Source organism: Achromobacter sp. GD03932 (assembly GCF_029839485.1).
In the GTDB taxonomy this organism is placed as follows: Bacteria; Pseudomonadota; Gammaproteobacteria; order Burkholderiales; family Burkholderiaceae_B; genus Achromobacter; species Achromobacter bronchisepticus_A.
Genome location: NZ_JAOCAT010000003.1, coordinates 111,444 through 222,466 on the forward strand (window position 1 = coordinate 111,444; position 111,023 = coordinate 222,466).

The following is a 111,023-nucleotide window of genomic DNA, read 5'->3' on the forward strand; positions in this document are numbered from 1 at the left end:
CGTGGCGCATCAGCATGTCGCTGACGCTGGCGGTCCTGCTGATCGTCGCGGCCTTCATCGTGCTGTACGTGGGCCTGCGCCTGCTGGCATGGCTGCTGGCCATTCCCGACCGCGTGCGGGCCTGGCGCGGCAAGCGCGCCCAGGCGCGCGACCACGAACTGCTGGAACGCGGCTGGATCGGCCTGCTGGAAGGGCGCTACACCACCGCCGAAAAAGATCTGACCAAGCTGCTGGACCAGACCAAGGTCCAGACGCGCCGTGTGCTGGCGGCCTTGTCCGCCGCCCGCGCCACGCATGGCCTGGGCGAGTTCGACCGCCGCGACCGCCTGCTGGCGATCGCGCAGGAACAAGCCGGCACGGACGCCGGCCTGATCGAAGCCACTGCCACCGTGTCGGCCGACATGCTGCTGGACCAGGGCCGCGCCGAGCGCGCGCTGGCCGTGCTGGAGCCGCTGGCCGACGGCGGCGCGCGCCATCTGCACACCATGCGCCTGCTGCTGCGTGCGCACACCGCCTTGCATCACGACGAACAGGTCTTCACGCTGGCGCGCGGCCTGGTACGTCGCAATGCGCTGGCCCGTTCCGAAGCTGATCAGTTGATCGACGCCTCGGGCGCGGCGCGTCTGCGCGCCGCCGCCGCGGGCGGCAGCGATGCCTGGCGCGCCATCTGGAAGGATCTGAAGGCCGAGGAGCGCCTCCTGCCGGAAATCGCGCTGGCGGGCGCGGCGGCGTTCGAGGCTGCCGGCGAAGCCAGCGAGGCCGCGCGCGTGCTGGAAGCCGCGGTCGCCGTGAAGTTCAATCCGGCCCTGGTGGCCGCCTACGCCCGCTGCGAAGCCGAACAAGTCTCGCGCCGGCTGGCCCGCGCCGAGACCTGGCTGCAACAGCGTCCCACCGATCCGGACCTGCTCACCGCGCTGGGCATGCTGTGCCTGAACGGCCAGCTCTGGGGCCAAGCCGAACGCTATCTGCTGCGCAGCCTCAGCCGCCGCAGCGATGCGCAGACGCATGCGCTGCTGGGCAGCCTGTATGACCGCCTGGACCGTCCCGCCGACGCGGTGCGCCACTGGCGTCTGGCAACGGCGGCCAGCATGGCGCTGCCGGTGCTGGCGGCGGATGCCGCCTTGCCGGCAGCGGACACCGGTTCCGATCCTTATCGCGTGGACGCCGAAGGCGGCTATGCGGTGGGTCTGTCCGACGTCGACAGCGACGACACCGAACTCGGCGGCGATTACCCCGCGTTGCCGCCGGCCGTGGCGGCCTCGGCCTCCGACTACGTGCTGGATCCGGACGCCCGCGTGAACAAAGAACAGCGCGAGCGCGCGCTGGCTCCCGAGGACGCTCCGCTGGCCGGCGGCAGTACCTCCGACATCGACGAGTACTTCGACAGCGCCCCCATCCCGGCGGCGGCTTTCGATGATCCCGTGCCCACGTACGCGCCGGCTACGCCCGCAGGGTCCAAGCCCGCGCCGGCCGCCGCGCCCGTGCCGGCTACCAAGCCGCCGTTCAAGGACGACGGCTCGATTTGAACAATCCTTCAGACACACAACAAGGTTGAATCATGAGTCTTGATCGCGTCTCCCCTGGCAAGAAGCTGCCGGAAGACTTCAACGTCATCATCGAAATCCCCATGAACGCCGACCCGGTGAAGTACGAGGTCGACAAGGACACGGGCGCGATTTTCGTTGACCGCTTCATGCTGACCGCCATGCACTACCCGTGCAACTACGGCTACATCCCGCAAACCCTGTCCGAAGACGGCGACCCCGCCGACGTGCTGGTGCTGACCCCGTTCCCGATCCAGATCGGCGCGGTGGTGCGCTGCCGCGCCATCGGCGTGCTGGAAATGGACGACGAGTCGGGCGGCGACGCCAAGCTGTTGGCCGTGCCGATCGAAAAGCTGTACCCCCCGTACCGCAACATCAAGTCCTACGAAGATCTGCCGGCGGAAGACATCTCCCGCATCCAGCATTTCTTCGAGCACTACAAGGACCTGGAAAAGGGCAAGTGGGTCAAGGTCAAGGGCTGGAAGGGCCTGGACGCCGCGCACGAGGAAATCGTTCGCAGCGCCGAGCGCTACAACAAGGCCTGATCTCAGGTCTGGACCTGGCCGGCTTTTTTTTTGCCGCCGGGCCGTCCCAAGGCAAAAACGCCCCCTCGGGGGGCGGCAAGCCGAAGGCGCGGCGTGGGGGCTATTTTGACCTGGCTGGGGTCTTGATGCGGCGCGGCCGCGACGGCATGATGCCGATCGCCGCCGCGCCGTTGCTTTGCGGGGCCTGCAGATTGCGCGATACCTGCGCGGCCGCGATCTGGATGCGCGCCTGCAGTACCTCCAGCCGCTCGGCCGAGGTGCGCGCTTCCGCGGCGATGAATACCAGGCTGCCCACGACCTTCTGTTCGGCGCTGAAGATGGCCGAGCCTATGCCTATCAACCCCGGGTCGACCTCGCCATGCGACACGTACACCCCGGCCGCGCGCAGGCGCTTGAGGTTGGCGCGGAACTCGTCCCAGTCCTCTCCCAGCCCGGCCTCGCGGATTTCCGCGGCGTGCCACAGCATCAGGTTGCGCAGCTGATACGGCGGCAGGTTGGCCAGGATGGGCTTGGCGGTGGCGCCATGGAACATGGTGTAGGGACGGCCGCGCGCATAGCTCGATTCGATGGAATCGTCGGTCCAGTAGCGGTCCACGCACATGACCTTGTCGCCGTAGTAGTTGCACAGCATCAGGTTGGCGTGCAGCTCGTCGCCGGTGGCGCGCATGACGTCACGCGCCGCGCGCATCAGCGGATCGTGCTGGCGCAGGTGGCGGTCCAGCTCGATGATGCGCGAACCCAGCACATAGGCGCCGCCCGAGGTCGGCGCCAGCAGCCCGCTTTCGGTCAGCGACTTGAGGTAGCGGTAAGCCGTGGCGCGCGAGCAGTCCAGATGCGCCATGACGTCTTCCTGGAACGCGGCGGTGGTGTCGTCGCGAAAGAGGTCGAGGATGGACAACATGCGGTCTGGAGTGCTCATTGCGGGAGGGCGCGCCTAGTGAATGTGGAAGCCGCCATTGACGTCGACCACGATGCCGGTTGAGTAGGAGGACAGGTCCGAGGCCAGGAAAAGTATGGCCTGGGCGACTTCGGCGGGCGAGCCGAAGCGCTGCAGCGGAATGCCCTGTTTGAGTTCTTGTTCCCAATTTTCGCCGAATTTTCCCAGCGTCATGTCCGTTTCGATGATGCCGGGCGCCACGCAATTGGCACGCACCCCGCGCGGCCCCAGCTCGCGGGCCAGCGCCTTGGTGAAACTGATGACGCCGCCTTTGGACGCCGCATAGTGCGAACCGCCCAGGAGACCGCCGCCGCGCAGGGCGGCGGTGGAACCCAGGTTGACGATGGCCGGGCGCCGCGGGCTTTGCAGCAATTCGGGCAGCGCCGCATGCGTGACGTTGTAGGTGCCGGTCAGGTTCACTTCCACCATGCGGCGGAACTCGTCCTCGGGCAAATCCCAGATGCGCGTGGCCGCGACGATGCCGGCGTTGTTGACCAGCACGTCGATGCCGCCGAGCGCTTCCCGGGCGCGCGCGACCGCCGCCTCGCAGGAGGCCGAGCGGGACACGTCGCAGTGCAGGTCGATGCGGCCCGCGGCCAGTGCCGCGTTGGCCCCCTCCGGATAAGCCTGGTCCAGCACCGCGACCGTGGCGCCCTGGGCGATGAAGAGCTCGACGATGGCGGCGCCTATGCCACGGGGGTTGGCGCCCCCCGTGACAATGGCGCGCTTGCCGGCCAGCAGTCCAAGCGCGCCGTCCATCACGATTTCACCAGCGGGCAGGCGCCGTCCTTGAGCGGACGGAAGGCCTGTTCGGCCGGAATCTTGCGCACCAGGTTGTAGTAGTCCCAGTCGCGCTTGGATTCCGAGGGCTTCTTGACCTGGAACAGGTAGAGGTCGCGCATGATGCGGCCGTCCTCGCGGATGCGGCCGTTCTCGGTCATGAAGTCGTTGATGGGCGTCTCATGCATCTTCTTCAGCACCGGTTCGGAAGCGTCCGTGCCTGCGGCCTTGACGGCATTCAGATAGTGCATGGTGGCGCTGTAGTTGCTGGCCTGGACCATGGACGGCATGCGGCCGGTGCGCTTGAAGTAGCGCTCGGACCATTGCCGCGACTTGTCGTCCAGGTCCCAGTAGAAGGGTTCCACCAGGTTCAGGCCCTGCGCGTATTCCAGTCCCACGCTGCGCACGTCCACGATGCTCATGAAGAGGGCGGCCACGCGCTGCTTGCTGCCCATGATGCCGAATTCGAACGCCTGCTTGATGCTGTTGATGGTGTCGCCGCTGCCGTTGGCCAGGCCGATCACCTGGGCCTTCGACGCCTGCGCCTGCAACAGGAACGAGGAGAAGTCCGCGCTGGCGATGGGGTGGCGCACGCTGCCCACGACTTGGCCGCCCTTGGCCTTGACCACTGCCATGGCATCGCGTTCCAGCGAATGTCCGAAGGCGTAGTCGGACGTGATGAAGTACCAGCTCTTGCCGCCGTCTTCCATGACGCCGTTGGCCACGCCGGTGGCGTAGGCGTAGGTGTCATAGGTCCAGTGCATGCCGTTGGGCGAGCAGGCCTTGCCGGTCAGGTCGGCGGAGCCCGCGCTGGTGAAGATGACCACGCGCTTCATCTGGCGGGTCAGGTCCTGCACCGCCAGCGCGATGGCGGAGTTGGGCACGTCCAGGATCAGGTCCACCTTGTCGTTCTCGTACCAGCGGCGCGCGGTCGCCACGCCGATGTCGACCTTGTTCTGGTGGTCGGCCGAGATCACTTCGATGGGCTTGCCCAGCACGGTGCCGCCGAAATCCTCGACGGCCATCTTCACGGCTTCCACGCCGAACTTGCCGGACAGGTCGGCCATCATGCCGGACTGGTCGCCCAGCACGCCGATCTTCACGACGTCATCGGACACCTGGGCCTGGGCGGATACGGACAGGGCGCCCAGCACGCAGGCGGCCAGGCTGTTCTTCAAACGGGTCTTCATGGGTATGTCTCCTCGGGGGCTAGTTTCTGTGCGCGCCATCCTGTGCCGGACGGTCGCGCCGGGGCCGCTTACTCCAGCGTCTGGCCGGCGTAGGCGTCGATGAACATATTGGGTTTCAGGAAGAAGCTCAGCACCAGGGCGCCGTTGGGCGCGCGCGCCACGTGCCGGTTGCCGCGAGGGCGCCACACGTAGTCGCCGGCGCAGACCTCGCCTTCGGCGTCGACGATCGAGCCTTCCAGCACGAAGGTCTGTTCGACTTCCACGTGCTCATGCAGCGGCAGCTCGGTGCCGGGCTGCCAGCGGAACAGGGCGGTCAGCAAGCCGGTCTCCTTGTCCTGCATCAGCACCTTCATGTCTATGCCTTCCACTTGCGTCGGTTTCCATGGCAGATCGGCAACCTTGAGGAAGCGTGAAGCCAGGGGCGGCAAGGCGTTGGCTGCGGGGCAGCCGGGAGTTTCCAGGGCCATGATGTCTCCTACCAGAACTCTTTATGAGAGATAAAGAAAAAATCTTGTTATTGAGTGGTTAAAAATAGTCGCGTATATTGAGATTTATGTCAATCATGTTTTCGCCGGACGGAAGCATGCAGCGACACAGCCGGGCCAAGAAATCCGGCATATATAAAACCAAGGAGACAAGCTTGAAACACGACTATCTGGACCGCACGTTCGGTCTGGCGGGGCGCGTCGCGCTGGTGACGGGCGCGGCAAGGGGACTGGGCTACGCCATCGCGCGGGCATTGGGGCAGGCAGGCGCCCAGGTGGTAATCAACGATCTGTCCGGCGAAGCCTGCGCCGCCGCCTGCGAGCGCCTGGCGGCCGAAGGCATCAAGGCCCATGGGGCGCCTTTCGATGTCGCCGACGAACAAGCCGTGGCCGATGCCGTCGCGCAACTGGAGAGCGCCGGGCTGGAAATTGATGTGCTGGTCAGCAATGCCGGCAACCAGAACCGCAAGCCCGTGGTGGAGATGAGCTCCGCCGAATGGCAGGCCTTGCAGAACGTGCACGTCAACGGCGCCTTCCATTGCGCGCGGGCCGTGCTGCCCGGCATGGGCAAGCGCGGCTTCGGCCGCATCGTGCTGATGTCGTCCGTGGCGGGGCAGGCCACCATGCCCAATATCGCCGCCTACGCCACCGCCAAGGGCGCCATCGCTGCCTTCACCCGCGCGCTGGCGGTCGAATACGGCGCCAGCGGCATCACCTGCAATGCGCTGGCGCCCGGCTTCGTGCGCACCGATTTCACGCAGGGGCTGCAGGACAATCCGCAGTTCCAGTCCTTCCTGGCCACGGCGGTGCCGACTGGCCGCTGGGCCGCGCCGGAAGATATCGCGCCTGCCGTGGTCTACCTGGCCTCGCCGGGCGCTTCGTTCGTCAACGGACACGTCCTGGCGATCGACGGCGGCCTGCTGGCCCGCATGTAGGAGCGCGCCCATGAACACCCCAGCGGTCCTGTCCGCGCAGGGATTGGTCAAGCGGTTCGGCGGCTTCAATGCCGTCGACGGCGTGTCCTTGTCCCTGCGCGAAGGCTCCATCCATGCCTTGATCGGCCCCAATGGCGCAGGCAAAACCACCTGCTTCAACCTGCTGACCAAGTTCCTCACGCCCGACGCGGGCGTCATCCATTACCGCGGCCGCGACATCACGGCGCTGGCGCCCGAGCAGATCGCGCGCCTGGGCATCGTCCGCTCGTTCCAGATATCCGCCGTGTTCCTGGGCCTGACGGCGCTGCAGAACATGCGCGTGGCGCTGATGCGCCAGCACGGCGACGGCTGGCGCTTCTGGCGCAGCCGCAGCAGCATCGACCGCCTGAACGGCCGCGCCATGGAACTGCTGGACGCGGTCGGCCTCTCCGGCCTGGCGCATACCACGGCGGCGCTGCTGCCTTACGGCCGCAAGCGCGCGCTGGAAATCGCGATGACCCTGGCCCTGGAACCGGAAATCATGCTGCTGGACGAGCCCATGGCGGGCCTGGGCCAGGAGGACGTGACCCGCATCGCCGCGCTGATCCGGCGCGCGTCCGCCAACCGCAGCATCCTGATGGTCGAACACAACCTGTCGGTGGTGGCGGATCTGTCCGACACCATCACGGTGCTGGCGCGCGGCGCGGTGCTGGCCGAGGGCGACTACGCCACCGTGTCCAGCGACGAGCGCGTCATCACGGCCTACATGGGCTCCGACGAGGAGGCGCACTGAGATGCTGGTTATCAAGGACCTCAACGCCTGGTACGGCGAATCCCACGTGCTGCACGGCGTGGACATGGAAGTCAGGCGCGGCGAGCTTGTCACCATCCTGGGCCGCAACGGCGCGGGCAAGACCACCACGCTGCGCGCCATCATGGGCATCATGGACAAGCGCCGCGGCTCCATCCGCCTGAACGGCCAGGAGACCGTGGGCATGGCGGCACACCGCATTCCGCGGTTGGGCGTGGTGTATTGCCCCGAAGAACGGGCCGTGTTCCGCAGCCTGGACGTGACCGAAAACCTGATGCTGCCGCCGCGCCTGGCCGATGGCGGCATGTCGCTGGACGAGATCTACACGCTGTTTCCCAACTTGCGTGAACGCAGCGCCAGTTCCGGCGGCAACCTGTCCGGCGGCGAACAGCAGATGCTGGCGATCGCGCGCATCCTGCGCACCGGCGCCCAGCTCATCCTGCTGGACGAGCCCACCGAAGGCCTGGCGCCCGTCATCGTGCAGCAGATCGGGCATGCCATCCGCACCTTGAAGGAGCGGGGCTTCACCATCGTGCTGGTCGAGCAGAACTTCCGTTTCGCGACCAAGGTGGCCGACCGCCACTACGTCATGGAGCACGGCTGCGTCGTCGACCAGCTGTCGGCAGAAGAAGCGCGCAACGATCCCGAGCGGATCAAGCGCCGCCTGGGCGTCTGAGGGGAGAATCCACGTGTTCGAAATATTCGGCGTGCCGTCCACGGCACTATTCGGCCAGCTCCTGCTCGGCCTGATCAACGGTTCGTTCTACGCGCTGCTGTCGATCGGGCTGGCGGTGATCTTCGGCCTGTTGAACATCATCAACTTCGCCCACGGCGCGCAATACACGGCGGGCGCGTTCCTGGCCTGGATGCTGCTGAACTACCTGGGCGTGAACTACTGGGCCGCCCTGGTGCTGGTGCCGCTCATCATGGCCGTGTTCGCCATCGTGGTCGAGCGCCTGCTGATCTCGCGCACCTACCGCATGGACCATCTGTACGGCCTGCTGCTGACCTTCGGCATCGCGCTGCTGATCGAAGGCGGCCTGCGTCAGGCCTATGGCGTATCGGGGCTGCCTTACACGATACCCAAGGCGCTGTCCGGCGGCGTCAACCTGGGCTTCATGTTCCTGCCCTGGTACCGCGGCTGGGCGGTGGCGGTATCGCTGGTGCTGTGCCTGGCCGTCTGGGTGCTGATCGAGAAGACCCGCGTGGGCGCCATGCTGCGCGCGGCCACCGAGAATCCGACGGTGGTGCGTTCATTCGGCATCAACGTGCCGCTGCTCATTACTCTGACCTACGCGCTGGGTGTGGCGTTGGCGTCGGTGGCGGGCGTGATTGCCGCGCCGATCTACCAGGTCAGTCCGATGATGGGCTCCAACCTGGTGGTGGTGGTGTTCGCGGTGGTGGTGATCGGCGGCATGGGTTCCATCATGGGCGCCATCATCAGCGGCTTCGGCCTGGGCATCATCGAAGGCCTGACCAAGGTGTTCTATCCCGAGGCCGCCAACCTGGCGATCTTCATCATCATGGTGCTGGTGCTGCTGTGCAAGCCCGCGGGCCTGTTCGGCAAGCCCCTGCAGGTGCAGAACGTGCTGGCAGCCGAGGCGACGCGCGAGCCGGTGCAGCTGAGCCGCCGCGGCATGCGCGTGGCAATGGCGGCGCTGGCCGTGGCCGCCCTGGCCGCGCCCTGGTTCATCTATCCGACCTTTCTGATGAAGGTGCTGTGCTTCGCGCTGTTTGCCGCGGCCTTCAACCTGCTGGTGGGCTACGTGGGCCTGCTGTCGTTCGGCCATGCCGCGTTCTTCGGCGCGGCTGCCTACGCGACCGGCATCGTGATGAAGCTGCTGAGCGCCACGCCCGAGCTCGGCCTGCTGGCCGGGGTGCTGACGGGCGGCCTGCTGGGCCTGGCGTTTGGCGCAGTCGCGATCCGGCGCCAGGGCATCTACTTCGCGATGATCACGCTGGCGTTGTCGCAACTGGTCTACTTCATCGCGGTCCAGGCGGGCTTCACCGGCGGCGAGGACGGCCTGCAAAGCGTGCCGCGCGGCAAGCTGTTCGGCATCTTCGATCTTGAAGGCGTGATGCCCATGTATTACTTCACGCTGGCTGTGTTCGCGCTGGGCTACGCCTTCGTGCTGCGCGTGTTGAACTCACCCTTCGGCGAGGTAATCCGCTCGGTGCGCGACAACGAGCAGCGCGCCCGCTCGCTGGGCTACTCCACTTCGCGCTACAAGCTGATGGCGTTCACGCTGTCGGCCTCGGTGGCGGGGCTGGCCGGCGGCCTGAAGGTGCTGGTGTTCGGTGTCGCTTCGCTGACGGACGTGCACTGGCATGCCAACGGCGAAGTAGTGCTGATGGCGCTCCTGGGCGGCATCGGCACGGTGTTCGGGCCGCTGGCCGGCGCCTTCACCTTCGTGTCGCTGCAAAACTACCTGGCGCCGCTGGGCTCCTGGGTGCTCATCGTCCAGGGCGCGATCTTCGTCCTCTGCGTCCTCCTGTTCCGCGACGGCATCATGGGACTGGTCTCGCGGGCCTGGCTGGCGCTTACCCGCAAGAAAAAGGAATCCTGATGTACTTGCATGTCGTAATGCTGCAGCTGTCGGAGGCCGCCGACGGCCGTTTCCATGACCGCGTCCAGGGCTATTGCCAGCGCATCCTGGCCGAGTGCGATGGCGTGGCGGGCTACTCTTTCCGGCCCAACGAGGCCAGCCGTTCTGATGGCCTGACCCATGCCGTGGTGGCGGCTTTCGCGGACAGCCCCGCGCATGACCGCTACCAGGTCTCGCCCGCGCACCAGGAGATGAAGGCCTACATGGCCGGCTTCATCGAGCGCCTGGTGGTGTATGACGGGGAAATTCCTACGTTCAGCTGAATAGCCCGAACCGCGCCCAGCCCCCCGGAAAGGGATAAACTCGCGGATGACTTTTCATCGTCTGGCCGCCCGCAGGGAAGGCCGCCCGCGGTAGCGGGCGCCTCGCGGGGCTGGCTGTTTTCTATTGCCGGATTCCGGCCACGTATTCTTCATAGGTCGAGTGAACATGGACTACGTATTGCCCCCTCAGCCGCCCGTCGCGGTTCCCGTTGCCGGCAGCGCCGCGCTGTTTCCGGTGCGCCGCGTCTATTGCGTCGGCCGCAATTACGCCGAACACGCCAAGGAAATGGGCTTCACCGGCCGCGAGGATCCGTTCTTCTTCTGCAAGCCGGCCGACGCCGTGCTGAGCGTGGCCGACGGCGAAACCGGCAAGATGCCGTATCCGCCCAAGACCTCCAACCTGCACTACGAAATGGAACTGGTCGTGGTGCTGGGCAAGGGCGGCCGCGACATCCCGGTCGAACAGGCCAATGATTGCGTGTGGGGCTATGCGCTGGGCCTGGACATGACCCGCCGCGACCTGCAGGGCGAAATGAAGAAGCAGGGCCGTCCCTGGGAAATCGGCAAGGCCTTCGATCTGTCCGCGCCGCTGGGCCCGATCCATCCGCGCAGCGTCGTCGGCACCCTGGAAAAGGGCGCCATCTGGCTGGACGTGAACGGCCAGCGCAAGCAGTCCAGCGACATCTCGCAGATGCTCTGGAACATTCCGGAAAGCATTTCCTACCTGTCCGGCCTGTTCGAGCTGCAACCCGGCGACATCATCTTCACCGGCACGCCTGAAGGCGTCGGCGCCGTGCTGCAAGGCGACGTGATCACCGGCGGCGTCGAAGGCCTGGGTGAACTGCGCGTCCAGATCGTTTAAAGTACGCCCCGGATCCGTTTTCACCACTTCAGGAGCGCCAGCATGCGCAGCAAGATCGTGCTGACCGCCTTTGTCGTGTTCGGCTTCGTGCTCGCCGGTTGCAACACCGTCGCGGGCATGGGCAAGGACATGTCGAAGGCAGGCAACGCCATTACCAACGCCGCCGACAAGTAATTGCCGGGGGCGGGTTCGAGAAGGCCTGAGCCGGGGATCGCGCCCCGCTCAGGCCTTTGTACGTTCAGGCGCTAAGAAGCAAGGTGTGCTTCGGCGCCCGCTATAAAAACCCTGAGTGAGAAATCGAGTTGCTCAGGCCCGTAGGTGTCGATTCCCAGCGCGACGGCCTGGCGTAGCCGTGAATAAGACTTTCCATCGACCGAGTCCAGCCATTTCTGCAACTGGCGAGGTCTGGTGCGCTCAACCGCCGACCTGGCTTGCCAAATATCCTTCACATGGCCAACGCAGAGGGCGGCAAGCAGCACGGCCAAGCGCACCGAGGCGGCTTCGCTGAAGCCCGCCCGATTCAGCTGTTCGAGCAATTCCTCGGTCGGCAGCAGGTTCCAGCTCATCAACTCGGAATCGTCAAAGCGCAGGTGTTCCGCCAAGCTTCCCATGGCGACGGCTGCGTCGACCAGGTGGGTCGCGTAGGTCCTGCATGCGTCTTGCCATGTGGGCGCGCGCGCGATGTCGGCGCTGCTGAAGCTCGCAGTCAGTGTGTCCTTCGCGACGAGCGCCAGCAGAGTCTGGCGATCTTTCACATGGTAGTTGAGCGCCTTCCGGTCCACATTGAGCGCGTCCGCAAGCGCCTGCATCGACAATTTGTCGTGACCGATGCGCCTTGCCGCCTGCAAGATCCGGGCCAGATCAAGGCCGGCACGTTCTCCTCTTCCGCGCTCAACTTCCCCTAAAACATCTTTTTTCATCGTCTTTTCGGCGTGATGTTTGGTCAACAAGCAGGCCGCCTCAAGCCCCGCTTGTGCGCGGAAAACATGACGCGTCCTGAGGAAAACCCTGCTTGACTGGGGTTCATCGTAACACTAACTTCAACGTCATATTCCCGGCCGGGAATATGACGTTGAAGAGGCGAGACACCGATCAGCAGGGTGCATCGAACGCTGCCAACAACGTCGTGACCAGCAGAGACTGCACGGAATGGAGGTGGTTCGCCCAGTGATCAACTTTCGAAACCGGTCGGCATGAAATATCTCAATTGGCCCCGGGCTATTGAGACGGCTGCGGACGCTTTATCGGGATGCCTCCTCTCCCCGAATTCTTGCATCGACCATGACCAATGCGTACATGCCCGATTGTTATGTCTAAACAATCCGGATTTTGCGGAGTACGAGCGAGAAATCCTGGATTGAAGGAGGCCGCATGCCAAACCAGATCATCAGTTCGCGCCAGGTCAAAGTGCCGGCGCACTCGCTTGTGTCGATCTTTGCCGCCATGGGGGCGATTGCATGGGACTGCAATGCCTCTGAATCTCGAACGGGGCTCGAGCGCGGAACGGTCGCTCAGCTACGGCCATCATCCGAGTCTTCTGCCGTGGACGCCGCGCCGCAGCCTGCGTCTGATTTTGCGTCTCTTGAGCGCCTGATGGAGCAGGGCGCGCTGGTTCGGATTCCATCGATTCGGGACACGGTGCTGCGTGACGCCGGCGGATTCCGTTCCGATCTGGCGCGGCACGGGATCGGCTTTCAGATCGTCAGCTTGAACTCCGCGGCTTACGACCTCAGAGGCGAAAACCCGAGGACGCATCGCAAGCAGTCGTACAACGGCCAGGTTCCCACGTTCGCGGAGACCCAGCAGCTAGTCCTGACTTATGACCTGGGGCAGCACGGAAACGATCAAAGCCAATTGATTTTCAGCGCCGTGACGGGTCACGCGAGCTGGGCGCCGAAGGGGCCTTCGGCGGACATCGCGCTGAGCCGGCTGGCGTACTTCACCACCTTCAACAACCGTCAATGGGAGTTGAAGGCAGGCTATCTCAGCAATGCCCTGGAGTTCGTGGGCTTGTACGTTGGCGGTTCCTTGGCGGTCGGGGCGCAAGGGATGAATTCCATCATTCCCTTTCAGGTCGGCCTGTCACGCCTGCCTTTTGCCACCCCGGGCGTGAATCTGACCTACAACGGATCTGGCGGCTTCTACAACAAGACCGGAATTCAGCGCAGCACCAGCCCCTACGGCGCGGAGGCGGAAGAGTCAGAACACCAGCATGGGCTGAAGTGGAAAACCCCAGGTAGCGGATGGCTGGCCATCAACGAAATCGGAGTAAAGCAACAAGCGAGTCCCGATAATCCCTCGAGATGGTTCCGGATTGGGGGAATACTCAATACGTCCGACTATGCCAGGTTCGATTCCCGCGAGCGTAGTTCGAACAACTACGCGCTTTATGTCGCGGGAGACCAGCAGATTTCGCGGCTGACGCCCAACTCATCTTCCGCGCAGGGATGGTACGCCGGCCTTTCCTTGCACCTGGCTCCCCCGGATCAGAATCTGTACACCAAATTCGTGGAAGCCAGGCTATATACGATAGGCACGTTTCCATCGCGACCCTATGACATGTTGTCGGCCACGGTCACCTGGTCGGATTTCAGCGATACCGCGAAGGACGCCTACGGGAAAAGGGGCGTGGATACGGCGAATTCGAGCAGTGCGGCCATGCTGTCCTACATGGCGCGTCTCTATCCCGGCGTCTATCTGAGCACGGGGCTCAGCTTCATTCGATCCCCGTCATTCGTGCCCGTGGACAAGAACGCCTTGAATTTTCTGGTGGGGCTCAACATGTTCATGTAGGGGCATTCGCGCTTCCTGTGCGAACGCAATCGTGAACAACTTTTGAGCCTCTGCAAAAAAAACGCCCGATGAAGGTTCATCGGGCGTTCGTTCATGGGCAAAGCCTATGCTGGCATGGAGTGTAGGGGCTGGGCCTACAGCACATCTCCGGCATAGTCGGCCAGGCGCGAACGTTCGCCCCGCTGCAGCGTGACGTGCCCGGAATGCGGCCAGCCCTTGAAGCGGTCGACCACGAAGGTCAGGCCGGAACTGCCTTCGGTCAGGTAGGGCGTATCGATCTGGGCGATGTTGCCCAGGCAGATCACCTTGGTGCCGGGACCCGCGCGCGTGACCAGCGTCTTCATCTGCTTGGGCGTCAGGTTCTGCGCCTCGTCGATGATCAGGTACTTGTTCAGGAAGGTGCGGCCGCGCATGAAGTTCAGCGACTTGACCTTGATGCGCGAACGGATCAGGTCCATGGTGGCGGCGCGGCCCCAGTCCCCGTTGCCTTCGCCTTCACCCATGTTAAGGACGTCCAGGTTGTCTTCCAGGGCGCCCATCCAGGGCAGCATCTTCTCTTCTTCCGTACCCGGCAGGAAACCGATGTCTTCGCCGACCGGCACCGTGACGCGGGTCATGATGATTTCGGTGTAGCGCTTGGTTTCCAGTACCTGGGTGATGCCCGCGGCCAGCGCCAGCAGCGTCTTGCCGGTGCCCGCCTGGCCCAGCAGCGACACGAAGTCGCATTCCGGATTCATCAGCAGGTTCATGGCGAAGTTCTGCTCGCGGTTGCGCGCGGTGATGCCCCAGACGTTGTTCTTGCCGTGGGTGTAGTCGCGCAGCGTGGCCAGCACCGCCATCTTGCCGCTGACCTCGCGCACCTGCGCATACAGCGGCATCTGGCCTTCGAAGTAGACGAACTGGTTGACCACGAACTGCGAGCACAGCGGGCCATGGATGCGGTAGAAGGTGGTGCCGCCCTGTTGCCAGGATTCGACATCCTTGCCGTGCTTGTTCCAGAAGTCCTCGGGCAGTTGCATCACGCCCGAATACATCAGGTCCGAGTCCTCCATGACCTGGTCGTTGTAGTAGTCTTCCGCGGCCATGCCCAGCGCGCGCGCCTTCAGGCGCATGTTGATGTCCTTGGACACCAGCACGACTTCGCGTTGCGGGTACTTTTCCTGCAGGGCGCGGACCACGCCCAGGATCTGGTTGTCGGCCTTGCCCATGGGCAGGTCGGAGGGCAGCGTGCTGTGGATCGCGGTCGTCTGGAACATCAGCCGGCCGGTGGCGTCCTTGTTGCCCAGCTTGGTCAGCTCAAGTCCTTCGTCCAGCTGGGTCGCGTCCTGCACCAGCGCGTCCAGCGAACGGCTGACCTGGCGCGCGTTGCGCGCCACTTCGGACATGCCCTTTTTCTGGTGATCCAGCTCTTCGAGCGTCATCATCGGCAAGAAGATGTCGTGCTCTTCGAAGCGGAACAGCGAACTGGGGTCGTGCAGCAGCACGTTGGTGTCCAGCACGAACAGCTTGCGCGGCTCGTTCTGGGCGCGCGCCTTGGCGCGTTTGGTTGGAGCCGGAGCGGTCTTGGCGCGGCGCGTCTCGGCGCGCGGGGCGGGGGCCGCGGGCGCCGGCGGCGGCACCTGGCGGGCGGGCGCCGGGATCTGCGCCTTGCGGGCCGGGGCTGCCAGGCCCTTGAGTTCGGGCTGGACGAGCAACTCGTTGTCGTCGTCCCCTGCGAGGACTGCCTGGGTACTGGACCGCGCAGCGGCGGTCTTGGTGCTGCGGGCCTGCGCCCGGGCGGATTCGCCCGAGGGGAAGGTCAGGATGGCTGCGGGACGGGTGGGCAACTTCGGAAGCGGCATATTTGTCACTCTCCAGTGTGGGCCGGCTATAGCGCCTGACGGGTAAAACCTGTGCTGACGGCTAACCGATGCTCTTCGCTGCTTGCAGGACTTCCTTGGCGTGGCCCGGGACCTTCACCCCGCGCCACTCCTGCACCAGCACGCCATAGGCATCGATCAGGAAGGTGCTGCGTTCGATGCCGCGCACCTGCTTGCCGTACATGTTCTTCTGCTTGATGACGCCGAACAGATTGCAGACGGTTTCGTCGGCGTCGGAGATGAGGGGGAAGGGAAGCTCGTACTTGGCCTTGAAGTTCTCGTGCGACTTCAACGAATCGCGCGAGATGCCGATGACCACCGCGCTGGCCGCCAGGAACTCGGCGTGCAGGTCGCGGAAATCCTGGCTTTCGGTGGTGCAGCCAGGCGTGTTGTCCTTGGGATAGAAATACAGGATCACGGCGCGGCCCTGGCATTGCTCCAGGCTGATCGGACCTATGGTGCTTTCGGCGGTGAACAGCGGGGCGGGTTTGCCTATGGTCGGCGTCATTTCTGGGATTCTCCGTTGGGGGGGATGAGGGCCACGACCACGCGCCGGCCCTCCGCCATCAGGATGTTGTAGGTGCGCGAGGCGGCGTGCGTGTCCATGATCTCGACCCCGATGCCGATCGCCAGCAGCGGACGCAGCACGTCGGGACGCAGGAACTGCTGGCGCGCGCCCGTGCCCACCAGCAGCACTTCCGGCGCATTCGCGGGGCGGCTGGGGCTGGCTTCCGGTTCGTCCAGAAAGGCCATGGGGTCGCGGACGGGCTCGGACAATCCGGCCGCCTGGCGCAAGAGGGTGGGGGTGATGTCGGCCGGCGACTCAACGGGCCAGTGGGTCACTTCGCCTTCGGGGCCGAACGCGACCGAGGAGGAAAAACGTACCTGGTTGACCTCGATATAGCCATCACCATAGGCGGTGACGGTATTCAGAGCGGCCGTCGCAGGATCGGTATGCAGCTTCAATAAAAACTCCGGCTATATGGCCCGATAATAGCGCATCGGGATGACGCCATGTTGCAGGGTATCCACGAGAGGAGCCCCCACGCCGCACTCGCTGCGCTCGCTTGCTGCCCCCCGAGGGGGCGCGTTTTGCGTTGGGGCGGCCCGGCGGAAAAACGGACCCCCACGCCGCACTCGCTGCGCTCGCTTGCTGCCCCCGCGGGGGCGCGTTTTGCCTTGGGGCGGCCCAGCGGCAAAACGGGGCTTCCTTGTCACGCGATTTCCCTCGAGAGGGCGTGAAATCGGCCCCTTTTTTTCGCCATTTGCCGCACGGGCGTCCTTGCGCTAGATTACAGGGTTTTGCTGCACTGCAATCGCATGCCGGTGCGGCGTTTCGGACCCTTTTCCCCTTCGCGCATTCGCGCCCTGGTTTTTTCGCCCTTTTTATCGCCCCTAAGGATTCCCATCATGAGGAAGTTCTCTCGCATCGAGCGTCTGCCCCCGTACGTTTTCAACATTACCGGCGAGCTCAAGATGGCGGCGCGTAGGCGTGGCGAAGACATCATCGACATGTCGATGGGCAATCCGGACGGCGCGACTCCCAAGCACATCGTCGACAAGATGGTGGAAGCGACGACGCGTCCGACCACGCACGGCTATTCCGTGTCCAAGGGCATCCCGCGCCTGCGCAAGGCGATCTGTGACTGGTACCAGCGCCGCTACGCGGTCGAGTTCGATCCGGATTCCGAAGCCATCGTCACCATTGGTTCCAAGGAAGGCCTGGCGCACCTGATGCTGGCCACGCTGGACCGCGGCGACACCGTGCTGGTGCCGAACCCCAGCTATCCGATCCATATCTACGGTGCGGTCATCGCCGGCGCCAACATCCGTTCCGTGCGCATGACGCCGGGCGTGGACTTCTTCGAGGAACTGGAACGCGCCGTGCGCGAGTCCATTCCCAAACCCAAGATGATGGTGCTGGGTTTTCCCAGCAACCCGACCGCGCAATGCGTGGACCTGTCGTTCTTCGAACGCGTGGTGGCGCTGGCCAAGGAACACGACATCCTGGTGGTGCACGACCTGGCCTACGCCGACATCACCTTCGACGGCTACGTGGCGCCGTCCATCATGCAGGTGCCTGGCGCGCGCGATGTCGCCGTCGAGTTCTTCACGATGAGCAAGAGCTACAACATGGCCGGCTGGCGCATCGGCTACATGGTCGGCAACCGCGAGCTGGTCAACGCGCTGGCGCGCATCAAGAGCTATCACGACTACGGCACGTTCACGCCGATCCAGGTGGCGTCCATCGCCGCCCTGGACGGTCCGCAAGACTGCGTGAACGAAATCGTGGCGCAGTACCAAAGCCGCCGCGACGTGCTCGTGCGCGGCTTGCATGAAGCAGGTTGGAATGTGGAAATTCCCAAGGCGTCCATGTACATCTGGGCGCAGATCCCCGAACCCTACAGGGCGATGGGCTCTTTGGAATTTGCCAAGCGTGTCCTGTCGGATGCGAAGGTGGCCGTGTCCCCCGGGATCGGCTTCGGCGAGTATGGCGACGAATACGTGCGCTTCGCCCTGATCGAAAACGAGCAGCGCACCCGGCAAGCGGTGCGAGGCATTAAAGACATGTTCCGCAAGGACGGATTGCTGCGGTAGGACCACCCCCGAAGCGCTGCGCGCTTCCCCCTCAAGGGGGCGCCGCAGCGGACCGGCAAAGCCGGCTCCGCGCGGCCCCGCGTGGCGCTGCCAAGTGTGGAGTCGCTCGTACAGCAGTTATGGAGAACTGAAATGAATTCCCCCCAACGGCCGCCCGCAGAAGGCGCCGCGATGAAACCCATGAAAGTCGGCCTGCTTGGCCTGGGCGTGGTTGGCGGAGGCACCTGGGCGGTGCTGTCGCGCAACGCGGAAGAAATTGCGCGCCGCGCCGGCCGCCGCATCGAAGTGACCCGCGCCGCGGTGCGCGACGTGGCCAAGGCGCGTGCGCGCGTGGGCGACGCGATCCAGGTCGACACCGATGTGCGCGCGCTGGTGCGCGATCCTGAAATCGACATCGTGGTCGAACTGATCGGCGGCGACACGCTGGCGCGCGAGCTGGTGCTGGAAGCCATCGCCAACGGCAAGCACGTCGTGACCGCCAACAAGGCGCTGCTGGCCAAGCACGGCAACGAGATCTTCGCCGCGGCCCATGAGCGCGGCGTGATGGTGACCTTCGAAGCGGCCGTCGCCGGCGGCATCCCCATCATCAAGGCGATCCGCGAAGGCCTGACCGCCAACCGCATCCAGTGGGTGGCCGGCATCATCAACGGCACCACCAACTTCATCCTGTCGGAAATGCGTACGCGCGGCCTGCCGTTCGCCGACGTGCTGGCCGAGGCGCAGCGCCTGGGCTACGCCGAAGCCGATCCCACGTTCGACGTGGAAGGCGTGGACGCGGCCCACAAGCTGACCCTGCTGGCTTCGCTGGCTTTCGGCGTGCCGGTCCAGTTCGACCGCGCCTACATCGAAGGCATTTCGCAGCTGGCCGCCGAGGACATCGAGCATGCCGAACGCCTGGGCTATCGCATCAAGCTGCTGGGCGTCACCAAGCGCCGCCCGGACGGCATCGAGCTGCGCGTGCATCCGGCGCTGGTGCCGGCCGAACGCCTGCTGGCCAACGTCGAAGGCGCGATGAACGCCGTGCTGGTCAAGGGCGACGCCGTCGGTCCCACGCTGTACTACGGCCAGGGCGCGGGCGAAGAGCCCACCGCCTCGGCCGTGGTGGCCGACCTGGTCGACGTGACCCGCCTGCACACCGCGGATCCGGGCAACCGCGTGCCGCACCTGGCCTTCCAGCCGGATGCCATGTCCGACACGCCGATCCTGCCGATCGAAGAGGTCAGCACCTCGTACTACCTGCGCCTGCGCGTGGACGACCAGCCGGGCGTGCTGGCCGACATCGCCCGCATCCTGGCCGACCGCTCCATCTCCATCGGTTCGATGATCCAGCAGCCGTCGCACATCGGCGGCGCCGACATCATCTTCCTGACGCATGAGGCAGTCGAAGGCAACGTCAATCAGGCGATCGAGCGCATCGAAGCCCTGCCGTTCGTGCGCTCGAAAGTGACGCGCCTGCGCGTGGAAAATTTGCTATGAAATACATCTCCACCCGCGGCGGCATGACGCCGCTGCAATTCTCGGACATCCTGCTGGAAGGCCTGGCGCCGGACGGCGGCCTGGCCGTGCCGGAGCAACTGCCCCAGGTTTCTGCGGAAACGCTGGAGTCCTGGCGCGGCCTGCCGTATGCCGACCTGGCGTTCGAAGTGCTGTCGCTGTTCGCCACCGACATTCCGGCTGATGACCTGCGCCGCCTGACGCGCGCGGCCTACAACCAGCAGACCTTCAACAGCGAGGACATCGTCCCGCTGCGTCCGCTGGACGGCGGCCTGTCGCTGCTGGGCCTGTCCGAAGGGCCGACGCTGGCCTTCAAGGACATGGCCATGCAGTTCCTGGGCCAGGTCTTCGAATACGTGCTGGCCAAGCGCGGCACCACCCTGAACATCGTGGGCGCCACCTCCGGCGACACGGGTTCGGCGGCGGAGTACGCCTTGCGTGGCAAGATGGGCGTGGCGGTGTTCATGCTGTCGCCCCATGGCCGCATGAGCGCCTTCCAGCGCGCGCAGATGTATTCGCTGCAGGACGAGAACATCCACAACATCGCCGTGCGCGGCGTGTTCGACGAGGCCCAGGACATCGTCAAGGCCCTGGCCGGCGATCTGGAGTTCAAGAGCAAGTACCGTCTGGGCGCGGTCAACTCCATCAACTGGGCGCGCATCGCCGCCCAGGTGGTGTACTACTTCCATGGCTGGCTGCGCGCCACCAGCAAGGCTGGCGAGCAGGTGTCGTTCGCGGTGCCTTCGGGCAATTTCGGCAACATCCTGTCCGGCCACATCGCGCGCAGCATGGGCCTGCCCATTCGCCGCCTGGTGCTGGCCACGAACGAGAACAACGTGCTGGAAGAGTTCTTCCGCACGGGCGTCTATCGTCCGCGTCCCGCCGAGCAGACCTACGCCACCTCCAGCCCGTCCATGGACATTTCGCGCGCTTCGAACTTCGAGCGCTTCGTGTTCGACCTGGTCGGCCGCGACGCGGCCCGCGTCAAGGAACTGTGGGCCGGCATGGCGCGCGACGGCTCTTTCGACCTGTCCGCCCTGAAGCCGCAGTTCGAGGAGCGCTATGGCTTCGTGTCGGGCGCAAGCACGCACGAAGACCGCCTGGCGACGATCCGTTCGGTCTACGATGAAACCGGCGTGCTGATCGATCCGCACACCGCCGATGGCGTCAAGGTCGCGCGCGAGTTCGTCGAGCCTGGCGTGCCCATGCTGGTCCTGGAAACCGCCTTGCCGGCGAAGTTCTCGGAAACCATCGAAGAGGCCCTGGGCCGTCCGGCCACGCCCCCGGGCAATCTGGCGGATCTGGAATCCCTGCCGCAACGCGTCGAAATCATGGATTGCGACGCGGCCGCCGTGCGTCGCTTCATCGAGGCGAACGCCAAGGTGTAAAGGCCGCTTGCGTCTTGTATGCGTGTGCAACCCCTCGCAGGCTTGGCCTGCGAGGGGTTTTTTTCATTTTGGCGGGTCCGCAGCTTTACCTTCGCATGCATTTTGACCACAACCCGTCACGAATGCGGGGACAGTGTCAGATACAGTGAATTCACGATTCACTTTCGGAGAACACGCCCATGAAACTGAAGACCATGACGCTCGCCCTGGCCGTGACCGGATTCGGAGTACTGGCGGGATGCTCGTCTCCGTCGGTCATTCAGCAGCGGGACGGCAGCTCGACCGTGACGCCGGATAAGCCCCAGTACGACAAGGATTCGGGCATGTACGAATACGACAAGGACGGCAAGAAGGTCCAGATCAACAAGGACGACGTGAAGTCCATCGAACAGGTGAAGTGATCGCCGTTCCGATATGGCTTGCCCATGAAAAAAGCCCCGGCCGCTCAAGGCGCCGGGGCTTTTGCGTTGGCGCGGGGCGCCTGCGGCGTTACTGCTTGGCTGCTTCTTCGGCGTGGTAGCGGCCGACGCGGTCGACTTCGTTCTTCGAGCCCAGGATCACGCTGACGCGCTGATGCAGCTTGTCGGGCTGGATCTCCATGATGCGCTGCGTGCCGTTGATCGCGGCGCCGCCGGCCTGTTCGACCAGGAAGCTCATGGGATTGGCTTCGTACATCAGGCGCAGTTTGCCGGCTTTGCCGGGTTCGCGGGCGTCCCAGGGATACATGAAGATGCCGCCGCGGGTCAGGATGCGATGCACATCGGCCACCATGGAGGCGATCCAGCGCATGTTGTAGTCCTTGCCCAGCGGGCCGGTCGTGCCGGCCAGGCAGTCGTCGACGTAGCGCTTGACCGGGGCAGCCCAGTGGCGCATGTTCGACATGTTGATGGCGAACTCCTTGGTGTCTTCCGGCACGCGGATGTTCTCGTGCGTCAGCACCCACGAGCCCATTTCGCGGTCCAGCGTGAAGCCCACCACGCCATTGCCGATGGTCAGCACCAGCATGGTCTGCGGACCGTAGACGGCATAGCCGGCCACGACCTGCTTGTCGCCCGGCTGCAGGAAGTCCTGCTCGCACACGGGCGCGCCTGACACGTCATGCGGCGCGTGCAGCACGGAGAAGATGGTGCCGATGGAGACGTTGACGTCGATGTTCGAGGAGCCATCGAGCGGATCGAACAGCAGCAGGTATTCGCCCTTGGGGTAGCGGTTCGGGATCAGATGGATGGTCTCCATTTCTTCCGAGGCCATGGCCGCCAGGTGGCCGCCCCATTCATTGGCTTCGAGCAGGATTTCGTTGGACAGCACGTCCAGCTTCTTCTGCACTTCGCCCTGGACGTTCTCGCTTTCCAGGCTACCGAGAACGCCGCCGAGCGCGCCCTTGCTTACCGCATGGCTGATGGCCTTGCAGGCGCGCGCGACCACCTCGATGAGCAGCCGCACTTCCGGTGCGAGGGCTTGGGCGGAGCGCTGCTGCTCCACCAGGTATTGGGTCAGTGTTTTACGTTTCAAAGGAACCTCCTATGCTGCGAATTCTAAAGCCTTGGATACGATTTCCTGCACATTGCGCGACAGGCCTTCCTGGGCGCGCACCCGCTGCAGGGCGGCCTGCATGGGCGTGCGCAGGGCGGGCACGAAGCGTGCCCAGTTGTCCAGCGCGCGCGCCAGGCGGGCGGCGATCTCGGGGTTGAGGGCGTCCAGCGCCAGCACCTGCTCGGCCCAGAAGGCGTAGCCGGTGCCGTCGGGGTGATGCATGCCGCGGGCGTTGTTCAGGCAGAACTGGAAGATCAGCGAGCGCGCGCGGTTCGGGTTGCGCAGGGTGAATGCGGGGTGCTGCATCAGCTCGCGCGCGGTCTGCACGGTGGTCGAGCGGGCCGCGGCCTGCAGGGCGAACCACTTGTCCACCACCAGGGCGTTGTCGCGCCATTTGTCGTAGAAAGCGGCAAGCGCCTTATGCGGGAAGTCGCCCTGGCCGAAATTGATCAGCGCGGACAGCGCCGCCATGCTGTCGGTCATGTTGCCGGCCTTCTCGTACTGCTGCTCGGCCAGGCGCTGGGCATCGAGTTCGCCCGCCGCCATCAGGTGGCTGAGCGCCAGGTTCTTCAAGGCGCGCTTGCCGGCCGGAACCGGCGCCGGGCTGTATTCGCCCGGCGTCTGGTTGTCGTCGAATGCCAGGCGGAACTCGGCGGCCAACTGGCGTCCCAGTTCGGCACGCAGGAAGTCGCGTGCGACCGCCAGGGCAGGCGGGTCCACCTGCTGCATGCGTTCGGCCAGGGTCTTTTCGGACGGCAGGGCCAGGGCGCGGGCGCGGTAGGCGGCGTCCAGAGCCGGATCGGTCAGCAGCGCGCGCCAGGTCTCGATGAAGGCGGCGTCGGCATGCAGGGTCTTGCCGGCTTGGCGAGCCTCGGCCAGCGCCAGGATCTGGCGGGTGGCGAATTCCTGGCCGGCTTCCCAACGCGCGAAGGGATTGCCGTCGTGCGCCGACAGCAGGGCCAGTTCTTCGTTGGTCCAGTCGTAGTCGACGATGACCGGGGCCGAGAAGTCGCGCAATAGCGACGGCACAGGACGCTCGGCGATATCCTCGAATATCCATTGCTGGCTTTGCTGCGTCAGTTCCAGCAGCGCGGTGTCCAGGACCGCGCCGGCATGGCGCAGCGGCAGTGCGCGGCCGTCGCGGTCCAGCAAGCCGATGGCGAACGGGATGTGGAAGGGGGCCTTCACGTAATCGGCGCCGGCCTTCTTTTCCACGCCGACCGGCGGGCATTCCTGGGTGAGCGTCACGGTGCAACGGCGCGTTGCGGCGTCGTGGTCGAGCTTGACGGTCACGCGCGGCGTGCCGGCCTGGCGGTACCAGCGGCGGAACACGGACAGGTCGCGGTCCGGATGCTGGCGCACGTAGACGGATTCCATGGCGGCCACGAAGTCGTCGCAGGTCACGGCCTGGCCGTCATGGCGGCGGAAGTACTCGTCCATGCCGGCGCGAAAGCCCGCCTCGCCCAGCAGGGTGTGCTGCATGCGGATGACTTCGGCGCCTTTCTCGTACACGGTCGCCGTGTAGAAGTTGCCGATCTCCTGGTAGCTTTCAGGCCGGATCGGATGGGCCATGGGGCCGGCGTCTTCCGGAAACTGGGCGGCGCGCAGCGCCACCACGTCGTCGATGCGCTTGACCGCGCGGGCGCTCGCGGCCTCGGCGGCATCCATGCCGTGGGCCATCATGTCGGCGCTGAATTCCTGGTCGCGGAAGACGGTCAGGCCTTCCTTCAGGCTCAGCTGGAACCAGTCGCGGCAGGTGACGCGGTTGCCGGTCCAGTTGTGGAAGTACTCGTGTCCGATGACGGATTCGATGCCTTCATAGTTGGCGTCCGTGGCCGTATCCGCATCCGCCAGCACGTAGGCGGCGTTGAAGATGTTCAAGCCCTTGTTTTCCATCGCGCCCATGTTGAAGTCATGGACTGCCACGATCATGAAGCGGTCCAGGTCCAACTCCAGGCCGAAGCGGCTTTCGTCCCAGCGCAGCGCGCGCACCAGCGAATCCAGCGCCCATTCGGTCTTGGATTCCGAACCTGGATCGCTGTAGACCTGCAGCAGCACGTCGCGGCCGCTGGACGTCTTGACGGTGGTTTCGCGGTGCGTGAGCTTGCCGGCCACCAGCGCGAACAGGTAGCAGGGCTTGGGGAAGGGATCTTCCCATTCGACCTCGTTGCGGCCGTCGGGCAGTTGGCGCGTGGCCAGCAGGTTGCCGTTGGAAAGCAGCACCGGATACTCCGGCTGGGCGCGCAGGGTCACGCGGTAGCGCGACATCACGTCGGGCCGGTCGGCGAACCACGTGATGCGGCGAAAGCCCTCGGCCTCGCATTGGGTGAAGAAGTTGCCGCCCGAGACGTACAGGCCCATCAGCGTGGAATTGGCCGACGGTTTGCAGCGGCTGACGATTTCCACCGTGGCGCTGGGCGGCAGGCCGTAAAGGGCCAGGCTGTGTTCGGACAGGCGATAGCGGTCGGCGGGCAGGGGCGCGCCATTCACGCCTACCGAGACGAGCTCCAGGTCTTCGCCGTCCAGGATCAGGGCGGCGTCGGCGCTGGCCCCGGCCTTGCGCTGCACTTGCATCGTGCAGCGCACTTCGGTCGCGTCCGGCGCGAGATCGAAGGCGAGGGCGACTTCGGGAATGTCGTAGGGGTAGGGCTGGTAATCCTTGCGATATACGGTTACGGGCGTGTCTGTGCGCATGGGATTGCAGTCCTGTATGAACGAAGGCTCTATTGTAGTGGCTGGGCATGACGCACCGCCCTGGGCCGTTTGGCGTACCGTAAACTTTTTGTAGCGGTCTGAGTCAAAGTCAGTATCATGGCGCCGTCGCGCGCCGCAGAGGTGTCAAATGTCGAGGTTGTCCATGTTCAATATGCGCCGCTGGGCCGGTCTGCTGGCCGTGGCGGGGGCGTTTGCCCTGACGGGTTGTGCCGCTCCCACGGTTTCCGCGAGGGTCACTTCCTTTCAGCAATGGCCCGCGGGCGTGGAGGGGCAGACCTACCAGTTCATCGCTGCCGATGCTTCGCAAAACAACAATCTTGAATATCAGTCCTATCAGGACATGGTGCGGGCCGGCATAGGTGCGACCGGCCTGGTCGAGGCCAAGCCCGGCGCAAAGGGGCGTTTCGACGTGTCGTTCAACTACGGCACCACGCAGACCCAGATAATGGTGCAGCGTCCATACGATCCATATTTCTATGGCGGCTACGGCTATGGCGGTTTCTACGGCCCGCGGCCCTGGGGAGCGGGGTATGGCTACTGGGGGCCGGAATGGGTCGACGTACCCATGGCCGTGCAACGCAATACCCTCACCCTGCATATCTATGACACGCAGCGCGGCGGCGCCGAGGTATACCGTTCCAGCGCTTTCATACTGAGCGAGCGCGACGATTTCCTGCGCACCATGCCGTACCTGGTACGCGCAATATTTGATAATTTTCCCGGGAATAATGGCGCGGAGCGCGAAATCCGCTTCCCGGTGCAATGAAATCGGGCGGCCTTTTGAGGCCTGTCTTTAAATAAAATCGGCGCACCAATATGGTGCGCCGATTTTTTTCTTACTGGCGGATAGGTTTTTATTCTTTGATAAGAAAACTGTCGCGGGTTGCGCCTGCGGCTTCTTCCGCGGCGAGCCAGCGGGGAGCCTTGCCACGGCCGCTCCACGTTTCCCCTGTTTGAGGATGGCGGTACTTGGGCGCAACGGCGCGTTTGGCGGCGTTGGCCGGACGGGCAGCGGGGCCAGCCTTGCGGCGGCCACCGGCGGCGGCGGCGCGGGCGGGCTTGCCGGCGCCATAGGCTGCGACGATCTCTTCAGGCGTGATGTCGTACTCGCGCATCGACGTGATGATCTGCGTGATCACGGGCTTGCGACGCTTGGTTTGCAGGACTTCAGCCTTCTTTTGTAGCTTGTTGATTTCCTTTTCGATCTTTGCTTGCAGTGCTGCGTAGGATTCTCGGGCCATGGTTTATTCCTGATTATGGAACTGCTGTAATCGCCGGCGAAGTTATTGTGTAATTGTTGTGCTTCGCATAATACAGAAGTTACGGCTTGACTTCCTGGTTTCTGATGCAATTACTTTGTATCAAAAGAGTCCGATACCGTTTTTCGGTCTGGGAGTGCCTGCAACGAGCCAAGTATTGGGAAGGATATTCTCGAATTTGGGACAACTTGAAACAATAGGGGTATTGGTTCACGAGGCGGACGAATAGCCGCGCATGCCCTTGCATCTGTTCGGTTTGTCTCGCAAAGCGCGCAAATACGGGGCTCCAGGCCTGACGTCCCGCATCGGACCTGCCGCGGGTGCGGCGTTTGCGGAAGTCTGATGACGCAACGGCGGGAACAAATGAATAGTCTTGCGGTCTGATATTCGCCAGGCATGGTCCGACAGGATTCTGTGCTATGCGCCCAGCGGTCTCATTGGCGTATTTCATTTTCATGTCAAGTTGTATGACGAGTTTGGTGCGCGCCTCGGGAATACCTTTGCCTGTATGCCTGCTGGTCGAAAAAGTCCTATGAGCACCCGAAAAAAGGGGCGCATCGAACATTGTTTGAGCTTGTCGGTGCAGCCCGGTATGTAATATTCCGACCCCGCCCGCACGCGTAAATAATGCCCGTGATATTTTTCGCCCCAGCGTGTTTCCCGGCGGGGCGCGCGGCCCGACGGCCAGGCCGCGCCAGCGTTACGATATGATCTCGAGTATCACCGCGAGCGCGCGCCAGCGCGCCGCCGCCTCCTGTACAGAGCCCCATGAAAATCATCGATCCCGCCATTGCTTCCCTCGCCACCGCCAAATCCCTGCTGCTAGACCCCTGGGGCCTGACCGAGGCGGACATGGCGCGCGCGCTGGGTGAGATCTTCACTCACAAGGTCGACTACGCCGACCTGTATTTCCAGTACACGCGCAGCGAGGGCTGGAGCCTGGAAGAGGGCATCGTCAAGACCGGCAGTTTCTCGATCAGCCAGGGCGTCGGGGTACGTGCCGTGAGCGGCGAGAAAACCGCCTTTGCCTATTCGGATTCGCTGTCGCCCGAAGCGCTGTTGTCGTCTGCGCACGCGGTGCGCGGCATCGCGCGCCGCGGCGCCGGCAAGGTAAAGGTGGCGGCGCAGGTCGAAGCCGAGATCGGCCGCAGCTTGTATGCCGATATCGATCCGGTTGCCACCTTGAGCGCTCCCGAGAAGGTCGCGCTGCTGGAACGCGTGGAGCGCATGGCGCGCGCCCGCGATCCGCACGTGATTCAGGTCATGGCGGGCCTGGGCGCCGAATATGACGTGGTGTTGGTGGCCGGCAGCGACGGCCGCCTGGCCGCCGACGTGCGCCCGCTGGTGCGCTTGTCGCTGACCGTCATCGCCGAGCGCAATGGCCGCCGCGAAATGGGTCACGCGGGCGGCGGCGGCCGCCTGGGCCTGGCCTATTTCACGGACGAAATGCTGCAGGGCTACGTCGAGCGCGCGGTGCACGAGGCCATGGTGAACCTGGAAGCGCGCCCCGCGCCGGCCGGTGAAATGACTGTCGTGCTGGGTTCGGGTTGGCCCGGCATCCTGTTGCACGAGGCTGTCGGCCACGGGCTGGAAGGCGACTTCAACCGCAAGGGGTCCAGCGTGTTCTCGGGCCGCATCGGCGAGCGCGTCGCCTCCAAGGGCGTGACGGTGGTCGACGACGGCACCATCCCCGATCGCCGCGGCTCGCTCAACATCGACGACGAAGGCAATGCCACCCAGCGCAACGTGCTGATCGAGGACGGCATCCTGCGCGGCTATATGCAGGACACGCTGAACGCGCGCCTCATGAAGACCGCCGCCACCGGCAACGGCCGCCGCGAGTCGTTCGCGCACCTGCCGATGCCGCGCATGACCAACACCTACATGCTGGCGGGCGACAAGCCGGCCGAGGAAATCGTGTCGTCCGTCAAGCGCGGGCTGTACGCGGTCAATTTCGGCGGTGGTCAGGTCGACATCACCAACGGCAAGTTCGTGTTTTCGGCGTCCGAAGCCTACATGATCGAAAACGGCAAGGTGACCTATCCGGTCAAGGGAGCCACCCTGATCGGCAACGGTCCGGACGCCATGAACCGCGTCACCATGATAGGCAACGACCTGCAGCTGGATTCCGGCGTGGGCACGTGCGGCAAGGATGGCCAGAGCGTGCCCGTGGGCGTGGGCATGCCCACGGTCCGCATGGAAGGCCTGACCGTCGGCGGCACCGCCTGATTCAAAAACACGGATGACGGCTCGAAAAAATTGTGCTAGAGTCAATCCCCATGAAATTCGCGTCCCCCGCCTTTTATTTTTATTTTTATGGTTTTCTGAAGCCGCTGGCGGAGGAAGGGACGCGCTCAATCTGAAGTTTGGAAAGAATCCCCCCAAAAAAGCCGCCAGCGAACTGGCGGCTTTTTTTGCGCCGCCAGTTGAGGAAACCATCTCGGGAACATCCCCGCGGCGGGCAACCCAGGAGCAGTACCGTGTCACACAATACCGACGACCTTCGCATTCGAGAAATCAAAGAGCTGAACCCGCCCGCGCACGTCATGCGCGAGTTCGCCTGCACCAAGGAGGCGTCCGACACCGTGTTCGCCGCCCGCCAGGGGATGCACCGCATCCTGCACGGCATGGATGACCGGATGATCGTCGTGATCGGTCCTTGCTCCATCCACGACACCCGCGCGGCCATCGAATATGCGAAGCGTCTGAAGCCTGTGCGCGACCGGCTGAGCGCCGACCTGGAAATCGTGATGCGCGTGTACTTCGAGAAGCCGCGCACCACCGTGGGCTGGAAGGGTTTGATCAACGATCCGGATCTGGACGGCAGCTTCGACATCAACAAGGGCGTGCGCGTCGCCCGCGAGCTGCTGCTGGACATCAACAGCATGGGACTGCCGGCGGGTTGCGAGTTCCTGGACATGATTACGCCGCAGTACATCGCGGATCTGGTCTCCTGGGGGGCGATCGGGGCTCGGACGACGGAAAGCCAGGTGCATCGCGAGCTGGCATCGGGACTGTCGTGTCCGGTGGGGTTCAAGAACGGCACCGACGGCAATGTGAAGATCGCGGTCGATGCGATCAAGGCGGCCTCCCAGCCGCACCATTTCCTGTCGGTGACCAAGGGCGGGCATTCCGCAATTGTGTCGACGGCCGGCAACGAGGACTGTCACGTCATCCTGCGCGGCGGCAAGACGCCGAACTACGACGCGGCCAGCATCGAAGCGGCCTGCCAGGACATGTCCAAGGCCGGTCTGGCGCAGCGCATCATGATCGACGCCAGCCACGCCAACAGCAGCAAGAAGCCCGAGAACCAGCCCTTGGTCATCGAAGACGTGGCGCGCCAGATGGAAGCGGGCGACAGCCGCCTGGTGGGCGTCATGGTTGAAAGCCACCTGCTGGGCGGCCGCCAGGACATGGTGCCTGGCACGCCGCTGGTCTACGGCCAGAGCATCACCGACGGCTGCATCGACTGGGACGCCTCGGTCGCTGTGCTCGAGCGTTTGGCTCATGCGGTGCGCGAACGCCGCCGGGTCGCCCTTACGACCGGCAAGTAAGTCCCTGGTAAAACTGAGGGCCACTAGCGCCTGGCGGTTTGCGGCGCGGCGCGCGCGGCGGCGTAGAATAATCGGATCAACCAATCTAACCCAGGATCACGCTGATCATGAATGCCCCCATGCATGCCGAAACGCTGCGCCGTCCGGTGCCGGCCGCTTGTCTGGATGCTTTGCGCGCGCGCTTTGGCGACCGCCTGTCCGAATCTGCCGCGATGCGCGACCATCATGGCCGCGATGAATCTCCCTATCCGGCCATGCCGCCGGACGCCGTGGTCTTCGCGCACACGACCGAGGAAGTGGCCGAGATCGCCAAGCTGTGCAACGAGCATCGCGTTCCTTTGATCCCTTATGGCGCGGGTTCTTCGCTCGAAGGCCACATCCTCGCGATCCAGGGCGGCATCAGTCTTGACCTGTCGCAGATGAACAAGATTCTTGCGATCAACGCCGAGGACCTGACCGCCACCGTGCAGGCTGGCGTGCTGCGCAAGCAGCTCAACGACGAAATCCGCGATACCGGCCTGTTCTTTCCGATAGATCCGGGCGCCGACGCCAGCCTGGGAGGCATGGCGGCCACGCGCGCTTCCGGCACCAATGCCGTGCGCTACGGCACCATGCGCGAGAACGTCATGTCGCTGACCGTGGTGACTGCGGATGGACGCATCGTCCGCACCGCGGGCCGCGCCCGCAAGTCCTCGGCCGGCTACGACCTGACGCGCATCTTCGTCGGCAGCGAAGGCACCCTGGGCATCATCACCGAAGTGACGGTGCGCCTGTATCCCCAGCCTGAAGCCGTGTCGGCCGCGGTCTGCAACTTCCCGACGCTGGATTCGGCGGTGCAGAGCGTGATCGAGATCATCCAGATGGGCGTGCAGATCGCCCGCGTTGAATTCATGGACGCCGCCAGCGTGCGCGCGGTGAACCTGCACAGCAAGCTGACGCTGCGCGAAACGCCGCTGCTGGTGTTCGAGTTCCACGGCAGCCCGGCCGGCGTGCAGGAGCAGGCCGAGATCGTACAGGCGATCACGACCGATCACGGCGGCATGGATTTCGAATGGGCCGAACGTCCCGAAGACCGCAGCCGCCTGTGGACCGCCCGCCACAATGCCTATTTCGCGGGCCTGCAACTGCGCCCCGGCTGCCGCGCCAGCACCACCGACGTCTGCGTGCCGATCTCGCGCCTGGCCGATTGCGTGAGCGAGACGGTCGAGGAACTGGACCGCGCCAGCTTCCCCTACACGATCGTGGGCCACGTGGGCGACGGCAACTTCCATGTGCTGATGCTGCTCGATCCGGACAGCGCCAAGGAATGGGAAGAATCCGAAACCATCAACCACAATCTGGTGCGCCGCGCGATCGCCGCCGACGGCACCTGCACGGGCGAGCACGGCGTGGGCCTGCACAAGATGCAGTTCATGGCTGAAGAGCATGGCGAGGACGCCCTGGATCTGATGCGCAGCCTGAAGCACGCGTTTGATCCGAACAACATCCTCAATCCTGGCAAGATCGTGTCCTGGTAAGCCTGCTTCGGCAGCGCAGCCGACTTCCGAAGCCGACGGCGCGCCGTCGGCTTTTTTCTTGCCATCCTCAGGCGTGAACGAGCGGGGCGGCCACGCTGCGCGGCGAGAGATTACGGCTGGTTACTTATCTGGCATGCCATAGGTGCACGGATGCGGGTAAATCCCGGTCTGCTAGTGGCGGGCGCTCGCGCTATTGTTGCGCTCATGAATTCATTGGTCGAAACCGGCCTGGCACAAGTGCAGGCGCCTTATTCTTTGCAGCAGCTCATCGAGGCGTTGTCGGCCGTGTTGCCCGCGCACTGCGTGTTGTTCCGCGAAGAAGATACGCGCCCCTACGAGTGCGATGGCCTCTCCCTATATCGCGCGCTGCCTGCGGTCGTCGCCCTGCCCGAAACGGAAGAGCAGGTACAGGCTGTCATGCGCGTCTGCAAACGCCTGAATGCGCCGATCGTCGCGCGCGGCGCCGGCACCGGCTTGTCCGGCGGTGCCATGCCGCACAGCCGCGGCGTGTTGCTCGGCTTGTCCAAATTCAATCGCATCAAGCACATCGACCTGGCCAGCGCCACGGCCATCGTGCAGCCCGGCGTGCGCAACCTGGCGATCTCGGAGGCGGCCGCGCCCTACGGGCTGTATTACGCGCCTGATCCTTCCAGCCAGATCGCCTGTTCCATCGGCGGCAACGTGGCGGAGAACTCCGGCGGCGTGCATTGCCTGAAGTATGGGCTGACCGTGCACAACGTGCTGCGCGTGCGGGTCGTGACGATCGATGGCGATGTGGTTGAACTGGGCTCCGAAGCGCCCGATGCGCCGGGCCTGGATCTGCTGTCCGTCTTCATCGGTTCGGAAGGCATGCTGGGCGTGGTCACGGAGGTGACGGTCAAGCTCATTCCCAAGCCGGCCTGCGCGCAGGTCGTCATGGCCAGCTTTTCCAGCGTGGAAGCGGCGGGCAATGCGGTCACGCAGGTGATCGCGGCCGGCATGATACCCGCGGGTCTGGAGATGATGGACCGTCGTGCGACGCACATGGTCGAACCCTTTGTGCGCGCCGGCTACGACATGGACGCGCAAGCCATCCTGCTGTGCGAATCGGACGGCACGCCCGAAGAGGTCGAGCACGAGATTGCGCGCATGGAGGCCGTGTTCCGCGAGGCCGGAGCCACGCGCTGCCAGGTCTCGTCGTCAGAGGCCGAGCGCCTGAAGTTCTGGGCCGGCCGCAAGAATGCCTTCCCGGCCGCGGGGCGCGTATCGCCCGATTACTATTGCATGGACGGCACGATACCGCGCCGCCATCTGGCGCGCGTGCTGGGCGCCATCGAGCAGATGGAAGACGAATTCAGCCTGCGCTGTGCCAACGTCTTTCACGCAGGCGACGGCAACCTGCATCCGTTGATCCTGTTCGATTCAAACAAGCCGGACGAGGTGGAGCGCGCCGAGAAATTCGGTGCCGCCATACTCGAGCTGTGCGTGCAGGTAGGAGGGACCGTGACTGGAGAGCACGGTGTGGGTATGGAGAAAATAAATCAAATGTGCGTGCAATTCTCTCGCGAAGAACTCGACGCGTTCCTGGCGGTCAAGCGGGCCTTCGATCCGCCCTGCCTGCTCAATCCTGAAAAAGTCATCCCTACGCTGGCCCGCTGCGCCGAATACGGCAAGATGCACGTCCACGCGGGAGAGTTGCGCTTCCCCGATCTCGCCCGTTTCTAGGACCTGTCCTTATGGATTTCGTCCTGTCGGAATTGTGCGACCAGGTCATGACGGCCCGTGCCGGCCACAAACCCCTGTTCGTGATGGGCGGGGGCAGCAAGGCGTTCTATGGCAATTACCGCCCGGTGACGCCGCAGGACGGCCACTGCCTGCTGGACATGACACCCTATCGCGGCATCGTCAGCTACCACCCGTCGGAGCTGGTGGTGACGGTGCGCGCGGGTACGCCGCTGGCCGAGCTCGAAGCCGCGCTGGCCGAGAACGGGCAGATGCTGGCCTTCGAGCCGCCGCATTTCTCGGCGTCCGCCACGGTCGGCGGATGCGTCGCGACGGGGCTGTCAGGCCCGCGCCGCATGAGTGCCGGCGCGCTCAAGGATTTTGTCCTGGGCGCGCAACTGCTGGATTCGGAAGGCCGCATCCTCTCGTTCGGCGGCGAGGTCATGAAGAACGTGGCGGGCTATGACGTGTCGCGCCTGTTGGCCGGTTCGCACGGCATCTTCGGCGCCATACTCGAAGTGTCCTTGAAGGTCGTGCCGCGGCCGATGGAAGAGATCACCCTGGCGCTGCCGGCGACGCAGGCTCAGGCCTTGGCCAGCTTCGCCCTGTGGCGCGGCAAGCCCCTGCCGATCTCGGCCACCAGCTGGAGCGGCGGCGATGAGGGCGCCGAAGGCCAGATGGCCGTGCGCCTGTCAGGCGCGCCGCCCGCGATCGCCAGCGCCCGCCAGCTAATAGGCGGCGCGCCAATGGCGCCCGAGGCTGCGCAGGCCTGGTGGCGGTCGCTGCGCGAGCAGACGCATTCCTTCTTCACGCCGGGCCGGCCCTTGTGGCGCCTGGCGTTGCCGCCCACCGCCGCCGCGTTGGGACTGGGGCCGACCTTATTGGAGTGGGGGGGAGGCCAGCGCTGGCTGTCGGGTGAGCAAGACGCCGCCACGCTGCGCGAGACCGCCGAGCGGCTAGGCGGCCACGCCACGCTGTTCCGCGCCGGGCAGGGCAAGCCGCCTGCCGACGGCGTATTCCATCCGCTGGCGCCCGGGATCGCTTCGATCACGCGCCGCCTCAAACAAGAGCTCGATCCGGCCGGCCTGTTCAACCCCGGCCGCCTGGTCCTGGATCTATAGGGCATCATGCAAACCAATCTGGCATCCTGGGCACGCGATACCGATCTGGGCAAGGAGGCCGACGCCATCCTGCGGCGTTGCGTGCACTGCGGCTTCTGCACCGCGACCTGTCCGACGTATCAGGTGCTGGGCGACGAGCTGGACAGCCCGCGCGGACGCATCTATCTGATCAAGCAGGTGCTGGAGGGCGCCGAGCCCACGCAGTCCACGCAGCAGCACCTGGACCGCTGCCTGACTTGCCGCAATTGCGAGACCACTTGCCCGTCCGGCGTCCAGTACGGCCATCTGGTGGATATCGGCCGCAAGATCGTCGAAGAGCGCGTGCCGCGCAGCTGGGCCGACAAGACCAAACGCACCTTGTTGCGCAAGACCATGCTGTCGCCGCTGTTCGCGCCCGCGATGCGGCTGGGGCAGGCGGTGCGCGGCATGCTGCCGGAGGCGCTCAAGCGCAAGGTGCCGGAGCGCCGCGCGGCGGGGCCGCTGCCGCAGGTGGCGGGCCATGCGCGCCAGGTGCTGATGCTGGCGGGCTGCGTGCAGCCCGCCATGATGCCGACCATCGATGCGGCCACCATCCGCGTGCTGGACGCGGTGGGCATAGGCGCGCGCATCGCCCCCGGCGCCGGCTGCTGCGGCGCGGCCAGTTTCCACCTGGACGCGCAGGACGATGCGCTGGCGCAGATGCGCGCCAACGTTGATGCCTGGTGGCCGCTGCTGCAGGATGGCAAGGTCGAGGCCATTGTGATGAACGCGTCCGGCTGCGGCGCCATGGTCAAGGAGTATGCGCATCACCTGCGGCACGATCCGGCCTACGCGCAAAAGGCTGCGGACATCGTGGCGCTGGTGAAGGACGTGGCCGAGATCGTCGCGCCGCATGCGGCGCAACTGCGTTCGCGGCTGCCGGCGGGCACGCGCGCGGCCTTCCATCCGCCATGCACGCTGCAGCATTGGCAAGGCCTGCGGCCGCTGTCGGAACAATTGCTGGCGGATCTGGGTTTTGCATTGCAGCCATTCGCCGACAAGCACTTGTGCTGCGGTTCGGCGGGCGCCTATTCGGTGTTGAATCCGGAGATCGCGCTGGAACTGCGCGACCGCAAGCTGGGCGCGATCGCCGCGGGCGGACCGGACGTGATCCTGTCCGCCAACATCGGCTGCATCGGCCACCTGCAAAGCGGCACCGACACGCCGGTGCGGCATTGGATCGAAGTGGTTGACGAACAGTTGCGCCAGCCTGCGGGCCAGCGCGGCGCGTAGGCGCCGGACGCCAGGCGGCATCCGGCGCCGGGCGTTTTACTCCACGGCCTTGACCATGTCTTCAAGCACCTTCTTGGCGTCGCCGAAAACCATCATCGTGCGGTCCATGTAGAAGAGCTCGTTGTCCAGGCCCGCGTAGCCCGAAGCCATGGACCGCTTGTTCACGATCACGGTGCGGGCCTTGTAGGCTTCCAGGATGGGCATGCCGGCAATGGGCGACTTCGGGTCGTTCTTGGCGGCCGGATTCACCACGTCGTTCGCGCCCAGCACCAGCACCACGTCGGTTTGGCCGAACTCGCTGTTGATGTCTTCCATTTCGAAGACCTGGTCGTAAGGCACTTCGGCCTCGGCCAGCAGCACGTTCATGTGGCCGGGCATGCGTCCCGCCACCGGGTGGATGGCGTACTTGACGGTCACGCCGCGCTCGGTGAGCTTTTCAGCCAGTTCCTTCAGCGCGTGCTGCGCGCGCGCCACCGCCAGGCCGTAGCCGGGAACGATGGTCACGCTTTCCGCGTTGGTCATCAGGAAGGCGGCGTCGTCGGGGCTGCCCGACTTGACGCTGCGCTGCTGCGCATCGCCCGCCGCGGCGCCCGCGCCGGCCTGGCCGCCGAAGCCGCCCAGGATGACGTTGAAGAACGAGCGGTTCATCGCCTTGCACATGATGTAGGACAGGATCGCGCCCGAAGAACCCACCAGCGAACCGGCGATGATCAGCATGGGGTTGTTCAGCGAGAAGCCGATGCCGGCTGCCGCCCAGCCCGAGTAGCTGTTCAGCATGGACACCACCACCGGCATGTCGGCGCCGCCGATCGGGATGATGATCAGGACGCCCAGCACGAAGGCGATGAGCGTCATGATGACGAACGGCGTCCATTCCTGTGTGAGCATGAACCAGATGCCGCATGCCAGCATCAGCAGCGCCAGCGCCAGGTTCAGCATGTGCTGGCCCGAGAACACCACCGGCGCGCCCTGGAACAGGCGGAACTTGTACTTGCCCGACAGTTTGCCGAAGGCGATGACCGAACCCGAGAACGTAATGGCGCCGACGAAGGTGCCGATGAACAGCTCGAAGCGGTTGCCGGTGGGAATCGGCACGCCGACGGGCACGATGCCGAAGGCATGCGGTTCGGCCACCACGGCCACCGCAATCGCGACCGCCGCCAGGCCGATCATGCTGTGCATGAAGGCGACCAGCTCGGGCATCTTGGTCATCTCGACGCGCTTGGCCATCAGAGTGCCGATGGAGCCGCCCACCAAGAGGCCCAACACGACCCAGCCCAGGCCGATGGTGGCGGCGCCGTCGCGCGCCAGCCCGACGATGAGCGCGGCCGTGGTCAGCACGGCGATCGCCATGCCGGCCATGCCGAACGCATTGCCCAGCCGCGACGTGGTCGGATGCGACAGGCCCTTGAGCGCCTGGATGAAGCAGACCGAGGCGATCAGGTACAGCAGGGTGACGAGGTTCAGCGAGATCATTTCGCTTCCTCCTTGCCTGCCTTGCGGTCCTTCTTCTTGAACATTTCCAGCATGCGCCGGGTCACGAGAAAACCGCCGAACACGTTGACCGCGGCCAGCGCCACGGCGAACACGCCCATGCCGCGCGCCAGCCCGCCTTCGGTCAGCGCGGCCGCCAGCATGGCGCCCACGATGATGATGGCGGAAATGGCATTGGTGACGGCCATCAAGGGCGTGTGCAGGGCGGGGGTGACGTTCCACACGACGTGGTAGCCGACATAGATGGCCAGCACGAAGATGATGAGATTCATCAGGGTGGGGTTGATCGCTTCCATGCTGTTAGTTCCTCCGCGCCACGTTGCCGCCTTCGCACACCAGGCAGGCCGCGACGATTTCATCGTCGCGCTGGATCGCCAGCGCGCCGTCCGCATTGATGATGAGCTTCAGGAAATCCTGGATGTTGCGCGCATACAGCGCCGAAGCGTCGGTCGCGACCAGGCCGGGCAGGTTGGTCAGCCCGATGATCGTCACGCCGTGCTTTTCCACCACCAGGCCTTTCTCGGACAGCGGGCAATTGCCGCCGCGTTCGACTGCCAGGTCCACCAGCACCGAACCCGGCTTCATGGCCGCGACGGTTTCCGCGGACACTAGCGTGGGGGCGGGGCGGCCGGGAATCAGCGCCGTGGTGATGACGATGTCGGCCTGCTTGCAGCGCTCGGACACGAGCGCGGCCTGCCGCGCCATCCAGGCGGGCGGCATGGGCCGGGCGTAGCCGCCCGTGCCTTGCGCGATCTCGCGTTCTTCGTCCGTCTCGAAAGGCACGTCGATGAACTTGGCGCCCAGCGATTCCACCTGTTCGCGCGCGGCGGGGCGCACGTCCGAGGCTTCGACCACCGCGCCCAGCCGCTTGGCGGTGGCGATGGCCTGCAGCCCGGCCACGCCAGTGCCCAGCACGACGGCGCGGGCGGCCTTCAGCGTGCCCGCGGCAGTCATCATCATGGGTATGAGGCGGCCGTAGTGGTGCGCCGCCAGCAGCACGGCCTTGTAGCCGGCCAGGTTGGCCTGGGAGGACAGCACGTCCAGGCTCTGGGCCCGCGTGATGCGGGGCGCGGCTTCCAGCGCGAATCCGGTGAGTCCGGCGGCGGCGATCTGCTGGATGCCTTCGGCGTCGAAGGGATCCAGCATGCCGACCACGACGGCCCCGGATTTCATCTGGGGCAGTTCCGCGGCAGAAGGCGCGCGCACCTTCATGACGAGTTCTGCCCCCAGCGCATCCTGGGCGGTGCCGAGCGTGGCGCCCGCTGCCTCATAGGCTTCGTCGAGATAGCGGGCGGCAGTGCCTGCCCCGCGCTCCACGATGACGGTGTGTTTCCCGCCTACGTACTTCTTGACGGTCTCCGGTGTTGCTGCGACACGAGTTTCCCCGTCTCGGGTTTCTTTTGGTATCCCGATGTGCATCTACGCCTCTCCTCATTAGTTGGCATCAGTTATACACGGGAAAGTGCAAGGAAAGGTGTCTCGCCCCTGGGAAGCGAGGGGGAAGAGTACGGGGGGGCGCAGGACCGTCAATGCCCGGCGGCAAGCCAAAAAAAACCCCATGGCGAACCATGGGGCTGGGGTCTTGCAACCCAATTGCTCCGGCCGGTCTGACGTTGATGCCGGCCGGCACCTGCGCGCAAACGTCCGGCGTCAAGCCGTTTGCGCGCGAGTCCAGGTGATCAGCGCGGCGGTGAGTTCGCGCAGATCGGCCTTCAGGCGGCCGTAGTTTTCGGAAGGACGCAGCGAGACTTCGTCCATGTAGAGCTTGCGGTTGATCTCGATCTGCAGGCTGTGGCGGCCTTCTTCGGGGCGGCCGAAGGCGCGCACCAGTTCCACGCCCTTGTAGGGATCGTTGACGGTGACGTTGTAGCCGCGTTCGCGCAGCCAGGCGGCGATGAATTCGCGGAAGGCCGGGTCGCTGGTGCTGCCGTCGCGGTCGCCCAGCACGAAGTCGGGGTGCACCAGGCCCGGGCGGTCGGTGGCGTAGGCGCCGGCGATGCTGGGCATGGAGTGGCAGTTGATGTGCCAGACCTTGCCGAACTTCTTGTGGGCGGCGTCCAGCACCTGGCCCAGCGCGGCGTGGTAGGGCTTCCAGCAGGCGTCGATGCGGTGGCGCACTTCCGCGACCGTCAGCTTGCGGTTGTAGAGCGGCGTGCCGTCGTCCAGCATGCGCCAGATCAGGCCCTTGCCCAGCTTGACCTTGGGCGAGGCGTTGATGGCGTCGGGCCAGGCGGCGTCCAGCAGCAATTCGTCGATTTCGTCGGGCGAGCGGTTGGCGTCGATGTAGGCGCGCGGGAACGCGGCGGCAATCATCGGTACGCCCATTTCGATGGCGTCGCCCCACAGGTCGTCAACCCAGGTGTCCTCGGCGGTGCGCAATGCGCCAAAGTCCACCGCAGCCGCGAAATCGGGGGGGTAGGCGGTGCCGCTGTGCGGGGAGTCCAGCACGAGGGGAGCCGAGGAGTCCGAATCAGGATATTGCTGCGGGAGGTCGAGCCGGTAAGACAGGGGTTGGGTAATTCGCATAAGGGGGTGTTGCGTTCGTTAATCGGAGGTCCTCGCGCACCGGGCGGCGCGCGAGGACCGAAGACCGCTTAGTCGATCTTCACGTTGGCTTCTTTGGCGATGCGCTTGTTCTTGGCGATTTCAGCCGAGATCTGCGCCGCGAATTCGGCCGGAGTGTTGGCGGCCGGCGCCGCGCCCAGGGCTTCCAGGCGGCTCTTGACGTCGGCTTCGGCGCTGACCTTCTGCACGGCGGCGTTCAGCTTGTCCAGCACGGGCTGGGGCAGCTTGGCGGGAGCCACCAGGCCGAACCAGGACGCGTCGTTCACGGCCGGCAGGCCGGCTTCGGCGAACGTGGGCACGTCGGGCAGGGCGGCCACGCGCTTGGGCGAGGCCACGGCCATGGCGATCAGGCGGCCGGACTGCACGTGCGGCAGCGAGGAGGGCAGGTTGTCATACATGACGTCGACCTGGCCGGCCAGCGCGTCGTTCAGCGCCGGGCCCACGCCGCGGTACGGCACGTGCATCAGGTTGGTGCCCGAAGCCATCTTGAACAGCTCGCCCATCATGTGCGAAACCGAACCGTTGCCGGCCGACGCGTAGGTCAGCTTGCCCGGCTCGCTCTTGGCCAGCTTGATGAAGTCGGCGATGTTCTTGGCCTGGACCTTCGGGTTGATGGTCATGATGTTGGGCACGGCCGCCAGGTTCGAGACGGGCGTGAAGTCCTTCTCGCCATCGAACGGCAGGTTCGGGTAGATGGCCGGGTTGATGCCGTGGGTGCTCACGGTGGCGATGCCCAGGGTGTAGCCGTCCGGCGCGCTGCTGGCGACGAAGGCGCTGCCGATCGAACCGCCGGCGCCGCCGCGGTTTTCCACCACGACGGTCTGGCCCAGTTCCTTGCCGAGCTTGTCGGCGAACAGGCGGCCGACGATGTCGGTGGTGCCACCGGGCGGGAAGGGAACGATCAGGCGGATGGGCTTGGTCGGATACGCGTCTTCAGCGTGCGCGATACCCGAGGTCAGCGGCGCGGCGAGGGTCGCGGCGGCGACGCACAGGCCCAGTACTACTTTACGGCGTTGCATGGATTCCCCTAATGAATTGGAAAGCGGATGCGCAAAGGCAGACGCAAACGCAACGATTCTTTCCTGGCGGTCCGGTTTGCGCAAACGAAAGTTTCTCCGTAAGCTATGACTTTTTTTCATGCCTCTTTTCGCGGCGGCCCGGAGTCGGGCTGTTTTTGCTGCGCGGCCTGAAACAATTTGCGTACCTCATCCATGCGGCGATTCTGTCCCTCACTCACGGATCTCCAGGCGTTCGAAGTCGCCGCGAGACATAGCAGCTTCACGCGCGCGGCCCAGGAATTGTGTGTCACGCAGGGCGCGGTCAGTAAGCAGGTGAAACATCTGGAGGAGTTCGTCGGCATCGAACTATTCCTGCGGATCAGGCAAGGCCTGGTCCTGACCGAGGCCGGACGCAGCTACCTGACCAAGATCCAGGCCGGGCTGGGGCAGATCGAAGCCGCCACCGTGGAACTGATCGCGCACCAGGGGCAGGGCGGCACGCTCAACCTGACCTGTATGCCGACCTTCGGGGCGCGCTGGCTGATCCCGCGCCTGACCGCCTTCATGCGCCTGCGGCCGGACATCCACGTCGAATTCCTGCCTCACCGCCAGGGCTATGACTTCTCCACCCCTGAACTGGACGCCGCCGTGCGCTTCGGCGAAGGCATCTGGCCGGGCAGCGGGGCGGACTACATCGTCGGCCGCGAAATTCTGCCGGTCTGCAGCCCGCGCCTGATCCCGGGCGGCTGTGCGGCGCCCGCGGACCTGCTGGCCTATCCGCTGCTGCACCACACCTCGGCGCTGGAAGGGTGGCGCGACTGGTTCGAGCAGGCCGGCTGCGATACCCGGCGCAGCCTGGAAGGCGCGCGCTTTGACCAGTATGCGCTGCTGTCGCAGGCCGCCGCGGCTGGCTTCGGCGTGGCGCTGATTCCGCGCTGCCTGATCGAAGACGAGCTGCGCGACGGCAAGCTGGCCGTCGCCATCCAGCTGCCGATCCGGGCGCGCATGGGGTACTACCTGTGCTACCCGGAGCAGAAGGCCAATCTTCCGACCCTGCAGGCTTTCCGCACCTGGCTGATGGAAGTGTCGCGGGCCGCCGAGCCGCAGCCGCGGGAAGATGCGCGGACCGATCTAAAATAGTCCCATCATGAGTCAAAAACTTACCAAGAAAGGCCGCGTTGTCGTCGGCATGTCCGGCGGGGTCGATTCTTCGGTCACCGCCTGGCTGCTCAAGCAGCAAGGCTACGAGGTCGTCGGCCTGTTCATGAAGAACTGGGAAGACGACGACGATTCCGAATACTGCTCCACCCGCCAAGACCTGCTGGACGCCGCCAGCGTCGCGGATCTGGTCGGGGTCGAGTTCGAGTTCGTCAATTTCGCCGCCGAATACAAGGACCGCGTGTTCGCGGAGTTCCTGCGCGAGTACTCCGCGGGCCGCACGCCGAACCCGGACGTGCTGTGCAATGCCGAGATCAAGTTCAAGGCCTTTCTGGACCACGCCATGGCGCTGGGCGCCGAGCACATCGCCACCGGCCACTACGCCCGAGTGCGCGAGGTGCCGGCCGAGGGGGGCGGCACGCAGTTTCAACTGCTCAAGGCGCTGGACGCGTCCAAGGACCAGAGCTACTTCCTGCACCGGCTGAACCAGGCGCAGTTGTCGCGCACCATGTTCCCGCTGGGTGAGATCCACAAGACCGAGGTGCGGCGCATTGCGCACGAGATCGGCCTGCATAACGCCGCCAAGAAGGATTCCACTGGCATCTGCTTCATCGGCGAGCGGCCGTTCCGCGAGTTCCTGAACCGCTATCTGCCGACCGAGCCTGGCCCGATCATGACGCCGGAAGGGCAGAAGGTCGGCCGCCACGAAGGGCTGTCGTTCTATACGCTGGGCCAGCGCAAGGGCCTGGGCGTGGGCGGGGTGAAGGGGCGCCAGCGCGAGGACGGTACGGCCGAAGCCTGGTACGTGGCGCGCAAGGATCTGGAGCGCAATGTGCTCTACGTGGTGCAGGGGCATGACCACCCCTGGCTGTTGTCGGGCGAGCTGCGGGCGCAGGACGCGAGCTGGGTCGCTGGTCACGCGCCGGCCGCGGGCGCCTATGGCGCCAAGACGCGCTACCGTCAGGCCGATGCCGCGTGCAGCCTGGAAGGCGCTGCCGACGGCACCTTCAGCCTGAGCTTTACCGAACCGCAGTGGGCGGTCACGCCCGGACAGTCCGCCGTGCTTTACGATGGCGAGGTTTGCCTGGGCGGCGGCATCATCCTGTAGGTGTAGGCGCCGCGCCGGCATCCGCCGCGCGGCGTGCGCGGATTTCAATCAAAGCCCCTGGGGCGCGGCCCCTGGGGCTTTGTTCATTACCAAGAAGAAAGAGGAGAGAGTTGTGGATGTAACGATGGTGATTTGCCTGCTGGTGCTGGGCGGCGTGGTGGGTTTCGCCGCGGGCCTGCTGGGCATAGGCGGGGGCATGTTGCTGGTGCCTTTCCTGACGATGCTGTTCGCGTGGAAGGGCATGCCTGCCGACCTGGTGGTGCACGCCGCCATCGCCACGTCGATGACCTCGATCCTGTTCACATCCATTTCCAGCGTGCGGGCGCACCAGCAGCGCGGCACGATCAAATGGAACATCGTCTGGGCGATGGCCCCGGGCATCATCATCGGCGGCCTGCTTTCGGGCGGCGCGGTCTTTGCCGCGCTGAGCACGCTGTGGCTGTCGCTGTTCTTTGCGCTGTTCGTCGGCTATTCCGGCTGGAGCATGCTGCAGAACAAGAAGCCCAAGCCCAGCCGCCAGATGCCGGGAGTGGTGGGCACCAGCGCGGCCGGGGCGGGCATCGGCTTTTTGTCCGGCCTGGTGGGCGCGGGCGGCGGCTTCCTGTCGGTGCCTTTCATGGTCTGGTGCAACGTGGCCCTGCACAACGCGGTGTCGACCTCGGCCGCGCTGGGCTTTCCCATTGCGCTGGCCAATAGCGTCGGTTATGTGGTGTCGGGCCTGAACTCGGGCGAAACGCGTCCGGGCATGCTGGGCTACATCTACTGGCCGGCCCTGATCGCACTGGTGTGCACCAGCGTGCTGACGGCGCCCTTGGGCGCGCGCATGGCGCACCGCCTGCCGGTGCAGACGCTCAAGCGCGTGTTCGCCTGCCTGCTGTTCGCGCTGGCCGCGTACATGCTGTTCAAGGCCTGGCAGACGTTCAACGCCTGAGCCGGACAGGGCTGCGCCGATGGAAAAGCGCAGCCCACGTAGAAGCGCCGCCGATGCGGAAGCAAAGGCAAAACAGAAGCGCAGGCGAAGCAGCAGCGCAGGCGAAGCAGCAGCGCAGGCGAAGCAGCAGCGCAGGCGAAGCAGCAGCGCAGCCAAGCAGAAGCCGGGCCGCACGGATCCGGCTCCGCCGGTCCGTAGCGGCGCCCCCTGGGGGGAGGCGCGCAGCACCTCGGGGGGGGCTACACCACCGGAACGGTATCGATGAAGGACTGCCGCTGCGACAGCTTGTCGTACAGGCGGGCCAGGTTCTGGTGGTCGGCGCGCCAGTCGAGCGCAGCGAAGCGCAGGTCCAGGTAGCCCAGCGCGCAGCCGACGGCGATGTCGGCCAGGCTGTAGTTGATGCCCATGCAGTGGGCGTTGTCGCCCAGGCTCTTGTTCATCGCGTCCAGGCTGGCGTGGATCTTGGAATACTGGCGCTCGATCCATTCGGGGCTGCGCTGAGCCTCGGGGCGCTGGTTTTCCTTGACGATGGTCACGCAGGCGTCCAGGAGGCCATCGGCGATGGCTTCCCAGCACTTGACCGCGGCGCGATCACGCCCCGGCTGAGGAATCAGGCGGGCAACAGGGGACAGGGTGTCGACGTATTCGACGATGACGCGCGAATCGAAGAGGGCGCCGCCATCTTCCATGACCAGGCAAGGCACCTTGCCCAGCGGGTTGTACGTTTGGATCTGCGTGTCGGCGGACCAGACGTTTTCGAGTTCAAGCCGGTAGTCCAGCTTTTTCTCGGCCATGACGATACGCACTTTGCGCACGTAAGGACTGGTAAGCGAGCCGATCAGTTTCATGGAGTCACAAGCGGAGTCGGAAAGCGGCCGAAGTATAGCAGGCCGCATGACGGCAAGACGGCCAAGAGGCCGGAATCTTCGTCAGTTTGCCACAATGTTGCATGCTTCCGGATGATAAAATCGCCCGATTCGCTCATTCCCCGCTTTTTCTCTTCCAGACCATGCAAATCGCCGAACAGCTCAGCCAACTCAACGCCCTTTCGCCATTGGATGGCCGGTACGCTTCCCGGGGCGACGCGCTGCGCGGCCTGCTCTCCGAAGCCGGTTTCATGGCGCACCGCGTCGAGGTCGAAGTGGCCTGGCTGGTCGCGCTGTCCGACGCCGGCCTGCCGGAGCTGCCCGCCTTCTCCGAAGCCGCCCGCGCCCGCCTGCAACAATTGGTGCGCGACTTCTCGGAAGCGGATGCCGCCCGCATCAAGGACATCGAACGCGTCACCAACCATGACGTCAAGGCCGTCGAGTACTGGCTGAAGGAAAAAGTGGCCGATGACGCCGAGCTGGCCCGCGCCGCCGAGTTCATCCACTTCGCCTGCACCTCCGAAGACATCAATAACACCTCGCACGCGCTGATGCTGACGCGCGCCCGCAACGAGGTCGTGGTGCCGCGCCTGCGCGAACTGGCCGCCAAGCTGAACGACATGGCCGTGGCCCAGGCCGACCAGCCCATGCTGTCGCGCACCCACGGCCAGCCCGCCAGCCCGACGACCCTGGGCAAGGAATTCGCCAACGTGGCCGCGCGCCTGAATCGCGCCATCGCCGCGGTCGAGGCCGTCGAACCGCTGGCCAAGCTGAACGGCGCCACCGGCAACTACAACGCCCACCTGTCGGCCTATCCTGAAATCGACTGGCCCGCCTTCAGCCAGCGCGTGCTGGCCGGGCTGGGCCTGACCCAGAACCGCCACACCATCCAGATCGAGCCGCATGACTGGATGTCGGCCTTGTTCGACGCCATCACGCGCGCCAACATCATCGTGCTGGACCTGGACCGCGACATCTGGGGCTACGTGGCGCTGGGCTACTTCAAGCAACGCCTGAAGGAAGGCGAGGTCGGTTCCTCCACCATGCCGCACAAGGTCAACCCGATCGACTTCGAAAACTCCGAAGGCAACCTGGGCCTGGCCAACGCTGTGCTGCGCCACCTCTCGGACAAGCTGCCGATCTCCCGCTGGCAGCGCGACCTGACCGACTCCACCGTGCTGCGCAATCTGGGCGTGGGCCTGGGCTACTGCCTGGTGGCTTGGGATGCCTGCATGCGCGGCCTGGGCAAGCTTGAGGTCAACACTGCCGCCATCGACGCCGACATCGACGCTTGCTGGGAAGTGCTGGCCGAGCCGGTGCAGACCGTCATGCGCCGCTATGGCCTGCCGCAGCCGTACGAGCAGCTCAAGGCTTTGACGCGCGGCAAGGGCATCACCGAGGAAGGCCTGCGAGAATTCATCCAGGGCCTGGCCCTGCCCGAAGAGCCCAAGGCGCGCCTGTTGGCGATGACCCCGCGCTCCTACATCGGGCTGGCCGCAGACTTGGCCCGGGCGGTATAGTCGCCTTGCCGCGCGCCCGGGGCGCGCGGCCTCTGTTGACCTTACGGGAGATTGCAATGAAGAAGTTGTCCACGCTTGCCGCGTTGGCCTGTATGACGGTTGGGCCCCTGCTGGCGACGAGCGCGTCCGCGCAGTTCGCCAAGCCGGAGGACGCGGTCAAGTACCGCCAATCGGCGCTGACGCTGATGGCTTCCCACTTTGGCCGCATGGCGCCAGTGGTCAAGGGCCAGCAGCCCTATGACGCCGCGCAGATCAAGGCCAACGTGGAAGTGCTGAAGACCTTGTCGGCCTTGCCGTGGACGGCTTTTGGCGCGGGCACCGAAGGCGGCGATGCGCGTCCGGAAATCTGGAGCGACGCTGCGGGCTTCAAGCAGAAGCAACAGGCCTTCCAGGACAATATCGTCAAGCTGTCGGCCGCTGCCGATGCCGGCGACCTGGACAAGCTGCGCGCTGCGTTTGGCGACGTCGGCGCAAGCTGCAAGGCCTGCCACGACTCGTACCGCAAGAAGAAATAAGGCGCCTGCCGTCCGCGGGCGGCATGTGGGCAAAGAGGCGCCAGCGTAACGGTTGGCGCTTTTTTTTATGGCTTTGCCGGGTGTGGCTTCGCGGGACTGCGCGTCGGTCTTGCGCAGGAGAGAAGCGATGAAATCCTTTGATGAGCTGGTGGCAGAGGCCGAAGCCGCCGATGTCGGCGGGTGGGGCTTCGGCTGGCTGGCGGGGCGCGCTTCCGAGCAGCGTCCGCCGTGGGGTTATGCCAGGCTGCTTGCGCAGCGCCTGGCCAGTGTGCAGTCGGCGCTGGACCTGGATACGGGCGGCGGCGAAGTGCTGGGCGAGGCGCCCCGCTTTCCGCCGGTGATGTGCGCGACCGAAGCCTGGCCGCCCAATGCCAGGAAAGCGCATGAACGCTTGGCCGCTCGTGGCTTGCGGCTAGTGCAGACAGCGCCGGGCGCGGGCTTGCCGTTTGCCGATGCGTCGTTTGAACTCGTGACGTCCAGGCACCCTGTGAACGCGGACTGGGCGGAAATCCACCGCGTCCTCAAGCCGGGCGGGCATTACTTCGCCCAGCATGTGGGGCCGGCTTCGGCCTTTGAGCTGATCGAGCATTTCCTGGGGCCTTTGCCAGCGCAGCGGCGCTTGCGGGATCCGCAGGATGAGGCGGCCGCCGCGGCGGCTGCTGGACTTGCCGTGACGGACTTGCGCGCGGCCCGTTGCCAGATGGTGTTCCATGACGTGGGCGCCGTGGTCTGGATCCTGCGCAAGTGCGTGTGGTGGGTGCCCGATTTTTCGGTGGCGAGGTATCGCGATGCCCTGCTGGCGCTGGATGAGCGGATGCGTCGGGGAGAGCCGTTCGTGGCTCATTCGACGCGGCACTTGATCGAGGCGCGGCGTTGAGCGGGCCGCAGCGCTGTCTTCGCGCTGCGTGAACCGTCAGGAAAAAGACATGTCGGCCGCGACTTCCAGCGACCGGATCCACAGTACCAGGACCGTGACACAGGCGCCCAGCACCAGCGCACGCAGCCAGACGGCGAAACCGTCCTGCGTGGGGGCCGTGCCGGCGGGCACATCCTTGGCATCGACCTTGCCGGTGATGATGGCGCGCACCAGGCGCTTGCGGCGCACCAGCGCGTACCAGAGCACAGCTGCAATATGAAGGGCGACCAGGGTCAGGATGACCCATTCGTTCAGCTTGTGCCAGGACGTCATGGCGGCGGAAACGGCTTCGCTGACGTGGCCGAACAAGGGGCCCTGCGTCATGATGTCGTCGGTGGTGAACAGGCCGCTGACCGCCTGGAAGCCGATGACCAGCAGCAGCGCCAGCACCGACAGCGCACCCAGCGGGTTGTGGCCTGCGGGCGCCGCGGCGCCCTTCAGATAGCGGGCCACGGCCGCCGGGCCGCGCACGAAGTGCGTGAAGCGGGCGTAGCGCGGGCCGATGAATCCCCAGAGCAGGCGGAACAGGATCAGACCCAACGCCGTACAGCCGAAGCGCACGTGCCAGTCCATGTACAGGCCGCCCAGCTTCACGCTGACGAACGCGCCGACGATGCAGACGACGAGCGCCCAATGAAAGAGGCGGGTGGGAAGGTCCCAGATATGGACTGCGAGACGGTTGTTCTGCATGGTGGGATCGCCAGGGCTGTATTGCCGGGGACTTTATCACGCACAAATTGCCCCGTTGCTTGCGCAACGGGGCGGGCTGCTGCTTCAGTGAGTGGCGCTGCGCACCGGTTCGATGCGATGCACGTGCTCATGGCGGAAGCGGATGCGCTGGCCGGGGGCCTTTTGCGCGGGTGCGCCGCAGGGCACGACTTCGGTCGTGTAGGTGGTCGTGCCATCGATGGGCGCGTTGTAGATGACCGTGGCGCGGATTTCCGGGCCATTTGCGGGCTTCAGGTAAACGATGTCGCCGATATGGATCGGCATGTTGTCCAGCGTGGTGTGCGCCGGGCGTCGGATCAGGTCCGAGGTCGTGAAACGAGTATTCATGGTGTTTGTTCTCTTGGTTTCTAGTTATGGGAAAAGCCGCGTCTGGCCACGTGGCGCGCAGCGTTCCTGCCGCGTGCCGCTGCCAGCCGTATTGAATCGGGCAGGCGTGTGTCGTGACACTAACGCATATATGCCGCCGTCCTTTTGCGCATTCTCATGTTTTGCGCGCACGGCCTGGCGGCGCGACGCTGTCCATCAGTCCGGGACAGCGTCGTTTCGGGTTGCGCGATGCGCGAACAAGCGCAAAGCATGCATGCGGACATGCGCGGCCCGAGAAGTCATGCAGGACGGACAGGCCCTGCTGGTTGCGGCGCGGTTATCGGTATTCGTCGCTTGCGCGTGTTGTAGGCGCCGCTGATTGTCTTGTTGCTTCTTGCCAAGCCGGACTGGCGGTTGGGTGAAGGCGTTTTGTTCCAGGCCGCAATCCGGATTTGCGGTTTTCGCAAATGGGACGGGATGCTTGGGCTTGGGTATTTTCGAGGGTCTGCTTCGGCGTCTGGGGAGGGGCTGATGTATAGGCCTCAGTGCCAGCGCCGTCGTTTATCACCGCGTTTTTTCGTATGGAATTTGGCGAAAACGGCAGAGCTCAACCAGCAATAGTACAGGCAGTTGATGCTTTTGGCAAGCGTTTTGTGGTGGGGGGAGACTCCTCCCCCGTTCCAGGCCTTTAATGGGTCGCCGGGCGAGCCTGGCGCTGGGCCTCGATGATGAGGCCTTCCAGGCGTGGCGACATGCGCAGCGCCACTTGCGCGCTGGTCTGGCCGTCAGGCTGGTTTTCGGTTTCCAGGGCGAGTTCGATGCGCTCGTTGTCGAAGGCTTCGGGGGCGGCCTGAATGTCCACGTAGCGGGCCAGCAAGGCATCGACCGCCTTTTGCGCATCGGCCAGCGCTTCGTTGGATAGCTGTCCCGGGCTCAGGTACTGGTTGATCACCCGCGCCAGGTCGTTCATGAAGAACAGCAGGGCGGCCGCGCCGCGGCAATCGGGATGGGCAAAGCCCCAGGTATCGGAGGTGGCGTTTTGAGTCATGTCTTGGGGCTGGGCCTGTATTGCGGGGCCGTGATGGCCGAAAACGCCATTTTATGGGATCGGACGCCGGGCCCGCATCAGGCATACTGCCATGCCTATGATCAGACTCGCACGACCTACAGACCTGGCCAGCCTGGCCGATATCGAACGCTCCGCCGCGCGGCGCTTCCTGGGCACGCATATGGCGTGGGCCGCCGGCGACGATACGGCGCCGCAGGCCGAGCTGGCGCAGGCGCAGGCGGCCGGCCTGCTGTGGGTCGCGGAAGGCGAGGGCCAGTGCGCGGGCTTTGCGCTGACGCGGCCCATGGACGGCGATCTCTACCTGGCCGAAATGGCGGTAGCGTTGCCGTGGCAGGGGCGCGGCCTGGGGCGGGCGCTCCTGGCCGCCGTATGCACGCATGCCCGCAGTGCCGGTCGCTACCGGTTCGTGCTGCTGACCACCGACCGCGAACTGCCTTGGAACAGGCCGTTTTACCTGCGGCAAGGTTTCGTCGATATCGCGGCAGGGGAGCTCCCGCCCGGGTTGCGCGAGCGCTTGAGCCATGAGGCGGCCATGGGTTTTGACCCCGCGCGCCGTTGCGCCATGGCGTATCCCCTGGAGCCATGATGCGGGCGGCGCACCCTGTGTCAACACGCTTCGATAGCAACAAAATCCGCCCGCCGGCAGCGTCGGAAAGCGCCTTCGGGATAATCTGCCGGAGGGCGGCCGCCCAGTTCGCGGGCGGCGCCGGTTTTGCGAACCCGCATGCAAGGAGGATGCGCATGGCATTGCTGCGAGCTTGCCTGCTGGGCCTGGCGATGGCGTCGATGTTGTTTCTGTCGGCCTGCGTCAACAAAGAGCCCCAGGAGCGGGCCGCGTTCATCCAGCTGCTGCAAAGCCGGATGAACAGCGCGTCGCTGCTGCCCATAGGCATCCTGAGCGAGCAGGAAAAGGAGGCCGTCGGCGGCTATGCCGATGCCTACGAGGTCATCGCCGATTTTCAGGAAATCCTGACGCAGGCGGCGGCCTCCATGCGTGACGCGTCGGAAGTCGAGACCCTGCGTTCGGTGGCCGAGATCGTGGAGCGGCGGGACCGCCTCGAGGCCGCGCGCAAGACGCTGGCCGAGCAGGCTGCCGAGGTCCAGCGGGCTCAGGCCAGGGCGGACAAGGCGCGTGCGGCGCTGACGCTGCCGGCCGATCTGGCGCCCGTCTACGACGGTGTCTATGACGAGGCAGTGACGGCGCCCGCGGCCGAGGTACTCGATGCCGCGGCCGCCATGGACGCGGTGGCGCGCGATGCGCTGGGCGTGGCGGATTTCGTGGCCGCCCATGCGCAGGACATCCTGCTGGCGGATGGGCAGGCGCGCGTCGCCACGCCCACGCTGCAGCAGGAGTTGAACCTGCGTCTGCAGGGGTTGAACGCGCAGTCGGAGGTTTTGGAGCATGCGCGCGCCGCATTGCGTCAGGCCGCCGGACAGCCGCAGGACGCCCGCTGAACGGCGCTTTGTACAATGCGGGTCTCGCGGCGCAAGCCGAGCCTGGGACGTAATATGAGCCAATCTTCCAGCGTGCACTACAGAACTTTTCTGCTCCTGCTGGTGGTGGTCACCATCGCATTCGGCTGGTTGTTGTGGCCGTTCTACGGCGCTGTTTTCTGGGGCGCGGTCCTTGCCATCATCTTTGCGCCGCTGCAGCGCCGGCTGGTGGCGCGCATCGGCGGACGGCGCAACCTGGCCGCGCTGATCACTTTGCTGCTGGTGCTGCTGCTGGTGATCCTGCCGCTCATCGTCATCAGCGGATCGCTGGTGCGCGAAGGCGCGAACCTCTATCAGAGCGTCAAGTCAGGGCAGATCAACTTTGGCGACTATTTCCAGCAGGCCATGGCGGCGCTGCCGCCGTCGGTGCATGATCTGCTGGCGCGCTTCGACCTGGCCGACATACCGAGCCTGCAGGAAAAGCTCAGCGCGGGCGCCATGCAGGCCAGCCAGTTCCTGGCGACGCAGGCCTTGAACATCGGGCAGGACACGTTCCAGTTCGTGATCAGCTTCGGCATCATGCTGTACCTGCTGTTCTTCCTGTTGCGCGACGGCCCGCAGCTATCGGCGCGGCTCAAGCGCGCCATGCCGCTGAGCGACACGCACAAGCAGCATCTGCTGCGCAAGTTCACCACCGTGGTGCGCGCCACCGTCAAGGGCAACGTCGCGGTGGCCGCGGCGCAGGGCGCGCTGGGCGGCATCATCTTCTCGATCCTGTCTATCCAGGGCGCGCTGCTGTGGGGCGTGATCATGGGCTTTCTGTCCTTGCTGCCCGCGATCGGCGCGGGGTTGATCTGGGCGCCGGTCGCGATCTACTTCCTGTTGACCGGCGCCACGATCAAGGGCGTCGTGCTGATCGCTTTCGGCGTGCTGGTCATCGGCATGGTGGACAACGTGCTGCGCCCCATTCTGGTCGGCAAGGACACCAAGATGCCGGACTATGTGGTGCTGATCTCCACGCTGGGGGGCATGGCTTTGTTCGGCCTGAACGGCTTCGTGATCGGCCCGCTGATCGCCGCGCTGTTCATGGCCAGCTGGGACTTGTTTGCGCCGCCGGTGGAGGGATACGCGGACGCCGCCGCAGACAAGCCGAGCGCCCGAAAGTAGGCGCGGCGGATCGGCCGTCAGTCCGTCCGTCCCAAGACGGGTGTATGGTGTAGCAGGCCGGCTTCCATCGGGGCCGGCCTGTCGTATCAACCTCGACTATTCGGGAGCGCGTCGGATATGGAATGGAAACTGCATCGATCGGGCTGGATCGAAGAACGCAACTTCGACATCGAATTCGCCGAGACGCCCGACGGCTATCACGCCCGGGTGCGGGTCTTCGGATTCCCGGTGCTGGAAGACACCAAGCATGTGTTTCCCAATGAGGCGCTGGCCGAAAAAGGGGCGCTGACGCTGCTCAAGACCCAGTTCACCGGCACCCCGGACCTGGAAGACCAGTAGACGAACCAGGCGCCGCGTCTCCGGAATAAATTGGGGACGCGCCCTTTAAGCCACATCCGTCTCGACGCGGCGAGGGGATTCCCATGGCGCGGATTGTGCGATTGCGAACTTCTGCAATAATTTCTGGCGTTCGTTCGTCCTCTGCTCGTGGGCCGGGCGGAGCGTATCGGGAGGCGCATGGGTCCAGAGGTGTGGTTTCGGTCGGCAGGGCGACGTTTGCGGACGTCGCAAGGCGAGGTTCCCGTGGCTGACGGCGAGAGCCTGGCCGTCGCGCGGGCGCGTCGGCCGCGCCGTTATTCCATGCGCACGGGCCTGCTCACGCTTGTGTTCGCCTGTATTACGCCCGCGCTGGTCATGGCGTCCGTGGCGGTCTACGAAAGCTACGTCATCCAGAAAGAGCGGATCTTCCGCGACACGATATTCCTGGCGCGCAATCTCACCGCGATTCTCGACCGCGAACTCACCGGCGTCGAGGCTGGCTTGCAGATGCTGGCGTCGTCGCCGGATCTCGTCGCCGGCGACCTGGCCGGTTTTCATAGGCGGGCGCGCGAGTCCGTGCGTTTCCAGATCATCGACAGCTATGTCCTGACCGACAAGGATGGCCGTCAATTGATCAACACGTCCGTTCCGTTCGGCAACGCCTTGCCGCCGACGGGTGCCTCCGCCGAGCTGGCCCACGTTTTCCAGACACGGACTGCGGTGTTGACGGGGCTGTTCACCAGCAGGGTCAATCAAGCTCCGCTGATTGCGCTGGGCGTGCCGGTGCTGCGCAACGGCGAGGTCGCCTACAGCCTGAACGTCGGCATCTTGCCTGAGCGCATCGGCAATCTGCTGGGCAGGCGCGCCTTGCCGGACGGCTGGGTGGCCGCCGTGCTGGACGACAGCGGCACGATACTGGCGCGCACGCGCGACACCTCGAAATTCGTGGGCCAGAAGGCCGTTCCCGAACTGGCGCGGGCGGTGCAGCAGGAAAGCGAGGGCTCGCTGGAAACCATTACCAAGGAAGGCACGCCGGTCTACACCGCCTTCAGCCGCTCGTCGTTATCTGGCTGGACGGTCGCCGCCGGCGCGCCGATGAGCCTGCTGACCACGGACCTCTACCGCTCCATCGCCTGGATCGCCCTGGGCACCTTGCTGGCCTTCGGGCTGGGCTTGCTGCTGGCCTTGCGGCTGGCCCAGCGCCTGACCTCGTCCGTGCAGAGCCTGGTCGCGCCGGCGCTGGCGCTGGGCAAAGGGCATGCGGTGATGGTGCCGGGCACGCGCGTCAAGGAGGTTGCGGAAGTGGGCGGCGCCCTGGTGCAGGCCTCGCGCATGCTGACGCATGCCCAGCACCTGGCGCACTACGATCCGCTGACCGGGCTGTGCAACCGCGTGCTGTTCAACGAATTGGTGCTGCGCGAGGTGGCGGTGGCGCAGCGCAGCGGCGAATCCTTCGCCATCCTGGCGATCGATCTGGACGGCTTCAAGGCGGTCAACGACCTGCATGGCCATGCGGCCGGCGATGCGGTGCTGCAGGAAGCGGCGGAGCGCATGGCCGATGCGATCCGCGTGTCCGACGTGGCGGCGCGGCTTGGAGGCGACGAATTCGCGGTGTTGCTGCTGGGCGCGGACAAGGAAAACGCCGGGCATGTCGCGCAGGCGCTGGTCGAAAACCTGTCCCTGCCGTATCCCGACGTCAGTGTCGCCGTATCCGCCAGCGTGGGCATAGCCGTGTATCCGCAATCCGGCGTCACCGTGCGCGAATTGCTGGAGCGCGCGGACAGAGCGCTCTACAAGGCCAAGGGCCAGGGCAAGCGGCGGGTGGAGGCGGATCAGTAGCTCCGCCAGCCTCAGAGGTCGGAGAGCGGCGGCGCCAGGGCGGTCAGGACTTCGCCCGATTTCAGCCTGTACCGGTTCCGGTCCAGCGGCAACACCAGCTCCCCCTCGGTGGTGCGGTGTATGTAGCGGGCCGCGTCAGGCCGGGCCGCGTCAGCCTGCAACGCAGCCGCTCCCGGCTCTTCCGCCCGCAAGAACACCTCAATCCGGTAGAGCCGGCCCGATTCCGTGCTGGCCAGCACGTCGCTCAATCTGCGTGTGGATATGGTCATGCGACGCTTGCTCCTTTTTTGCATTGTTCTGGCGGGCATTCTGAATAGGGGCGCTGGCTTCATTGCATAGCGGAGTGCCGCCGCGGGGCGTTTGGGTTTTCGCTAAACTGCCCGGCTTGACGCCCCAAGACGGGCAATCGGAATCGGTAATGCAACTCTCCCTGAGCCGGAACACGGCGACTTCACTGGGCTTGCTGGCGGTGCTGCTGTGGGGCACCGTGGTTGGCCTGATCCGCAGTGTCAGCGAAAGCTTCGGACCGGTCGGCGGCGCCGCGCTCATTTACACGGCGGGTTCGGCGTTCCTGGTGCTGCTGCTGGGCTTTCCGAAGCTGCGGACCTTTCCGCGTTCCTATCTCATCATCGGCAGCCTGCTGTTCGTTGCCTACGAGATCTGCCTGTCGCTTTCCCTGGGATTCGCTGCCAACCGTGGCCAGGCGATCGAGCTGGGCATCGTCAACTATCTCTGGCCTTGCTTTACCGTGATTCTGGCCATGCTCATCAATGGCCAGCGCGCCAACGCGTGGGTGGTGCCCGGCATACTGCTGTCGCTTGCCGGCATCGTCTGGGTCCTGGGCGGATCCGGCGGGCTTTCCTGGGAGCGCACCCTCGCCAACGTGTCCAGCAATCCCCTCAGTTATGGGTTGGCCTTCAGCGGCGCCGTGATCTGGGCCGTCTATTGCAACGTCACGACGCGATTCGCCGATGGCAAGAATGGCGTTGCCTTGTTCTTCATGCTGACCGCGCTTGCGCTGTGGATCAAGTACCTGTCGGGCGCCGAGCCTGCGCTGGCCTTCTCCTGGCCCGCCACGCTGGAGCTGCTGGTGACTGGCGGCGCCATGGCGGCGGGCTACGCGCTGTGGAACGTAGGGATACTCAAAGGCAACCTGACCTTGCTGGCCACGGCGTCCTACTTCACGCCGGTGTTTTCGACGTTCTTTGCTGCCGTGTGGCTGTCGACCCGTCTGAACGCATCATTCTGGCAGGGCGTGGCCATGGTGACCGCCGGGTCGCTGCTGTGCTGGGCCGCAACGCGCGGCAAAGCCGCCCGGGGCGCGTAGCCCCAGGCGCATGCGTTGCAATGATGGAATTATTCGATCAGCACGGTCTGCGCGACCGCGTATCCGAGCGGAATCAACAAGAGTGAAGCGAACAAGGAACTGGTGATCGCCGCCGAGATTCTCAGCCAGGGTTCGGACCCTGCGCTTTGAACCGTTTGAATCACCAACGCGACGATACCCACAACCATCAAACAGCTGATAACCACTGCTACATAAGTCATGTTGTCTCCGTCCTCGCCTGATTAAAGGGATGCGGCTGCCGCTGAGCGGTCTAGATGTTTGTATTGATTGTGCGCCTGTATTGGCGCAACAGGCCCTAGGGTTTTCCTGACGCGACGCGCGGTTTGTGGCGTTTTTGCTGCGGGGTCTGCAGCATGAATTCATGTGCGGTCGCAGCATTCATGGCCGTGTCGCCAGCGCCGGGTTTGCGCCGGCGCGTCTTGCGCTACGATGGCGGCGTCGAGTCACGTTAAAGGCCGTCCCATGCCGCAACTGCGCCCAGGCACGCGCGCCACGTTGCAAGTCAGGCAACTGATGCCGGGAGAATTCGCCTGGATCATCACCTTGTTCGATCCCGAAACCGGCAATGTGCGCAGCACCAATTATTCGCCGAGGCGTTATGCCAGTCAGGACGAAGCCTCCGCCGCGGGCAAGGCTGCTGTCGTCGAATTTCTTGGCGGCGGCGGCCAGAAGGCCGCCGAACCGGCCAGGGACGGCAAGAGCAAATCCTGACCCTGCTGGCTGCGCATGCATGAAAGCCCTCGCGAAGAGGGCTTTTTTCGTTCAGGGGCCACAAGCCGGGAATGCGGTTTGCTGATGGGGCTGGGCGGCGCGCCAGGCGCCGCTTCAGGAGAACGCCATGTCCCAATCCATGCATCGCGAACCCGGTGGGGGCGACCCGCCCGCGCCCGACGATCCCGCCTTTCCCAATAATCCGCCGCCGGACGACCCGCCGCTCGATCCGACGCGGCCACGCAGCGATCCCGACGTCATCGATCCCGTGCAGCCGCCGCCGAATCCGCGCGCGCCCGGCACCATCGACCTGGCCTGAGCGTTGCGAGCAACGCGCAGGACATCATCCAAGGAGGCTTTATGCGTTCCATCTTGCTTTGGCTATTGGGCGTGCCCATTCCCATCATCATCCTGCTGGCGCTTTTCTGGCATTGACCCGCGAGGCTTTCCGCCGCGGCAGCGCGTATCCGCGCCGCCGCGATGAACCGTGAACAAGGAACAGATCCATGGAAAACGCAACTTCATTGAGCCAGCCCTATCCCGGCGGCGTGCCGCCGAGGGAATCTGCCATCTCCGCCGTCTCCTGGGCCGCGGTGATCGCGGGGGCGGTCATCGCCGCGGCCCTTTCGCTGGCGTTGTTTGCTGGCGGCACCGGGCTGGGCTTTCTTTCGGTTTCGCCCTGGAGCGGCGAGGGCGCGACCGCGCCCGCGATAGGCATCGGCCTCATCGTGTGGATGTTGGCCACGCAGATCGTCGCCTATGGCATCGGCGGCTACGTCGCGGGGCGGCTGCGCACCAAATGGGTCGACGTGCACTCGGACGAGGTTTACTTTCGCGACACGGCGCACGGCTTTCTGGTGTGGGCGTTGAGCGCGGTCGTAAGCGCGGTGCTGCTGGGCGCTTCCATCGCGACCTTGGTTTCGGGCGTGGCGAAGGCGGGCGCTTCTGTCGCGGCAGGGGCCGGCACGGCTGCGACGGCCGCGGCAGCCGCCGCGGGCGGCAGTGACGGAATGGCGCAGATGCAGGGCTACTTCTCGGACGCCTTGCTGCGCTCGGAGCGGCCCGATGCCGGCGCCGACCGTAACGGCGCGAGAGTGGAGGTGGGCCGCATCATGGCGATGAGCGCGGCGCGCGGCTCGATGACGGGCGAGGACCGCGACTATGTCGTGAAGGTCGTGGCGGCGCAGACCGGCATGGAGCCGGCGGCGGCGCAGCGCCGCGTCGAGCAGGCCGTGCAGAACATGAAGCAGGCCGCCGACGACGCCCGGCAAAAGGCCAAGGAGGCCGCAGACCAGGCGCGCAAGGCCGCGGCCGCGTTCGCGCTGTGGGGCTTCGCCTCGATGCTGATCGGCGCCTTCGTGGCCAGTCTGGCGGCGACCTGGGGCGGCCGGCGGCGCGACGCGGTGCGGCTGCCTTGACTGGAAGGCAGGCGCCGGGCCGCTCCCGTCAGGCAGTGGCCCGCGCCGGATCCGGACGCTTCTCGCCGAAGATGAACACGTGCGCGTAGCTGTCGTTCATGGCATGGCGCGCCTGCGTGACTCCCGGGATGGCCGGCGTCATGGGGGCAAACAGATCCCGCCATGCGATGTCCACCTCGAAGGGGGCGTGTTCGGGCGTATCGTTGTAGCCCAGGATCAAAAGCCCGCCAGGCTTGAGCACGCGATGGCATTGCTCCATCAGGCGTTCGAAATCGGCTCGCTCGTTGAGGCCCCAGCCGATCAAGCCATTGGCCACCACGACGTCGAACGAGGCTTCGGGGTAGAAGGCCGACATGTTGGTTGCGCTTCCGATGGTGTGCCTGCCGGCTGGGCCGTAGACGGCTTGTTCGGGGTCCATGTCCAGCGAATGGAAATCCATCTTCAGCAAGCGAGGGTAGTGCCAGGTGTATTCATGCATGCCGACGAACAGGCACTGCATGGGGCTGCTGGCCTGGGCCGCCGATTGGTTCAGGTAGCCGAATATCTGCTGTTCCAGGAAACTGCGATTCGGCGCCTTCAGCCGGAAATCAAAACCGCAACGTGCGGCCAGTTCTGGCGACCAATGAAATAGCCTCTTTTTTGCTCTACGGATAAGTCGGCGCAAGGGAATTTGATCGCTCCTGGGAGGTTGCTCGGGGTGGCGGCTGTGCAATGGCAGGGTAGTGGCCAAGGCATGTCCACATGCCAGTGGTGGCGCCGCGTCGTGAGACCGGGCTTCTGAGCGCAGAGTTCCGATGCGCAAACGAAAAGGGCGCCTATTTGTGTGAGCGTGCTTTGGATTCTTGGTGGCGCTGAAATCAGCTCGCCCTGATGACGCGCTCCGCTTGAGAAAAGCCAGGGTGTCCTGCTGTTGGGGTTTCGCGTGCGCGAGTCAAAACGACCCGGCGGATTCGGGCGGCGCTGATCGACGCCAGCTTGGTACCGCCTGTCTTTCCGAGGGGGGCGAGCCATTCATGCGGGCGTTGCGTGCAGCCGCAGACCCAATGCCCGCGATACTTTCAGGATGGTAGAGAAACCGGGGGCACGATCACCCGAAAGCGCCTTATAGGGACTCTCGCGCGACAGGCCTGCATCCGTGGCCACCTGCGTCATGCCTTTGGCGTGCGTGATGTCGCCTAATGCCTTGGCAATGAAGGCGGCGTCACCGTCGCTCTCCTCGATGCAAGCATCTAGGTAGAGGGCCATTTCCTCTGGCGTGCGCAGCCGCTCGGCGACATCGTACTCACGTGTGTTCAGTTTCATGGTGTATGGCTCCAATGGCGCTACGCAAGTGGACATATTTGACGGCAATGTCAACCTGCCGCCGAACGCGTCCACATCTACAACTGCTCCGCCAACTCGTAGGCAAGGTCAATATGACGCTGTTGCTTGGATTTGTCACCGCCGACCAACACGATGACGATCGTGTTGTCCTCGCGCTCCTTGTAATAGACCCGATAGCCAGGGCCTATATCAATGCGCAGCTCGGACACGCCTTTCTTCAGATTTCGGTAATCACCGGGGTTCCCGTGGGCCAGGCGCTGGATGCGCGCTTGAATACCTGATTGGCGCCGCCCTGGTGGTGGCCGTCGCGCTCGGAGTGCGTTGTATGGCGCCAGCCAGCACCAGACTGGCGTAGCCAAGGCCAAAGCCGACTACGCGCTGGCCGAGCTTACCGAGTTCAAAGCCCAAACCGCGCGCCTGGGGGGGGATCTCGGACACCTTGGAAGGCGCCCGGGTGGCGCTTCGCGACGCCAAGCCCACAGAGAGGTACACCCGTGTCGAAGTTCAGAGTCCTCTGCCTGCTGGCTGCCGCCTTGACGATGACCGGCTGCAGCACATCAATGAAGCTGGCCGCCTGGCCAACGCTGCCCGCCAACCTGGCGCAGCCGTGCCGGCCGGTGCCCGAGGTGACAAGCGATAGCTGGGACGACTTCGCGCGCAGTTATATTGCGATGGTGGTCCAGTATGGCGATTGCGCGGCGCGGCACCGGCCCATCGTGGAGGCTTGGCCTCGTTGACCTTGGGGCTAGTCTGCATTTGGCCACCCCGGGGTAAGAAGGCTGCGGAACCGTTTTCGGATGTCGTCGGCGCTTTTTGAGAAAAGGTCAGACTTGCCAGCGTCGATGCGCGCCTGTAGCTTCATTTTCTCTAATTCTTGAACTGGAAGCGCAGATTTCTGGTCTAGGAATGCGAGCATGCGAAGTCTAAATTGCCCAGGGTCGGGCAATTTATCGGGGTTCCGAATGGCCCAATCGTCGAAGTTCTCGTAAATGGACTTGACGCGTTGTTGCTCGTCGGAAACCGAATCGGCCGCGCTGTGCACTGCCAGTTCGACGGCTGCGCGGTCTTTTGGGCGGAGCTCTAGAAGTGCCGGAGATCCAGATAATGACGCGATTAGGCAATCTTTCACGTTCATTGCAAAATATGATTTCTCGGCAGTGACTTTGTCATCTGGATCGTCGACAGGGCTCATCAGGTGCTTGAGCAGTGGATCGCATTCGACGCTAATAGCTTGGACGAATTCGGACAATGCGTAGGCCCGCAACTGTAAATAGGCTTTGTCGATTTGCGAGGTTAGCCTTGATAGTTCCAGCTGCTGGCGAGCAACAGATTCTTCCAGCGCTGCGCTGCGATAGAGCGGTATGACGGTGAAGTAGATCGTGCAGAGAGTCACGGCAAAGAGGCCGACTTGCGCAATGTGGCTGAATCGAAGCAGCCAAACATCCAGTCGTCGATCGTTACTTGCGCGTGGGCGCCGCTGTTTCCGTACCATTAGGTCACACGCTCGTTATGTCAGAACTGAAAGTATAGCGATTGCGGTCACAGTGGATGTCCCCCCATCTGCCATTCCAGTAATTGCGCTAAGCATGATGAAAGTCATCGCGGCGCCATCCCCTTGCGCAGCTTGCCCTGGGACTCCAGCAGTTCCATGGTCATCTGGTCTTTCCCCTGCACTCGTGGCTCCTTGGCTAGGCCCGCGAGCAGGTCGTCGTAGATGTCGCTCGTTAGGCCGGCGGTGGGTGCATAGCCGAAATAAAAGCCACCCGGAGGTGGCTTTTTGGTTGCGGGAGGGCGCTATTCCGCGGCGGATTTTGTTGCTTTGACCGCCTTTCTCGCCGGCGCCTTCTTCGCGGCCTTTCGACGCGATGGAGCGTGGTCCATAAAATTAGCTCCAGGAAGATACAGGGCGCCGTTGATCATGCGAGATGTCGTGGTTAGGATCATCTCACGCAACGAACTGTAGAGAATCGAAAGACCGTTCACGACAACCAGATCTAAAGCGTCTTCCTCAGATTTATCTCCGGAATAGATAAACCCGCCCATGATTGCGGCGGTGATTGCATAGGGAGCTTTCTTCCCGTCACCATTGTTGGGCACTCTTATGCGCAGAAAGACGGGATACGCGGGGCGTCCATCCTTTTCCATGACGTCATATTTTACCGCGATATCGAATTTGACCCCCGCCCAATCGAATCCGTCTGCATCTGAATTTTCGTCTCCTTCAGGCATATACGGGACAATGGATAGTTCGCCATAGACAATGGATTGCGTCTGGATAGGACTAGATTGCATCGCTACGCGGCCTCTGCAACTCGTGCCTGATCACCGGCAGCGTAGGACCATTCGGTTGGCTCAATGTTCAGGTTCAATTCCCAGAACTTCTTAGGAGCGGGCGGTTGCGTGTGCAGGTAGCGCGAAAAGCTCTTCCATTCACGGGCATCTTGGGCTTCTTGAGACTTGCGAGCGATCTTGCCTGCGGCGGCGCGAGGCACCACCTCTACCTTGACGACACAATCCAGAGCCAAGGCATACTTGAGCATAGACTTCAGGCTAAGATTGGTCGATCCAGCCAGAATTTGAGAAATTTGAGATTGGCTCACGCCGGCGCGATCGGCGAATTCTCTTTGACTGAGATTCTCGCTCTGAAGCAGGTTCAGCAGTTGCATTGCGAACTCATGTTTTGCGGAGGCTTCCCAGTACGAGTCACGCTCGCGGGCCTTCTTGACGAGTTGAGAAAATCTGCTCATGGCAATCCTCGGTTTAGTTTTCTTTTATCTTGAGCGCATTCTGGGCGTGCGCTTCAGCGTAGGCATCTCTTGCATCAAGCAAGAGCTTGCGCGTGCTTTTGGAGACTTTATCGGTTCGCTTGACTTCGGCATATGGGCAAAGCACCACCTTTCTGTCTAAGCCATAGAAGAAATAAAGGCGTAGACAGCCCTTTCGTAGACGAAAAATCCCTTCGCCTTCGATCGCTTCGTGGCAGATGCTGCTATTCCCGTTGAAAATTGCAGGTCCATTAGCCGCATGCCCGATCGCCTCTATGAGATCGATCAGGCCAGAGGCGTAGCCTTCGTACTGCTCATCCTCAAGCCAGGCCTCAAGTGAGTCTTCAACTGGGGAAGAGTCCTCTGTAGCAATTGCATAGAGACGCCAACAAGGGGCTTTGTCATCTTCAGTGTCCTCCCATAGTGGACTCAACAGCATCGATCTTAACCTATAAGTAAAGTCGTGGTGTGCACATTTCAATGTGCCTGTGGGGTCTTTTTAACACTTTGTTTCGAACTGGCGCCAGCGTTTCTGTTGATGGCGACCAGGGTATCGACCATTGCGACCGGATCCTCTGCCCAGCCTGCGTCATCCCGCAGCCTGGCGCCAGAGCAAACGAAAACGCCCCAACCCGTGAGGGGAGCTGGGGCGTAGTACCCAGGTGCTCGCCGGCGAGGGCTCACTTGGGCCGCCGAAGTTTATCGGTCAGTGCGCTAGTAAGAGTGGTACAAGAATCGCCCCTGTGCCTCTCGGGTGCACGGAACCGCTTCAGCTGCTTTTCTGCATCCTTCAGTGTCTGGTAGTGGCTGCACATGGCCCCTCCCGTAGGGAAGGGCCAGTGTAAGGGCAGCGGCCCTACTTCGGCGCTGGCAGGCTTCCTAAGGTGCCTGTCACGCAAGCTGTCAATGATTGAGCCGGAGGTAGCTCAACGTCAGCTTGTCCCATCGCCCCTTGTTATCGGTTATCCATGTGGCGGCATCAAACCACTCGCGTTCGTGTTTCTCCACTGTCGGCGGCGCTGCCGTTGTCACTTTGGATAGCTGATATTGGCTCATCACCAGATGTCGATACTTGCGTATAGGGTCTGGATCGACCATTGTGATAGGTTGCGGCATGTCGCCAAATGCGCTTGCTCTCTTTGGCATAGCCGTGTAGAACAGCTTGAGACTTCTCTCTGAGAGTTCTTTCAGAAATGCGTCGATGGCAGGATCAGAGAATAGAAATTTCGCGTGTGCGAGTGACCCGGATAGCGTCCGAGCTTCGGCCAACGTCAATGCCCCAGTGTCTGTCAGTTTAAAAAAAGCACGCACATCTTCGTAGACGCGTACACGCTTTTCAAACATGTCGAACTTGAGCTTTTTACGTGCCGTGGCGGCGCTCTGGTATGCAACGTAAACCGCGGCTATGCCAATGATCGGCGTACCAAGGGCCTGAACCCAGGCGGCTGGTTGCGACAAGGCCAGCCATTGCAGAAAGCTCTCCAAGCTAGCTCCCATCGAACAATCAATCGAACACGCGTGGGTGGTACTGTATGACCTACTGGATATTAGACGCTGTCTAATATTCCGTCCAAAACGCCGCAATGAAAAAAAAGCCCCCACTTACGTGGAGGCCCTTTGAATTCTTTGGTGGCGCATCCCTGATTCGAACAGGGGACCTGCGGATTATGATTCCGTCGCTCTAACCGGCTGAGCTAATGCGCCATTTCGATCAACCTCTGGGTTTGCGTCACATCCGTGTCGCAATCAGTGATCAACGAAGAACGAAATTCTAGCACGAAATTTTTGACGCGTGCAAGCGATCCTCGGTCAAATTTCAAAGAAAGGCTTCAGGCGTCCCGCGCCAGCCGGATGCCAGAGAACTGCCAGCGGGCCTCGGGTGGGAAAAAATTGCGGTAACTGGGGCGGATGTGGTCCCTGGGGGTGGCGCAGGAGCCGCCTCGCAAGACGTACTGGTTGCACATGAATTTGCCGTTGTATTCGCCCACCGCGCCGCTGTCGGGCTTGAAGCCGGGGTAGGCATCGTAGGCGCTGGAAGTCCATTCCCAGGCGTCGCCGAACAGTTGCACGGGGCCGCCCGTGCCGCTGCGCGCGGGCGCCGGTCGCGTGTCCAGGTGGCCGTTCTCCAGCATGTTGGCGCGCCCGGCCAGCGCGCCTTCGGGCTGTTGGCGGGCGGCATGTTCCCATTCGGCTTCGCGCGGCAGCCGCACGCGCGCCCAGCGGGCGTAGGCGTCGGCCTCGAAATAGCTGACGTGCGTGACCGGCGCCTGCAGTTCGAGTTCCTGCATGCCGCGCAGCGTGAAGATGCGCCAATCGTCGCGCTGTCCTTCCCAGTAAAGCGGCGCGCGCCAGCCTTCGGCGCAGGCTATGTCCCAGCCCAGCGACAGCCAGAGTTCGGGCCGCTTGTAGCCGCCATCCCGGATGAAGGCCAGGTATTCGTGCTGGGTCACCAACCGGTCGGCCAGGTGGAACGGGGCCAGCAGCACGTCATGGGCTGGCCCCTCGTTGTCGAAACCGAAGCCATTACCGTCATGGCCGATGCGGGTGATGCCGCCGCCATAGCGGGTCCAGCCGGCCGGTGTGGAAGGTGGCAGCGCGGACGGACCGGGCGCGACGTAGGCGGGCTTGAGCGGATTGGCCGACAGCATGTGCTTCAGATCGGTCAGGATCAGCTCCTGGTGTTGCTGCTCGTGATTCAGGCCCAGCTCCAGCAAGGCGTCGAAGGCGGGATCGTTGCCGCCCAGGCGCGAGATCAGTTCATGCATCGCGCCGTCCACATGACGGCGGTAGTGCTGCACTTCCGCCAGCGCGGGACGCGACAGCAGGCCGCGGCGCGGACGCGGATGCTTGGCGCCGACGGCGTTGTAGTAGGAGTTGAACAGCATGCGGTACTGCGGATGGAACACCGCATAGGACGGGTGAAAGCGCGTCAGCAGAAAGGTCTCGAAGAACCAGGTGGTGTGGGCCAGATGCCATTTGACCGGGCTGCAGTCCGGCATGGATTGCACCTGGCAATCCTCGGGGCTGAGTGGGGCGGCCAGGGCCGTGCTGGTCGAGCGCACCGCGTCGTAGCGGTCGTGCTGGCCCGCCTGGCCGGCAGCGTAAGGTCCGGTGGCAGGGTGAGTCAGCAGGCACGCAGGTTCCATGGCGATCCTCCAGTGGCGTTGAGGGCAGGCCCGCTTTACGCGCGGGCGCTGAAAATCGAGAACCAGCCGCGGGAATCCGACCAGTGCGCGACGTCGCGGTAGCCGGCGCTCTGCAGCAGGTCGGCGAAGGCTTGGGGAGTGAACTTGTAGGAGTTTTCAGTGTGGATGCGTTCGCCGGCGCTGAACGCGCGCGCGCCGCCCGGCCACGCCACGCGCACCGCGCGCAGCGCTTCCAGATGCATTTCGATGCGCGAGTCGGCGCTGTTGAACAGCGCCACGTGGCGCCAGTCGTCCACGTCGAAATCGGCGTCCAGCACGCTGTTCACGTGCCGCAGCAGGTTCAGGTTGAAGGCCGCGGTCAGGTGCAGCGCGTCGTCGTAGGCGGGTTCCAGTACTTGTTTTGGCTTGACGCGGTCCACCCCGACCAGCAAGCCGCCGCCCGCGCATTGCTCGCGGATGCGCCGCAGCATGGCGTGCGCGTCCGCGGGGCTGAGATTGCCGATGCTGGAACCGGGATAGAAGAACAGCCGCTGTTCGGCCGGAATGCTGGCGGGCAGGGCCAACGCGTGCGTGAAGTCCTGGCCGATGGCGGTGATCTGCAGGTCGGGGTAGGACAGCTGCAGGCGGCGCACCGCGGCTTGCAGGTAGTCGGCCGAAATGTCGATGGGCACGTAATGGCGCGGGCGCAGGCTGGGGAACAGGCGTTCGGCCTTGACGCAATCGCCCGCGCCCAGGTCGATCATGGAGAGCACCGGTCCGACGTGGCGTGCAATGTCGGCGCCGTGGCGCTGGAAGATCTCCGACTCGCAGCGCGTCGGGTAATACTCCGGGAGCTGTGTGATCGCGGTAAAGAGCGCCGAGCCCAGCGCGTCATAGAGGAACTTGGGATCGATGTGCGCGTGGCGCGCCAGCAAGCCTTCGTGCAGTTCAAGCTGCTCGGCGCTGGGCGGCTGCGGCGCTTGCGCGATGAATTTCGGCGCGGCGGGGGCAAACAGTGCGGAAGGCGAAACCATGCGTCCTGTTCCTTTTCTGTCGCCGGGACGGCCCGCCGCGGGTGCGCCCAGGATGGGGCGGCGGGCGGTCGGGAGGCGCGGCGTTGGGAGGCTCAGACCAGGCGGTTCTGGCGCATTGCAAAAGTCTATTGTGGCGGTCAGGGCGGGGCCGGTGTCAAGCGCCAAGCCGCTGAATGCAATGGATTTTTACGAATTTGAAAGACGGCATGCAAGCTCCGGCGCCGGCCTGCGGGGCGCGCGCTGCCGATACCTTTGCTTGCGTTGAAATATCGGTTTACGGCTGGTTGCCAAAGCTCTGGCGGCCGCGGCCGTTGATGGTCACAATGGGACTCTTCAATGCGCGGCGCGCTTCGGGTACTGAGCGTGCTGCATTGCGTCAGGCGGCCCGACTCCGCGAGGCCCAACAACTAGAAAGGAGCGACCATGAACCGAAAGCACCAACGCGCCGAAATGGCCCTGCACCGTGAGCGCGTCAGCGACAGCTTCCACGAGCTGCTCGCCGGCACGGAAGACCTGTTGCGCTCGACGGCGTCGTATACGGGGTCCGAGATCGAATCGGCGCGCGCGCGCCTGAGGCGCCAATTGGCCGACGCGCGCGAGTCCGCCGGCGATTGGGAGGGCGCGGCGCGGGAACGCGCGCGCCGCGCAACCGCCTATGCTGACGAGTACGTGCATGAACATGCCTGGAAGTCGGTGGGCGTGGCGGCGCTGGTGGGCGCCTTGCTAGGCTGCCTCCTGGCCTCGGGCGGCCGCCGCTAAGCCCTGACGCCATGAAGCCGTCCGGGGCTGCGCGCCGGTCGGGACTGCGGCGGGATTGGCGGGCGTGGATGGCCCGCGCACACCGGTTGCTGCTGCCGCTGGCGTGTGCGGTCTGGCTTGCGGCCTGCGCCAGTGTTCCTGATTCGCAGGAGCGCCGCGCGCGCGCATCGCAGGCCAGCCTGTCTTCCGACGCGGCCTCGGACAGCTATCGCCGCGGGCAGGGCATCGCCGCGGACCCGCGGACTCCCAAGGGCGACTTTCTCGCGCGTCACCTTGCCGTCGAGCGAGCAGTCAGCGGCGCGCCCCTGGTCGCCGGCAACCGTGTCCGGCTGCTGGCGGACGGCCCCAGCACCTACCGCGCCATGCTGCATTCCATCGCGCAGGCTCGCCGGTACGTGCACATGGAAACCTATATCTTCGATGACGATGCCGAGGGTTCGCGCTTTGCCGAAGCCCTGATCGCGGCGCGCAATCGCGGCGCCGAAGTGTCCTTGATGGTCGACGCGGTCGGCACGATCAAGACGCCCGATGCCTTGTTCCAGCGCCTGCGCGATGCGGGCGTACAGGTGGCGATCTTCAATCCGGTCAACCCGGCGAGCGGCCGCGCGGGCTGGTCGCCGAACCAGCGCAACCATCGCAAGGTGCTGGTCGTGGACGGCAAGGTCGGCTACCTGGGCGGCATCAACGTCAGCAGCGTCTACGAGTCTTCCCCAAGCTCGGGATCGGGTAGCGGAGGCAGTGCAGGCAAGGCGGACGCGCCTGCGGCCGCCGACGCCCGGGCGGCGCCCTGGCGCGACACGCATCTGCGCATCGAAGGGCCTGCCGTGGCCCAACTGGAGCAGGTCATCCGCGCGGGTTGGGAGTCCCAGTCCGAGGAGCCGATCAAGGGGGGCAATTCGCAGGTGGCGCCGCCCGTGGGTGCAACGACGGTGCGGATACTGGCCAATCAGCCGGACCGCAGCGATGGCTACACCGTCTACCTGACGCTGATGTCGGCGTTTGAAAGCGCACAGGAATACATCCATATCACCATGGCGTACTTCGTGCCGGATCCCGCCTTCATCGAAGTCCTGACGGACGCGGCCCGGCGCGGCGTCGACGTGGCGCTGGTGCTGCCCGGCTTCAGCGACTCGTCGCTGGTGTTCCATGCGGGACGTTCGCACTATACGGACCTGCTCAAGGCCGGCGTGAAAATCTACGAGCGGCGCGATGCGCTCTTGCATGCCAAGACCGCGGTGGTGGACGGCGTGTGGTCCACGGTGGGGTCCAGCAACCTGGATTGGCGCAGCTTTGCGTTGAACTACGAAATCAATGCCGTGGTGCTGGGGCCTGAATTCGCGGCCGAAATGGAGGCGCTGTTCCAGCGCGACGTCGCCGATTCGGTGCGGATCACGCCCGAGGCCTGGCAAGCCAGGGGCGTGGGTGACCGTTCGATGGAGTTCTTCTCGCGCATGTTCGAGCGCTGGCTGTAGCGCCCGGCGGCAGCCGGATCAGACTTGCGCGGCGGCCGGCGCGGCATGGGCGGCATGCTCTTGCGCCAATGCGGTGGTGATGTCGTGGGTCGGCTGGAACGAACTGGCCTGGGCCATGGCCCAGCCCGCGCGGAACACCTGATGGCGGAATTCGCCGCGCAGCAGTTCGCCCGGCGCGAGTTCCGGGAACAGCGCCGACAGCAGCCGGATTTCACTGGAGGAGATGCGGCGTGCGATATGGTGCGGGCGCAGTTGGCCGGGGTGGGTCAGGCCGGCCGCGGCCAGCAGTTCCGCCAGCGCATGCAGCGTGTTGCGGTGGAAGTTGGCGACGCGCTGCGCCTTGTCCGGCACCACCAGCGCGCGCTGGCGCAGCGGGTCCTGCGTGGTGACGCCGGTGGGGCATTTGCCGGTGTGGCAGGCTTGCGCCTGGATGCAGCCGATGGCGAACATGAAGCCGCGCGCGGCGTTGCACCAGTCCGCGCCCATGGCCATGACGCGGGCCATGTCGAAAGCGGTGATGATCTTGCCGGATGCGCCCAGCTTGATGCGGTCGCGCAGGTTCACGCCGATCAGCGTGTTGTGGACCAGGCGCAGCGCTTCGCGCAGCGGCGTGCCGACGTGGTCGACGAACTCCACGGGCGCGGCGCCGGTGCCGCCTTCGGCCCCATCCACCACGATGAAATCCGGCGTGATGCCGGTTTCCAGCATGGCCTTGACGATGGCGAACCACTCCCACGGGTGGCCCACGCAGAACTTGAAGCCCACCGGCTTGCCGCCGGACAGTTCGCGCAGGCGCGCCACGAATTTCATCAGGCCGATGGGCGTATCGAAGGCGGAATGGGTGGCCGGCGAATTGCAGTCCTGCCAGGCCACGACGCCGCGCGCTTCGGCGATCTCCGGCGTCACCTTGCCGGCGGGCAGGATGCCGCCATGGCCGGGCTTGGCGCCCTGCGACAGCTTGATCTCGATCATCTTGACCTGCGGCGTACAGGCATTCTTGACGAAAGCCTCTTCGGAGAACGCGCCGTGTTCGTCGCGGCAACCGAAGTAGCCCGAGCCGATGTTCCAGACCAGGCTGCCGCCCGGCTGGCGGTGGTAGCGGCTGATGCCGCCTTCACCGGTGTCGTGCGCGAAGTCGCCCTGGCGCGCGCCTTCGTTCAGGGCCAGGATGGCATTGGCCGACAAGGCGCCAAAGCTCATGGCCGACACGTTGAACGCGGACATGGAGTAGGGCTGCTTGCACTCGGGGCCACCCACCGTGACGCGGAAGTCGGTGTCGGGGATTTGCGAGGGCGACATGGAATGGTTGATCCATTCGTAGCGGTCGCCGTAGACGTCTTCCTGGGTGCCGAAGGGACGCTTGTCGATCTCGCGCTTGGCGCGCTGGTAGACGATGGAGCGCTGCGCGCGCGAGAACGGCGCGGCCTGCGTGTCGTCTTCCAGGAAGTATTGGCGGATCTCGGGCCGGATGAATTCGAACAGGAAGCGCAGATTGCCCAGGACCGGATAGTTGCGGCGGATGGCGTGGCGCGTTTGCGCCAGGTCATAGACGCCCAGCGCGGCCAGCAGTGTCAGCGGCACGGCCAGCCAAAGCCACCCGGGCGAGCTGGTCGCGGCCAGGGCGGCGGTAACCGCGGCGCCGATCAGGGTCAGTAAAAAAGCCGTGTAGCGGCCGAAAATCCAGTTCATGTCCATCTCCGTATTTCGGGATGGAGCAACCATACACCAGGAGCTGTCCGGCCGTGCCAGCGGACAGCCCTGGAATACTGTTTCTCAGCAGCTGGACGCCGCCGGGGTCTTTTCGACGGCGAGGCCGAAGGCGGGGCGCAGGCGCACACCCAGGGCGCTGCCGGCGAAGGCGGCCGGCAGCCACAGCCAGGCATGCAGGCTGCCCGACAGGATGCCGCTGAAGTAGGCGCCGATATTGCAGCCGAAGGCCAGGCGCGAACCATAGCCTAGCAGCAGGCCGCCGATGACGGCGCCGGCCAGCGAGCGGGCCGGCACCTTCCAGATGGGCGCGAACTTGCCGGCGGCGCTGGCCGCGGCCAGCGCGCCCAGCATCAGGCCGATGTCCATGACGGTGGTGACGTCCTGGCGCAGCGGCGCGGCCAGCGAGGGCTGCTTGGCCCAGTAGGCCCAGGTGGCCACGTCGCCGCCCAAGGCGTCGAGGGTCTTGGCGCCCCACAGCGCGAAGGCGGACGTGATGCCCCAGGGGCGGCCAGCCAGCGCCAGCGTGGCGAAGTTCAGCACAACCAGCGCCACGCCGCCCCAGATCAGCGGCCAGGGGCCTTGCAGCAGGGAGGCCGGGCGCGCGGTGCGCGAGGCGAACGAGATCACATGGCCGTGGCGGCGCTTCTCCAGCGCCGTGGCCGCCCACGCGATCAGCGCGAACACGGCCAGGTTGATGGCCAGCGCGGGCGCCAGGCCCCAGGTCTTGATCAGCGAGGTCGGCGCCAGCGCCGGCAGGCTCGACCACCAGCCGAAGTTGGCGGTCGCAATGACCGAGCCGATGATGAAGAACAGCAGCGTGACCACCATGCGGGTGTTGCCGCCGCCGACCGCGAACAGCGTACCCGAGGCGCAGCCGCCGCCCAGCTGCATGCCGATGCCGAACAGGAAGGCGCCCAGCAGGACTGAGACTCCCGGGGGCGACACGAAGCCGCTGACGGGTTGGCCAAACAGCGTGCCGGCCGCCAGGAAGGGGAAGAACAGCAGCACGCCCGCGGCCAGCATCAGCATCTGCGCGCGCAGCCCCGCGCCGCGGCGGTCGGACACGAACACGCGCCAGGCCTGCGTGAAGCCGAAGGAGGCGTGGTACAGGGTCACGCCCAGCAGGGCGCCGACGATCCACAGCGCGCCCTGGCGCCAGCTGACGGTCTCATGCAGGTACAGGGCGCCCGCCAGCACCAGCAGCAGGGCGATCCAGAGCGGCTTGCGGTTGATCTGGATGGGCGGCAGGGCCGAGGAAGGCAGGGGGAGAGTCGAGGCGTTGGTGCTCATGGGCGAGTCCCGGAACTTGATACGTAAGAAAGCAAAACGGGCGCGCGCAGGCACCCGTGTGGTGGTTGGAAGTCTAAAGCGGTGGACGGCTGGATCAAAACACCAATTAATGCCTTTTATATAACTAAAAATTATATAGAGTTTACTGCAGGCGCCAAGCCAGCGCGGCCAGAGTCAGCAGCAGCACAGGCAACGTCAGCACGATGCCGACCTTGAAGTAGTAGCCCCAGGTGATGCGCAGGCCCTTGCGCGCCAGCACGTGCAGCCACAGCAGCGTGGCCAGGCTGCCGATAGGCGTGATCTTGGGACCCAGATCGCTGCCGATGATGTTGGCGTAGATCATTGCGTCCTTCACGGCTCCCGTGGCGCTGGTGTCCGCGATCGACAGCGCGCCCACCAGCACGGTAGGCAGGTTGTTCATGATGGACGACAGGAAGGCGGTGATGAGGCCCGTGCCCATCGCCGCGCCCCAGACGCCGTATTCCGCGCAGCGGTCCAGCACTTGCGCCAGGTGCGCAGTCAGGCCGGCGTTGCGCAGGCCATACACCACCAGGTACATGCCCAGCGAGAACACCACGATGTGCCAGGGCGCCTCGCGCATGATGCGGCGCGTGCCGACGATGTGCTGCCGTCCCGCGATCAGCAGCAGGCCCAGCGCGCCGACGGCGGCGATGGCGCTGACCGGGATGCCCATGGGTTCCAGGATGAAAAAGCCCGCCAGCAGCAGGGTCAGCACGACCCAGCCGGCGCGGAAGGTGGTCAGGTCGCGGATTGCGGACGCGGGCGCGGGCAGCTGGCTCACGTCGTAGCGCGGCGGAATGCTGCGGTGGAAAAACAGCAGCAACACCCCCAGCGTGGACGCCACGGCCATCAGGTTCACCGGCAGCATTACCGATGCGTACTCGCCGAAGCCGATATTGAAGAAGTCGGCCGACACGATGTTGACCAGGTTGGATACGATCAGCGCGATGCTGCCCGTGTCCGCGATGAAGCCCGCAGCCATCACGAAGGCCAGCGATGCGCCGGGGCCGAAGCCCAGCGCCACCAGCATTTCCATGACGATGGGCGTAAGGATCAGCGCCGCGCCGTCGTTGGCGAACAGGGCGGACACGGCGGCGCCCAGCAGCACGATCAATACGAACAGCAGCCGGCCGCGGCCGCCGCCCCAGCGCGCCACGTGCAGCGCGGACCATTCGAAAAAGCCGGCCTCGTCCAGGATCAGGCTGGTGACGATGATGGCGATGAAGGTGGCGGTCGCGTTCCAGACAATGCGCCAGACATCCGCGATGTCGGCCAGGTGGACCACGCCCGTGGCCAGGGCAAGCGCCGCGCCCAGCACGGCGCTCCAGCCGATCGACAGGCCCCTGGGCTGCCAGATGACCAGCGTGATGGTGAGTACGAAGATGGCGACGGCGAGCAACATGATGAAGAGCAATCAGGAGATCGGGTGTGCGCTGATCCAGGCGACCAGCAGGCTGACGGTCAGCACCGATGCGACGGTGGAAACCAGGATGGCGCGCGAGGTCACGCGGGCGTCGCGGCCGTACATCTGGGCCAGCATGAAAGGGCCGGTGCCGATGGGCAGCGCGCTCATCAGCACGGCGGTCCAGGCCCACACTGGCGGCATGGCGAAGACGTAGAACGCCAGCACTGCCGTGACGGCGGGCTGCAGCAGCAGCTTGCCGGCGACCAGGCGCATGACGCCGGGTCCCGAGCTGGACGTCTCCGTCTGCGCCAGGAACAGGCCGATCGTGACCAGGGCGCAGGGACTGGCGGACGCGCCCAGCAAGGCTACGTAGCGGTCCACGCCCTCCGGCAGCGCGAGGCCGGTGAAAGCCCAGGCCAGGCCCAGCAGCGGCGCCGCCAGCAGCGGGTTGCGCAGCAGCGCGCGGCCGACCTTGAACAGGGTCAAGGACAGGTTGGGCGTCTGCTGGCGGTCGAACTCGATCAAGGCGATGGCGAAGCCGAACAGCACGCTGGCGGTGAGCAGGGTGGTGAATGTGGCGGGCGCCATGCTGTCAGGGCCCAACAGCGCCAGGCACAGCGGAATGCCCATGTAGCCGGCGTTGGCATAGGACGCGGCCAGGCCCTGGATGCCACGGTCGGTCAGCGCGCGCTGCGTGCGGCGCGCGCCGAGAAACGAGGCCAGGAACGTGACGGCGATGCCACCCGCGAAGGCGCCCACGAAACCCCAGTGCGCCATGTGCGTCAGGTCCACCTGCGTCATGGCGCGGAACAGCAGCGCGGGCAGCGACAAATAGACGACATAGCGGTTCAGCGCGTCGGTGGCGCCGGTGCCCAGGATGCGCCAACGGGCGGCTAGCCAGCCGGTCAGGATCAGCGCGAAGACCGGCAGGGCGGAGGTAACGACGGCGTTCATGGGCAGGGATCTGGTGGGGCGCTCATTCTACTTGGCGGCGGTGCGCGCCGTGCGCGTCACCAGCAGGATGCCGAGCGCCGCCAGCGCCATGCCCGGCCAGGCCAGCGCGGGAATGGCTTCGCCCAGGATGATCAGCGCAATGATGGCGGTGCAAGGCGGCACCAGGAAGAACAGCGCCGACACGCGCGAGGCCTCGCCGTAGCGGATCATGGTCAGCAGCAAGGTGATCGCCACCAGCGAATTGCCCACGACCAGGTAAGCCAGCGAACCCAGCAGGGGGCCGGTCCATTCGATGTGCATCGGCTCCAGCCAGAACGCCAGCGGCGCGGTGGCGATCAGGCCGACCGCGTACTGCACCATGTTCGAGGTGACGGGATGCGTCTGCACGCCAAAACGCTTTTCGTACAGCGTGCCGCCGGTGATGCAGAGCAGGGCGCTGATGGCGAACGCCAGGCCCAGCGGAGAGATCACGTCGATCGAGGCCTTGGCGATGATCACGAGCGCCGCGCCCGATACCCCCAGCCCCAAGCCTGCCCAACGGCGCGCATCGACCTTCTCGTGCGCAATCACCGGCGCCAGCAGGCCGATCAGGATGGGTTGCAGCGACGTGATCAGCGCCAGGGCGCCGGCCGACATCCCCTGTTTGAGCGAAAGGTAGGTAAAGCAGAAGTAGCCTGCCTGCAACAGCAGCCCGACCATCGCCAGGTGGCCCCAGGCACTGGCGCCGCGCGGCAGCGGCGGGCGCAGGAACAGCATGAAGGGCGCAAGTATCAGCACCACGCAGGCGTAGCGCAGCGCCAGGAACGTCATGGGGTCGGCATAGGCCAGGCCCACTTTGAGCACGACGAAACCGCTGGACCAGAGAAGCAGGAAGAGCGCGGGCGCGGCTTTCAACCAGGCGGGGGGAGCGGCAGGCGGCATGTGGGGGAACATGGACGACGTGGGCAAGCCGCGATCGTACCCCCTTTTGGCCATTGTTCATCCCTGCCAAAATGGGGTTTAGGATTCTTTTATTCATTTGCTGCACGCGAGGGATGGACATGTCGACCAACAAACAAGCAACGGTGCGTATCGCCCTGGGAACCTGGGACCGTTTGCGCGACGACGCGTATTCGGTGCGCCACGAAGTGTTCGTCGTCGAACAGAAAGTGCCGCCCGAGGTCGAGCTGGACGACGATGACGCCGTGTCGGTGCACGCCGTGGCATACGGCCCGGACGGCACGCCGATGGGCACGGGCCGGCTTCTGCCCGATGGCCATATCGGCCGCATGGCGGTCCACAAGAAGGCCCGTGGCATGGGCGTCGGCAGTCAGTTGCTGGACGCGTTGATCGAACAGGGGCATGGCGACGGCCATCGCATGCTGGTGCTGCACGCGCAGACGCACGCGGCGGGCTTCTACCAAGCCCATGGCTTCAATGTGGAAGGCGAGGAATTCGTCGAGGCCGGTATTCCGCACGTGGTCATGACCCGCGTGCTGAAGTAAGGCGGGCCGCCCGGCTCAAAGCGTCTGCCTGTGAGCCGGGCCGGGCAATCAAACAGGCTGGATAAAGAAAAGGGCCGGACAAAGAAAAAACCCCGGACGCTTACGCGTTCGGGGTTTTTTTGGCGCATCACGCAGGTACCTCGTGATGTAATAATTGGTGCCCAGGAGAGGACTCGAACCTCCACACCTTGCGGCACATGGACCTGAACCATGCGCGTCTACCAATTCCGCCACCTGGGCGCTGATGCTTTACTTGTCGCTTCGCTTTCGCGTTGTTTCTTGTTCAGCAGCAGAGGAATGAGATTATGCACACTTTTTTTGAAGTGTGCAAGTCGTGTGGCTTTTTTTTCATATTTTTTTGCTGCCGGGCCGCTTTCGAACTTTCGATATAGTGTCGCCCCATGTCCCGTACCCTCTGCACGCGTTGCCTGCGTCCTCTATCGCACTGCCTGTGCGCGCTGATTCCCTCGCTTTCCTGCCGCACCCAAGTGGTGGTGCTGCAGCATCCAAGCGAGGCGCGCCACGCCTTGAACACCGCGAGGCTGGCTGTGCTGGGCCTGGATGGCGCGCGCCGCGTCGTCGGCGAATATTTTTCGGAAGACGATTGGGCGTTGCCGGGCTATCTGCCGCGCCTGCTGTTTCCGGGCGAAGGCGCTGAGGTACTGGCGCCGGGCTATGGGCAGGAGCTTGGCGCGCCGATCAGATTGATCGTGCCCGACGGCACCTGGGGGCATGCGCGCAAGCTGCTGCATATCAATCCCGGGCTTGCCGCGTTGCCGCGCGTGATGCTGCCTGCGGGGCTTTCCACGCGCTACCGGGTTCGCCACGCCGACGTGCCAGGTGCGCTGTCGACGATAGAGGCTGTGACGCATGCCTTGAATGCGCTTGAGGCGCCGATGAATTTCGATGCGTTGTTAAAGCCTTTCGAGGCCTTGATCGACGGTCAGATCGACGGCATGGGCGCCGACCTGTATGCGCGGCATCATTTGAATCGCAAGGTGCCGTGGCGTTGAAGCGACGAGGGTAGGGCGATGCAAAGCAAAAGCCCCGGAAATCTTGCGATTTCCGGGGCCTTTTAGCTTTTGCCATCAAGACCGGCTTGCATGGTCTTGATTGAAATTCCGTGGTGCCCAGGAGAGGACTCGAACCTCCACACCTTGCGGCACATGGACCTGAACCATGCGCGTCTACCAATTCCGCCACCTGGGCACTGAGAGATACTGTCAGAAGTATGTGATACGCTGCCGCTCTAGTTGCATCGCTTCAGTTAAAACACATTAACTAAAACATGCGTCCAAAGTGCAGTTGGTTCTACAATAAGGTTTTTAAGCAACTTGCTTTTCAAACCCCGGCTGGGTTTTAAACTTCCCGGCCTTTCTGACCATTTTCTGCTTCAGTGTTCAGCCTTGGGCGAACCACAGAAGCTGCGCATTATATACGGAAATTTTAGCTTTGGCAAAACGATCGAATAACGAATCGAATAACAACAGATCAACACCCTTGCCCGAAGCGCCGCCGGACTTCGATCCTGATGTCCCGTCCCGTGAAGCCATCCTGAAAGCGCTGCGCGCCGCAGGCTCGCCGCTGTCTCCGGTGGAACTGGCCGAACGCATGGGCGTCGAGCGCGCCGCGACGATGGTGGGATTTGAGCGCCGCCTGGGCGCCATGGAGCGCGACGGCCAATTGATGCCCAACCGCAAGGGCGTGTTGCTGCTGGCCACCAAACTGGACTTCGTTGCCGGCAAGGTGCTGGGGCATCGCGACGGCTTCGGCTTCCTGCTGCGTGATGACGGCGGCCCGGACCTGTTCCTGTCGCCGCGCGAAATGCTCAAGGTGCTGCATGGCGACCGCGTACTGGTCAAGCCCACTGGCGAATACCGCGGCAAGCCGGAAGGCACCATCGTCGAAGTCATTGAGCGCCGTACCAACAAGCTGGTGGGGCGCTTCCTGCACGAGCATGGCCTGTCCATCGTCGTGCCCGAGGACCAGCGCATCAAGCATGACATCCTGATTCCGCCCAGCGACACCAACGGCGCCCAGCATGGGCAGGTGGTCGCGGTTGAAATCATGGAGCAGCCCACGCGCCATACGCAGCCGCTGGGCCGTGTGGCCGAGGTGCTGGGTGAGATCGACGATCCCGGCATGGAGATCGAGATCGCGGTGCGCAAGTTCGACGTGCCGGTCGATTTCTCCGAGGCCGCGCTCAAGCAGGCCGCCCGCCTGCCGGACGTGGTCAGGAAGACCGATCTCAAGGACCGCGTCGACCTGCGCGACGTGCCGCTCATCACCATCGACGGCGAGGACGCGCGCGACTTCGACGACGCGGTGTACTGTGAACCCGTGGAGCTGGGTACGGGTCAGCGCAAGCGTCCGGGCTGGCGCCTGCTGGTGGCCATCGCCGACGTCAGCCACTATGTGCGTCCGGGTGACGCCCTGGACGACGACGCGATCGAACGCGGCACCAGCGTGTACTTCCCGCGCCGGGTCATCCCGATGCTGCCGGAGTCCCTGTCCAACGGCTTGTGTTCGCTGAACCCGGACGTCGACCGCCTGGTGCTGGTTTGCGACATGGTCATTCCGGCCAGCGGCGCCAAGGCCGGCACCGTCACCGCCTACCAGTTCTATAACGCGGTCATGCACTCGCATGCGCGCACCACCTATACGAACATCTGGGCCGCCCTGCAGCAGCCCGGCGGTCCGGCCGCGCACGCCATGCGCAGCGTCATGCCCCAGGTCCAGCACCTGTACGAACTCTTTCAACTGCTGGCGCAAGGGCGCAAGAAGCGCGGCGCCATCGACTTCGACACGGTCGAAACCAAGATCGTCTGCAACGAGCTCGGCCGCATCGAACAGATCGTGCCGTCGGTGCGCAACGATGCCCACAAGCTGATTGAAGAGTGCATGCTGGCCGCCAATACCTGCGCGGCCGACTTCATGGCCCGCAGCAAGCATCCCGGCCTGTACCGCATCCACGAAGGCCCCACGCCCGAGCGCCTGCAATCGCTGCGCGAGTTCCTGCGCACCATGGGCCTGTCGCTGGGCGGCGGCGAGACGCCCACGGCCAAGGATTACGGCGATTTCCTGGATTCGGTGCGCGGACGCCCCGACTACCAGCTATTGCAGACGATGTGCCTGCGCTCCATGCAGCAGGCGGTCTACAGCCCCGACAACATGGGCCACTTCGGCCTGTCCTATCCCGGCTACAGCCACTTCACTTCGCCCATCCGCCGCTATCCCGACCTGCTGACGCATCGTGTCATCAAGGCGTTGCTGGCTGGTCAGCGCTACGTGCCCAGCCTGGAAGACCAGCCCGTGGTGATCGGCCGCACGCAGCGCGAGCACGAACATGCCATCTGGGAAAAGATGGGCCTGGTGCTGTCTGCCAGCGAGCGCCGCGCCGACGAGGCGTCGCGCGACGTCGAGGCCTGGCTGAAGTGCTGGTTCGTCAAGGAGCGCGTGGGCGAGGACTTCAGCGGCACCGTTACCGGCGTCGCCAGCTTCGGCATCTTCGTCACGCTGGATACCCTGCACGTCGAAGGGCTGGTGCATGTTTCCGAGCTGGGCGGCGAGTACTTCCAGTTCAACGACGCCCTGCACGAGTTGCGCGGCGAGCGTACCGGCATGCGTTACCGCCTGACCGACAAGGTGCAGGTGCAGGTGTCGCGCGTGGACCTCGAAGCCCGCCGCATCGAGTTCCGCCTGGTGCAGGGCACCAGCTTCGACGCCTTGCGCAAGGCCTCGGCCCGCAGTCCGGACGAGTCTTCCCGCCGCGTCAAGAAGGCAGCGTCGCCCAAGCCCGCCGCCCTGAAGGGCCAAACCGCCAAGGAGCGGCGCGCCGAGGCCAAGAAGGCCAGCAAGCCGCCGCGGGCGCCCAAGGCATCCAAGCGCGCCGCGCCGGCCAAGAAGGCCGCGCACAAGCGCCACTGACACTTCCTTATGGCGCGGCCGTCGTAGGGCGGCCGCGCCATAAGGGGTAACATTGCATCTATGGCCGGCTTGGTCCGGTGGCCCGCCCCGCTCTGGGGCGGGTATTCGTTTATCTAAAGGTATTGCATTTATGGCGTCGACCCAAGTCCTGGCCGGGTTTCACGCGGTTGTTGCGCGGCTGCGCCACGCGCCCGACTCGATCAAGGAAATCTATGTAGAGGCGTCGCGCCGCGACAAGCGGATGCAGACGTTCATCGAGCAAGCCGAAAAAGCGGGCTGCCGCCTGCATCCGGTCCCCATGGAGCGTCTGGACGGGCTATCCCGCGGCACCCGCCATCAGGGCGTGGTGGCGCTGGCCGAAGAGCGCCAGCTGGCGGTGGACGTGGATGAGGTGCTCGACGTCATCGAAGGTCCGCCGCTGCTGTTGATCCTGGATGGCGTGACCGATCCCCACAATCTGGGCGCCTGCCTGCGCACCGCGGATGCCGCCGGCGTGCACGCCGTCATCGCGCCGCGCGACCGGGCCGTCGGCCTGAACGCGACCGTGCAGCGCGTGGCGTGCGGGGCGGCCGATACGGTGCCCTATCTGATGGTGACCAACCTGGCGCGCACCATGCGCAGCCTGAAGGACCGCGGCGTGTGGCTGGTGGGCACGGACGACCAGGCCACCGACAGCATGCACCAGATCGATGCGCGCCAGCCCATGGCCTGGGTCATGGGGGCGGAAGGCGAGGGCATGCGCCGTCTGACGCGGGAAACCTGCGATCAACTGGTGAACATTCCCATGCTGGGTTCGGTGGAAAGCCTGAACGTCAGCGTGGCCAGCGCCGTCTGCCTCTATGAAACCGTGCGCCAGCGCCGTTCCTGATTTATCCGTCTTGCCTATCTTGTAGACCACACCCTCTTCGCGTCAGCCCATCATGCACCAGAACGGCTTTACCACCACGATCCTCCATTCCGACCGCAAGCAATCCGTCGAGCACGGAGCGGTGCACAAGCCCATGCATCCGTCCTCGGAGTTCGCCTACGAAGACGCGCGCGAGCTGGCCGCGGTCTTCCAGGGCAAGGCCGGCTTCACCTACGCCCGCCAAGGCACGCCCACCACCACCGCGCTGGAGGCCAAGATCAACCAGATGGAAAGCGGCAAGGGCACGGTCAGCTTCGCGACCGGCATGGCCGCGCTGGCTGCCATCTTCACCACGCTGCTGCGCCGCGGCGATCACCTGGTGTCCAGCCAGTTCGTGTTCGGCAACACCAACAGCCTGCTGGGCACGCTGCTGGAGCTGGGCGTGGAGATCACCTTCGTGGACGCAACCGATTCGGCGCAGGTGCGCGCGGCGATCCAGCCCAACACCCGCATGGTTTTCACCGAAACCATCGCCAACCCGGGCACGCAAGTTGCTGACCTGGCCGTGATCGGGGAAATCTGCCGCGAGAAGGGTCTGGTCTATGTCGTCGACAACACCTTGACCTCGCCCTGGATGTTCCGGCCGGTCTCGGTCGGGGCGTCCCTGGTGATGAACTCGCTGTCCAAATACATTGGCGGTCATGGCAATGCATTGGGTGGCGCCGTCACGGACACGGGGCTGTATGACTGGTCGAACTACTCGAACATCTACGAGGCCTATCGCAAGGGGCCGTCCACCAGTTGGGGGCTTACGCAGGTCAAGAAGAAGGGTCTGCGCGACATGGGAGGCACCTTGGCGGCCGAACCCGCGCACCGCATCGCGGTGGGTGCCGAGACCCTGGCCCTGCGCATGGCCAAGCACTGCGCCAACGCGCTGGCGCTGGCGCGCTTCCTGGAGGATCATCCGGGCGTGGCCAAGGTGCATTACCCCGGGCTTGCCAGCCACCCGCAGCATGCGCGCGCGGCGGCGCTGTTCGGCTCGCGCTTCGGCGGCCTGCTGGGCGTCGAGCTGGCGGACGGGGTGGACTGCTTCGATTTCCTGAACCGCCTGCGCATCGTGCTGATGGCGACCCACCTGGGCGATACGCGCAGCCTGGCGCTGCCTGCCGCCCACACCATCTATTACGAAATGGGCGCCGAGCGCCGTAAGCAAATGGGCATCGCGGACAGTCTCATCCGCGTGTCCGTGGGCATCGAAGACGAGGCCGATCTGCTGTTTGATTTCGATCAGGCGCTCAACGGTTGCCTGCAGGGATAATGCGGCACGCGCGCGGCCGGTGGCCGGGCGCGCTTGCAACGCAATCGGGATAGCGCCCATGCTCATACAGATCGCAGAAGTTTTCACGCCAGAAGAGGCGGCCGAGATCCGGCGCCGCCTGGATGCCGCCGATTGGGTCGACGGCAAAGTCACGGCCGGCTATCAGTCGGCCGAGGTCAAGCGCAACCGCCAACTGCCGGAGCAGCATCCTCTGGCCCAGGAGCTGGGCAATCTGATCCTGCAGCGCCTGGCGGCCAACAACTTGTTCATGTCGGCCGCGCTGCCGCGCAAGATCTTTCCGCCCTTGTTCAATCGCTACGAGGGCGGGGAAGCGTTCGGCTATCACGTGGACAACGCGGTGCGCGGCATCGCCGGCACGGCTGAGCGCGTGCGCACCGACCTGTCGGCAACGCTGTTCTTCTCCGACCCCGACTCCTACGACGGCGGCGAGCTGGTCATCGATGACACCTATGGCCCGCGCGCGGTGAAGTTGCCGGCGGGGCACATGGTGCTGTACCCGGGCACCAGCCTGCACAAGGTCAATCCGGTGACGCGCGGCGCGCGCGTGTCGTCGTTTTTCTGGATGCAAAGCCTGGTGCGCGAAGACAGTCAGCGCGCGCTGCTGCTGGACATGGACGTGGCCATACAGCGCTTGAATCAGGATGCCGCGGGGCATCCCTCGATCGTGCAACTCACCGGCATTTATCACAATTTGCTGCGTCGATGGGCCGATGTCTGACGCAAGTTAACGATCGTTTTCGAGGGTGTCGCGCAAACACCGAAATGCGTGTTTCTGTTTATTGCGAAACGGTCTAAAAGCTAGTATTGACGCGGGTTGTGGTGAGGTTTTCGCTTGACAGCCGCGCCACGCCAAGGCCTAATACACGTCTGCGTCGCTGGTGATTTGAAGGCAATTTGCCATTGAATCCAGGCGGCGCAGCAGTTTAAAAGTTGTGCTTCGCAGCGCAAGAAAAAAGTTTATCCACTGTCTGTTCGTCGTTTGTCGGTTTTGCGTCTTCAGCGGCGTCCATCATGACGGCCATGAACTGCACTCCGGCAGACTCAATACCTTGTGAGGGGTACACCTGAATGAACAAAACCGAACTCATCGATCACATCGCCAGCAAGGCCGACATCTCCAAGGCCGCCGCTGGTCGTTCGCTCGACGCCCTGATCGGTGCCGTCAAGACCACCCTGAAGAAGGGCGGTACGGTTACGTTGGTTGGCTTTGGCACGTTCGCTGTGTCGGCTCGCGCCGCTCGCACCGGCCGTAATCCGCGCACTGGCGAAACCATCAAGATCAAGAAGGCCAAGGTGCCGAAGTTCCGTCCGGGCAAGGCCCTGAAGGACGCCGTCAACTAATGGACGGCGGGCGGGTCGCAGGCATTCAGCCCTGGCGATTTGCCCACAATTGCGCGGTCCGGTATACTCCGGCCCGCGTATTGCTTTTGAGTGCCCCGGTTGGCAGTTGCTTGTACGGATTTTTCGCGAATTTCGTCTTGAGGCTGCATCAAAATGGGTGCTTAGCTCAGTTGGTAGAGCGGCGCCCTTACAAGGCGTAGGTCACAGGTTCGACCCCTGTAGCACCCACCAAAAGCTCCGATATGCGCTCCGCACAAAACCCGCACACGTCATGGTGGCGGGTTTTTTGTTTTGCGCGCGCCGTAACGCTCATGCCTGTTGATCCCGCCCGGAAATGTAAGACGGGGTCAGATGAAATAGGACGTGCGAATCATTCGCATTTAAGATATTATTGTGGGCTTGTACCGGTCAGCCGGCGTCGCCATCGCGTGTGCGTCTTTCCTGGCTGGCCGGATAAGTCAATGCACCCTGGCTGATTCATGCCTAGTTTTCAACGCGGTTGGAATTCTTCTTCGCGCTCTTCATTCGGTATACGCGCAGGCGCTGGCCTGACGGTCCTGGCGCTGCATGCGGCAGTGATCGGCGCCATCTTCATGGCACCCGAGAATCGTCCTGAACTCGAGGAACCCGAAGCCATCATGGTGAGCGTGGTGGATGCGCCCATACCCCAGATCGCCAAGGCCGAACCCACTCCCGAGGAGCCGCAGCCGGTGACGGAAACCCCGCCCGAGCCGCCGCAGCCCGAAGTCGAACCCGAGCCTGAACCCGAGCTCAAGCCCGAGCCGGAGCCTGAACCCGAACCGGAGCCAGTGGTCGAAAAGCCGCCGATGCCGGCGCCCAAACCCAAGCCCAAGCCGCCTCCCAAGCCTAAACCCAAGCCCGAGCCCAAGCAGGACGTCAAGGTCGAGCCCAAGCCGGAAGCGCCGAAGACGCCGCCCAGCGGCGCGCCCGAAGGCACGCAGGCGCCGCAAGGGCCGCAGCAGGGGCCGCCGCCGGATCAGCCGGTGCTGGTGTCCAGCATTGAATTCCAAGGCGCGCGCCCGATGCCCAACTATCCGATGGCGTCGCGCCGCATGCGGGAAGAGGGCCGGGTGGTGGTGTTGGTCGAGATCAACACCCAGGGGCTGGTAGAGCGGGCAACCATCGATGCGTCCTCGGGCTTTCCGCGCCTGGACGAATCGGCGCTGGCAGCCGCCCGCAAGGGCCGATTCAAACCGTATACCCGTAACGGCGTGGCCTATCCCGCCAAAGCCAAAATTCCGTTCGATTTCGTAATGAGGAACTGAGATGTCCAACGCACTGCATAGCGCCACCCTGGTGGCGCAGGCGACCACCAGCCCGGCAGCACCGGCTGCCGCCGCCGCTGCGCCTGCCGCGGCTGCGGCCGCGCCCGCAGCTCAACAAGCCGCTTCGACCGTCGGCGCCGTGGCTCAGCAATCGGCCGATGCGCTGCAAGGCGCTGCTGCCGCGCTGCCTGCCGCGCCGGCGCCCGCCGCGGTTCCCGACATGGGCTTCCTGCACTTTGTCGCGCAGAGCGACTTCGTCGGCAAGAGCCTCTTCATCATCCTGATCCTGATGTCGCTGGTGACCTGGTATCTGATCCTGGTCAAGGTCGCCAGCAACGTCAGCATGCGCAAGCGCTCGGCGGACTTCCTGAACAAGTTCTGGAACGCCAGCTCGCTCGAACAGGTCGAAAACGAAATCGTCACGCACGGCGCGCGCGACCCGTTCTCGCACCTGGCCAGCCACGCCATGCATGCGCAGGCGCATCACAACAAGTTCGGCGCGACCAAGCTTGAAGAGTCGGGCAGCAACTCCGATTTCGTCACGCGCACCATGCGCAAGGTCATCGACGAAGAAACCGCCAAGCTGGAAAACGGCCTGACCGTGTTGGCCTCGGTGGGTTCGACGGCGCCGTTCGTGGGCCTGTTCGGCACGGTCTGGGGCGTGTACCATGCCCTGGTCGGCATCGGCCTGTCCGACGGCGTGACCATCAACCGCATCGCCGGTCCGGTGGGCGAAGCGCTGATCATGACGGGCCTGGGCCTGGCGGTCGCCATTCCCGCGGTGCTGGCCTACAACACCTTCGTGCGCAACAACCGCGTGTTCCTGTCGCGCCTGGATGCCTTTGCGCATGATTTGTTCGCGTTCCTGACCACCGGCCAGCAGGTCGCTCTGTCCGATGGCAAGGTGCGCGCCCTGCGCCGCCAGAACGGTAACGGCGCTGCGGCTCAACGCGGGAGCGAATAATGGCCTTTGGCAGCTTCGAGGGTAAAGGATCCGGAAGCAGTACGGTTTCCGAGATCAACATGGTGCCCCTGATCGACGTGATGCTGGTGCTGCTGGTGATCTTCATCATCACCGCGCCGCTGCTGGCGCATTCGATCAAGATCAACATGCCCCAGGTGGCGGCCGAGCAGATCGAGGAAGAACCCAAGACCGTCGACCTGGCCATCGATGCCAGCGGGGCGCTGTTCTGGGACGAGAAGCCGGTCAATATCGATGACCTGCCCAACCGCTTCAAGTCGATTGCCGGCACCAAGCCGCAACCCGAGATCCGCATCCGTGCGGACCAGAATACCCGCTACGAGACCCTGGCCAAGGTCATGGCTTCGGCGCGCCGTTCGGGCATGACGCGCATCGGGTTCGTCACCACGCCTCCTTCGGGCGGCGTCGCCGGCTCCGCCGCGCCCGCGGCAGCCGGGGCCGCCCCGGCTCCGTCCGCACCTTGAACGCTTCCCGGCCCCGGGGCGCATTTCGCGCCCCGTTCCGGCCGGGATCGCGCTAGAATCGCCGCATGCGAGTTCTGGTAATCGAAGACGACACCACCCTGGGCCACGCGCTCCAGGAATTTCTGGCCGACCAAGGCTATGCGGTCGACTGGCTGACCGAGGGCGACCGGGTTCTGGGCGCCTTGGCGGGGCAGCCTTACGACCTCATGCTGCTCGACCTCAACCTTCCTGGCATGAGCGGGCTGGACGTGCTGCGGCAATTGCGGCAGGACGGCAACCAGGTCCCTGTGTTGATCCTCACCGCCCGCGATGGCATCGAGGACCGCGTCGCCGGCCTGGACGCCGGGGCGGACGATTACGTCACCAAGCCTTTTGAACTGCCCGAGCTGGCGGCGCGCGTGCGCGCCTTCGGCCGGCGCCGCGCCGGCCAGGCGCAGCCCTTGATTGAAGTCGGCCCGCTGGTGTTCGACACCGTCGGCCGCGAAGTCCGCGCCAATGGCCAACGCCTGTCGCTGTCGGTGCGCGAGCTCTCCGTGCTGGAAATGCTGATGGCCCGCGTCGGCCGCGTCGTGACCAAGCGCCAGATCGTGAACTCGCTGTCGGCCTGGGATGCCGATTTCAGCGAAAACGCCGTCGAAGTCTATGTGTACCGCCTGCGCAAGCGCCTGGAAGGCACGGGCGCCAGCATTCAAACGGTGCGCGGCTTTGGCTACATGCTGGATGTGGAAACGGCCTGACGGGCCGGCTGCGGCCGCGTCGCGCCGGCCGCGCGCATCCATACGCCTAGGCGAGGGCATTGCGTCATGATGCAGGAACGCACTCCTACCGCTACTCCGGTTTCCCGTCCCTTGCTTCCCTCCCGTTCGCTGGCGCGGCATCTGGTCATTCGCCTGATGCCGCCGATCCTGCTGCTGGTCCTCTTGGACTTGGCGGCCACCTGGGTCATCACGCACAAGATCGACATGTCGCTCTGGATGCTGGAAGATTTCTTCTGGCTGATGGTGGTGGGGCAGGTCGCGCTGATCGCGCTGTTCACGTGGGTGGTGGTGCAGGGCGTGCGTTCGGGGCTGCGCTCGGTCAATCATCTGTCCGAAGAGATCCGGCAACGCTCCATCGACGACATGCAGCCGCTGGAAGTGGCAGGCGTGCCGGTCGAAATCGAGCCCTTGGTCACGCACACCAATGATTTGCTGCTGCGCCTGGATGCCTCGCTGGCGGCGCAGCGCCGCTTTATCGGCCATGCCGCGCACCAGCTGCGCACGCCCTTGTCGGGCCTGCGCCTGGAGTCGGAGCTGATGCTGGCGCGCCCCTTGCCCGACGACGTGCGCGCGCGGGCCGAGCGCATCAAGGCAGTGAGCGACCGCATGATCCGTCTGGGGCAGCAGCTGCTGGTCCTGGCGCGGGCCGATCCCAACGCCCGGCCGCAGGACAGCTTCGTGCGCATCGACCTCTGCGAATGGGTGCGGGCGAACGGCGCCGAATGGTTTCCGCGGGTGCGCGAGGCGCACTACGAGCTGGATCTGGTGGCGCCGGACGCGCCCATCTGGATCGACGCCGACCCCTTGCTGCTGGCCGAACTGCTGGGCAACCTCATCGACAACGCGCTGCGCTACGGCAACAAGACCGGCCGCATCACGCTGATCGTCGGCGCCAATCCGCCTTCGCTGACCGTGGAGGACGATGGGCCGGGGATTTCCCCCGATGAGCGCGAACGCGTGTTCGAGGCCTTCTACCGTTCTCCCACCGCGACCGCGGGCGGGTCGGGCCTGGGGCTGGCCATCGTGCGTGAAATCGCGCACGCGCACGGCGCCTGGTGGAAGCTCACCAGCCGTCCGGACTTTTCAGGAACACGGCTGTCCGTCGTGTTTCCCGGCCCTCGCAAGGGGGCCCAACTTACTCGTCAAGAACCTACATCATGAGCCAAGGTTCGGTCAGCGTTCCTTCATCGTCCAACGGGCAGGCACTCGGCGGGCACGCGCCATCGTCGCGGGCCGCCCTCATCATGGGGGCGCTGGGCGTGGTGTACGGCGACATCGGCACCAGCCCCCTGTATACCCTGCGCGCCTGTCTGACGGGCCTGAGCGTGCACACCGACCTGGAGCCTGCCCACCTGCTGAGCGTGCTGTCCATCCTGTTCTGGATGCTGATGGTGGTGGTGTCGTTCAAGTATGTGACGCTGGTGCTGCGCGCCGACAACCGTGGAGAGGGCGGCACGCTGGCCTTGCTGGAGCTGGCGGTGCGCGGGCGGGAAGGCAAGCTGCGCTGGGTGCTGATCGTGCTGGGCATTTTCGGCGCGGCGCTGTTCTATGGCGATAGCATGATCACGCCGGCCATTTCAGTGCTGTCGGCGCTGGAGGGGATAGGCATCGTGTCGCATCAGCTGGACGCCTGGGTCGTGCCGCTGTCGCTGGTGGTGCTGATCGCGCTGTTTGCGATCCAGTCGCACGGCACGGGGGCCATGGGCAAGCTGTTCGGTCCGGTGATGCTGTTGTGGTTCGGCACGCTGGCCGCGCTGGGCGGCTGGCAGATCTGGCAGACGCCGGAAGTGCTGCGGGCCTTGAATCCGATGTGGGGCCTGCGTTTCATCGTCGAGTTTCCGTGGATCAGTTTCGTGCTGCTGGGGGCGGTGGTGCTGGCCCTGACTGGCGCCGAAGCGTTGTATGCCGACATGGGCCACTTCGGCCGTCCGGCGATCCGCCGCGCCTGGTTCAGCATGGTGCTGCCGGCCCTGACGCTGTGCTATTTCGGCCAGGGCGCGCTGCTGTTGCGCGATCCGACCGCGATCCGTAATCCGTTCTTCATGATGGCGCCGGAATGGGGGCTGGCCCCGCTGGTGGCGCTGGCCACCATTGCGACCATCGTGGCGTCGCAGGCGGTGATTTCCGGCGCCTACTCGGTCACGCGCCAGGCGGTGCAGCTGGGTTTCTGGCCGCGCATGCAGATCCTGCACACCTCGGCCATCGAGAAGGGCCAGATCTATCTGCCGCAGGTCAATGCGCTGCTGTTGTGCGCGGTGCTGGTCCTGGTGCTGCTGTTCCGCAATTCGGACAACCTGGCTGCCGCCTATGGGTTCGCGGTCACGGGAACGATGTTGACGACGTCGGTGCTGGCGTTCGCGGTGCTGCCGCGCGGTTCGACCGGCATCAAGCGTGTGCTGTGGCTGGTGGCGCTGGGCCTGTTGCTGCTGTTCGATGTGCTGCTGTTCTCGGCCAACGTGTTCAAGATCCACGAGGGCGGCTGGTTGCCGCTGCTGGTGGCGATCGTGGTGTTCACGCTGATGATGACGTGGCGTCGCGGCCGCCGGCTGCTGTCGGAGATGCAGCAGCGAGACCGCCAGCCGCTCAAGGAATTCATGGCGCAGCTCGAAGAGTATCCGCCGTCGCGGGTGCCGGGCACGGCCATCTTCATGACGATGAACTCGGGCAATGTGCCGCCGGCATTGCTGCATAACCTGAAGCACAACAAGGTGCTGCACGACCATGTGCTGTTCCTGACGATTCTGGTGGCGGACGTGCCCTATGTCTCGCCCGAGGAGCGCTTCTCCGTGACCAAGCTGTCGGCGTCGAGCTGGCAGGCGACGATCAATTACGGCTTCAAGGAAGATCCGGACGTGCCGGAGGCGCTGCGGCTGGTGGCCGAGGCGTATCCGGAGATCGACCTGGAACCGATGCGGACTTCCTACTTCCTGTCGCGGCAGACCGTGGTGGCGGCGAAGAAGCCGGCGTTGTGGCGCTGGCGGCGGGCGGTGTTTTCGTTCATGGCGCGGAACTCTACGCGGAGTACGAAGTTCTTCAAGATTCCGGCTAATCGGGTGGTGGAGATGGGGATGCAGGTGGAGCTTTAGGCTCTTGCTTGTTTGTTTGGGGGGCGGTGTTCGGATTCTTATGACGCCTGTGGCGAGGGGGCCTGGGACGCGCGGGGCAACGATTGCGGCCCGGAGCCTTCGCTCCGGGCTTCCCCGTCGTCATCGTCGTCCTCGCCTTCGGCGACTCCTACCGATTCCCTCGGGCTTATCGACGCCCCGCGCGTCCCAGGCCCCCTCGCCACAGGCTGCGTCAGCTGAATTTGTCCGGTCGCAGGGGAGGGCGGTGTGCTTGGCGTTCTCGCCTAGGGGGGGGATGGCGATGGATCTTGCGGAGCCCGCCCCCGGCCGGCCGCGCGGGCGGCCTTTGGGGGCTTACGCGGTGTCTTGCGGTAGGTGATGACGCTGCGCGCTGGTCGTGACTGTCTTTAGCGGACACGCTCTCGTCGAGGTTGGCGTCCGATTGCTGCGCTCCAAACAAAAAGCCCTTCGGCATGCCGAAGGGCTTTTTGGTTTTTGGCGTTGAAGAATTACTTCTTCTTGCCTTCGTCGCTCAGCTGCGGCAGCGAGCTGCCGGAGGAGGCGAGCAGGCCGGTCTTCACGTAGGTGAAGAGCTTGCCGCGGGTGTCGACGATGTCGAGGTTGCGCATGGTGAGCTGGCCGATGCGGTCCGCGGGCGTGAACGGGGCGTTTTCGACCTTTTCCATGGACAGGCGCTCGGGCGCGTAGGTCAGGTTGGGCGATTCAGTGTTCAGCAGCGAGTAGTCGTTGCCGCGGCGCAGTTCGATGGTGACTTCGCCGGTGACGGCGCGGGCGACCCAGCGTTGGGCGGCTTCGCGCAGCATGATGGCTTGCGGGTCGAACCAGCGGCCCTGGTACAGCAGGCGGCCCAGCTTGCGGCCGCTTTCGCGGTACTGCTCGATGGTGTCTTCGTTGTGGATGCCGGTGACCAGGCGCTCGTAGGCGATGAACAGCAGGGCCAGGCCCGGGGCTTCGTAGATGCCGCGGCTCTTGGCTTCGATGATGCGGTTTTCGATCTGGTCGCTCATGCCCAGGCCGTGGCGGCCGCCGATGCGGTTGGCTTCGAGCATCAGCTCGACCGGGTCGCTGTATTCCACGCCGTTCAGGGCGACCGGATGGCCTTCCTCGAAGCGGACGGTGACTTCCTCGGCCTTGACGGCGACGTCGTCGCGCCAGAAGGCGACGCCCATGATGGGCTTGACGATGCGGATGCCGGAGTTCAGGTGCTCCAGGTCCTTGGCTTCGTGGGTGGCGCCCAGCAGGTTGGAATCGGTGGAGTAGGCCTTTTCAGCCGACATCTTGTAGTCGAAGCCGGCCTGGCGCATGTACTCGGACATTTCCGAACGGCCGCCGAGCTCGTCGATGAAGCGCTGGTCCAGCCAGGGCTTGTAGATCTTCAGGTCCGGATTGGTCAGCAGACCGTAGCGGTAGAAGCGCTCGATGTCGTTGCCCTTGAAGGTGCTGCCGTCGCCCCAGATGTTGACGTCGTCTTCCTTCATGGCCGCCACCAGCATCGTGCCGGTCACTGCGCGGCCGATGGGAGTGGTGTTGAAGTAGGTGATGCCGGCGGTCGAGATGTGGAACGCGCCCGATTGCAGGGCGGCGATGCCTTCGGCCACCATCTGCGCGCGGCAGTCGATCAGGCGGGCCTTTTCAGCGCCGTAGGCCATGGCCTTGCGCGGGATCTCGTCGTAGTCGGACTCGTCGGGCTGGCCCAGGTTCGCGGTGTAGGCGTAGGGGATGGCGCCGTTGTTGCGCATCCACAGGAGCGCTGCGCTGGTGTCGAGGCCGCCGGAGAAGGCGATGCCGACCTTCTGGCCGGTGGGAAGGTTCGGGAGGATAGTGGTCATTGTTTGAAGTGAGACGCCAACAGGACTTGGACAGCAGACTTTGACAGCTGCTAGCCGCCAAACAAGAGAAACGGACGCTATTTTAACTCTTTTGCCGCGGTCGGGCCGGCGGGGCGAACAGGGCCGGCAGCTCCAGCCGGCGGATCAGGAGCGCGGTGGCGGCAGCCAGCCGGGTGGCCGGGCGGTGGCGGGCGCTGGCCAGCACCAGATCATTGGTGATGGTCGGGTCGACGATGTCGCACAGCGACAGCTCATGCTCGGCGGCGGGGCCGCGCGCGGCCGAGCGCGGCAGGATGGCGTAGGCGTCGCCCTGGGCGGCCAGTTCGACGATGGTCTGGACCGCGTCCACCTCGACGGCGATGGTCAGGCGCACGCCCTGGGCGCGGCACACGCTTTCGACCAGGGTGCGGATGGCGTTGGGCAGGCTGGGCACCACCAGCGGGTAGTCGCCCAGTTGCGCCACGGCGATGCGCGGGGGCAGGGCGGGCCGCTGGCCGGCCGCGGCCACCAGCACCAGGTCTTCGCGGAACAGCGATTCGTAGGCCAACTGGGGCGAGGGCGCGGGATCGTAGAGCAGGGCCAGGTCGACGCGGCCGGCCAGCAGCCATTCGCGCACCTGGGCGCTGAGGCCCTCGGCCACGGCGATGGAGGCCTCGGGGAAACTGCGGCGGAAGGCCTGGACCAGCGGCGGCGTGAGTACACGCGCGATGCGGGGCGGCAGGCCCACCACGACCTTGCCGGTGGGCGTCTCGCGCAGGCTTTGCAGGTCTTCCTTGGCGCGTTCGGCCAGGGTCAGCAGGGCGCGGGCGTGCTCCAGGAAGCGCAACCCGGCTTCGGTGGGTTCGGCGCCGCGCCCGTTGCGGTAGAGCAGATGCTGGCCAAGCTCCAGTTCCAGCAGGCGGACCTGGCGGCTGAGCGTGGGCTGCGCCACGTCCAGCATTTCGGCCGCGCGCGAGAAGCTGCGCCGCTCCGCCACGCGCAGGAAGTATTCGATCTGCTTGAGGTCCATCGGATATTTGGAAAATCTATATCTGAAATCAAAGATATAGCATTGTTGGGCGGCGGGCAATCCGGGACCATGGCGTTTTCAACGCAGGAACCCGCCCGTGCCCGATTGCCGTCCTCCGCTAGCCGCGCCGTCCCGTCCCCGCCATGCCTTGCCGCCGGGCGCCTGCGATGCGCATTGCCACGTGTTCGGGCCGGCCGACGTGTTTCCGTACGCCGAGGGCCGCTCGTACACGCCGCCGGATGCGCCTTACCAGGCCATGGCGGCGCTGCACAACCGCCTGGGCGTGGAGCGCGCGGTGGTGGTGCAGGCCAATTGCCATGGCTCGGATCATCGCGCCCTGCTGGATGCGCTGGCCCAAAGCGGCGGCCGCTATCGCGGCGTCGCTCTGCTGGGAGCGGACGCGACCGAGGCCGGCGTGAAGCAACTGCATGAGGGCGGCGTGCGCGCCGCCCGTTTCAACTTCGTGCCGCATCTGGGCGGCGCGCCCGATCCGGCGGTCTTTGACCGCGTCGTGGCGCTGATCGCGCCGCTGGGCTGGCATCTGTGCCTGCACCTGGACGGCGCGATGCTGCCGGAGCTGCTGCCGCGCCTGGCCGCGCTGCCGCTGCCCTTCGTGGTCGACCACATGGGACGGCTGAAGGCGAGCGATGGCTTGGCGTCGCCGGCGATGCGGGCGCTGCTGGGCCTGGCGCAGGTGCCGCAGGCCTGGGTCAAGGTGTCGGGCATCGACCGCATCGCGTCGGGCAAGCGGCCGTACGCCGAGGGCCTGCCGTTCGTGCGCGCGCTGGCCGAGGCCCTGCCCGACCGCTGCCTGTGGGGCACGGACTGGCCGCATCCGAACGTGGCGGACGACATGCCGGATGACGGCGAGCTGGTCGACCTGTTTTTCGAAGCTTGCCCCGATGCGGCCCTGCGCCAGCGCATCCTGGTGGACAACCCGGCGCGGCTGTACGGATTCGAGTAGGCGCGGCAAACGCCGCCGCCGTCTGGCGGCGTGCGAACGACAAGAAAATTCCATTCAATCAGGAGACACCATGTTCAAGAAAATACTGTCCGCCGGCCTGCTGAGCCTGGCCGCCCTGGGATCCGCCCATGCCGATGGGCCGGTGCGCCTCATCATCGCCTTCCCGCCTGGCGGGCCGGTGGATCTGGTCGGCCGGGTCTTGGCCGAGCAATTGGGCAAGGAGCTCAAGCAGCAGGTCATCGTGGAGAACAAGGCCGGCGCCAACGGCAACATCGCCGCAGCCTACGTTGCCAAGGCGCCCGCTGACGGCTCGGTGCTGTTCCTGACCAGCGTGGGCGCGGTCGCGATCAGCCCGGCGCTGTACAAGGACTTGCCGTATGACCCCGTGCGCGATTTCGCGCCGGTGTCCAAGGTGGTCAACAACGCCACGGTGTTCGTGGTCAATCCGTCCAATCCGGCGGCCGACGCGGCTGACTTCGTCAAGAAGTCCCAGGCTGCCTCGCAGTCGGTGGCGATCGGCTCGTCGGGCATCGGCAGCATTCCCCACCTGACTCTGGAAATGTTCGCCGATTCCAGCAAGGCGAACGTGATGCACGTGCCTTACAAGGGCGCGGCGCCGGTCATCAATGACGTGATGGGCAACCAGGTGTCGGGTTTCTTCGGCGACGTGCCGGGCCTGATCGGCCATATCCAGGGCGGCAAGCTGAAGCCCCTGGGCATCGCCGCGCCTACCCGCCATCCGCTGCTGCCCGAGGTCAAGACCCTGGCCGAGCAGGGCATCGCCGGCGTGGAGTCCAACAATTGGTACGGCATCGTGGCGCCGGCCGCCACGCCGCCTGCCACGATCGACAAGCTCAACCAGGCCGTGCGCGCCGCGCTGAACACGGAGAGCGTGCGCGCCCGGCTGGAGAAGTTCGGGGCGCAGGCCGCGCCCGGCAGCCCGCAGGAACTGGCTGCCCTGATCGCATCGGACCGCGAGAAGTGGACCTCGCTGATCCAGCGCAAGAACATCCGTCCGGAGTGAAGATGAACGCATGCAGAGTAGGGCTGGTGACGCCGGGCAGCCGCCCGGAACTGGCCGCGATCGAGGCGCGGATATCGGCTGCGCGGGGGCGCATCTCGCCGCTGTACCAGGTGTTGCTGAACAGCCCGGCCGTGGTCCAGGGCTGGGAGGCCATGCTGACCGCGATCCGCCTGAACACGACGGTGCCGCCGCGCCTGCGCGAACTGATCATCCTGCGCGTGGCGACCTTGAACAATGCGCCGTACGAGTTCGAGGCGCATGTGCCGCACGCGCTGGCCGCTGGCATGCCGCAGGCGCTGGTGGACGCATTGCGCGGCGGTCCGGCGCCGTCGGCGCTGCAGGGCCTGGAAGCCGGCGAGGCCGAAGTGCTGGCGCTGACGGACGCGATGACGCGCGACATCGAGGTGCCGGACGCCGTGTTCGCGCCGCTGCGCGCGCGCTACGATGACACGCAGCTGGTGGAACTGGCGGCGACCGTGGGCGCGTACAACATGGTGTCGCGCTTCCTGGTGGCCTTGCGCGTCGGACATTGAAGGAGACTGGAGTGCAGGAAACCGTATTGCTGGTATCGCTGGGCGAGCGCTTCGACACGCCGCGCGCACGTGAACTTGAACAGACCCTGACCCAAGGATTGGCAGGCTTGCGCGCCGCCGCTTATGCCGCCCTGGAAGAGGACGAAACCTACGTCTATCTGCGCGGATCGGCGGCGGCCTTGCCGGAAGCGCAGGCCCGCCTGGCCGAGAGCTTCCCGGGCGCGCGCAGCCGCGTGCTGCATCAGACGCTGGACCTGGCGGGCGCCTCGGCGGGGCAGGACGCGCCGTGGCATTACATCGTCGAGACCGACGTGTTGCCCGAGGCGGAAGCCGACCTGAACGCCTGGTACGACCAGGAGCATCTGCCGGGCCTGGCCTCGGTGCCTGGCACGGTGCGCGCCATGCGCTATGAATGCCGCGACGAGTCGCCGCGCTATCTGGCCTGCTATGACCTGCACACGCGCGAAACCTTCGGCAGCCCGCCCTGGCTGGCCGTGCGCGCCAGCGACTGGAGCAGCCGCGTGCGGCCATCCTTCCGCAATACGCGCCGGACCATGTTCAAACGGATTCTGTAATTGCGCGGCGTCCGCCGCATCGGATTTGAATTCGGGTGTGTCGTGCCCATGAAAAAAGCCTGCGCATCGCGAGATGCGCAGGCTTTTCCATATGGGGGTGGTCTTACTTGATCTGGCCCAGCAGCAGGAACTCCATCAGCGCCTTCTGCACGTGCAGGCGGTTTTCGGCTTCGTCCCAGACCACGCTTTGCGGTCCGTCGATGACTTCGCCGGTGACTTCCTCGCCGCGGTGGGCGGGCAGGCAGTGCATGAACACGGCCCGGGAATCGGCGGCGGCCATCATTTCGGCGTCCACGCACCAGTCGGCGAAAGCGGCGCGGCGCTCTTCGTTTTCGGCTTCATAGCCCATGCTGGTCCAGACGTCGGTGGTGACCAGGTGCGCGCCCTTGCAGGCTTCCATGGGGTCCTTGAATTGGCGCAGCACCGTGGCCGGCGGCGTGCCGATGCGCGAGGCTTCGAGTTCGTAGCCGGCCGGGGTCGACACGTGCAGCGTGAAACCCAGCATTTCCGCGGCTTGCAGCCAGGTGTAGGCCATGTTGTTGGCATCGCCCACCCAGGCCACCGTCTTGCCGGCGATGGGGCCGCGGTGCTCGATGTAGGTGAAGATGTCCGCCAGGATCTGGCAGGGGTGGAATTCGTTGGTCAGGCCGTTGATCACCGGCACGCGCGAGTGCGAGGCGAAGCGCTCGATGCGGGTTTGCTCGAACGTGCGGATCATGACGATGTCGACCATGCGCGAGATGACGCGCGCGGTGTCTTCGATGGGCTCGGAGCGGCCCAGCTGCGAATCGTTGGAGGTCAGGTTGATGACCGAACCGCCCATCTGGTACATGCCGGCCTCGAACGACACTCGGGTGCGCGTGCTGGCCTTTTCGAACACCATCGCCAGCGTGCGGTCATGCAGCGGCATGTGGGGTTCGTAGCGTTTGAACTTGTCCTTGATCAGGCGCGCGCGGTCCAGCACGTAGGCGATCTCGGCGGACGAGAAGTCCTTGAACTGCAGGAAGTGCCGCAGCGGGCCGTTTTGAGTCGTGGGAGGTGTCATGGTGATGTCGCAGGTCATGGGGCCCGGCCAGGCTCATGGCCCGGGCGGGACGTTGATTTTATGGTGTTTCGGCCAGGAATTCCTGGATGAGCGGAACCAGGATGGCGACGATGCGGTCGGCTTCGTCGCGGTTGAGGATCAGCGGCGGCAACATGCGGATCACGCGGTCGCGCGTGACGTTGATAAGCAGGCCGGCCTGCATGGCGCGCAGGGCCAGCACGCCGCAGGGGCGGGCCAGCTCGATGCCCAGCATCAGGCCGCGGCCGCGGATGTCGGTGACGCCCGCGACGCCGGTCAGCGCATCGGCCAGGGCGGTTTTCAGGTGATTGCCCACGTCGTGGGCGTTGGCGAGCAGGTTCTCGGATTCCAGCGCATCCAGCACGGCCAGCCCGGCCGCACAGACCAGCGGGCCGCCGCCGAACGTGGTGCCGTGGCTGCCGGGGGTTAACACGCCCGCGGCGGGGCCGGCGGCCAGCATGGCGCCGATGGGCACGCCGCCCGCCAGGCCCTTGGCCAGGGTCATGACGTCGGGCACGATGTCGGCCCACTGGTGGGCGAACCACTTGCCGGTGCGGCCGATGCCGGACTGGACTTCGTCGATCATGAGCAGCCAGCCGCGCTCGGTGCACAGCCGCCGCACTTCCTGCAGATAGGCGATGTCGGAGGGGCGGATGCCGCCTTCGCCCTGCAGCACTTCCAGCAGCACCGCAGCCACGCGCGGCTCGGCGTCGCCGGCGGCGCGCACCGCGTCCACGCTGTTGTAAGGCACCTGGATGAAGCCCGAGGGCAGGGGCTCGAAGCCCTTGCGCGCCTTTTCGCTGCCCGTGGCCGCCAGCGTGGCCAGCGTGCGGCCATGCCAGGACGAATCCATGGTGATGATGTGGGCGTGCTTGTTGCCGCGCTGGTAGGCGTAGTAGCGCGCCAGCTTGATCGCGGCTTCGTTGGCCTCGGAGCCGCTGTTGTTGAACGCGACTTCCCGCATGCCGGACAGCTGCGTCAGGCGAGCGGCCAGCGCGGTCTGCTGCGGCACTTCGTAGATGTTCGAGGTATGGATGACGCGGGCGGCCTGCTCGCTGATGGCGGCCACCAGTTTCGGATGGGCGTGGCCCAGGCAGGACACCCCGATGCCGGCCAGCGCGTCCAGGTACTTGCGGCCTTCGGCGTCCCACAGCCAGACGCCCTGGCCGTGCGTGAACGATACCGGCAGCCGGGCGTAGATATTGGCCAGAGGCGAAGTCATCGAGGATCCTCCTGTGGATGAAGCGGATTGCGCCGGGACTCAGCCGGAGTTCCCGTGGGATGCCGCCGGGGTTGGCAGTCCGGACAGCTCGTTTTCCCAGGCGAATCGCTTTTTGAAAGAGGGCAAAGGATCAATCATATACAATTCGCGGCGCAGGGCGCATGTTTGATCACGCCGAAGATCCGGCTTTCGTGAAGGGCGCGCTGTAGTGAAGAACTCATGGCAACTCGCGTCAGACAATTCGTAATTCATGGCGTTACCGAAAGCGGTAGCCGCTTTCGCCCCAGCGATTGGGCGGAACGGCTCGCCGGCGTAATGGCACAATTCCGGCCCGCCGGCTGTGCCGGTAACCACCTCACCTATTCGCCCTATGTGCTGCCCGTCGTGATCGACGGCGTGCGCGGGATCGTGGTCGATCTGCGTTTGCGCGATCTGGAACCGCTGGCGTACAAGTTCGTGGTGGATTTCGCTCGCGACAATAACCTCAAGACGGAAGAGCGCGAAATCTAGGCTCTCCAACCAAAAAAGCGCCCTCACCGGGCGCTTTTTCGTTGGGGGGCTTCGTGCGTCCCTACGTGCCGTAGCGGTCCAGGATCTTGCGGATATCGCGCACGCCCTGGCCGTCCGCGGTCAGAAGCGCGCGCGCGGTCACCGATTCCAGGTGATGCTCCAGCAGGTGCAGCACGTGCTTCTCGTCGCGCGCGCGCAGGCCCGCCACGATCTCCATGTGTTCGCTGACGGCGCATTCGCTCGAATGCGGCCGGCCATAGAGGGCCAGGATCAGCGAGCAGCGCGACACGATCTCGTTCACGTAGCGCGCATACACCGCATTGCCCGACAGCTCCGCCATCAGGATATGGAATTCGCCTGACAGCCGGATGGATTCGTTGGTGCTGTTGCGCTTGCGGGCTTCCTCTTCCTGCGCCACGTGCTGTTCCAGCCTGGTCAGTCCGGCTTCGGTGATGTGCTGCAGCAGCCGGCGCGTGACGTCGCGCTCCAGGCAGCGGCGCGCCTCGAAGATGTCGTGCGCCTCTTCCAGGCTGGGGCGGGCCACCGCGGCGCCGCGGTTCGGCCGCAAATCCACCAGCCCTTCGCTGAACAAGCGTGTCAGCACGCTGCGGACGATGGTCCGGCTGACGCCAAAACGCTCGCCGATGATGTCCTCGGGCAGCTTGTCGCCGGGCAGCAGGGCCTGCTCGATGATGGCTCTGCGCAAATTTTTGTATACGATTTCGTTGCGACTGATGTCTTTCTTGGCGGGCTCGTCGGCCGGCGGCGCGAGGGACTTCATCTTCTTGTTGGCTCCTATGCCTGCGCGCTTTTCAGGGTGTTGGAATGGTCCGGCAGGCGCTGCCGGCGCGCGTTTTTCTCTGTGCTGGGAAGCATACTACACCCGGGCCTAAGGGTTAGCGATAGCTTGCCGCCGGGATTCTGCGGAGTACATTGGCGACATAAATCGTATACAAATTTTTATACAAAACAAGCGTGATCGTTCTTTAATGATCATCTTGTTTGTATACAAGTTCACAAAGGCTGATCCATGTCCGCTGTACCCCAGGCCGCCGCACCCGAGCTGTCCCTTTCCTCGCCTTACCGCCTGCTGGTGGTCAACGGCAACACCACCTCCGAGCTGACGGCCAGCCTGGCCAGCCAGGCCGAGGCCTTTTACGGGGACAGGGTCCGCATCCATGCGGTCACCGCCGGGTTCGGCCCCGCCTACATCGCCAGCCGCGCGGAGGCGGCTGTTGCCGCCCACGCCGTGCTGGACATCGTGGAGCGGGCGGCGGGCGAGGCGCCGGACGGCGGATTCGACGCCTGCCTGCTGGCCTGCTTTGGCGAACCCGGCATCGGCGCCGTGCGCGAACGCCTGGACGTACCCGTGGTGGGCATGGCCGAGGCCTCTATCCTGAGCGCCCTGCAGCGCGGCGACCGCTGCGCCATCGTGACGGTGGGACAGCGCTGGCCCGGCATGCTGCGCGAGCAGATCCGGCAGCTGGGACTGGAGTCCCGCTGCGCCGGCATCCTGGCCCTGCCGGGCAATGCCCTGGACTACGTGTCGCGTTCGGCCGAGTCGGCCTTGCAGGTCAGCCGGGCGCTGGACGCCGCGGTGGCGCAGGGCGCGGACGTGGTGATCGTGGCGGGCGCGGCGCTGGCCGGCTACCTGCCCAGCCTGCCGCGCCTGCCGGCCGTGCCCATCATCGATTCCTACCGCGCCGCCCTGGCCCAGGTGCTGGCGCTGGCGTCCCTGGAGCGCGCGCAGCGGCTGTCGCTCGTCCGCCCGGGCGCGCATTCCTAGCCATTTCGTCTTACCCACCGCGCCGGGCTCGACCCCGGCGAGTTCAGACCGATACACAAGGGAGAGTTGCAGCCATGAAGACTTTGCTCAAGTGGACCGCGGGCGCCGTGATCGCGCTGTCGGCCATCACGGGGGCCAACGCCGCCAACACGCTGAAGTGGGGCGCGGCCCGGGACCTGGATTCGCTGGATCCGTATTCCTACGGCAGCACCTTCAACCTGGCGTTCCTGAACCATGTGTACGAAGCGCTGATCCGCTATGACGACAAGTTCAACATCACGCCCGCGCTGGCGGAGTCCTGGGAGACGCCGTCGCCCACGGTGCTGCGCTTTCATTTGCGCAAAGGGGTGAAGTTCCACAATGGCGCGCCGTTCTCGGCGGACGACGTGGTGGCGTCGATGACGCGGGTCTCGGACGAAGCTTCTCCCCTGAAGGGCAATCTGCCGGCCTTCAAGGCGGTGCGCAAGGTCGATGACTACACGGTCGACATCGAAATGACGCATCCGTATCCGTTGATGCTCAACGACCTGACCAACATCTTCATCTTCAACCGCCAGTGGCTGGTGGACAACAACAGCCTGAAGCCGACGGACGCCGCCAAGAAGATCGAAGGCTATGCCACGCATAACGCCAACGGCACCGGCCCGTTCAAGGTGGAGTCGTACCGTCCGGATACGCGCACCGTGCTGGTGGTCAACCCCGGCTGGTGGGACAAGCCGCGCCACAACCTGGACCGCATCGAATTCACGCCCATCGCTTCCGCGCCCACGCGGGTGGCGGCGTTGCTGTCGGGCGATATCAATTTCACCGAGAACGCGCCGCTGCAGGACCTGGACCGGCTGCGCGCGGCGTCCAACGTCAAGGTGCTGGCCTCGACCGAGCTGCGCACGCTCTATTTCGGTTTCAACCTGGGCGACAAGCTGGTCGGCTCCAACATCACTGACAAGAATCCGCTGAAGGATCTGAAGGTGCGCCAGGCGCTGTACATGGCGCTGTCGCCGGAGCTGATCCAGAAGCGCGTGATGCGCGGCCTGTCGCGCACCACGGGCGCGCTGGTGGCGCCGTCCATCCCGGGCTACGAGACCAAGCAGGAAGAGCGCCTGCCGTTCGACGCCGCGCGTGCCAAGAAGCTGCTGGCCGAGGCGGGCTATCCGGATGGCTTCACGGTGTCGCTGCTCTGCTCGAACGACATGTTCGTCAACGAGGAGGAAATCTGCCAGGCCGCCGCCTCCATGTGGGCGCGCATTGGCGTGAAGGCCTCGCTGGCCAGCGGTCCGCGTTCGCTGCAGAACCCCAAGCGTTCGCGCGGCGAGTTCGACATCACCATCCACGGCTGGGCCAACGAGCCGCAGATCGACGCGCTGTCCATCCTGCTGCAGGTGATGCACAGCCGCAGCGGCCCGGCTGGGGTCTTCAACTGGGGCCAATGGGGTGATCCGGCGCTGGACGCCAGGATCGACGCCGCCGCGGCTGAAATGGACCGTCCCAAGCGGGTGCAGATGATGGCCGACGTGCTGCAGACGCTGCATGACGACGTGCGCTTCCTGCCGCTGCATCAGCAGCCGATGGCCTGGGCCGTGGGCAAGAACGTGGGCGAGGTGCTGCAGATGCCGGACAACAAGGCGCGCCTGTGGACCGTACGCATGCAGTGACGCCGCGGACCGCCGCCTGCCGGCGGTCCTGCGTATGACTAGGGTCTGAAGGGGAGCCGCACATGCTGGCATTCATAGTGAGACGGGTCTTCAACGCGGTCGGCGTCATGCTGGCGGTGGCGCTGATGGCCTTCGTGATTTTCCGGTTCGTCGGCGACCCCGTCGACATGATGCTCAACGAGCAGGCCTCGCAAACGCAGCGCGATGAACTGCGCGAACGCCTGGGACTGAACGCGTCGGTGGGCATGCAGTTCGTGCACTTCGTGACCAACGCGGCGCAGGGCGAGTTCGGCATTTCCTACCGCAACCAGCAGGACGTGTTCGCGCTGGTGGCCGAACGCTTTCCGGCCACGTTTGAACTGGTGCTGATGGCGACGCTGCTGTCGCTGGTCATCGGCGTGCCGCTGGGCGTGCTGACCGCCATCTACCGCAAGTCGCGCCTGGCGCAGGCGCTGCAGTTCGTGTCCATCCTGGGCATATCGCTGCCCAGCTTCGTGGTCGGGATCATGCTGATCCTGATCTTTTCGGTGCAGCTGGGCTGGCTGCCGGGCTTCGGGCGCGGCGACACGGTGAAGATCGGCTGGTGGACCACCGGCCTGCTCACGCCCTCGGGCCGCGCCGCGCTGGTGCTGCCGTCCATCACGCTGGCGCTGTTCCAGATCACGCTCATCATGCGCCTGGTGCGGGCCGAAATGCTGGAGACGCTGCGCACCGAGTTCATCAAGTTCGCCCGCGCGCGCGGCCTGCCGGATCGCATCGTGCATTTCCGGCTGGCCCTGCGCAACTGCCTGATGCCGGTGATTACCGTGACCGGCATGCAGATCGGCAACCTGATCGCCTTCGCGCTGATTACTGAAACGGTCTTCCAGTGGCCCGGCATGGGGCTGCTGTTCATCCAATCGGTCATGTTCGTGGACATCCCCGTCATGGCCGCTTATCTGGTGATCGTGTCCTTCATCTTCGTGGCGCTGAACACGCTGGTGGACATGATGTACGGCGTGGTCGACCCGCGCCTGCGCAGCCAGCACGTCAAGGGAGGCGCCAATGCTCACTAAGCCATTTTCCGCAACGGGGCAGGGCCGGCTTGCCCGCTTCCTGCGCAGCGATCTCTGGTGGAACCTGAGGCAGGACTACGTAGCCATGGGCGCGGGCATCGTGCTGCTGGCGGTGGTGCTGCTGGCCGTATTCGCGCCCTGGATCGCGCCGCAGAACCCGTACGACCTGGCGCAGCTGGACCTGTTGAACGCGGAGCTGCCGCCCGTCTGGGAGGCAGGCTCGGATCCGCAGTTCCTGTTGGGCACGGACACGCAGGGCCGCGACGTCTGGTCCGCCATCCTGTACGGCTCGCGCATGTCGCTGGTGATCGGGCTGGCCACGGTGGTGCTGTCGCTGGCCATTGGCCTGCTGGTGGGGCTGGCGGCGGGCTATTTCGGCGGCTGGGTCGACAACGCGCTGATGCGCCTGGGCGATACGTTGCTGAGCATCCCGACGATCCTGGTCGCGATCCTGGTGACGGCGGTGTTCCGCCAGCTGTTGCCGCCCGGCATGCGCGAAACCCTGTCGGCCGTGATCCTGATCCTGGCCATCTCCATGACCAACTGGGTGCAGTACGCCCGCACGGTGCGGGCTTCGGCCCTGGTGGAGCGCGGCAAGGAGTACGTGCAGGCGGCGCGCCTGATCCGCGTGAGTTCGCTGCGCATCATGCTGACCCACATCCTGCCCAACACGCTGACGCCGGTCATGGTGACGGCCACCCTGAACCTGGGCCTGGCGATCCTGATCGAGGCCACGCTCAGCTTCCTGGGCGTGGGCATGCCGCCCACCGAACCGTCGCTGGGCACGCTGATCCGCCTGGGCAACCAGTTCCTGTTTTCGGGGCAGTGGTGGGTGGTGGTGTTTCCCGCGCTGTACCTGAGCCTGATCGTGCTGGTGGTGAACCTGCTGGGCGACTGGCTGCGCGACGCCCTGAACCCCCGCCTGCGCTGAACGCAAACCGACAAGAGTAGAACGATGGAAAACGCAACGCTGTATACCCAAGTCCGCCCGGCAGGCGGCGAGATGACTTCGGTGCTGGTGCGCGACGGCCGCATACAGGCGCTGGGCGGACCGGCTCCCGCCGGCGTGCCGGTGGTGGAGGGGGGCGGCGCGCTGATGCTGCCGGGCCTGATCGACGCCCACGCGCACCTGGACAAGACCATGTACGGCATGCCCTGGTATCGCAATGAAGTCGGCCCGCGCCTGATCGACAAGATCGAGAACGAGCGCGCCGAGAAGAGGCGCCTGGGCATCGATCCGTACCGCCAGTCGGCGCGCCAGCTGGTGATGTCGATCGGCGACGGCACCAGCCATATCCGCAGCCATGTGGACGTGGACACGGACATCGGTCTGGCAGCGATCGAAGGCGTGATGCGCGCGCGCGAGCAGTACCGCGACCAGATCGACGTGGAGATCGTCGCCTTCCCGCAGAGCGGGCTGCTGATCCGTCCCGGCACGCTGGAACTGATGGACGAGGCCCTGCGCATGGGCGCGGAAGTCGTGGGCGGGCTGGATCCGGCCGGCATGGACCGCGATCCCAAGGGTCATCTGGACGCCATCTTCGGGCTGGCCCAACGGCACGGCAAGCCCATCGACATCCATCTGCACGAAGCGGGCGAACTCGGCGCGTTCTCGATGCAGATGACCATAGACCGGGTGCTGGCGCTGGGCATGCAGGGCAAGGTCACCTTGTCGCATTCATTCTGCCTGGGCATGCCCGACACTTACGCAGTGCAGGCATTGACCGAAGGCTTGCTGAAGGCCGGCGTGCACATCATGACCACGGGCTCGGCCTCGCGGCCGGTGCCCAACGTGGCGAAGCTGCACGCGGCCGGCGTCACGGTCTGTACCGGCAACGACGGCATGCGCGACACCTGGGGCCCCTACGGCAAGCCCGACATGCTGGAGCGGACCATGCTGGTGGGCCTGCGCAACAACTTCCGCCGCGACGACGAACTGGATCTGGCGCTGCACGTGGCCACCTACGGTAATGCGCAGGTCATGGGCTTGTCCGACTACGGCCTGGCGCCAGGCTGCCACGCCGACTTCGTGCTGGTGGACGCCGAGACGGTGGCCGAAGCCATCGTCTCGCGCCCGCCGCGCAAGCTGGTCGTCAAGGGCGGGCGCGTGGTCGCGCGCGACGGCCGGGCGCTGGCGGAGGCGCCGTGATGAGCGCGCCGCAAGGTCCCATCCTGCTGACCGCCCGTTGGGTGGTGGGCCACGAGAATGGCCGCCATTGCCTGTACGAGAACGGCGAGGTGGTGTTCGAGGGCGACCGCATCGTCTACGTCGGCCACCGCTATCCGGGGCAGGTCGCGCAGCGCCGCGATTACGGCCGGGCGTTGATCGGCCCGGGCTTCGTGGACCTGGACGCGCTGTCCGACCTGGACACGACCATCCTGGGCTTCGACAATTCGCCCGCTTGGAAGAAGGGCCGCATCTGGCCCGAGAGCTACATGAAGCGCGGGCCGTACGAGATGTACACGGCCTCCGAGCTGGCGTTCCAGAAGCGCTATGCCTTCGCCCAGCTGATACGCAACGGCATCACGACGGCGCTGCCGATCGCGTCGCTGTTCTACCGGGTGTGGGGCGAGACCCGCGACGAATTCCTGTCGGCGGCCAACGCCGCCGGCGAACTGGGTCTGCGCGTCTACCTGGGGCCCGCCTATCGCAGCGGCCACACCTATGTGGACGCCGCGGGCAAGATCCGCTGCCACTACGACGAGGCGCGCGGCATGGCGGGGCTGGCCGAGGCCCTGGCTTTCTGCGACGAGATCGAAGGCCGCCACAACGGCCGGGTGCGCGCCATGCTGTCGCCCGACCGCATCGAAACCTGCACGCCTGCGCTGTTGCGCGCTTCGGCCGCCGCGGCGCGCGAGCGGAACATTCCGATCCGGCTGCATTGCTGCCAATCGCGCCTGGAGTACGACCTGGTGCTGGAGCAGCACGGCATGAGTCCGCCGGAATGGCTGCAAAGCCTGGACTTCCTGTCCGAGCGCGCCTTGCTGCCGCACGGCACCTACGTGTCGGGTTCGCGCCATATCGAGCGGCCCGGGCGCGACCTGGAAATCATCCGCGACGCCGGCGCCAGCATCGTGCATTGCCCGTTGGTATCGGGACGCCACGGCGCCACGCTGGAATCGTTCGCGCGCTACCGCAAGCTGGGCGTGAACATCGGCATGGGCACGGACACCTGGCCGCCCGACATGGTGCTGAACATGCAGGTGGGCATGATGCTGTGCCGCGTGGCCGATGGCTCGACCGAGGCGGTCCGCTCCGAGGACTACTACGACGCGGCCACGGTGGGCGGGGCTGACGCGCTGGGCCGCCCGGACCTGGGCCGGCTGGCCGTGGGCGCCAAGGCCGACATCGTGGTGTTCGATTTTTCGCACGACCGCAACGGCCAACTGATCGATCCCATCCAGACGCTGATGGTGAGCGGCAGCGGGCGCGACGTGTCGCAGGTGGTGATCGACGGCCGCTTCGTGATGGTGGACGGGCGCATCCCCGGTTTCGATGCGCGCCTGGCGCAAGAGCAGGCGCAGACGCAGTTCGACGGGCTGGTGGCCCGCTACCCCGACCGCACCTGGGGCCATCCGCCGGCCGAGCAGATTTTCTCCTCCAGCTATCCGCGTCCCGCAAGGAGTCCGTCATGATGGCCATCGTTCCCAACACCACGCAGCCGCCGGCCGCGGCCAACGTCGCGCCGACCCTGTCCGTGCGCGGCCTGTCGGTCGAATTCCCCACGCGCCACGGCGTCCTGGTCGCCACGCGCGACATCAGCTTCGATATCCAGCCCGGCGAGATCCTGGGCATGGTCGGCGAATCCGGCGCCGGCAAGTCGCTGACCGGCATGGCGGTGATCGGCTTGCTGGAGCCGCCCGGACGGCTGGGCGGCGGCGAGATCCATCTGGCGGGCAGGCGCATCGACAACCTGCCGCCCAAGGCGCGCCAACGCCTGCGCGGCAAGGAAATCGGCGCGATCTTCCAGGATCCGCTGACCAGCCTGCATCCGCTGTTCACGGTGGGCGACCAGCTGGTCGAGACAATCCGCCATCATGACAAGGTGAGCGCTCAGGCGGCGCGCCAGCGGGCGCTGGAGCTGCTGCTGGCCGTGGGCATTCCGGCGGCGGACAAGCGCATTGACCACTATCCGCACCAGTTCTCCGGCGGCATGCGCCAGCGCGTGGTGATCGCGCTGGCCCTGGCGGCGCGGCCGGCGCTCATCATCGCCGATGAACCCACCACGGCGCTGGACGTATCGGTGCAGGCGCAGATCACGGCGCTGTTGCGCCGCCTTTGCCGCGAGCAGGGCACCTCGGTGCTGCTGGTGACGCACGACATGGGCGTGATCGCCGAGACCGCCGACCGCGTGGCGGTGATGTACGCGGGCCGCATCGTCGAGATCGGACCGGTGCTGGACGTGCTGCGCCGGCCAGGCCACCCCTACACGCAAGGCCTGATGAATGCGATTCCCGGCCTGCGCCAGCGCGCGGCCCGGTTGAACCAGATTGACGGCGCCATGCCGCGCCTGCACGCCCTGCCCGACGGCTGTGCTTTCCATCCGCGCTGTGCGATGGCGGGGCCGCGCTGCAGTCAGCAGCGCCCGCCGCTGGCGGCGTCCCCGGCCGGCGCCACCGTCAGCGCCTGCTGGCTGCATCAAGGAGGAGTCGCCCATGCCGCATAACGATGATGTGTTGTTGCGGGCCGAAGACCTGGCCTGCTGGTTCGACGTGTCGCCGCCCTGGCTGGAACGCACGTTGTCGCGCCAGCCCGAGCAGACCTTGAAGGCGGTGGACGGGGTGTCGTTATCCGTGCCGCGGGGAACGACGTTGAGCATCGTGGGCGAATCGGGCTGCGGCAAGTCCACGCTGGCGAAGTTGCTGGTGGGGCTGGTGGCGCCGACGCGCGGAACGCTGCGCTACGGGCGCAACCGCAAGGGCGGCGTGCTGCATCCGCAGATGATCTTCCAGGATCCGTATGCCAGCCTCAATCCGCGCTGGCGGGTGGGCAATATCGTGGCCGAACCAATCACGACGCTGGGCTTGCGGGCCACGCCCGCCGAGACGCGGCGCAGGGTCGACGAGCTGCTGGAGCTGGTGGGCCTGTCCGCCAGCGACGCCGGCCGTTTCCCGCACGAGTTCTCCGGTGGCCAACGGCAGCGCATCTCGATCGCGCGGGCGCTGGCGACGGAGGCGGAATTCCTGGTGTGCGACGAGCCGACCTCGGCGCTGGACGTGTCGGTGCAGGCGCAGATCCTGAACCTGATGGGCGATCTGCAGAAGGAGTTCGGGCTGACGTACGTGTTCATCAGCCACAACCTGTCGGTGGTGCGGCATGTGTCCGACAGCGTGGCGGTGATGTACCTGGGCCGCATCGTGGAGCAGGCGCCTGCGGATCAGCTGTTTGATTCGCCACAGCATCCGTATACGCGGATGCTGCTGGATACGATTCCGGATCTGGATGATCCGCGGCGGGATCGGGAGCCGATGGGGGGCGAGGTGCCGAATCCTATATTGCCGCCGTCAGGGTGTACGTTTCATCCACGGTGTCCGATGGCGCGGGAGCAGTGCAAGGTTGAGGCGCCGGCGGTTGTCGGGGTCGGCGGGCGGCAGTTGCGGTGTCATGCGGTGGCTTGGGATGCAGTGCGCGCCGCGTGATCTTGTCGAGGATCGGCTCCTAGGGCGCCAACCGCGCCGTGGATGAGCCGGTTTCAGTCGGATCTGAGCGCTTCAATCGGACTCAATTTCGAGGCTACAAAGGCGGGGTAGATACCGAAGAACAATCCGGTCAAAAGCGACATGCCGAACCCGAGTAGTGCCGCCAGAGCCGATAGCGTCGGCTCCCAGCCCGTGAACCACGCGTAGAGCACGGAGGCGAGCATGCCGAGCAGGGTGCCTGCTCCGCCTCCCACGAACGAGAGGCTGACCGCCTCCGTGACGATCATTGTCATGATGCCCCACTGGTCGGCGCCGATGGCCATGCGCAGCCCGATCTCGCGGCGTCGTTCGGCGATACCGGCCAGCATGACGTTCATGATACCAATGCCGCCAACAAGCAGCGAGATGCAGGCCACTCCACCCAACATCCATTTGAACATCTGCCCTTGCTGCCGCATGCCGTCGAGCAGCAGCAGCGCTCCCTGCGCCTGGGCGTTGCTGCCCTTGCGCTGAAGAAACGAGGAGACCTCGGTGAGCGCATGAAGAGGGTCGTGGCCCTCGGCAACGCGAAGCAGGATGTTGGATAGCGCTCCGGTCGCGGAGTTCGCGCGGCGATCCGCCTTGATCGGCAGAATCAGGGCGTTGTCGAGATCGAACGGCAGTAGTGGGTTGCGTGGCGCACTACGCAGGACTCCCACGACCGTATAGCGGTAGTTGTCCATGCGGATCTCATCGCCCAGCGCCAGCTCCGTGCCGCCGCCGACGAGTTGTGTAGCCAGATTCCCTCCGACCACCACCACGGTGTTCAATCCATCCCGGTGGGAAATGAATCGGCCGCGGGCGAGTTCCAGCCGAGCTGCGGTCATCAGGTGTTCCGTGGTGCCAATGGCCGTCGCGTCGAGCAACTTTCCTCCTGTGCCGGTCTTGACTGGCGTCGTCGATAGCGGAGCGGCCAGGGAAACCCCGGCGATACTGTTTGCCATTTCTTGCGCGTCTTCGCTCCTGAGTGGGGGGGCTTTGCGCTGTCCGCCGAGGGCGGGGCTGTCCTGAACGATGATGAGGTCCGTCCCCATCGACTTAAATTGGCGCGCAGCCTCGTCCGAGGTGTTCTCTCCGATGTTCAAGAGCGCCACGACGGCCGCAGCGCCGATGGCTATGCCGACCAGGGACAGAAGGGTGCGCTGCCGAACCGCGACCATATTGTCGATGGCATCCTCGACAATGGCGCGCAAGGAGCCGGTCGCGCGCGGGAGATTCATCCACGCCATGGCGCACTCTCGCGAACGAAGGCCCGCCCGTGACTGACGGCGATTTCCCGCTGACACTTGACGCTGATGGCTGGGTCGTGGGTCACGATGACGACGGCGACGCCGGATTCCCGGCTCAGTTCGCCGAGTCGGCTGAGAATGTCCTGCGCCGCCTTCGGATCAAGGTTGCCGGTGGGTTCATCGGCGAGCACGAGCTGTGGCGCTCCGACTAGGGCTCGCGCGATGGCGACTCGCTGCTTCTGTCCGCCGGATAGCGAGTCCGGCAGGTACTCTGCGCGATCGGCCAACCCGACGCGCTCCAGCCAGCGCTGTGCCCGTCGGCGGCGCTCGGACTTGCCGATGCCGCGGTAGAGCAGGGGAAGGCCGACATTGTCGAGTGCGCTCATGCGTGGCAGCAGGTTGAAGGCTTGGAATACGAATCCGATGTGGCGATTGCGCAGGTTGGCTCGCGTCTTCAAGTCCGCATCATGCACGGGCTTGCCCCGGTAGAGCACGGCGCCGCTATCCGGCGCGTCGAGCAACCCCATGATGTTGAGCAACGTGCTCTTGCCCGACCCGGAAGCTCCGATGATGGCGCACATTTCGCCAGCGCCGACCTCGAGGCAGACGTCTTGCAGCACAGGTACTGCACCGCTGCCATTGTGGTAGGCCTTGCTGATCCGATCCAGTTTCAGCATTTCAGTTTCTTGTCTGCACAGGCGACCTGCCGATACGCGCTGGGCCGCCTGGCTCGGGATTCGCGGCGCCCCGGGTTTTTATGCGAAGGTTGCAGGACATTCCGACGCGCAGCCTCCTGCGCTGCTCCTTGCTCAATGCCGGCAGATCGACGCTCACGTCGAACAGGGCGCTGCGGACGCCGTTGCCGCTTTGGATGGCCTGTGCCGAGATACTGGCAAGGTTTCCTAGGAGGGGGGCGATCTCCTGTGAATCGATCCACACTTCCACAGGCATGCCTGTGGCGAGGCCGACGACGTCCGCTTCGTCGACCCGGGCCGACACGCGCAGCTTGCCGGTAAGCGCGACGTTGAACAGCAACTGACCCTTCGTGATCCGGCTTCCCGCATCAAGTGTCGCCGGTGCTTGTCCAGAGGATGCTGGCGCCTTCGACAGAATGCCTGCACGCGGCGCGGCGATGCGTGCCAGCAGCGCGCTCCTGGCCAAGTCCTCGTGCTTCGCCCTGGCCTGCTCATACTCGATTTTGGCGATCTCCAGGTTGCTCTTGTCGGCTTTGTCCTGGGTGGCTTTCAGGTCATCCGCTGCCGCCGCCAACTGGGCCTTGAAACCGTTGAGCTGTTCCGCCACGATGTCGTACTCGTTCCGGGCGAGAATGCCCTTCTTGACCAGCCCGTCGGTTTCCTGCACTTTGCGCTCTGTTTGCTCGACCTGCTGGC

Annotated in this window: 110 protein-coding genes and 4 tRNA genes (2 of these 114 cut by a window edge); 66 read left to right on the top strand and 48 right to left on the bottom strand. The window is 65.1% G+C overall.

Going from position 1 to position 111,023, the window contains the following annotated elements:
• Both N5C88_RS03825 and ppa read left to right on the top strand, forming a co-directional pair.
• Positions 1 to 1,526: the 3' portion of a heme biosynthesis HemY N-terminal domain-containing protein gene (locus N5C88_RS03825; protein ID WP_280014713.1), read on the top strand. The gene continues 100 nt to the left of window position 1, outside the view; 1,526 of the gene's 1,626 nt are visible here — the last part of the coding sequence; the start codon falls outside the window, past its left edge; it ends in the stop codon at positions 1,524 to 1,526.
• Positions 1,527 to 1,558: 32 nt separating this feature from the next.
• On the top strand, positions 1,559 to 2,089 hold the full coding sequence (ppa, locus tag N5C88_RS03830) for an inorganic diphosphatase (protein WP_013392552.1): 531 nt from the start codon (positions 1,559 to 1,561) through the stop codon (positions 2,087 to 2,089).
• A gap of 100 nt (positions 2,090 to 2,189) precedes the next feature.
• Here ppa and N5C88_RS03835 read toward each other — a convergent pair whose 3' ends face one another.
• From N5C88_RS03835 to N5C88_RS03850, 4 genes are all read right to left on the bottom strand, one after another.
• Positions 2,190 to 3,008 (bottom strand): IclR family transcriptional regulator C-terminal domain-containing protein, encoded by an 819-nt coding sequence (locus N5C88_RS03835; protein ID WP_059379194.1) that lies wholly within the window; start codon positions 3,006 to 3,008, stop codon positions 2,190 to 2,192.
• Positions 3,009 to 3,023: 15 nt separating this feature from the next.
• Positions 3,024 to 3,785 (bottom strand): SDR family NAD(P)-dependent oxidoreductase, encoded by a 762-nt coding sequence (locus tag N5C88_RS03840; RefSeq protein WP_280014714.1) that lies wholly within the window; start codon positions 3,783 to 3,785, stop codon positions 3,024 to 3,026.
• Positions 3,785 to 4,996 carry an ABC transporter substrate-binding protein gene (locus N5C88_RS03845; protein WP_059379190.1) on the bottom strand — a complete coding sequence of 404 codons (1,212 nt, stop codon included), beginning with the start codon at positions 4,994 to 4,996 and terminating at the stop codon, positions 3,785 to 3,787. Before N5C88_RS03845 ends, N5C88_RS03840 begins: the two co-directional genes overlap by 1 nt.
• A gap of 68 nt (positions 4,997 to 5,064) precedes the next feature.
• Positions 5,065 to 5,463, bottom strand: coding sequence for a cupin domain-containing protein (locus tag N5C88_RS03850; protein WP_054451069.1), 399 nt, complete (start codon positions 5,461 to 5,463; stop codon positions 5,065 to 5,067).
• Between the two features lie 173 nt (positions 5,464 to 5,636).
• Between N5C88_RS03850 and fabG the strand changes: the two genes are divergently transcribed.
• The 7 genes from fabG (at position 5,637) to N5C88_RS03885 (ending at position 11,111) form a co-directional block, all read left to right on the top strand.
• Complete coding sequence (gene fabG, locus N5C88_RS03855; protein WP_059379187.1) at positions 5,637 to 6,416, top strand: 3-oxoacyl-ACP reductase FabG; 780 nt, start codon at positions 5,637 to 5,639, stop codon at positions 6,414 to 6,416.
• Positions 6,417 to 6,426: 10 nt separating this feature from the next.
• Positions 6,427 to 7,188: an ABC transporter ATP-binding protein gene (locus N5C88_RS03860; protein ID WP_054451071.1), complete on the top strand. Its 762-nt coding sequence runs from the start codon at positions 6,427 to 6,429 to the stop codon at positions 7,186 to 7,188.
• Between the two features lies 1 nt (position 7,189).
• Positions 7,190 to 7,882, top strand: a complete 693-nt coding sequence (locus tag N5C88_RS03865) for an ABC transporter ATP-binding protein (RefSeq protein WP_054451072.1) — start codon at positions 7,190 to 7,192, stop codon at positions 7,880 to 7,882.
• Between the two features lie 13 nt (positions 7,883 to 7,895).
• Positions 7,896 to 9,773, top strand: a complete 1,878-nt coding sequence (locus tag N5C88_RS03870; protein ID WP_059379186.1) for an ABC transporter permease — start codon at positions 7,896 to 7,898, stop codon at positions 9,771 to 9,773.
• Positions 9,773 to 10,075 carry a Dabb family protein gene (locus N5C88_RS03875; protein WP_059379184.1) on the top strand — a complete coding sequence of 101 codons (303 nt, stop codon included), beginning with the start codon at positions 9,773 to 9,775 and terminating at the stop codon, positions 10,073 to 10,075. Before N5C88_RS03870 ends, N5C88_RS03875 begins: the two co-directional genes overlap by 1 nt.
• Before the next feature lie 166 nt (positions 10,076 to 10,241).
• The gene (locus tag N5C88_RS03880; RefSeq protein ID WP_042792659.1) at positions 10,242 to 10,937 is read left to right on the top strand and encodes a fumarylacetoacetate hydrolase family protein; all 696 of its coding nucleotides are present in this window, start codon (positions 10,242 to 10,244) and stop codon (positions 10,935 to 10,937) included.
• Between the two features lie 42 nt (positions 10,938 to 10,979).
• Complete coding sequence (locus N5C88_RS03885; RefSeq protein ID WP_042792660.1) at positions 10,980 to 11,111, top strand: entericidin A/B family lipoprotein; 132 nt, start codon at positions 10,980 to 10,982, stop codon at positions 11,109 to 11,111.
• 71 nt (positions 11,112 to 11,182) lie between these two features.
• Here N5C88_RS03885 and N5C88_RS03890 read toward each other — a convergent pair whose 3' ends face one another.
• Positions 11,183 to 11,887, bottom strand: coding sequence for a TetR/AcrR family transcriptional regulator C-terminal domain-containing protein (locus tag N5C88_RS03890; RefSeq protein WP_118934936.1), 705 nt, complete (start codon positions 11,885 to 11,887; stop codon positions 11,183 to 11,185).
• A gap of 421 nt (positions 11,888 to 12,308) precedes the next feature.
• Here N5C88_RS03890 and N5C88_RS03895 point away from each other — a divergent pair, with 421 nt between their 5' ends.
• The gene (locus N5C88_RS03895) at positions 12,309 to 13,730 is read left to right on the top strand and encodes a carbohydrate porin (protein WP_280014715.1); all 1,422 of its coding nucleotides are present in this window, start codon (positions 12,309 to 12,311) and stop codon (positions 13,728 to 13,730) included.
• A 134-nt stretch (positions 13,731 to 13,864) separates the two neighbouring features.
• On the opposite strand, the gene N5C88_RS03900 is transcribed toward N5C88_RS03895, so the two are convergent.
• The 3 genes from N5C88_RS03900 to N5C88_RS03910 form a co-directional block, all read right to left on the bottom strand.
• On the bottom strand, positions 13,865 to 15,571 hold the full coding sequence (locus N5C88_RS03900) for a PhoH family protein (RefSeq protein WP_280014716.1): 1,707 nt from the start codon (positions 15,569 to 15,571) through the stop codon (positions 13,865 to 13,867).
• A gap of 61 nt (positions 15,572 to 15,632) precedes the next feature.
• Positions 15,633 to 16,097, bottom strand: coding sequence for a peroxiredoxin (locus tag N5C88_RS03905; protein WP_054451079.1), 465 nt, complete (start codon positions 16,095 to 16,097; stop codon positions 15,633 to 15,635).
• Positions 16,094 to 16,555, bottom strand: a complete 462-nt coding sequence (locus tag N5C88_RS03910; RefSeq protein WP_059379176.1) for an Mth938-like domain-containing protein — start codon at positions 16,553 to 16,555, stop codon at positions 16,094 to 16,096. The genes N5C88_RS03905 and N5C88_RS03910 overlap by 4 nt, the downstream gene beginning before the upstream one ends.
• A gap of 444 nt (positions 16,556 to 16,999) precedes the next feature.
• Between N5C88_RS03910 and alaC the strand changes: the two genes are divergently transcribed.
• From alaC to N5C88_RS03930, 4 genes are all read left to right on the top strand, one after another.
• Positions 17,000 to 18,187, top strand: a complete 1,188-nt coding sequence (gene alaC / locus N5C88_RS03915; RefSeq protein ID WP_054451081.1) for an alanine transaminase — start codon at positions 17,000 to 17,002, stop codon at positions 18,185 to 18,187.
• A gap of 171 nt (positions 18,188 to 18,358) precedes the next feature.
• Positions 18,359 to 19,663, top strand: a complete 1,305-nt coding sequence (locus N5C88_RS03920; RefSeq protein WP_280014759.1) for a homoserine dehydrogenase — start codon at positions 18,359 to 18,361, stop codon at positions 19,661 to 19,663.
• Positions 19,660 to 21,069: a threonine synthase gene (thrC, locus tag N5C88_RS03925; RefSeq protein WP_280014717.1), complete on the top strand. Its 1,410-nt coding sequence runs from the start codon at positions 19,660 to 19,662 to the stop codon at positions 21,067 to 21,069. The genes N5C88_RS03920 and thrC overlap by 4 nt, the downstream gene beginning before the upstream one ends.
• Positions 21,070 to 21,248: 179 nt before the next feature.
• Entirely contained in the window at positions 21,249 to 21,470 is a 222-nt protein-coding gene (locus tag N5C88_RS03930; protein WP_059379174.1) for a YgdI/YgdR family lipoprotein, read from the top strand.
• A gap of 88 nt (positions 21,471 to 21,558) precedes the next feature.
• Here N5C88_RS03930 and N5C88_RS03935 read toward each other — a convergent pair whose 3' ends face one another.
• Positions 21,559 to 22,581, bottom strand: a complete 1,023-nt coding sequence (locus N5C88_RS03935; protein WP_059379173.1) for a class 1 fructose-bisphosphatase — start codon at positions 22,579 to 22,581, stop codon at positions 21,559 to 21,561.
• A gap of 9 nt (positions 22,582 to 22,590) precedes the next feature.
• On the bottom strand, positions 22,591 to 25,296 hold the full coding sequence (gene pepN, locus N5C88_RS03940; protein WP_059379171.1) for an aminopeptidase N: 2,706 nt from the start codon (positions 25,294 to 25,296) through the stop codon (positions 22,591 to 22,593).
• 148 nt (positions 25,297 to 25,444) lie between these two features.
• Here pepN and N5C88_RS03945 point away from each other — a divergent pair, with 148 nt between their 5' ends.
• Positions 25,445 to 26,083 carry a DUF4136 domain-containing protein gene (locus N5C88_RS03945; RefSeq protein ID WP_118932198.1) on the top strand — a complete coding sequence of 213 codons (639 nt, stop codon included), beginning with the start codon at positions 25,445 to 25,447 and terminating at the stop codon, positions 26,081 to 26,083.
• Positions 26,084 to 26,171: 88 nt separating this feature from the next.
• On the opposite strand, the gene N5C88_RS03950 is transcribed toward N5C88_RS03945, so the two are convergent.
• The gene (locus tag N5C88_RS03950) at positions 26,172 to 26,558 is read right to left on the bottom strand and encodes an H-NS histone family protein (RefSeq protein ID WP_118932199.1); all 387 of its coding nucleotides are present in this window, start codon (positions 26,556 to 26,558) and stop codon (positions 26,172 to 26,174) included.
• A 786-nt stretch (positions 26,559 to 27,344) separates the two neighbouring features.
• Between N5C88_RS03950 and tldD the strand changes: the two genes are divergently transcribed.
• The 6 genes from tldD (at position 27,345) to glcF (ending at position 35,720) form a co-directional block, all read left to right on the top strand.
• The gene (gene tldD, locus N5C88_RS03955; protein ID WP_013392574.1) at positions 27,345 to 28,805 is read left to right on the top strand and encodes a metalloprotease TldD; all 1,461 of its coding nucleotides are present in this window, start codon (positions 27,345 to 27,347) and stop codon (positions 28,803 to 28,805) included.
• A 251-nt stretch (positions 28,806 to 29,056) separates the two neighbouring features.
• A complete protein-coding gene (gene aroG, locus N5C88_RS03960) occupies positions 29,057 to 30,130 on the top strand; it encodes a 3-deoxy-7-phosphoheptulonate synthase AroG (RefSeq protein ID WP_059379168.1) in 1,074 nt (357 codons plus the stop codon).
• A gap of 107 nt (positions 30,131 to 30,237) precedes the next feature.
• Positions 30,238 to 31,647, top strand: a complete 1,410-nt coding sequence (locus N5C88_RS03965; RefSeq protein WP_280014718.1) for an FAD-linked oxidase C-terminal domain-containing protein — start codon at positions 30,238 to 30,240, stop codon at positions 31,645 to 31,647.
• A 204-nt stretch (positions 31,648 to 31,851) separates the two neighbouring features.
• Positions 31,852 to 33,351 (top strand): FAD-linked oxidase C-terminal domain-containing protein, encoded by a 1,500-nt coding sequence (locus N5C88_RS03970; protein ID WP_059379164.1) that lies wholly within the window; start codon positions 31,852 to 31,854, stop codon positions 33,349 to 33,351.
• Between the two features lie 11 nt (positions 33,352 to 33,362).
• Entirely contained in the window at positions 33,363 to 34,469 is a 1,107-nt protein-coding gene (gene glcE / locus N5C88_RS03975; RefSeq protein ID WP_118932200.1) for a glycolate oxidase subunit GlcE, read from the top strand.
• Positions 34,470 to 34,475: 6 nt separating this feature from the next.
• Positions 34,476 to 35,720 (top strand): glycolate oxidase subunit GlcF, encoded by a 1,245-nt coding sequence (gene glcF / locus N5C88_RS03980; protein WP_059379160.1) that lies wholly within the window; start codon positions 34,476 to 34,478, stop codon positions 35,718 to 35,720.
• Positions 35,721 to 35,756: 36 nt separating this feature from the next.
• On the opposite strand, the gene N5C88_RS03985 is transcribed toward glcF, so the two are convergent.
• The 5 genes from N5C88_RS03985 to N5C88_RS04005 all read right to left on the bottom strand — a co-directional run bounded on the left by N5C88_RS03985 (position 35,757) and on the right by N5C88_RS04005 (position 40,798).
• Positions 35,757 to 37,196 carry an NAD(P)(+) transhydrogenase (Re/Si-specific) subunit beta gene (locus tag N5C88_RS03985; RefSeq protein ID WP_059379158.1) on the bottom strand — a complete coding sequence of 480 codons (1,440 nt, stop codon included), beginning with the start codon at positions 37,194 to 37,196 and terminating at the stop codon, positions 35,757 to 35,759.
• Entirely contained in the window at positions 37,193 to 37,510 is a 318-nt protein-coding gene (locus N5C88_RS03990; protein WP_013392581.1) for an NAD(P) transhydrogenase subunit alpha, read from the bottom strand. The genes N5C88_RS03985 and N5C88_RS03990 overlap by 4 nt, the downstream gene beginning before the upstream one ends.
• 4 nt (positions 37,511 to 37,514) lie before the next feature.
• Positions 37,515 to 38,633 carry a Re/Si-specific NAD(P)(+) transhydrogenase subunit alpha gene (locus N5C88_RS03995; protein WP_059379156.1) on the bottom strand — a complete coding sequence of 373 codons (1,119 nt, stop codon included), beginning with the start codon at positions 38,631 to 38,633 and terminating at the stop codon, positions 37,515 to 37,517.
• Between the two features lie 231 nt (positions 38,634 to 38,864).
• Complete coding sequence (locus N5C88_RS04000; protein ID WP_118932202.1) at positions 38,865 to 39,740, bottom strand: N-formylglutamate amidohydrolase; 876 nt, start codon at positions 39,738 to 39,740, stop codon at positions 38,865 to 38,867.
• Between the two features lie 68 nt (positions 39,741 to 39,808).
• Positions 39,809 to 40,798 (bottom strand): tripartite tricarboxylate transporter substrate binding protein, encoded by a 990-nt coding sequence (locus N5C88_RS04005; protein ID WP_059379151.1) that lies wholly within the window; start codon positions 40,796 to 40,798, stop codon positions 39,809 to 39,811.
• 192 nt (positions 40,799 to 40,990) lie between these two features.
• On the opposite strand from N5C88_RS04005, the gene gcvA reads away from it, so the two are divergent.
• The 3 genes from gcvA to N5C88_RS04020 all read left to right on the top strand — a co-directional run bounded on the left by gcvA (position 40,991) and on the right by N5C88_RS04020 (position 43,974).
• Positions 40,991 to 41,917: a transcriptional regulator GcvA gene (gene gcvA / locus N5C88_RS04010; protein WP_059379149.1), complete on the top strand. Its 927-nt coding sequence runs from the start codon at positions 40,991 to 40,993 to the stop codon at positions 41,915 to 41,917.
• A 7-nt stretch (positions 41,918 to 41,924) separates the two neighbouring features.
• Positions 41,925 to 43,043 (top strand): tRNA 2-thiouridine(34) synthase MnmA, encoded by a 1,119-nt coding sequence (gene mnmA, locus N5C88_RS04015; RefSeq protein ID WP_280014719.1) that lies wholly within the window; start codon positions 41,925 to 41,927, stop codon positions 43,041 to 43,043.
• Positions 43,044 to 43,155: 112 nt separating this feature from the next.
• Entirely contained in the window at positions 43,156 to 43,974 is an 819-nt protein-coding gene (locus tag N5C88_RS04020; protein ID WP_054451099.1) for a sulfite exporter TauE/SafE family protein, read from the top strand.
• Positions 43,975 to 44,213: 239 nt separating this feature from the next.
• Here the strand turns inward: N5C88_RS04020 and N5C88_RS04025 are convergent, their stop codons facing one another.
• Positions 44,214 to 44,822 (bottom strand): glutathione S-transferase, encoded by a 609-nt coding sequence (locus N5C88_RS04025; protein WP_118932204.1) that lies wholly within the window; start codon positions 44,820 to 44,822, stop codon positions 44,214 to 44,216.
• Between the two features lie 161 nt (positions 44,823 to 44,983).
• Between N5C88_RS04025 and purB the strand changes: the two genes are divergently transcribed.
• The 3 genes from purB (at position 44,984) to N5C88_RS04040 (ending at position 47,752) form a co-directional block, all read left to right on the top strand.
• Positions 44,984 to 46,360 carry an adenylosuccinate lyase gene (gene purB, locus N5C88_RS04030; protein ID WP_059378553.1) on the top strand — a complete coding sequence of 459 codons (1,377 nt, stop codon included), beginning with the start codon at positions 44,984 to 44,986 and terminating at the stop codon, positions 46,358 to 46,360.
• A gap of 56 nt (positions 46,361 to 46,416) precedes the next feature.
• The gene (locus N5C88_RS04035) at positions 46,417 to 46,875 is read left to right on the top strand and encodes a cytochrome c (protein WP_059378551.1); all 459 of its coding nucleotides are present in this window, start codon (positions 46,417 to 46,419) and stop codon (positions 46,873 to 46,875) included.
• A gap of 127 nt (positions 46,876 to 47,002) precedes the next feature.
• On the top strand, positions 47,003 to 47,752 hold the full coding sequence (locus tag N5C88_RS04040) for a class I SAM-dependent methyltransferase (RefSeq protein WP_251877174.1): 750 nt from the start codon (positions 47,003 to 47,005) through the stop codon (positions 47,750 to 47,752).
• 36 nt (positions 47,753 to 47,788) lie between these two features.
• Here the strand turns inward: N5C88_RS04040 and N5C88_RS04045 are convergent, their stop codons facing one another.
• The 3 genes from N5C88_RS04045 to N5C88_RS04055 all read right to left on the bottom strand — a co-directional run bounded on the left by N5C88_RS04045 (position 47,789) and on the right by N5C88_RS04055 (position 49,874).
• Positions 47,789 to 48,481, bottom strand: a complete 693-nt coding sequence (locus tag N5C88_RS04045) for a cytochrome b/b6 domain-containing protein (protein WP_118932206.1) — start codon at positions 48,479 to 48,481, stop codon at positions 47,789 to 47,791.
• An 84-nt stretch (positions 48,482 to 48,565) separates the two neighbouring features.
• Complete coding sequence (locus N5C88_RS04050; RefSeq protein WP_054451105.1) at positions 48,566 to 48,847, bottom strand: hypothetical protein; 282 nt, start codon at positions 48,845 to 48,847, stop codon at positions 48,566 to 48,568.
• A 667-nt stretch (positions 48,848 to 49,514) separates the two neighbouring features.
• Positions 49,515 to 49,874, bottom strand: a complete 360-nt coding sequence (locus tag N5C88_RS04055; RefSeq protein WP_118932207.1) for a hypothetical protein — start codon at positions 49,872 to 49,874, stop codon at positions 49,515 to 49,517.
• A gap of 91 nt (positions 49,875 to 49,965) precedes the next feature.
• Here N5C88_RS04055 and N5C88_RS04060 point away from each other — a divergent pair, with 91 nt between their 5' ends.
• From N5C88_RS04060 to N5C88_RS04080, 5 genes are all read left to right on the top strand, one after another.
• Positions 49,966 to 50,481, top strand: a complete 516-nt coding sequence (locus N5C88_RS04060; RefSeq protein ID WP_118932208.1) for a GNAT family N-acetyltransferase — start codon at positions 49,966 to 49,968, stop codon at positions 50,479 to 50,481.
• A gap of 155 nt (positions 50,482 to 50,636) precedes the next feature.
• On the top strand, positions 50,637 to 51,350 hold the full coding sequence (locus N5C88_RS04065) for a DUF3053 family protein (RefSeq protein ID WP_280014720.1): 714 nt from the start codon (positions 50,637 to 50,639) through the stop codon (positions 51,348 to 51,350).
• Positions 51,351 to 51,404: 54 nt separating this feature from the next.
• Positions 51,405 to 52,496, top strand: a complete 1,092-nt coding sequence (locus N5C88_RS04070) for an AI-2E family transporter (protein WP_059378542.1) — start codon at positions 51,405 to 51,407, stop codon at positions 52,494 to 52,496.
• Between the two features lie 117 nt (positions 52,497 to 52,613).
• Entirely contained in the window at positions 52,614 to 52,835 is a 222-nt protein-coding gene (locus tag N5C88_RS04075; RefSeq protein ID WP_118932210.1) for a hypothetical protein, read from the top strand.
• A gap of 243 nt (positions 52,836 to 53,078) precedes the next feature.
• Complete coding sequence (locus N5C88_RS04080; protein WP_059378540.1) at positions 53,079 to 54,653, top strand: sensor domain-containing diguanylate cyclase; 1,575 nt, start codon at positions 53,079 to 53,081, stop codon at positions 54,651 to 54,653.
• Positions 54,654 to 54,664: 11 nt separating this feature from the next.
• Here the strand turns inward: N5C88_RS04080 and N5C88_RS04085 are convergent, their stop codons facing one another.
• Positions 54,665 to 54,922, bottom strand: coding sequence for a 6-phosphofructokinase (locus N5C88_RS04085; RefSeq protein ID WP_280014722.1), 258 nt, complete (start codon positions 54,920 to 54,922; stop codon positions 54,665 to 54,667).
• 149 nt (positions 54,923 to 55,071) lie between these two features.
• On the opposite strand from N5C88_RS04085, the gene yddG reads away from it, so the two are divergent.
• Positions 55,072 to 55,980, top strand: a complete 909-nt coding sequence (yddG, locus tag N5C88_RS04090) for an aromatic amino acid DMT transporter YddG (RefSeq protein WP_280014723.1) — start codon at positions 55,072 to 55,074, stop codon at positions 55,978 to 55,980.
• 29 nt (positions 55,981 to 56,009) lie between these two features.
• Here yddG and N5C88_RS04095 read toward each other — a convergent pair whose 3' ends face one another.
• Positions 56,010 to 56,201: a hypothetical protein gene (locus N5C88_RS04095; RefSeq protein WP_054451113.1), complete on the bottom strand. Its 192-nt coding sequence runs from the start codon at positions 56,199 to 56,201 to the stop codon at positions 56,010 to 56,012.
• Between the two features lie 343 nt (positions 56,202 to 56,544).
• Between N5C88_RS04095 and N5C88_RS04100 the strand changes: the two genes are divergently transcribed.
• The 3 genes from N5C88_RS04100 to N5C88_RS04110 all read left to right on the top strand — a co-directional run bounded on the left by N5C88_RS04100 (position 56,545) and on the right by N5C88_RS04110 (position 58,130).
• Entirely contained in the window at positions 56,545 to 56,712 is a 168-nt protein-coding gene (locus N5C88_RS04100; RefSeq protein ID WP_280014724.1) for a hypothetical protein, read from the top strand.
• Positions 56,713 to 56,839: 127 nt separating this feature from the next.
• Entirely contained in the window at positions 56,840 to 57,031 is a 192-nt protein-coding gene (locus N5C88_RS04105; RefSeq protein WP_118932212.1) for a hypothetical protein, read from the top strand.
• A 187-nt stretch (positions 57,032 to 57,218) separates the two neighbouring features.
• Positions 57,219 to 58,130 (top strand): hypothetical protein, encoded by a 912-nt coding sequence (locus tag N5C88_RS04110; protein WP_118932213.1) that lies wholly within the window; start codon positions 57,219 to 57,221, stop codon positions 58,128 to 58,130.
• Between the two features lie 28 nt (positions 58,131 to 58,158).
• On the opposite strand, the gene N5C88_RS04115 is transcribed toward N5C88_RS04110, so the two are convergent.
• The 3 genes from N5C88_RS04115 to N5C88_RS04125 form a co-directional block, all read right to left on the bottom strand.
• A complete protein-coding gene (locus N5C88_RS04115) occupies positions 58,159 to 58,629 on the bottom strand; it encodes a class I SAM-dependent methyltransferase (RefSeq protein ID WP_280014725.1) in 471 nt (156 codons plus the stop codon).
• A 512-nt stretch (positions 58,630 to 59,141) separates the two neighbouring features.
• Positions 59,142 to 59,432 carry an addiction module antidote protein gene (locus N5C88_RS04120; RefSeq protein ID WP_280014726.1) on the bottom strand — a complete coding sequence of 97 codons (291 nt, stop codon included), beginning with the start codon at positions 59,430 to 59,432 and terminating at the stop codon, positions 59,142 to 59,144.
• Positions 59,433 to 59,509: 77 nt separating this feature from the next.
• On the bottom strand, positions 59,510 to 59,818 hold the full coding sequence (locus tag N5C88_RS04125) for a type II toxin-antitoxin system RelE/ParE family toxin (RefSeq protein ID WP_347881381.1): 309 nt from the start codon (positions 59,816 to 59,818) through the stop codon (positions 59,510 to 59,512).
• A 129-nt stretch (positions 59,819 to 59,947) separates the two neighbouring features.
• Between N5C88_RS04125 and N5C88_RS04130 the strand changes: the two genes are divergently transcribed.
• Entirely contained in the window at positions 59,948 to 60,190 is a 243-nt protein-coding gene (locus tag N5C88_RS04130) for a hypothetical protein (protein WP_280014728.1), read from the top strand.
• 8 nt (positions 60,191 to 60,198) lie between these two features.
• Here the strand turns inward: N5C88_RS04130 and N5C88_RS04135 are convergent, their stop codons facing one another.
• The 8 genes from N5C88_RS04135 to egtD form a co-directional block, all read right to left on the bottom strand.
• Complete coding sequence (locus N5C88_RS04135; protein WP_280014729.1) at positions 60,199 to 60,945, bottom strand: hypothetical protein; 747 nt, start codon at positions 60,943 to 60,945, stop codon at positions 60,199 to 60,201.
• A 302-nt stretch (positions 60,946 to 61,247) separates the two neighbouring features.
• Positions 61,248 to 61,745 carry a hypothetical protein gene (locus tag N5C88_RS04140; RefSeq protein WP_280014730.1) on the bottom strand — a complete coding sequence of 166 codons (498 nt, stop codon included), beginning with the start codon at positions 61,743 to 61,745 and terminating at the stop codon, positions 61,248 to 61,250.
• Between the two features lie 2 nt (positions 61,746 to 61,747).
• Positions 61,748 to 62,200: a helix-turn-helix transcriptional regulator gene (locus N5C88_RS04145; RefSeq protein ID WP_280014731.1), complete on the bottom strand. Its 453-nt coding sequence runs from the start codon at positions 62,198 to 62,200 to the stop codon at positions 61,748 to 61,750.
• A gap of 13 nt (positions 62,201 to 62,213) precedes the next feature.
• Positions 62,214 to 62,657, bottom strand: coding sequence for a hypothetical protein (locus N5C88_RS04150; protein ID WP_280014732.1), 444 nt, complete (start codon positions 62,655 to 62,657; stop codon positions 62,214 to 62,216).
• A gap of 464 nt (positions 62,658 to 63,121) precedes the next feature.
• Positions 63,122 to 63,703, bottom strand: a complete 582-nt coding sequence (locus tag N5C88_RS04155; RefSeq protein WP_280014733.1) for a hypothetical protein — start codon at positions 63,701 to 63,703, stop codon at positions 63,122 to 63,124.
• Between the two features lie 142 nt (positions 63,704 to 63,845).
• A tRNA-Met gene (locus N5C88_RS04160) sits at positions 63,846 to 63,922 on the bottom strand.
• Positions 63,923 to 64,047: 125 nt separating this feature from the next.
• A complete protein-coding gene (gene egtB / locus N5C88_RS04165; RefSeq protein WP_280014734.1) occupies positions 64,048 to 65,364 on the bottom strand; it encodes an ergothioneine biosynthesis protein EgtB in 1,317 nt (438 codons plus the stop codon).
• A 35-nt stretch (positions 65,365 to 65,399) separates the two neighbouring features.
• On the bottom strand, positions 65,400 to 66,377 hold the full coding sequence (egtD, locus tag N5C88_RS04170; protein WP_118932216.1) for an L-histidine N(alpha)-methyltransferase: 978 nt from the start codon (positions 66,375 to 66,377) through the stop codon (positions 65,400 to 65,402).
• Positions 66,378 to 66,800: 423 nt separating this feature from the next.
• Here egtD and N5C88_RS04175 point away from each other — a divergent pair, with 423 nt between their 5' ends.
• The gene (locus N5C88_RS04175) at positions 66,801 to 67,136 is read left to right on the top strand and encodes a DUF883 family protein (protein WP_059378525.1); all 336 of its coding nucleotides are present in this window, start codon (positions 66,801 to 66,803) and stop codon (positions 67,134 to 67,136) included.
• Between the two features lie 68 nt (positions 67,137 to 67,204).
• Positions 67,205 to 68,608, top strand: a complete 1,404-nt coding sequence (locus N5C88_RS04180) for a phospholipase D-like domain-containing protein (RefSeq protein WP_280014736.1) — start codon at positions 67,205 to 67,207, stop codon at positions 68,606 to 68,608.
• An 18-nt stretch (positions 68,609 to 68,626) separates the two neighbouring features.
• Here the strand turns inward: N5C88_RS04180 and N5C88_RS04185 are convergent, their stop codons facing one another.
• From N5C88_RS04185 to N5C88_RS04205, 5 genes are all read right to left on the bottom strand, one after another.
• Complete coding sequence (locus N5C88_RS04185; RefSeq protein ID WP_280014737.1) at positions 68,627 to 70,297, bottom strand: FMN-binding glutamate synthase family protein; 1,671 nt, start codon at positions 70,295 to 70,297, stop codon at positions 68,627 to 68,629.
• Between the two features lie 84 nt (positions 70,298 to 70,381).
• Positions 70,382 to 71,608 (bottom strand): YeeE/YedE family protein, encoded by a 1,227-nt coding sequence (locus N5C88_RS04190; protein WP_059378521.1) that lies wholly within the window; start codon positions 71,606 to 71,608, stop codon positions 70,382 to 70,384.
• A gap of 142 nt (positions 71,609 to 71,750) precedes the next feature.
• On the bottom strand, positions 71,751 to 73,031 hold the full coding sequence (locus N5C88_RS04195) for an arsenic transporter (protein ID WP_059378560.1): 1,281 nt from the start codon (positions 73,029 to 73,031) through the stop codon (positions 71,751 to 71,753).
• Positions 73,032 to 73,043: 12 nt separating this feature from the next.
• Positions 73,044 to 73,988, bottom strand: coding sequence for an AEC family transporter (locus N5C88_RS04200; protein WP_280014738.1), 945 nt, complete (start codon positions 73,986 to 73,988; stop codon positions 73,044 to 73,046).
• Between the two features lie 27 nt (positions 73,989 to 74,015).
• The gene (locus N5C88_RS04205; RefSeq protein WP_059378557.1) at positions 74,016 to 74,909 is read right to left on the bottom strand and encodes a DMT family transporter; all 894 of its coding nucleotides are present in this window, start codon (positions 74,907 to 74,909) and stop codon (positions 74,016 to 74,018) included.
• A 119-nt stretch (positions 74,910 to 75,028) separates the two neighbouring features.
• Between N5C88_RS04205 and N5C88_RS04210 the strand changes: the two genes are divergently transcribed.
• Positions 75,029 to 75,472 (top strand): GNAT family N-acetyltransferase, encoded by a 444-nt coding sequence (locus N5C88_RS04210; protein WP_059378555.1) that lies wholly within the window; start codon positions 75,029 to 75,031, stop codon positions 75,470 to 75,472.
• Positions 75,473 to 75,627: 155 nt separating this feature from the next.
• Here N5C88_RS04210 and N5C88_RS04215 read toward each other — a convergent pair.
• Positions 75,628 to 75,712 (bottom strand) — tRNA-Leu (locus N5C88_RS04215).
• 161 nt (positions 75,713 to 75,873) lie between these two features.
• On the opposite strand from N5C88_RS04215, the gene N5C88_RS04220 reads away from it, so the two are divergent.
• Positions 75,874 to 76,485, top strand: coding sequence for a DTW domain-containing protein (locus N5C88_RS04220; RefSeq protein ID WP_280014739.1), 612 nt, complete (start codon positions 75,874 to 75,876; stop codon positions 76,483 to 76,485).
• Between the two features lie 111 nt (positions 76,486 to 76,596).
• Here the strand turns inward: N5C88_RS04220 and N5C88_RS04225 are convergent.
• A tRNA-Leu gene (locus N5C88_RS04225) sits at positions 76,597 to 76,681 on the bottom strand.
• A gap of 243 nt (positions 76,682 to 76,924) precedes the next feature.
• Here N5C88_RS04225 and rnr point away from each other — a divergent pair.
• The 12 genes from rnr to N5C88_RS04285 all read left to right on the top strand — a co-directional run bounded on the left by rnr (position 76,925) and on the right by N5C88_RS04285 (position 89,502).
• Positions 76,925 to 79,399: a ribonuclease R gene (gene rnr / locus N5C88_RS04230; protein WP_059378517.1), complete on the top strand. Its 2,475-nt coding sequence runs from the start codon at positions 76,925 to 76,927 to the stop codon at positions 79,397 to 79,399.
• A 130-nt stretch (positions 79,400 to 79,529) separates the two neighbouring features.
• The gene (rlmB, locus tag N5C88_RS04235) at positions 79,530 to 80,267 is read left to right on the top strand and encodes a 23S rRNA (guanosine(2251)-2'-O)-methyltransferase RlmB (RefSeq protein ID WP_013392619.1); all 738 of its coding nucleotides are present in this window, start codon (positions 79,530 to 79,532) and stop codon (positions 80,265 to 80,267) included.
• 52 nt (positions 80,268 to 80,319) lie between these two features.
• The gene (locus N5C88_RS04240; RefSeq protein WP_251877142.1) at positions 80,320 to 81,564 is read left to right on the top strand and encodes a cystathionine gamma-synthase family protein; all 1,245 of its coding nucleotides are present in this window, start codon (positions 80,320 to 80,322) and stop codon (positions 81,562 to 81,564) included.
• Positions 81,565 to 81,622: 58 nt separating this feature from the next.
• Entirely contained in the window at positions 81,623 to 82,303 is a 681-nt protein-coding gene (locus tag N5C88_RS04245) for a Fe2+-dependent dioxygenase (protein ID WP_118932220.1), read from the top strand.
• Between the two features lie 350 nt (positions 82,304 to 82,653).
• Positions 82,654 to 82,926, top strand: coding sequence for an HU family DNA-binding protein (locus N5C88_RS04250; protein WP_003812968.1), 273 nt, complete (start codon positions 82,654 to 82,656; stop codon positions 82,924 to 82,926).
• 155 nt (positions 82,927 to 83,081) lie between these two features.
• Positions 83,082 to 83,157 (top strand) — tRNA-Val (locus tag N5C88_RS04255).
• A gap of 248 nt (positions 83,158 to 83,405) precedes the next feature.
• Positions 83,406 to 84,212: an energy transducer TonB gene (locus tag N5C88_RS04260; protein WP_059380458.1), complete on the top strand. Its 807-nt coding sequence runs from the start codon at positions 83,406 to 83,408 to the stop codon at positions 84,210 to 84,212.
• A 1-nt stretch (position 84,213) separates the two neighbouring features.
• Positions 84,214 to 85,176 carry a MotA/TolQ/ExbB proton channel family protein gene (locus N5C88_RS04265; RefSeq protein ID WP_251877137.1) on the top strand — a complete coding sequence of 321 codons (963 nt, stop codon included), beginning with the start codon at positions 84,214 to 84,216 and terminating at the stop codon, positions 85,174 to 85,176.
• Positions 85,176 to 85,658, top strand: a complete 483-nt coding sequence (locus tag N5C88_RS04270) for a biopolymer transporter ExbD (protein WP_059380456.1) — start codon at positions 85,176 to 85,178, stop codon at positions 85,656 to 85,658. The genes N5C88_RS04265 and N5C88_RS04270 overlap by 1 nt, the downstream gene beginning before the upstream one ends.
• Positions 85,659 to 85,723: 65 nt before the next feature.
• Positions 85,724 to 86,395, top strand: a complete 672-nt coding sequence (locus tag N5C88_RS04275; protein WP_006218435.1) for a response regulator transcription factor — start codon at positions 85,724 to 85,726, stop codon at positions 86,393 to 86,395.
• A 66-nt stretch (positions 86,396 to 86,461) separates the two neighbouring features.
• A complete protein-coding gene (locus tag N5C88_RS04280; protein WP_223283347.1) occupies positions 86,462 to 87,577 on the top strand; it encodes a HAMP domain-containing sensor histidine kinase in 1,116 nt (371 codons plus the stop codon).
• Positions 87,574 to 89,502, top strand: coding sequence for a potassium transporter Kup (locus N5C88_RS04285; RefSeq protein WP_280014740.1), 1,929 nt, complete (start codon positions 87,574 to 87,576; stop codon positions 89,500 to 89,502). Before N5C88_RS04280 ends, N5C88_RS04285 begins: the two co-directional genes overlap by 4 nt.
• A 488-nt stretch (positions 89,503 to 89,990) precedes the next feature.
• Here N5C88_RS04285 and argG read toward each other — a convergent pair whose 3' ends face one another.
• Positions 89,991 to 91,331, bottom strand: a complete 1,341-nt coding sequence (gene argG, locus N5C88_RS04290; protein ID WP_013392627.1) for an argininosuccinate synthase — start codon at positions 91,329 to 91,331, stop codon at positions 89,991 to 89,993.
• Between the two features lie 82 nt (positions 91,332 to 91,413).
• A complete protein-coding gene (locus N5C88_RS04295; protein WP_280014741.1) occupies positions 91,414 to 92,340 on the bottom strand; it encodes a LysR substrate-binding domain-containing protein in 927 nt (308 codons plus the stop codon).
• Positions 92,341 to 92,437: 97 nt separating this feature from the next.
• Here N5C88_RS04295 and N5C88_RS04300 point away from each other — a divergent pair, with 97 nt between their 5' ends.
• From N5C88_RS04300 to N5C88_RS04315, 4 genes are all read left to right on the top strand, one after another.
• On the top strand, positions 92,438 to 93,304 hold the full coding sequence (locus tag N5C88_RS04300) for an amidohydrolase family protein (RefSeq protein ID WP_280014742.1): 867 nt from the start codon (positions 92,438 to 92,440) through the stop codon (positions 93,302 to 93,304).
• 70 nt (positions 93,305 to 93,374) lie between these two features.
• Positions 93,375 to 94,328 (top strand): tripartite tricarboxylate transporter substrate-binding protein, encoded by a 954-nt coding sequence (locus N5C88_RS04305; protein ID WP_059380453.1) that lies wholly within the window; start codon positions 93,375 to 93,377, stop codon positions 94,326 to 94,328.
• Between the two features lie 2 nt (positions 94,329 to 94,330).
• Positions 94,331 to 94,861, top strand: a complete 531-nt coding sequence (locus N5C88_RS04310; protein WP_280014743.1) for a carboxymuconolactone decarboxylase family protein — start codon at positions 94,331 to 94,333, stop codon at positions 94,859 to 94,861.
• Between the two features lie 11 nt (positions 94,862 to 94,872).
• On the top strand, positions 94,873 to 95,436 hold the full coding sequence (locus tag N5C88_RS04315) for a DUF4286 family protein (protein ID WP_059380451.1): 564 nt from the start codon (positions 94,873 to 94,875) through the stop codon (positions 95,434 to 95,436).
• 103 nt (positions 95,437 to 95,539) lie between these two features.
• Here the strand turns inward: N5C88_RS04315 and argF are convergent, their stop codons facing one another.
• Positions 95,540 to 96,481, bottom strand: coding sequence for an ornithine carbamoyltransferase (gene argF, locus N5C88_RS04320; RefSeq protein ID WP_280014760.1), 942 nt, complete (start codon positions 96,479 to 96,481; stop codon positions 95,540 to 95,542).
• 58 nt (positions 96,482 to 96,539) lie between these two features.
• The gene (locus tag N5C88_RS04325) at positions 96,540 to 97,721 is read right to left on the bottom strand and encodes an aspartate aminotransferase family protein (RefSeq protein ID WP_059380450.1); all 1,182 of its coding nucleotides are present in this window, start codon (positions 97,719 to 97,721) and stop codon (positions 96,540 to 96,542) included.
• A 219-nt stretch (positions 97,722 to 97,940) separates the two neighbouring features.
• On the opposite strand from N5C88_RS04325, the gene N5C88_RS04330 reads away from it, so the two are divergent.
• Complete coding sequence (locus N5C88_RS04330; protein ID WP_013392635.1) at positions 97,941 to 98,231, top strand: DUF3579 domain-containing protein; 291 nt, start codon at positions 97,941 to 97,943, stop codon at positions 98,229 to 98,231.
• Positions 98,232 to 98,292: 61 nt separating this feature from the next.
• Here the strand turns inward: N5C88_RS04330 and N5C88_RS04335 are convergent, their stop codons facing one another.
• Entirely contained in the window at positions 98,293 to 99,012 is a 720-nt protein-coding gene (locus N5C88_RS04335) for a GntR family transcriptional regulator (protein WP_059380449.1), read from the bottom strand.
• Between the two features lie 249 nt (positions 99,013 to 99,261).
• On the opposite strand from N5C88_RS04335, the gene N5C88_RS04340 reads away from it, so the two are divergent.
• From N5C88_RS04340 to N5C88_RS04375, 8 genes are all read left to right on the top strand, one after another.
• A complete protein-coding gene (locus N5C88_RS04340; RefSeq protein ID WP_280014744.1) occupies positions 99,262 to 100,017 on the top strand; it encodes an aspartate/glutamate racemase family protein in 756 nt (251 codons plus the stop codon).
• Positions 100,018 to 100,091: 74 nt separating this feature from the next.
• On the top strand, positions 100,092 to 101,669 hold the full coding sequence (locus tag N5C88_RS04345; RefSeq protein WP_118932229.1) for an ABC transporter substrate-binding protein: 1,578 nt from the start codon (positions 100,092 to 100,094) through the stop codon (positions 101,667 to 101,669).
• A gap of 62 nt (positions 101,670 to 101,731) precedes the next feature.
• Positions 101,732 to 102,724, top strand: a complete 993-nt coding sequence (locus N5C88_RS04350) for an ABC transporter permease (RefSeq protein ID WP_054451141.1) — start codon at positions 101,732 to 101,734, stop codon at positions 102,722 to 102,724.
• Complete coding sequence (locus tag N5C88_RS04355) at positions 102,714 to 103,655, top strand: ABC transporter permease (RefSeq protein WP_059380446.1); 942 nt, start codon at positions 102,714 to 102,716, stop codon at positions 103,653 to 103,655. The genes N5C88_RS04350 and N5C88_RS04355 overlap by 11 nt, the downstream gene beginning before the upstream one ends.
• A gap of 24 nt (positions 103,656 to 103,679) precedes the next feature.
• Positions 103,680 to 104,873, top strand: coding sequence for an amidohydrolase family protein (locus N5C88_RS04360; RefSeq protein ID WP_059380445.1), 1,194 nt, complete (start codon positions 103,680 to 103,682; stop codon positions 104,871 to 104,873).
• Positions 104,873 to 106,360 carry an amidohydrolase family protein gene (locus N5C88_RS04365; protein WP_280014745.1) on the top strand — a complete coding sequence of 496 codons (1,488 nt, stop codon included), beginning with the start codon at positions 104,873 to 104,875 and terminating at the stop codon, positions 106,358 to 106,360. The genes N5C88_RS04360 and N5C88_RS04365 overlap by 1 nt, the downstream gene beginning before the upstream one ends.
• The gene (locus N5C88_RS04370; protein WP_280014746.1) at positions 106,357 to 107,391 is read left to right on the top strand and encodes an ABC transporter ATP-binding protein; all 1,035 of its coding nucleotides are present in this window, start codon (positions 106,357 to 106,359) and stop codon (positions 107,389 to 107,391) included. Before N5C88_RS04365 ends, N5C88_RS04370 begins: the two co-directional genes overlap by 4 nt.
• Positions 107,381 to 108,364: an oligopeptide/dipeptide ABC transporter ATP-binding protein gene (locus N5C88_RS04375; RefSeq protein WP_059380442.1), complete on the top strand. Its 984-nt coding sequence runs from the start codon at positions 107,381 to 107,383 to the stop codon at positions 108,362 to 108,364. The genes N5C88_RS04370 and N5C88_RS04375 overlap by 11 nt, the downstream gene beginning before the upstream one ends.
• A gap of 53 nt (positions 108,365 to 108,417) precedes the next feature.
• Here the strand turns inward: N5C88_RS04375 and N5C88_RS04380 are convergent, their stop codons facing one another.
• The 3 genes in view from N5C88_RS04380 to N5C88_RS04390 are tightly spaced (at most 1 nt apart) and all read right to left on the bottom strand, a layout consistent with a single transcriptional unit that may run on beyond the window.
• Positions 108,418 to 109,632, bottom strand: a complete 1,215-nt coding sequence (locus N5C88_RS04380) for an ABC transporter permease (RefSeq protein ID WP_280014747.1) — start codon at positions 109,630 to 109,632, stop codon at positions 108,418 to 108,420.
• Positions 109,620 to 110,309 (bottom strand): ABC transporter ATP-binding protein, encoded by a 690-nt coding sequence (locus tag N5C88_RS04385; RefSeq protein WP_280014748.1) that lies wholly within the window; start codon positions 110,307 to 110,309, stop codon positions 109,620 to 109,622. Before N5C88_RS04385 ends, N5C88_RS04380 begins: the two co-directional genes overlap by 13 nt.
• A 1-nt stretch (position 110,310) precedes the next feature.
• Positions 110,311 to 111,023, bottom strand: the final stretch of a protein-coding gene (locus tag N5C88_RS04390; RefSeq protein ID WP_280014749.1) for an HlyD family efflux transporter periplasmic adaptor subunit. The gene runs 787 nt beyond the window's last position; 713 of the gene's 1,500 nt are visible here — the last part of the coding sequence; the start codon falls outside the window, past its right edge; the stop codon is at positions 110,311 to 110,313.

Bases quoted from the DNA above. Each gene is read 5' to 3' on its own strand.
- N5C88_RS04335 (WP_059380449.1), bottom strand. From the start codon at position 99,012: ATGAAGTCCCTCGCGCCGCCGGCCGACGAGCCCGCCAAGAAAGACATC.
- N5C88_RS04115 (WP_280014725.1), bottom strand. From the start codon at position 58,629: ATGCAGTGCCTGTTCGTCGGCATGCATGAATACACCTGGCACTACCCT.
- N5C88_RS04135 (WP_280014729.1), bottom strand. From the start codon at position 60,945: ATGGTACGGAAACAGCGGCGCCCACGCGCAAGTAACGATCGACGACTG.
- N5C88_RS03880 (WP_042792659.1), top strand. From the start codon at position 10,242: ATGGACTACGTATTGCCCCCTCAGCCGCCCGTCGCGGTTCCCGTTGCC.
- purB (WP_059378553.1), top strand. From the start codon at position 44,984: ATGCAAATCGCCGAACAGCTCAGCCAACTCAACGCCCTTTCGCCATTG.
- thrC (WP_280014717.1), top strand. From the start codon at position 19,660: ATGAAATACATCTCCACCCGCGGCGGCATGACGCCGCTGCAATTCTCG.
- N5C88_RS04105 (WP_118932212.1), top strand. From the start codon at position 56,840: ATGTCCCAATCCATGCATCGCGAACCCGGTGGGGGCGACCCGCCCGCG.
- N5C88_RS04325 (WP_059380450.1), bottom strand. From the start codon at position 97,721: ATGACTTCGCCTCTGGCCAATATCTACGCCCGGCTGCCGGTATCGTTC.
- N5C88_RS04195 (WP_059378560.1), bottom strand. From the start codon at position 73,031: ATGTTGCTCGCCGTCGCCATCTTCGTACTCACCATCACGCTGGTCATC.
- N5C88_RS04110 (WP_118932213.1), top strand. From the start codon at position 57,219: ATGGAAAACGCAACTTCATTGAGCCAGCCCTATCCCGGCGGCGTGCCG.
- yddG (WP_280014723.1), top strand. From the start codon at position 55,072: ATGCAACTCTCCCTGAGCCGGAACACGGCGACTTCACTGGGCTTGCTG.
- N5C88_RS04205 (WP_059378557.1), bottom strand. From the start codon at position 74,909: ATGCCGCCTGCCGCTCCCCCCGCCTGGTTGAAAGCCGCGCCCGCGCTC.
- N5C88_RS04345 (WP_118932229.1), top strand. From the start codon at position 100,092: ATGAAGACTTTGCTCAAGTGGACCGCGGGCGCCGTGATCGCGCTGTCG.
- N5C88_RS04210 (WP_059378555.1), top strand. From the start codon at position 75,029: ATGTCGACCAACAAACAAGCAACGGTGCGTATCGCCCTGGGAACCTGG.
- N5C88_RS04285 (WP_280014740.1), top strand. From the start codon at position 87,574: ATGAGCCAAGGTTCGGTCAGCGTTCCTTCATCGTCCAACGGGCAGGCA.
- N5C88_RS03845 (WP_059379190.1), bottom strand. From the start codon at position 4,996: ATGAAGACCCGTTTGAAGAACAGCCTGGCCGCCTGCGTGCTGGGCGCC.
- N5C88_RS03875 (WP_059379184.1), top strand. From the start codon at position 9,773: ATGTACTTGCATGTCGTAATGCTGCAGCTGTCGGAGGCCGCCGACGGC.
- N5C88_RS03900 (WP_280014716.1), bottom strand. From the start codon at position 15,571: ATGCCGCTTCCGAAGTTGCCCACCCGTCCCGCAGCCATCCTGACCTTC.
- N5C88_RS04380 (WP_280014747.1), bottom strand. From the start codon at position 109,632: ATGGCGTGGATGAATCTCCCGCGCGCGACCGGCTCCTTGCGCGCCATT.
- gcvA (WP_059379149.1), top strand. From the start codon at position 40,991: ATGCGGCGATTCTGTCCCTCACTCACGGATCTCCAGGCGTTCGAAGTC.
- N5C88_RS04065 (WP_280014720.1), top strand. From the start codon at position 50,637: ATGGCATTGCTGCGAGCTTGCCTGCTGGGCCTGGCGATGGCGTCGATG.
- N5C88_RS04370 (WP_280014746.1), top strand. From the start codon at position 106,357: ATGATGGCCATCGTTCCCAACACCACGCAGCCGCCGGCCGCGGCCAAC.
- N5C88_RS03840 (WP_280014714.1), bottom strand. From the start codon at position 3,785: ATGGACGGCGCGCTTGGACTGCTGGCCGGCAAGCGCGCCATTGTCACG.
- N5C88_RS03850 (WP_054451069.1), bottom strand. From the start codon at position 5,463: ATGGCCCTGGAAACTCCCGGCTGCCCCGCAGCCAACGCCTTGCCGCCC.
- mnmA (WP_280014719.1), top strand. From the start codon at position 41,925: ATGAGTCAAAAACTTACCAAGAAAGGCCGCGTTGTCGTCGGCATGTCC.
- glcF (WP_059379160.1), top strand. From the start codon at position 34,476: ATGCAAACCAATCTGGCATCCTGGGCACGCGATACCGATCTGGGCAAG.
- N5C88_RS04025 (WP_118932204.1), bottom strand. From the start codon at position 44,822: ATGAAACTGATCGGCTCGCTTACCAGTCCTTACGTGCGCAAAGTGCGT.
- N5C88_RS04190 (WP_059378521.1), bottom strand. From the start codon at position 71,608: ATGAGCACCAACGCCTCGACTCTCCCCCTGCCTTCCTCGGCCCTGCCG.
- pepN (WP_059379171.1), bottom strand. From the start codon at position 25,296: ATGCGCACAGACACGCCCGTAACCGTATATCGCAAGGATTACCAGCCC.
- N5C88_RS03860 (WP_054451071.1), top strand. From the start codon at position 6,427: ATGAACACCCCAGCGGTCCTGTCCGCGCAGGGATTGGTCAAGCGGTTC.
- N5C88_RS04180 (WP_280014736.1), top strand. From the start codon at position 67,205: ATGGCCCGCGCACACCGGTTGCTGCTGCCGCTGGCGTGTGCGGTCTGG.
- N5C88_RS04075 (WP_118932210.1), top strand. From the start codon at position 52,614: ATGGAATGGAAACTGCATCGATCGGGCTGGATCGAAGAACGCAACTTC.
- N5C88_RS03995 (WP_059379156.1), bottom strand. From the start codon at position 38,633: ATGCACATCGGGATACCAAAAGAAACCCGAGACGGGGAAACTCGTGTC.
- glcE (WP_118932200.1), top strand. From the start codon at position 33,363: ATGGATTTCGTCCTGTCGGAATTGTGCGACCAGGTCATGACGGCCCGT.
- N5C88_RS04240 (WP_251877142.1), top strand. From the start codon at position 80,320: ATGCACCAGAACGGCTTTACCACCACGATCCTCCATTCCGACCGCAAG.
- N5C88_RS04045 (WP_118932206.1), bottom strand. From the start codon at position 48,481: ATGCAGAACAACCGTCTCGCAGTCCATATCTGGGACCTTCCCACCCGC.
- N5C88_RS04260 (WP_059380458.1), top strand. From the start codon at position 83,406: ATGCCTAGTTTTCAACGCGGTTGGAATTCTTCTTCGCGCTCTTCATTC.
- N5C88_RS03930 (WP_059379174.1), top strand. From the start codon at position 21,249: ATGAAACTGAAGACCATGACGCTCGCCCTGGCCGTGACCGGATTCGGA.
- N5C88_RS04375 (WP_059380442.1), top strand. From the start codon at position 107,381: ATGCCGCATAACGATGATGTGTTGTTGCGGGCCGAAGACCTGGCCTGC.
- N5C88_RS04185 (WP_280014737.1), bottom strand. From the start codon at position 70,297: ATGAACTGGATTTTCGGCCGCTACACGGCTTTTTTACTGACCCTGATC.
- N5C88_RS04150 (WP_280014732.1), bottom strand. From the start codon at position 62,657: ATGCTGTTGAGTCCACTATGGGAGGACACTGAAGATGACAAAGCCCCT.
- alaC (WP_054451081.1), top strand. From the start codon at position 17,000: ATGAGGAAGTTCTCTCGCATCGAGCGTCTGCCCCCGTACGTTTTCAAC.
- N5C88_RS04070 (WP_059378542.1), top strand. From the start codon at position 51,405: ATGAGCCAATCTTCCAGCGTGCACTACAGAACTTTTCTGCTCCTGCTG.
- N5C88_RS04060 (WP_118932208.1), top strand. From the start codon at position 49,966: ATGCCTATGATCAGACTCGCACGACCTACAGACCTGGCCAGCCTGGCC.
- N5C88_RS04275 (WP_006218435.1), top strand. From the start codon at position 85,724: ATGCGAGTTCTGGTAATCGAAGACGACACCACCCTGGGCCACGCGCTC.
- N5C88_RS04310 (WP_280014743.1), top strand. From the start codon at position 94,331: ATGAACGCATGCAGAGTAGGGCTGGTGACGCCGGGCAGCCGCCCGGAA.
- N5C88_RS04145 (WP_280014731.1), bottom strand. From the start codon at position 62,200: ATGAGCAGATTTTCTCAACTCGTCAAGAAGGCCCGCGAGCGTGACTCG.
- N5C88_RS03990 (WP_013392581.1), bottom strand. From the start codon at position 37,510: ATGGAAGCGATCAACCCCACCCTGATGAATCTCATCATCTTCGTGCTG.
- N5C88_RS04280 (WP_223283347.1), top strand. From the start codon at position 86,462: ATGATGCAGGAACGCACTCCTACCGCTACTCCGGTTTCCCGTCCCTTG.
- N5C88_RS04220 (WP_280014739.1), top strand. From the start codon at position 75,874: ATGTCCCGTACCCTCTGCACGCGTTGCCTGCGTCCTCTATCGCACTGC.
- N5C88_RS04250 (WP_003812968.1), top strand. From the start codon at position 82,654: ATGAACAAAACCGAACTCATCGATCACATCGCCAGCAAGGCCGACATC.
- N5C88_RS03835 (WP_059379194.1), bottom strand. From the start codon at position 3,008: ATGAGCACTCCAGACCGCATGTTGTCCATCCTCGACCTCTTTCGCGAC.
- tldD (WP_013392574.1), top strand. From the start codon at position 27,345: ATGAAAATCATCGATCCCGCCATTGCTTCCCTCGCCACCGCCAAATCC.
- N5C88_RS04265 (WP_251877137.1), top strand. From the start codon at position 84,214: ATGTCCAACGCACTGCATAGCGCCACCCTGGTGGCGCAGGCGACCACC.
- N5C88_RS04360 (WP_059380445.1), top strand. From the start codon at position 103,680: ATGGAAAACGCAACGCTGTATACCCAAGTCCGCCCGGCAGGCGGCGAG.
- N5C88_RS04140 (WP_280014730.1), bottom strand. From the start codon at position 61,745: ATGCAATCTAGTCCTATCCAGACGCAATCCATTGTCTATGGCGAACTA.
- N5C88_RS04035 (WP_059378551.1), top strand. From the start codon at position 46,417: ATGAAGAAGTTGTCCACGCTTGCCGCGTTGGCCTGTATGACGGTTGGG.
- N5C88_RS04365 (WP_280014745.1), top strand. From the start codon at position 104,873: ATGAGCGCGCCGCAAGGTCCCATCCTGCTGACCGCCCGTTGGGTGGTG.
- N5C88_RS03885 (WP_042792660.1), top strand. From the start codon at position 10,980: ATGCGCAGCAAGATCGTGCTGACCGCCTTTGTCGTGTTCGGCTTCGTG.
- N5C88_RS04385 (WP_280014748.1), bottom strand. From the start codon at position 110,309: ATGCTGAAACTGGATCGGATCAGCAAGGCCTACCACAATGGCAGCGGT.
- N5C88_RS04270 (WP_059380456.1), top strand. From the start codon at position 85,176: ATGGCCTTTGGCAGCTTCGAGGGTAAAGGATCCGGAAGCAGTACGGTT.
- N5C88_RS04050 (WP_054451105.1), bottom strand. From the start codon at position 48,847: ATGAATACTCGTTTCACGACCTCGGACCTGATCCGACGCCCGGCGCAC.
- N5C88_RS04175 (WP_059378525.1), top strand. From the start codon at position 66,801: ATGAACCGAAAGCACCAACGCGCCGAAATGGCCCTGCACCGTGAGCGC.
- N5C88_RS03905 (WP_054451079.1), bottom strand. From the start codon at position 16,097: ATGACGCCGACCATAGGCAAACCCGCCCCGCTGTTCACCGCCGAAAGC.
- N5C88_RS04005 (WP_059379151.1), bottom strand. From the start codon at position 40,798: ATGCAACGCCGTAAAGTAGTACTGGGCCTGTGCGTCGCCGCCGCGACC.
- N5C88_RS03970 (WP_059379164.1), top strand. From the start codon at position 31,852: ATGAATTCATTGGTCGAAACCGGCCTGGCACAAGTGCAGGCGCCTTAT.
- argG (WP_013392627.1), bottom strand. From the start codon at position 91,331: ATGACCACTATCCTCCCGAACCTTCCCACCGGCCAGAAGGTCGGCATC.
- N5C88_RS04055 (WP_118932207.1), bottom strand. From the start codon at position 49,874: ATGACTCAAAACGCCACCTCCGATACCTGGGGCTTTGCCCATCCCGAT.
- rlmB (WP_013392619.1), top strand. From the start codon at position 79,530: ATGGCGTCGACCCAAGTCCTGGCCGGGTTTCACGCGGTTGTTGCGCGG.
- egtD (WP_118932216.1), bottom strand. From the start codon at position 66,377: ATGGTTTCGCCTTCCGCACTGTTTGCCCCCGCCGCGCCGAAATTCATC.
- N5C88_RS04330 (WP_013392635.1), top strand. From the start codon at position 97,941: ATGGCAACTCGCGTCAGACAATTCGTAATTCATGGCGTTACCGAAAGC.
- ppa (WP_013392552.1), top strand. From the start codon at position 1,559: ATGAGTCTTGATCGCGTCTCCCCTGGCAAGAAGCTGCCGGAAGACTTC.
- N5C88_RS04355 (WP_059380446.1), top strand. From the start codon at position 102,714: ATGCTCACTAAGCCATTTTCCGCAACGGGGCAGGGCCGGCTTGCCCGC.
- N5C88_RS03965 (WP_280014718.1), top strand. From the start codon at position 30,238: ATGAATGCCCCCATGCATGCCGAAACGCTGCGCCGTCCGGTGCCGGCC.
- N5C88_RS04200 (WP_280014738.1), bottom strand. From the start codon at position 73,988: ATGAACGCCGTCGTTACCTCCGCCCTGCCGGTCTTCGCGCTGATCCTG.
- N5C88_RS04340 (WP_280014744.1), top strand. From the start codon at position 99,262: ATGTCCGCTGTACCCCAGGCCGCCGCACCCGAGCTGTCCCTTTCCTCG.
- N5C88_RS04305 (WP_059380453.1), top strand. From the start codon at position 93,375: ATGTTCAAGAAAATACTGTCCGCCGGCCTGCTGAGCCTGGCCGCCCTG.
- N5C88_RS04295 (WP_280014741.1), bottom strand. From the start codon at position 92,340: ATGGACCTCAAGCAGATCGAATACTTCCTGCGCGTGGCGGAGCGGCGC.
- argF (WP_280014760.1), bottom strand. From the start codon at position 96,481: ATGACACCTCCCACGACTCAAAACGGCCCGCTGCGGCACTTCCTGCAG.
- N5C88_RS03920 (WP_280014759.1), top strand. From the start codon at position 18,359: ATGAAACCCATGAAAGTCGGCCTGCTTGGCCTGGGCGTGGTTGGCGGA.
- N5C88_RS04350 (WP_054451141.1), top strand. From the start codon at position 101,732: ATGCTGGCATTCATAGTGAGACGGGTCTTCAACGCGGTCGGCGTCATG.
- N5C88_RS04245 (WP_118932220.1), top strand. From the start codon at position 81,623: ATGCTCATACAGATCGCAGAAGTTTTCACGCCAGAAGAGGCGGCCGAG.
- N5C88_RS04120 (WP_280014726.1), bottom strand. From the start codon at position 59,432: ATGAAACTGAACACACGTGAGTACGATGTCGCCGAGCGGCTGCGCACG.
- egtB (WP_280014734.1), bottom strand. From the start codon at position 65,364: ATGGAACCTGCGTGCCTGCTGACTCACCCTGCCACCGGACCTTACGCT.
- N5C88_RS04040 (WP_251877174.1), top strand. From the start codon at position 47,003: ATGAAATCCTTTGATGAGCTGGTGGCAGAGGCCGAAGCCGCCGATGTC.
- N5C88_RS03895 (WP_280014715.1), top strand. From the start codon at position 12,309: ATGCCAAACCAGATCATCAGTTCGCGCCAGGTCAAAGTGCCGGCGCAC.
- N5C88_RS03950 (WP_118932199.1), bottom strand. From the start codon at position 26,558: ATGGCCCGAGAATCCTACGCAGCACTGCAAGCAAAGATCGAAAAGGAA.
- N5C88_RS03985 (WP_059379158.1), bottom strand. From the start codon at position 37,196: ATGATCTCGCTGAACCTCGTCACCCTGCTGTACCTGATCGCCTCGGTC.
- N5C88_RS03865 (WP_054451072.1), top strand. From the start codon at position 7,190: ATGCTGGTTATCAAGGACCTCAACGCCTGGTACGGCGAATCCCACGTG.
- N5C88_RS04000 (WP_118932202.1), bottom strand. From the start codon at position 39,740: ATGCGAATTACCCAACCCCTGTCTTACCGGCTCGACCTCCCGCAGCAA.
- N5C88_RS04095 (WP_054451113.1), bottom strand. From the start codon at position 56,201: ATGACTTATGTAGCAGTGGTTATCAGCTGTTTGATGGTTGTGGGTATC.
- N5C88_RS04085 (WP_280014722.1), bottom strand. From the start codon at position 54,922: ATGACCATATCCACACGCAGATTGAGCGACGTGCTGGCCAGCACGGAA.
- N5C88_RS03945 (WP_118932198.1), top strand. From the start codon at position 25,445: ATGTCGAGGTTGTCCATGTTCAATATGCGCCGCTGGGCCGGTCTGCTG.